Here is a 111,204-nt window from a genome sequence, read left to right as displayed (position 1 = left end):
GGACGCGAACGTCGAACTGCACCTCAAGGCCGACCGCGACAGCCGCTACGAAAGCGTTGCCGAAACCATGAGCGCAGCGCGCCGCGCCGGCCTCGGCAAGATCGGCTTCGTCACCCAACCCGGAATATCCAACCCCTAACCCTCGCTTCCCCACTTAGCCGAAAACATCGGAAATCCACCATGAAGACCCCCAGCCAAGCTTTACTAAAAAGCCCAGCCAGGTTCACTCTCCTAGCTGCCTCCGCATTCCTGATCACTGCCCCGGCGCATGCCGAAGGACCGATGAACGTCGATGACGCCGGCACCCTCGCCAAGGGCGACATGAAGATCGAAGGCGTGCTCGGCAAGGACGACCGCGAACGCAGCGCCGAAGCGCTGTTCGGCTTCAGTTTCATCGAGCATCTGGAAATGGAAATCGGCCTCGCCCGTGCCACCGATCATGCCACCGACCCGGACAGCCGGGCGCGCGGCGTCGGCTTCGGCGCCAAGTGGGTGCCCTACCAGAACGACACCGGCTGGTCGCTCGGTGCGCGCGTCGATGTCGGCCGTACCCGCATCCACGACCGCGAGACGCCGGAGAAATTCACCGAGCGTAGCTGGTCGGTCAGCGGCCTCGCTTCCTACCGTTGGGAAGGTGGCCGGGTCCTGCACCTCAATCTGGGCAGCGCCCGCACCCGCGCCCAGGGCGAATCGGAAACCCTCGGCACCTGGGGGATCGGCTACGAATATCCGCTGCTCGACCGACTGCAGCTGACGATGGAAATCTTCGGCGAGGAACACGCCCGCCCGGACAAGGCGATCGGCCTGCGCTACGAGATCGTTGACGGGCTCAAGGTCTCCGGCGCCGTCGGCCGGGGCAGCGAACGCAACTTCGGCCAGGTCGGCGTGGCCTGGGAATTCTGACACCACCATTCAATTCGAGGAGAAACGCATGCATGCCAAGTCCTTTCCGCTCAGCATGGCCAACCCCGGCCTGCGGGTCCAGGTGGTTTCCCTGAAAGGCGGCGCGGGACTGGACCGCCGCCTGACCGAGATGGGGCTCAACATCGGCGCCGAACTGCTGGTCCGCCAACACGAAGGCGGCGGCGTCGTGGTGACGCGCGGCGAAACGCGTTTCGCGCTGGGCTGCGGCATGGCGCACAAGATCATGGTCGCCCCGCTGGTCGGGGCCTGACAGACAAACAGGGAGCAGGAAAATGACAACACTGGGCGAACTCCAGATCGGCGATCACGCCAGGGTGATCGGTTACGGCGAAGCCGGCGGTGCCTACCGCCGCAAGCTGCTCAGCATGGGGCTGACGCCCGGCGTCGAGATCAGCATCACGCGGGTGGCGCCGATGGGCGACCCGGTCGAACTCAAGGTGCGTGGCTGCCAGCTTTCGCTGCGCAAGGAAGAAGCGGCCGGACTGAATGTGGAGAAACTGGGATGAAACCGGAAATCACCATCGCCCTGGTCGGCAATCCGAACTGCGGCAAGACGACGCTGTTCAACGCCCTGACCGGTGCCAAGCAACGGGTCGGCAACTGGCCGGGGGTCACCGTCGAGAAGAAGAGCGGCGAATACCGTCACGGCGGTCGCCAGGTCGAAGTCATCGACCTGCCCGGAACTTACTCGCTGGACGTCGTCGACCGTGAAGTTTCGCTCGACGAGCGCGTTGCGCGCGATTTCGTCCATACCGGCGAGGCCGATCTGGTGATCAACATCGTCGATGCCTCGAACCTCGAACGTAACCTCTACCTGACCACGCAACTGGCCGAAATGGGCCTGCCATTGCTGCTCGTGCTGAACATGACCGACGTTGCCGCCGACAAGGGCATGCAGGTCGATGCCGACGCCCTCGCCCGCCAGCTCGGTTTCCCGGTGGTGCCGGTGGTCGCCTCGGCCGGCACCGGGATCGACGCGCTGAAGACGGCGATCGTCAAGGCTGCCGACACGCCGTCCTTCAGCCACGGGCTGGTCACCTACGACAGCGCGCTGGAAACGGCGATCGAGCGCCTGGCGCAACGCATCGCCACCGAAATGGCCGATTCCCGCATGACGCCGCGCTGGCTCGCCGCCCGCCTGCTCGAAGGCGATGATCTCGCCCGCCAGCAAGCCGGCCCGGCGCTCGCCGCGACGGCGCGCGAGGCCGCCACCGCGTTTGGCGACGACCTCGACATCCTGCTCGCCGATGCCCGCTACGGCAGCGCCAATCGCATTGCCAACGGCTGCGTGCGCGTCACCGGCAAGGTCAGCCGCGACCTCACCGACCGCATCGACCGCGTCGTCCTCAACCGCGTGCTCGGCATCCCGATCTTCCTGCTGATGATGTACCTGATGTTCATGTTCACCATCAACATCGGCGGCGCCTTCATCGATTTCTTCGATCAATTCACCGGCGCGCTGCTGGTCGACGGTTTTGGCGCATGGCTCAGCGCCGTCGGCACCCCGGCCTGGCTCACCGTGCTGCTCGCCAAAGGCATCGGCGGCGGCATCCAGACGGTCGCCACCTTCATCCCGGTGATCGGCTTCCTCTACCTTTTCCTGTCGCTGCTCGAAGGTTCCGGCTACATGGCGCGCGCCGCCTTCGTCATGGACCGCTTCATGCGCTGGGTCGGGCTGCCCGGCAAATCCTTCGTGCCGCTGATCGTCGGTTTCGGCTGCAACGTGCCGGCGATCATGGCCACCCGCACCCTGGAAAACCGCCGCGACCGCCTGATGACCATCGCCATGGCGCCCTTCATGTCCTGCGGCGCCCGCCTGCCGGTCTATGTCCTGTTCGCCGCCGCCTTCTTCCCGAGCAACGCGCAGAACGTCGTTTTCGCCCTCTATCTGACCGGCATCGCGGTCGCCGTGCTGACCGGACTGATGCTCAAGAAGACCCTGCTCAAGGGCGAAGCGACGCCTTTCATCATGGAACTGCCGCCCTATCACCTGCCGACCGTCAAGGGCATCCTGCTGCACACCTGGGACCGCCTCAAGGGCTTCATCGTCCGCGCCGGCCGCATCATCGTGCCGATGGTGCTGGTGCTGAACTTCCTCAACGCGCTGGGCACCGACGGCAGCTACGGCAACGAGGACAGCGACAAGTCGGTGCTCGCCGAAATCGGCCGCACGATCTCGCCGGCCTTCTCGCCCTTCGGCCTGAACGCCGACAACTGGCCGGCCGCCGTCGGCATCTTCACCGGCGTGCTGGCCAAGGAAGCGGTCGTCGGCACCCTCGACGCCGCCTACACCGCACTCGCCGCAAGCGATGCAGCGGCAGCCGGCGATGCCCCCGCAGAGGAAGCGCCGTTCGCGCTTGGCGAGGCCATCGCTGCTGCCTTCGCCACCATCCCCGTCAATCTCGCCGACGCCCTCGGCACCTGGGCCGATCCGCTCGGCATCGCGGTCGGCGACCTCAGCGACACGACCGCCGTCGCCGAGGAAAACGAAGTTCACACCGGCACCTTCGGCGCCATGGCCAGCCGCTTCGACGGCGCCGGCGGCGCCTTCGCCTACCTGCTCTTCATCCTGCTCTACTTCCCCTGCACCGCCGCCATTGCCGCGGTCCACCACGAAAGCGGCACGCGCTGGACCCTCTTCGTCGGCGCCTGGACCACCGGCCTCGCCTACGGCATGGCGACCATCGCCTACCAGTTGAGCATCTTCAGCCGCGCCCCGGCCGTCTCGGCAGGCTGGATCGCCGCCGTCCTGGCCATGGCCGCCGCTTTCATCTGGTTCCTGCGCCAGCAGGGCCACAAGGCGGACCGCCTGGCCGCCGCCCAGCCGCAGGAGGCCTGAGATGGCGACGATTCTGTCCCGGGTCGAACAGGTGTTGCGCGAGCAACACCGCGCCAGCCTGCGCGACCTGGCCGAATCGCTCGACACCGCACCGGAAGCGTTGCGCGGCATGCTCGAACTGCTGCGCCGCAAGGGCCGCGTCCGTCAGTTGCCGGGCGGCACCGCCTGTGGCGGCGGATGCAGCAAATGCCGGCCGGACACGATCGAAATCTTCGAATGGATCGCCCCGCAGTGAGCTGCACCGCCAGCCCCGACCCGTTGCACGACCTGTACGCCAGCCATCATGGCTGGCTGTCCGGCTGGCTGCGACGCAAACTGGGCTGTCCGGAGCAGGCTGCCGATCTCGCGCAGGACACCTTCCTGCGCATTCTCGGCGCCCGCGACGCCTTGCCGGCGATCTGCGAGCCGCGCGCCTACCTGACCACAACCGCCAACCGGCTGATCATCGACCGGGCGCGGAGAAAAGCGCTTGAGCAGGCCTACCTGGCCGAGCTTTCGGCGGTGGCCGACACCCGGCACAGCTTTCCCTCGCCCGAGGAAACCCTGATCGCGGTTCAGGCCCTGATGCAGATTGCCAACGCCCTCGACCGTGTGCCGGTGCGGGCTGGCGAGGCTTTCCTGCTGCACTACCTCGACGGCATGACGCATGCCGAGGTGGCCTGCCGGCTCGACGTCAGCCCACGCATGGTCCGCAAGTATCTGGTCCAGTGCCTGCTCGCCTGCGACCTTCAGTCCGCCGCATGAAACCCTCACCCTGCACGACGGCAAGCGAACAGGCGGCCGCGTGGATCGTCCGGCTGAGCAGCGACGATGCCGAAGAAAGACGGCAGGCCGAGCAAAGCTTCCTCGCCTGGAAGGCAGCCGATCCCCGCCACGCGGAAGCCGCTGCCCGGCTCGAAAAGCTGGTCGGCCAACTCGCCGCTTTCCGCCAGGATGGAAGCCGCTCGCCCGCCCGCCAGGCCATTCTTGCCGCCCGCCAAAGTACGCCCCGCCCCGCTCGCCGCCTTGCCGCCCGCCTTGCCTTGCTCGCCGCCCTGCTGCTGCCCGGCTGGCTGGCATTGCAGACGACACCGGCAAGCAGCCTGCTGGCTGACCTGCACACCGGCAGCGGCGAATGGCAGAGCACGACGCTCGCCGATGGCAGCCGCCTGGCCCTGGGCGGCAGCGCTGCGGTCGACCTGCAATTCGATGCGAAAACCCGCACCGTCACCCTCCTGCGTGGCCAGATTCTGGTCGACGTGGCCCACGACGGCCGCCCCTTCATCGTTGCCACGCCCCACGGCAGCATCCGTGCCCTCGGCACGCGTTTCCTGGTCAACCACTACGCCGACGAAACCGTGCTCGAAATGCTCGAATCACGCGTCGCGGTCAGCGTCGTCGGCGGCGACCGGCCCATCGTCGTCGAAGCCGGGCAAAGCCTGCGCTTTGCGGCAGATGGCGGGGCAAGGCTGGCCAGCATCGATGGCCCGCTGCTGGAAGATGCCTGGCGCCAGCGGCAGCTGGTGGTCCGCGACCGCCCGCTGGACGAAGTCCTCGAGCAACTCGCCCGCAACCGCTCCGGCCTGATCCGCTACGACCGGGAGGCGGTCGCCGGCCTGCACGTCTCCGCCGTCCTGCCGCTGAACGACACCGACCGGGCGCTGCAATTGCTGGCCAACAACTTCCCCGCCTTGCGCATCCGGCGCTTTTCTCCCTACTTCGTCACGGTCGACCGCGCCGAAGTGCGCTGATTTTCCGCTGCGGCGGTTCCGCTTTTCCGTTTTCGCCCGTCAATGCTCATGAAAGACGAGATTGGGTAGCCAGGCAGTTTTCGCAATACATGCTCCAGCCAGTTCCGGTGCTCGTCCCTGCCCGTCAGGGCTCGCCAATCTGAAAGGAACTCGCCAACCATGGACCTGCCCCGTACCGCCCCGTCCGGCCGCCTGCGCACCCGCCTCAAGCCGCTGATCTTCATCACCCACCTGGCCCTTGCCGGCAGCCTGAGCGTGGTCATGCCATCGCTGGCGCACGCACAGGCCACACGTCATTACGACATCCCGGCCGGACCGCTCGACACCGCGCTCAACCGTTTTGCCCTGCAGGCCGGGGTTGCCCTGGTGATCGATGCCGACAAGCTGAAGGGACTGCGCAGCCAGGGCCTGCACGGCAGCTACGCGATCGATGCCGGCTTCGCCATCCTGCTGCACGACACCGGCTACGGCATTGCCCGCACCGCGTCGGGCTACCTCCTGGTCGAACTGCCCAAGGAGTCCGGCGGCGGCAATCGCAGCGAAACCCGGCTCTCGCCCGTGATCGTCGTGGATCAACGCGACCCCATGGGCACGACCGCCATCAAGCGCCGGACGATCGAGGCCATGCCGGCCGGCAACGGCGACATCACCAGCCTGCTCAAGCTCCACCCCAACGTCCAGTTCAGCAACACGCAAATGAGCAGCAAGACGCCGGGCGAAATCTCGCCGGCCGACATCAGCATCAACGGTGCCAAGTACTACCAGAACGCCTTCATCGTCGATGGCGCCAACATCAACAACGACATCGACCCGGGCGAGCGCACCGAGAGCCGCATCAACTCGCTCTCCGACGTTCCCGGACAAAGCCAGGGGCTGGCCCTGGACACCGACCTGCTCGACAGCATCGTCGTCTACGACAGTAACGTTCCCGCCGCCTACGGCCGTTTCAACGGCGGTGTGATCGAGGCCAGCACGCGCAAGCCGAGCAAGGAAGTACACGGCAAGATTTCCTACCAGACCACCCGTTCCGCGTGGACCAAGTACCACATCGACCCACAACAGGCGGAAAACTTCGAGAACTCCTCGTCCCACTTCGACCAGCCGGAATTCGACAAGACGATCCTGCGCGGCACCCTGGAAGGGCATTTGACGGACAACTTCGGGCTGCTCGCCAACTTCAGCCAGAAACGCTCGACCATCCCGACCAGCTTCTACTCGTCGAACAATGTCGCGGCGATGGGCCTGCAGAAGCGCGACCAGGAACGCTCGATCGACAACTATTTCGTCAAGGCTTTCTGGAAACCGGTCAGCCGGCTGCAAATCGAATCCGGCCTGACCTATGCGCCGGAAAACAACACCTACTGGCGCGGCAACATCGCCAACTCGGCCTTCGAGACCCAGACCGGCGGCTTGCAGTTCAACCTCAAGGGGCGCTGGGACGGCGATCTCGCCCGGGTCGAGCACAACCTGGCCTGGAGCCGGCTCGACCAGTCGCGCGATTCCGATTTCGACGACTACTACGCCTGGCGACGGTCGACCAGCAAGGACTGGGGAACCTCTGCCGCCAGCAGTCTGGAAGGAGGCTACGGTGACGTCGAACAGCAGCAGGAAACCTGGCAATACCGCGTCAATGCAGACTGGAACGCGTTCTCGCTACTGGGTGCCAGCCACCGGCTGCAGACCGGGATGGAGCTCATGCAGCAGTATGTCCGTTACGAGCGGCTGACCGAAAACAGCACCTACACCACGCCGGTCTCGACAACGACCTGCACCAACAGCAGCGGCGTCACGGTCGACGCCTGCGCCATGGGCACGACCGAAAACGGCAACTGGCCGGGGCAGTTGCTCAGCCGGCGCACCCGCTTCACGACCGGCGATTTCGACTTCACGACCACGCAGTGGGGCGCCTGGATACAGGACGAGATCGAAGCCGGTAGATTCACCTTGCGCCCCGGCTTGCGCGTCGATAGCGACAACTACATGAACAAGACCACCTGGTCGCCCCGCCTGGCCGCCCAGTACGATCTCTTCGGCAACCGCAACACGGTACTGCATGCCGGCGCCAACCGTTACTACGGCCGCAACATCACCAGCTGGCGCCTGCGCGAGGGGCGTAACCAGTTGCGCTACAACGGCGAAGTCCGGAACACGGTAAACAGTGACTGGACGGTCGGCACCCAGGCCACCAACCTGGTCAAGTTCAGCGAGCTGGACATCCCCTACGACGACGAACTGATGCTCGGCATCGAGCAGCGCTGGCAGCGCTTCACGTTTAACCTGAAATATGTCAACCGCAAGGGACGCGACCAGGTGCTCGAAGTCAGCGGCACGACCCTCGACCAGCCCTCGACCGACCCGACGCTGTCGGACAGCTATACCACCTACACCAACGGTGGCAAGAGCGATACCGACATCGTCACGCTGACGGTTTCCCCGCTCGACACCCTGAACTGGTTCGGCACCCAGACTACCGGCCAGCTGGTTCTCGACTGGCGCGACAGCAAACGCAACGCACCGGATTACATCAGTTCGGAAACCGACTTCTACATCACCAACCCCTACATCCAGTATGACGGCAAGGTCATCCGCTACGCCTCGCGACCGGCCGACAACTACAATCGTCCGTGGAGCCTGCGCCTCTCCAGCGTCACCCGCATCCCCCAATGGCAGCTGACGTGGACCAACTTCCTGCGCTACCGGGCGGCCTACAGCCGGGTGGCGCAGACGGCTTCGGCCAGCAGCTCCGGGGTCTATCACCAGGGCGAACAGATCGCCGTCTGGGAGAAACGCAAGTTCAACCACGCCCTGACCTGGGATATCCGCCTCGGCTGGGAATTCCCGACCACCCGCCAGCAGGCCTTCTTCGTCAACCTCGACGTGTTCAATGTCTTCGACAAGGCTTCGGTCGCCGAAATCAGCAATGTTTCCGCCAGCGGCTTCAAGACGTACGAAGTCGGCCGCCAGTTCTGGCTCGAAGTCGGTTACCGCTTCTGACGCCTGAGGCCATACCGCCGACGCCGGAGCCTGTCTCCGGCGTCCTTTGCCAAGAGATGCCATGAAACCCCTGCTTCCCCTCCTCTTCGCCGTATTTCCCCTTCTGCTGCAGGCCGCCGATGACTGCTCGCAGATTTCGGACGACAGCACTCCGGCCTGCCTGCGCCAGGCCTACGCCAGACCGCTCGCCCAGTGGCCGGCGCCGACCGTCGAAGGCCAGGTGCGCTGGCGCGAAATGGCCCCGGCGACAACCCCGGACCTGCCATCCACCGTCCCCTACCCGCTGCTCAAGCTGGGCATCCGGCTGTTCTTCGACCCGGCGCTTTCCGCTTCCGGCAAGATCGCCTGCGCCTCCTGCCATCGCCCGGAACATGCCTACGCCGACACCCTGGCGGTGACGCCGGGCCACGCAGGGCGTAAAGGACGGCGCAATGCACCGGCACTGGTCGGGGTCGCCAGCGCAAACCACCTGTTCTGGGACGGCCGCGCGCCGACGCTGGAAGACCAGGCGCTCGGTCCGATCGCCGACCCGGCCGAGATGGCGATGGACCTCAAGGAACTGCCGGCCAGACTGGCGGCGATTCCCGGCTACGCGGAGGAATTCACGGCCGCCTGGGGCGACCGCGAGGTGACGCTGGCACGCATCCAGACCGCCCTCGCCGCCTATCAACGGACGCTCGTTCCGGCGCGCACCGCCTTCGATACCTTCCTCGCAGGCGACAGCACAGCCTTCGACGACCAGCAACTGCTCGGCCTTCACCTGTTCCGCACCAAGGCTCGCTGCATGACCTGCCACAACGGCCCGGCGCTGAACGACAACGAGTTCCACAACCTCGGCCTGAGCTATTTCGGCCGCAAGTACGAGGATCTCGGCCGCTACAACGTGACCGGCCGCATCGAGGATGTCGGCAAGTTCCGCACGCCGACACTGCGCAACATCTCGCGCAGCGGCCCGTGGATGCACAACGGCCTGTTCCGTTCGCTGCGCGGTATCATCAACATGTACAACAACGGCATGTTCCACCCCAAGCCGGCCAACGCGGCTCAAGCCAGCGACCCGCGTTTCCCGGTCACCTCGACACTGATCAAAACCCTGAATCTCGACGAACGCGAATTGCAGGCGCTCGAGGCTTTCCTGAAGACCCTATGATGCGCCGCCTTGTTTTCCTCACCCTCGCCCTGTTGCCGGCGCTCGCCGCCGCCACGCCCTGGCAGCCCGAAGCCAGTGCCGGCGGCTTTTCCTCGTACCGGCTCGCCAACGGTTTCCGCCTGATCCTGGCGCCCTTTCCCGACGCCGCGACGACACGCATCGAACTGCTGGTCAAGACCGGCAGCAAGCACGAGGGCTACGGCGAGACCGGCATGGCGCATCTGCTCGAACACATGCTGTTCAAGGGCGCCGGCCGGCGCCCCGACCTCAAGCGCGAACTGACGGCACTTGGCGCGACCTGGAACGGCACGACCAATACCGATCGCACCAATTTCTTCGCGACCGTGCGCGCCGACCCCGACAAGATCGACGAGGCGATCCGCATCGAAGCCGACCGCTTCCTGCGCCCGACTTTCAGCGCCGCCGACCTGGCCAGCGAAATGACCGTCGTCCGCAACGAACTCGAACGCCACGACAACGATCCCGCCAGCCTGATTTCCCGCGCCCTGCAGCGCCAGAGCTTCTTCTGGCACGGCTATGGACGGCCGACGATCGGCGCCCGCAGCGACATCGAAAACGCCCCCTTCAGCGCATTGCAAGCCTTCCACCGCCGCCACTACCGGCCCGACAACGCCGCCCTGATCGTGACCGGAAAGTTCGACGCCGCCCGCGTTCTCGAACTCAGCGGTCAACTGTTCGCCGAGGCAAAAAACCCGGCCGCTCCGCCGCCGACCACCTGGACGCGCGAAGACCCCGACCGTCTGCAGCAGCGCGCCGAAATCTACCGGGAAAGCGGCAGCACCGTGGCTGCTGCGGCCTGGTTGCTGCCCGGCAGCAGCGACCGCCAGACGCTCGCCGTCGGGCTGGCCCTGCCGGCCCTGTGCGCCGATAGCTGGGGCAGCCTGCGGCGCAGCCTGGTCGATGAGCAGAAGCTGGCGCTCGGTGTCGCCTGCGCCGTGCAGGCGCGCCCCGAGTACGCCCTGCTGGTCGCCAACGCGGCGCATGGCAAGGATGCCGACGCGGCCAGCCTGGCCGCCGCGCTGCGCGAAGCCGTCGGGAAATTCGCCCGCGACGGGATCGACGCCGCCCAACTGCAACGCGTGCGGAGCGCGCACCTGCGCCGTCTGGCGCGTGCCCGCCTGGCGCCGGAAGCCACCGCCAACCGGCTCTCGGCCGCCGAGGTCGCCGGCGACTGGCGCCTGTCCTTCGTCGAGCAAGACATCATCAGTGAGCTGACCCAGGACGAAATCAACGCCGCGCTGCGCCACTGGATCGCCGGCGTCGCCCCGGCCGAAGTCCTGCTCCACCATGGTCAGCCGGCGCGCATGCCGGCGCCGCCGGCGCCGGAAGACCCACAACGACTGATCGGCGAGCGCGACTGGCCGGCACCGACGCTGAAAATCGACCCCTTGCCGCAGTCGACCGCAGCACTCGCCGCCGCCATCCAGAAAATCCCGCTCGACGATCCGTCGGCGACGGCATCGCTGATTTCCCGGCGGACCCAGGACGGCATGGCCTGGCTGACCATTGCCAACGACTTCGGCAATGTCGACGCCTTGCGCGACCGCCTGACCGCCTGCCAGTTCGCCAGCAGTCTATTGGCCGAGGGGGGCGGCGGCATCGACCGCGCCGAACTGCGTCGCCGGCTCGAAATCCTGCAGGCCCGGGTCAGCCATAGCCTGGGCTGGATCAGCCTGCAGGCGCCGCCGGAAAACCTCGCCCCGGCGCTCGAACTGCTGCTGACCGTGCGCCGCGCGCCCAACCTGCCGGCAGCTGCCTTCGAACGCGACAAGGCGGCGGCGATCGCCAGGCTCGAAACGGCCGCGCGGCAGCCCGCCGCGCTGGCGGCCAAGCAGCTTGCCCTGCGCTTCGACAACTACCCCGCCCGACACCCCGCCCGCCCCCGCCCGCTGGACGAGCAAAAGCGTGAATTGCAGGCCGTGACCCTCGACGACGTGCGCCGCTGCAGCAGCGATTTCGGCGGTCGCTCGAACCTGCGCATCGGCGTGGTCGGCGACCTCGGCGAAGACGAGGTACGCGGTTTCTGGCAAGCCCTGCAGTCCTTGCCGAAAGCCACAGTCCCCTACGAGAGGATCGCCAGCCCGACCGCCCCGGAGCGGATCGACACCCGCGACATCGTCGTCGCCTTGCCCCGCTTTCCCAATGCCGACATTACCGGCCGGGCCATGCTGCCGCTGCGCGACGACGCCGACGACTACCTCCCCCTGGCACTGGCCGTGCGTCTGCTCGGCGGCGACGCGGCCAGCCGCTTGCGCGTTCGCCTGCGCGAACAGGAAGGACTCGCCTACAGCGTCAGCGCCTCGCTCTCCGCCAGCGCTTTCGACGCCCGCGCCGGCCTGACGATCGAGGCCAGCGTCGCCAGCGAGCAGGCCGAAAAAGCCCGCGACATTCTCCGCGAGGAACTGGCCCGAGCGCTGGCGGAAGGTTTCTCCACAGCCGAAGTCGACGCGGGCATCCGCAACTGGCTGGAGCAAAGACGCCAATCGCTCCAGTCCGAAGGCAGCTACAGCCTGCGCCTGCTCCACGCGCAACTGACCGGCCGCGACGGCGCCTGGGAAGCCGCGCGCGACGCGGGCATTGCCGCGCTCACCCGGGAACGGGTCAATGCTGCGCTGCGCCGCCACCTGGGTCAGGCGGAACTGGTCTGGGCGATCGGCAAGGGAGAATAGACCGGGAGCGCCCGACTCCGGCCGCCCCAGGACGCGCGTAAAAAGCGGTGACAGCGTAAAATCGCGCGCATGAATTCATCCAGCGCCCACGCCGTCCTCCTGGTCGGCCACCCCAACGTCGGCAAATCCGTCCTTTTCCACCGCCTGACCGGCGCCTACGTCAACGTTTCGAACTACCCCGGCACGACCGTCGAAGTCACCCGTGCCGCCGCCCGCTTCGACAGTCAGGCGCAGTTGCTCGACACCCCGGGCGTGCTGGCGCTGCCGTCGCGCAGCGACGATGAACGGGCAACGGTGCGCGCGCTGCTCGAAGAACCCTGCCGTTGTCTGGTCCAGGTCGGCGACGCCAAGAATTTGCGCCGCACCTTGACGTTGACCGCACTGCTCGCCGAACTCGGCCTGCCGATGGTGCTGGCGCTCAACATGCACGACGAGGCCACCGCACGCGGCGTCACCGTCGATGTCGAAGCGCTCGCCGAGGAACTGGCGATCCCGGTGCTGGCCACCGTCGCCACCGGCGGCGAAGGCATCGGCGAACTGACCGGCAACATCGCCCGCGCCGCACCGGCCGACCCGCTGCTCCATTACGACCCGGCGCTGGAAGCGGAAATCGCCGCAGTTGCCGCCGCGATCGCCGAATGCGCGCCGCATCCACGCATCGCCGCGCGCGGGCTGGCGATCCTCTTTCTCGGCGACGATGACGAGGTCGACCGCTGGCTGCGTGAAAACGCAGGCGCCGAGTACGTTCGCCTCGAAGGGCTGCGCCAGGCGGCGCACGCCAGCGCCGACGGCGATCTGCCCACGCTGCTCAGCCGCGAACGCACGGTGGCGGCCGACGCGCTGGCGGAAATGGTCACCCGACGGGCGGTGAAAAGTTCGCCGCTCCTCTCGCAACGCGTCGGCCAGGCCGTCGTCCATCCGCTGTGGGGCATCCCCATCCTGCTCGGCGTGCTCTTCGCGGTCTATCAGTTCGTCGGCGTCTTCGGCGCGACCACGCTGGTCGGCCTGTTCGAGGAAACGCTGTTCGAGGGCATCCTCAACCCGGCCTTCGCCCGGCTGGTCGAACAGGCCTTCGGCGGCACCTGGGTCAGCGACCTGCTGGTCGGCCAGTACGGCCTGTGGACGATGGGCATGACCTACGCCCTGGCCCTGATCCTGCCCATCGTCACCACCTTCTTCATCGCCTTCGGCGTGCTCGAAGATTCCGGCTACCTGCCGCGCCTGACGGTGATCGCCAACCGCCTGTTCGCCACCATCGGCCTCAACGGCCGTGCGGTGCTGCCGATGGTCCTCGGCCTCGGCTGCGTGACGATGGCAACGCTGACCACGCGCATCCTGCATTCGCCGCGCGAGCGGATGATCACCATCTTCCTGCTCGCGCTGGCGATTCCCTGTTCGGCACAACTCGGCGTCGTCCTCGGCATGCTCGGCGGATTCTCCTTCGTTGCCGTGCTGATCTGGGCGCTCGCCCTGGTCGGCGTCCTGCTGCTCTCCGGCTTCCTCGCCGCCCGCCTGATTCCCGGCCGGCGCATTCCGCTGGTCACCGAACTGCCGCCGATGCGCCTGCCGATCGCCGGCAACGTCCTCAAGAAGACCGGCGGCCGCCTCAAGTGGTACCTGATCGAGGTCATCCCGCTGTTCCTGATCGGCACTTTCCTGATGTTCACGCTCGACCGCTTCGGCATCCTGCCCGCCATCGTCGAAGCCGGCGAACCGCTGGTCACCGGCTGGCTGGGCCTGCCCAAGGAAGCCTCGGCCGCCTTCGTGATGGGCTTCCTGCGCCGCGACTTCGGCGCCACCGGCCTGTTCGTCATGGCCGACCAGTTGTCGCCGATCCAGGCCATCGTCGGCATGATCACCATCACCCTGTTCATCCCCTGCTTCGCCAGCCTGCTGATGATGGTCAAGGAACAGGGCATCCGCGTCGCGGCAGCGATGGTCGCCATCATCGTCCCCTTCGCCTTCTTCGTCGGCGGCCTGTGCAATTTTGCGCTGCGCGCCCTCTGGTGACCCGATCATGAGCCCTCCCCACGACGCCCGCCTCCCGCTCGCCTTCATCCCGCCCGGCAGCGAAGTCCGCCTGGCGGCACTGGGCGACGAAATCGACCCGCAACTGCGCGAGCAACTGACCGCCTACGGCCTTGCCGAATCGCGGCCGTTGCGCGTGCTGCAGCAGAAGCCGATGACCGTCATCCTCGCCGACGAGATCGAACTCGCGCTCGAACACGGCATCGCCCGCCACATCTGGGTCATCAGATAAGCCAGGCGATGCCGGCTCAGTGCGTGACGTGCTGTGCCAGCGCCGCCTCGCCGAACTGCTCGACCTGCGCCGCCCGCCAGTCGGCGATCAGATCGCGCGAGGTCGAGCGGATTGCCGGATCCAGTGTCTCGTCGCTGGCAACGCATTCGAGATGCTGGATCAGGGCGCGCACCCGCCCGGCACAGACGCCCACGGTCGCCGCGCGCGACAACAGGTACATGGTGCGTGCCACCAGCTGCTCCGCCGTCAGTTCCATGCTTTTCCCCTGCTTCATAGCGCTAGCCCGAAATCGGGTGCGATCTGTTGCAACCAGGACTCGACGCGAGCCGTGGTCTGCTCGGACTGGTTGTCGAGATCGAGTGCCAAGCCGACAAAACGCCCGTCGAGCACGGCCTGCGAGGTATTGAACTCGTAGCCTTCGGTCGGCCATGAGCCGACGACACGAGCGCCGCGCTCGGTGACGAAATCGTAGATCTCGATCATTGCGTCGAGAAACTCGTTGGCATAGCTCACCTGGTCGCCGAGCCCGAAAATGGCCACCGTCTTGCCCGTGAAATCGATGCCGGCAAAGCGCGGCAAGGCCTCTTCCCAGCTCTCTTCATCGCAATCGGCGCTGAGCCCCGGCAACTGCCCCTGTCCCATGGTCGGCGTGCCGAGGATGAGGAAATCGTAGGCGGCGAGATCGTCGGCTGACGCGCGGTTAACGTTGACCGGATCGGCCATCGTCGCGTCGTCGAAGCGTTTCTTGATCATCTTTGCCACCTTGCGGGTCTTGCCGCTGGTGCTGCCGAAAAAGATACCAATTCTGGCCATGCTTGAATCTCCTGAAGATTGGACAAGACCTTACCAAGCGCAAGGTTTATTAATGATAACAATTCCCATCCGCAAATCAACCCCGTCACGGATGACTTCTCCTGCGAAATCACCGCCATTCGTCGACGGCGCCTGCTCCGCAAAATCAAACCTGCCCGGGATTGAAGATCGGTGCGCCAAGCGCCACACCAATAAAACAAATGCGAATTGTTCGTAATTCGTTGAAAACGCAGCATTTTTTTTGAACAAAGCAACTCTTCCGCGGTCGCAGCTTTACAATCCGGCACACGGCAAGCCAGCCGCGCCATGCCAGCCAGCCATTTCATAACTTGCGGAGAAATGCCATGAAGGGCGACAAGAAAATCATCGACATCCTGAACGACCTGCTGGCCGGCGAACTGACTGCCGTCGACCAGTACCTGATCCACGGCGAGATGTACGCCGACATGGGTCTCAACGAACTGGCCGAGAAGTCGATCCACGAATCCGACCACGAACGCCAGCACGCCCGCGCGCTGATCCAGCGTATCCTCTTCCTCGAAGGCAAGCCGGACCTGTCGAAGCGCGACGCACTGAAAATCGGCAAAAACGTTCCCGACATGCTGAAGGCCGACCTTGACGTCGAGTACAAGGTCGATGGCGACCTCAAGAAGGCGATCGCCGCCTGCGAGAAGGCCCAGGACTACGTTTCCCGCGACATGCTGGCGGCGCAGCTGGAAGACACCGAAGTCGACCACGCCTACTTCCTCGAAAAGCAGTTGCGCCTGATCGACCTGGTCGGCCTGCCCAACTACCTGCAGAGCCAGATGGGCTCGGGCAGCCCGGCCTGAGGAGCGCGACATGAAAGGCGACAAGAAGGTCATCGAAATCCTCAACAAGGTCCTCAAGAACGAGCTGACCTCGATCAACCAGTATTTCCTGCACGCCCGGATGTTCCGCAACTGGGGTCTGGAAAAGCTCAACGACTACCAGTACAAGCAGTCGATCCGCGTCATGAAGGAAGCCGACGAGTTGATCGAGCGCATCCTCTTCCTCGAAGGCCTGCCCAACCTGCAGAACCTCGGCAAGCTGCTGATCGGCGAGAATGTCGTCGAGTGCCTGGCCGGCGACCTCAAGTACGAGCAAACCATCCAGCGCCCGCTGCTGATCGAGGCGATCGCCCTGTGCGAGGAAGCCCAGGACTACGTCAGCCGCGAATTGCTCGAAGACCTGCTCGAACACTGCGAAAAGGCGATCGACTGGCTGGAAACCCAGCAATCGCTGATCACTGACGTGACCCTGCCGAACTACCTGCAGGCGCACATGGAACCGGGCGAAGGCTGATTCACGCCCCACTCGTCAGCAAGCCGCGGCCGGTCCGCGGCTTTTTTTGTTGACCGCCACTGGCACCGTATTTGCATATAACCTTCCCGCAAGGAGAAGTTTGTCGCGCTTGCCACAAGGCAAAAACGAGTATTGACATTCGTTCTCAACTGCATACAATAGGAATTGTTCGCATTACCTTTCAAGGTGCCTTTGATGTACATCTGTGTCTGCCATGCCGTCACCGATCGCCAGATTCGCCAGGCTGCCGCCGACGGCGCGCGCACCCTGAAAGACCTGCGCCGTGAGCTGGGCGTCACCCGCGACTGCGGCCGCTGCGCCTCATGCGCCCACGAATGCCTGAAGGAAGCCCAGGACAAGGGCGGCAAACCGGGCAAGGTGGCCCTGATGGCCGCCTGAAACGGACACCGGCCCAAAAAAAACGGGAACCCGCGGGTTCCCGTTTTTGTTGCCCGAAGCGCCCTTCTTCAGCGGTAGCCGACGCGGTCGAGCAGTTTCTGGGCGGCCGGCAGTTGCCTGGCGATGTTCTGCAGCGGCGTCGTGTCGACCTTGAAGCTGCCCAGCTCGGCGAGTTCCTCGTTGGCCACCCTGACTGTCGGCACCGCCGGCCATTCGTTGTTGCCGTTGGCGAAATAGCGCTGCGCCTCGTCGCTCGCCAGGTATTCGAGGAAGCGCAGCGCCGCCTCGCGGTGTTTCGTGGTCTTCACCATGCCGCCGCCGGAAACGTTGATGTGGGTGCCGTAGCTGTCCTGGTTCGGCCAGACGATGCCGACGCGCTTCATCAGGTTGCGGTCCTCGACCCGCTCGGAGGCCATCATCCGCACCAGGTAGTAGCTGTTGGAGACGGCGACGCCGCATTCGCCGCTGGCCACCGACTTGATCTGGTCGGTATCGCCGCCGCGCGGATTGCGCGCCAGGTTGGCGACCAGGCCGCGCGCCCAGGCCTCGCTCGCCGCTTCGCCGCGATGGGCGATCTGCGAAGCGACCAGGGTCAGGTTGTAGACGTGGCCGCCCGGCGTGCTGCAATACTGTCCCTGCAGCTTCGGATCGGCCAGCGCTTCGTAGCTCGGCACGTCTTCCGCCTTGAACTTGCGCTTGTTGTAGATGATCAAGCGCGCCCGCGTCGAGAAGGAAAACCAGGTTTCCGAACGCAAGTGGGCGGGAATCCGGCTTTCCAGCACCGCCGACTTGACCGGCGCGAAGATGCCCCAGGCGTCGGCCACCGCCAGGCTGGCCGCGTCGACAGTGATGAAGACGTCGGCCGGACTGTTCACCCCCTCGTTGCGGATGCGCTCGATCAGCTCGTGCGCCTTGCCTTCGATGCGGTTGATACGGATGCCGGTCTGCTTGGTGAAGTTGTCGTAGAGCGCTTCGTCGGCCTGGTAGTGGCGCGCCGAATAGAGGTTGAGAACCTTCTCTTCGGCCTGGGCGAGGCCGGCGCCGAGCAGGGCGGCGAGGATGGGCAGCAGTCGTTTGAGCACGCGTGTCTCCTTGAAATCAGGGCTTGGCCCACTGCCGCAGCAGGTTGTGATAGACGGCGGTCAGCTTGAGCAGGCGGTCGTCATCGGGTGGCACGACGCCGCTCATGCCCTGGATCGCCTGGTCGAGATCGAAGAGCAGCGTGCGCGAACTGTCGTTCTGCACCATGCTCTGGATCCACATGAACGACGCGATGCGCGCGCCGCGCGTCACCGGCGTCACGCGGTGCAGGCTGCTCGACGGATAGAGGACGAGGTCGCCGGCCGCCAGCTTGGCCGCCTGGATGCCGAAGGGCCCCTCGATTTCCAGTTCGCCGCCGTCGTACTCGTCGGGCTCGGCGAGGAACAGGGTGGCCGAGAGATCGCTGCGCACCGAAATCGACGTGCCCGGCACCTGCATCACCGCACTATCGACATGCGCGCCATAGGTGCCACCGTCGGCGTAGCGGTTGAACTTGGGCGGATAGATGCGCGCCGGCAAGGCCGCCGAGATGAACAGCGGGTTGTTGCCGAGTCGCCTGAGGATGCGGTTGCCCAACTCGACCGCCAGCGGCGAGCCGTCGGCCAGTTGCTGGTTGCGCTTGACGGCGCGGGCCAGGGTGCCGGCCGTCTTCAGGCCGTCTTCCCATGGCGCGACAGCGAGCGACTCGCGGAACTGCCTGACTTCGTCCTTGCTCAGGACGCCTTCGATCGGAATCAACATCTCGTTTCCCTTTCCTTGAAAATCATCGCTGCACCGATGTCGGCCAGCGTCGCGCAGCCTGCCTGCGCCATGCACACTTCGAGTTCCTCGCGCAGCAAGCGCAGCAGGTGGGCAACGCCGAGCGCCCCGGCAACCGCCAGCGCGTAGGTCTGCAAGCGGCCGACCAGCACCGCGTCGGCACCCGACGCCAGCGCCTTGAACACATCGCCGCCGCTGCGGATGCCGCTGTCGAGCAGCAGCGGATAAGCGTCGCCGACGGCGGCGCGGATCGCCGGCAGCGCGGCGAGGCTGGCCGGCGCACCGTCGAGCGAGCGACCGCCATGATTGGAGACGATCAGCCCGGCAACGCCACGCGCCTTCAGTTGGCGAGCGTCTTCCGGATGCAGGACGCCCTTGACCACCACCGACAGACGCGTCTCGCCAAGCAGCCAGTCGAGGTCCGCCCAGCCCGGCGCCTGCGCCATCACGCCCTGGAATACCCGGCTCTGTCCGCGCGTGAGGACGGGCGGCGCCACTTCCGGGTAATCCGCCAGATTGGCAGCGACCACCGCCGCCGGCAGCGTGAAGCCGGCGCGCTGGGCGCGCAGGCTGGGCAGCTTGATCGCCGTGTCCAGCGTCACCACCAGCACCCGGTAGCCGGCGGCCTCGGCACGCCGGACGAGGTCGAGCGTATGCCGGCGCTCGGCCTGAAAATACAACTGGAACCAGCGCTCTTCGCCGGCCTGCGCCGCCACCTCTTCCAGTGTCCGCCCGGCCAGCGTGCTCAACACGAAGCCGCTATCGCTCGCCGCGGCGCCGCGCGCGACGTCGATTTCACCTCGCGGATGAGCCAGCGTCTGGTAGGCGAGCGGTGCCAGCAGAATCGGATGCGCCAGGCGGCGACCGAACAGCTCCAGCGCCGTATGCCCCTGGCCGACATCGCGCAGCAGGCGCGGCCAGATCCGGAGGTCAGCGAAAACGGCGCGATTCGCCGCCAGCGTCGTCTCCTGCCCGCAGCCGCCGGCGATGTAGGCGAGGCGGTCGGCGGCCAGGAAATGCCCGGCGATCGCTTCGTAATCCTGTGCGCAACGAATCTCGGCGGGAATGGCGGTCAGTGGCGGTCGGTTTTCTTGCATTGCATGCCAACGGGCGAACCCGGAGGATTCGCCCGTTTCCTTTTGCCCAGGTTTAGAACTCGTAATTGAGCGTCAGCCTGGCGTTGCGGGCATCGCCCTTGTAGAGGAAGGAGCCCGAACGGTAGCCGGCAAGGTAGTAATCCTTGTCGAAGACGTTGCCGACGTTCAGGCGCAGCTTGGCCGCCTTGGTCACCCGGTATTCTGCGAACAGGTCCCACACCGTGTAGGCCGGAATCGGCTGGGTGTAGGCGCCGAGGTTCGACGCCGGCTGGCTGCCGGCGGCGACCTGCGCCGCCGTGACGTAGCCGGCCGCAGTGTCGGGCTGCCCCGCGTACTTCTTGCTCTCGTACTTGACCGCCGTCCCGAAGGCGAATTTCGGCGTCGCCTGGTAACGCAACTGCGCCGACGCCGTCTTGTCGGCGAAGTTGCTCAAGGTCTTGCCCTTGTTCTCCGGATTTGCCGACTTGGTCACTTCCGAGTCCATGAAGGTGACGCCGGCAAAGGCGCTCAGCTTGTCGGTCAGGTTGCCGGCCAGACCGAACTCGATGCCACGCACGCGGTTCTCGCCAGTGTTGAAGGTACCGACCGTCGCGTAGTCGGCGCCTTCCATGACGTCGGACTTGGTGATCTGGAACAGCGACGCGGTGGCCAGCAGCTTGCCGCCGAGCAGGTTCCACTTGGTGCCCAGTTCGATGTTCTCGGTCTTTTCCGGCGAGGCGCCGATATAGCCGTTGCTCGTCCCGTTGGGCAGCACGACGACGCCGCCATAGCCGCTGCCGGTACCGACGTCGGACTCACCGCCGTTGACGTCGCTGGCCGTCGAATAGGTCAGATAGACGTTGGCGTCCGAACGGAACTTGTAGGTCAGCCCGAGATGGCCGTTCCATAGCGAGTCGGAATACTTGAAGTTGCCGAGCACGTTGGGCGTCGCATTGCTGCTGTCGTGGTTCCAGAACGCCTTCATGTCGTACTTGAAGTGGTCGTAGCGGACACCGGCGAAAGCCGTCCATTTCTCGGTCAGATCGACCGTATCCATCAGCGACGCGGAAACCGTCTTGACGTTCCAGTCGATGTCCCAGTCGCCCTTGCGGATGTTGGCACGGGACACGCCACCGTCGACGGCGCTGAACGGAACGTTGTTGACGCGGGTCGCCCCATCCATCAGATAGACGCCGTTGAGCACCGAATGGTCGGTATATTCGAGGCCGAGGTTCCACTCGTGCTTCATGCCACCGATCACGGTATCGACGAAGAGGTTGGTCTGGTTGGCGAAGTAATCGACTTCCTGCCAGCCCTGATGGGTGGACAGGTTGAGGCTGCTGTCGCTGGCATAGCTGGCGCCGGTGGCGACATAGCCGTTTTCCGACTTGCCCCAGCGCGTCGCGTTGGTCAGGCGGACATTGTCGTTGAAGCGGTACTTCAGCCGGGCAGTGAAGGTGTCGACCTCGGATTTCAGGAAGTCCTCGTCCTGCGCATAGACCGGCGCGCCCTTGAACGGCTTGCGGTTGGGCAAGGCGCCGTAGAGGTAGGCGCCGAGGTCGGGGCGGTCCTCGCCGCGGAAGCCGTAGTAGTCGAGCAGGATGTCGAAACGCTCGTTCGGCTTGATCAGCGTGGACAGCGCGACGCCCTTGCGCTCACGATCGGCCGGGCTGCGGTCGGGAACTTCCTCGTAACCGTAAAGCAGGTTGGCGCGGACGGCGACGTTGTCGGTCAACGCGTAGTTGGTATCGACGGTGACGCGACGATGGTCGTCGGTACCCAGGCCGACCGACAGCTTGGTGAAGTCGTAGTCGGTAGTCGCCTGCTTGGTGATCGAGTTGATCGCGCCGCCAGCGGTGCCGCGACCGGCAAAGCTGGAGCTCGGCCCCTTGGAGATTTCCACCTGTTCGACGGCGAAGCTCTCGCGGATGGTCATGCCAGGGTCGCGCAGACCATCGACGAAGACATCGCTGCGCGCTTCCTGGCCACGGATGATGTAGCGATCGCCGAAGGCGTTGCCGTTCTCGCCGGTACCGAGCGTGATCCCCGGTTGCGCATCGAGGATGTCGCGCAGATCGGTGTAGCCCGAATCCTCGATCTGCGTCTTGGTCAGCACGCTGATGTTGGCCGGCGTCTCGGCCAACGGCCGCTTGCGCCGCTCGTCGCCGGAGACGCGCGCCTTGTACGGGGCATCCGGTTCGGCATAGGGGTTGTGGTCGATGACGCGTTCGACGACGGTCACCGGCGCCATTTCGGCTTCGCTCGCCGGTTCGGCGGCAAACGCCACGACCGGCGCCAGCATCGTCGTCGAAATTCCCAGCGCAATGCTGGTCTTCTTCACCGAACGGGTCTGGGGCAAGGTCCGGAAACTGGCCGGCAGCTTGATTTTCTGAGCTTTTCTTTTCACTCTCGTATCCTGGATCGATGCCGCAGCGGGAAGTCCGGACGAGAGCTGCCTGCAGGAGGAAGCGGCCAGGACGTCCCAACGGCAAAAGGTTGGGGAAAAGCTGGCTGGCTTCAGGCTGGCTTGCTTAATCGCGGATGCAAATCTATCGCATTTGCAGTTCAGTTACAAGTGGTAACAGAGTCGTAAAACAGCATGCACAGGAATTCCAGGAATCAGGACAGGCGACAAACCGGGGAAAACCCGGCAAACCCCTGCTGCAGGAGGATGGCCAGCAGATCGGCAAGGCGGGCGTGCGAGAAGCGCACGAGGAGCAACGGCTCGCTGCCGGTGCCGGCAGCGTGCGCCATGATCGCCGCCCTGATCGCGGGGGGCTCGCCATGGCGCGCCAGCAGTTCGGACGGCGGGGCGTACTCGGCCTCATAGACCCCGGTGAAACAGCGCAACAGCGCCGGCAGGCGGGCCGGATCAACAAGGCCGTCAATCACCGGCAGGTCGGCCACGGGCAAGGCCCGGGCAAGCAACAGACAGTCGGTCTCCGATGGCGCCGTCATCGGCGGAATTATTCGGCGTCGAAACCAGCGTCTTCGATCGCGCCAAGCAGTTCGGCCCGGCTGATTTGCTGCGGATCGTAGACGACGCGCGCCTGCGCCGCTTCCAGCGAGACCTCGGCCGAGGCGACGCCGGGCAGGCCGCCGAGGACGCCGGTGATGTTCTTGACGCAGCCCTGGCAGCTCATGCCGCCGATCCGGATTTCGGTGTTTTCCATGTTTCAGTCCCTGTGGAGAAAAGGCTGGCGGCGCAGCAATTCGGTCATCTCGGCGGCGGCCAGCGGTCGGCTGTAGTGAAAGCCCTGCACCATGCCGCAACCCATCTTGCGCAGCAAAGCCAGTTGCTCGGCAGTTTCCACGCCTTCGGCCAGTACCGTCAAGCGCAGGCTGCGTCCCATGCTGACGATGGTCGAAGCGATCGCCTGGTCGTCGGCGTCGCTTTCCAGGTCCATGACGAAGGAACGGTCGATCTTCAGCTTGCCGACCGGGAAACGCTTCAGGTAGGCAAGCGAGGAATAGCCGGTACCGAAATCGTCGAGCGACAGACTGACACCCATGCGCTTCAACGCCGACAGGGTGCCAAGGGTGAATTCGGCATCGTGCATCACGGTGCGCTCGGTCAGTTCGAGTTCCAGACAATCGGCGACCAACCCGGTGGCGCTCAGCGCACCGGCGACCATCTCGACGAAACCAGCCTGGCGGAACTGCACCGGCGCCACATTGACCGCCATCGTCCGCAGTTGCAGACCTTCGTCTATCCAGGCCTGGGCCTGACGACAGGCTTCGAACAGGACCCAGTCGCCGATCGGGTTGATCATCCCGCTATCCTCGGCAACAGCGATGAAGCGGTCGGGCATGATCGTGCCCAGGGTCGGATGCAACCAGCGGATCAGCGCCTCGACGCCGACGATCTCTCCGTTCTGCAGACTGACCAGCGGCTGGTAGTGAAGAACGAACTGCTCCTCGGTCAAGGCCTGGCGCAGGTTGCTTTCCATCATCAGGCGCTCGAGCGTCGCCATGTTCATTTCCGAGGAATAGAACTGGAAGGTGTTGCGTCCCAGTTCCTTGGCCTTGTACATCGCCGTGTCTGCATTCTTGAGCAGGGTGTCGATGTCCTTGCCGTCCTGCGGATAGAGGGCGATGCCGATCGACGAGGTGACGGTCAGCGCGTGGCCGCCGACCGAAAACGGCGAGGCGGCGATCTCCAGCAGCCGACGGGCGACGTCGGCCGCCGCCGCTGCATTCACCTCGGGCAGCAGGATGATGAACTCGTCACCGCCGAGGCGGGCCAGTGTGTCGATCCGCCGCACCACCTTGACGTAGCGCTGCGCCAGCGCACACAGCAGGTCGTCACCGACGCTGTGGCCGAGCGAGTCGTTGACCCGCTTGAAATGGTCGATGTCGAGAAAGAGCAGCGCCGCGCCGTGCTTGTCGCGCTCGGCGGCGGCAAGCATCTGCTCGATCCGGTCGTGCAGCAGGCGGCGGTTGGGCAGGCCGGTCAGGGCGTCGAAATCGGCCAGCTCGCGGATGCGCTGTTCGGCCTGCTTGCGGTCGCTGATGTCGATGACGGTGCCGACGGCGACCACCCTGCCATCGAAGCGCGAAGGCATGCCGAGCACCGACATGGTGAACAGCGAGCCGTCCTGGCGCCGACCGGTGAACTCGGTGGTTTCGACAGCGCCGCCGCCCGGTCGCCTGGCCAGTTGTTCGGCGATCCTTTCGTGCTGCTCGGCAACGACCAGATCATAGGGCCCGAGGCGCTCGATGAAATCCGCCTCGGCGTAGCCGAACAAGCTGCGCATGTAAGGATTGACGTAGAGGAAGCGCCCCCGCGCCATGACGAAGATGCCGACCTGCGCCGCATCCATCGTCGCGCGAAAGAGGTCGGTTTCCCGCTTGACCATCACCGTCAACGCCGCCGACCGGCTTCCGGTCGCCAGCGCCGCAGCAGCAGCGAATTGGAAACCACCGACACCGAACTCATCGCCATCGCCGCCCCCGCCACCACCGGGCTGAGGAAGCCGAAAGCCGCCAGCGGGATGCCTAGAACGTTGTAGATGAAGGCAAAGAACAGGTTCTGCCGGATCTTGCCCAGCGTTGCCGCGGAAAGTGCGATGGCGTCGGCGACGCCAAGCAGGTCGTTGCGGATCAGCGTCAGGTCGGCCGCCTCGATCGCCGCGTCAGAGCCTGCGCCGATCGCGAAACTGACGTCGGCCGCGGCCAGCGCCGGGGCATCGTTGATGCCGTCGCCGACCATCGCCACCAGCCCGCCGTCCGCCTTCAGCGCGTTCACCGCGGCCGCCTTGTCGCCCGGCAGGATGCCGGCGCGGAATTCGTCGATCCCGGCCTGGGCGGCGATCGCCGCCGCCGTCGCCGGATTGTCGCCGGTCAGCATGACCACCCGGATGCCGCGCTGGCGCAGGCGGGCCACCGCCTCGCGCGAGGTCGGGCGCAGCGCATCGGCGATGGCGATCAAGGCCAGGAGATGCGTGACTTTTTCATCGCCGTCGATCTCGGCCAGTGCGATCACCGTCTTGCCGGCGCCCTGCAGCGCCGCGACCGCGCCGTCGCCGGCCAGTCCGAGCCAGTCGGGCGCCCCGAGACGCAGACGGCGGCCGCCGATCTCGCCGCCGACGCCGTGCCCGGCCGTCGCCGCAAAACCGCTCACCGCCGGCAGTTCGAGACCGTCGGCGGCGGCGATCACCGCCCGCGCCAACGGGTGTTCCGAGTGATGTTCGAGCGCCGCCGCCAGTTGCAAGGCTTCCTCGCGGCCGATGCCGAAAGGCAGCAGGTCGGTCACCTGCGGCTGGCCGGCGGTCAGCGTCCCGGTCTTGTCGAGCGCCAGCACGGCGATCTTCTCGGCCCGTTCGAGCGCCTCGGCATTGCGCACCAGAATGCCGGCCCGCGCCCCCTGCCCGGTGCCGACCATGATCGCCGTCGGCGTCGCCAGGCCGAGCGCGCACGGACAGGCGATGACCAGGACGGCGACGGCATTGACCAGCGCCGTCGCGAAATCGCCCCCCTGCCACCACCAGCCGATGAAGGTGACCAGCGCGATGCTGCACACCACCGGCACGAAGATCCCGGAAATTCGGTCGGCCAGGCGCTGTACCGGCGCCTTCGAGCCCTGCGCCTCGCCGACCAGGCGGATGATGCCGGCGAGCAGCGTCTGCTCGCCGACGCCGGTGGCGCGGCAACGCAGACTGCCGCTACCGTTGGCGGTGGCCGCGAAAACCTTGTCGCCGCTGCGCTTGCCGACCGGCATGCTCTCGCCGGTCAGCATCGCTTCATCGACGCTCGACTCGCCGTCGATCACCTCGCCGTCGACCGGTACGCTCTCGCCCGGGCGGACCAGGAAGACATCGCCCGGCATCAGCGCGTCGACCGGCAGTTCGATCCACTGGCCGTCGCGTTCGACACGCGCCGTCTTCGGGCGCAGGCGGATCAGCGACTCGATCGCCTCCGAGGTGCGCGCCTTGGCCCGCGCCTCGAGCAGCTTGCCGAGCAGGACCAGGGTGATCACCGCCGCCCCGCCCTCGAAATAAACATGCTGCTCGCTCAGGCCGAGGAAAGTCACGACGGTCGAGAAACCCCAGGCCATGCTGGTGCCGAGCGCGACCAGCACGTCCATGTTGGCCCCGCCGCCGCGCAGCGCCTTCCAGGCGCCATCGTAGAAACGCCAGCCGATCCAGAACTGCACCGGCGTCGCCAGCGCGAACTGCAGCCAGCGCGGCAGTTCGTTGTGCATGCCGTGCTCGCCGAACATGAACAGCATCTGGCCGACCAGCGGCAGACTGAGCGCGACAGCGATCCAGAAGCGCCGACTCTCACGCTGGTAAGTGCGCAGTTTCTCGGCCTTTTCCCGCTCGCGCGTCCCGGCATCGACCACGGCAGCACTGAAGCCGGCCTTGGCCACCGCGGCGATCACCGCCTCGGCACCGACCCCGCTCAGGCGCACGCGCGCACGCTCGGCGGCGAGATTGACGTTGGCCTGCATCCCGGGTTGCCGGTTGAGCACCTTTTCCAGGCGCGTCGAACAGGCGGCGCAGGTCATGCCGCCAATCGCGAATTCGACGACCTGCTCGGCGGATTGCTTTTCCATCTCAGCTCGCTTCCAGCAGATAGGGCAAACTCAGCAGGCCATAGACGCCGAAACCGAGCACCAGCAGCCCGGAAGTCCAGCGCACCATCGGCCGCCGCACGAATTCATTGAGCCGCGCCAGCAAGATGCCGGCGAGCAGCAGATTGGGCAGGGTGCCGGCACCGAAGGCCAGCATCAGCAGCGCGCCGCGCTGCGCCGAACCGGCCGCCAAGGCACTGGCCAACGCGCTATAGACCAGGCCGCAGGGCAACCAACCCCACAGCATACCGAGCGGAAACGCCTGGCCAACCCGCGTCGCCGGCAGGAAACGCCGGGTCAGCGGCTGCAGCCGCCGCCACAGCGACTGGCCGAGCCGTTCGGTGAAGGCCAGCGCCCGGGTGACGCCGATCAGGTAGAGGCCGAGCGCGACCAGCATCAGGTTGGCGAAGAGGAAGAGGATCAGCCGCGCCGGCACCTGTCCTTCGAGTCCCAGTCCGGCGGCACCGAGCGCCCCGGCAATTGCCCCGGCAATGGCATAGGAGAGGATGCGACCGCCGTTGTAGGCAAGATGCATCGACCAGCGGGCCGGACTACCCATCGCCAGTGCGCCGACGATGCCGCCGCACATGCCGACGCAGTGCGCACCACCGAGCAGACCAACGAGAAACAGCGCCAGGAAGCCGGAATCAGGCATGGGGCAAGGCTTGCGACAGGAAAGCCCGCAGTGTAACCCGCCCCGGGCCTTCCTGACACGCCGCTCAGATCACCTTGGAGTAACGCGTCCGCTGCCGGTCGGCGCGCAGGTAGCGGTCGAAGGCCATGGCGATGACACGGACCAGCATGCGCCCCGGCGGCAGCACGGTGATCCAGTCGCGTTCGATCTTGAGCAGACCGCCGCGTTCCATCTCGCGCAGATCCTCGATCTCGGCCGCGAAATACTTGTGGAAGTCGATCAGGTGCGAACTCTCGATGCTTTCGATCGACAGCTCGAAATGGCACATCAGCGCCTGGATGATCGAACGCCGCAGGATGTCGTCGGCGGTCAGCTCGATGCCGCGCACCACCGGCAGCATCGGCGCGTCGAGCCGGTCGTAGTACTCGTCGAGCGTCTTGACGTTCTGGTAGTAGGTCGGACCGACCTTGCTGATCGACGAGATGCCGAAGGACAGCATGTCGCAGTCGGCGTAGGTCGAATAACCCTGGAAGTTGCGGTGCAGGCGCCCCTGGCGCTGCGCCACCGCCAGCTCGTCGTCGGGCTTGGCGAAATGGTCCATGCCGATGAAGACGTAACCGGCATCGGTCAGCTTCTTGATCGCCAGCGCCAGGATCTGCAGCTTGGTGTCGGCATTCGGCAGGTCGGCGTCGGCAATCCGCCGCTGCGGCTTGAACAGCCCCGGCAGGTGCGCGTAGTTGTAGATCGACAGGCGGTCCGGGTCCATCGCCAGGACGCGTTCCAGCGTCCGGTTGAAACCCATCACGCTCTGGAAGGGCAGACCGTAGATGAGGTCGATCGACACCGATTTGAAACCGTTGGCGCGTGCCGCGCTGATCACATTGGCCGTTTCTTCCTCGGTCTGCACGCGGTTGACCGCAACCTGCACGCGCTCGTCGAAATCCTGGACGCCGACGCTCATCCGGTTGAAACCCAGTTCGCCGAGCAGCGCCACGGTGGCCGTATCGACCTTGCGCGGGTCGACTTCGATCGAATACTCGCCGCCGTCGAGCAGCTTGAAGTGCCGTCGGGTTTCCGCCATCAACTGGCGCATTTCGTCGTGCGACAGGAAAGTCGGCGTGCCGCCGCCCCAGTGCAGCTGGATCACCTCATGCTCGCCTTCGCTGCCTTCCAGCGCGGCGCTCTGCAGCGCCAGCTCCTTGCCCAGGTATTTCAGGTACTTGGCGCTGCGCCCGTGATCCTTGGTGATGATCTTGTTGCAGGCGCAGTAATAACAGATGGTGTTGCAGAAAGGGATGTGGAAGTATAATGAGAGCGGTCGGCTGATCCCGCCGATGTTGCGCTTGCTGAGCCAGAGAGCGGCAGCCTCGGCGTCGAAAGCCTCGACGAAGCGGTCGGCAGTGGGATACGAGGTGTAGCGGGGGCCGTTTACGTCGAAACGGCGAATGATCTGTGGGTCGAAGACGAGGTTTTCAGTTGCGAAATTCATTGAACATGGCGCCAAGTTTTGGCCCGATTATGTGGGGATGGATCGCATTTCCGGTTGACATGGATCAAGCCAACGCAGGTTGCCAATGCCCAGCCCAATCCCGCTGAATCAGGAGATTTCGCTGACCGTCATCAAGACGGCTTGTTCCAACTGCAACCTGCGGGAACTCTGCCTTCCCTTCGGTCTCAGTCTCGATGAACTGGAGCGTCTCGACGACCTGATTTCGACCCGCCGCCGGATCAAGCGCGGCGATCACCTGTACCGCGCCGGCGAGTCCTTCGACTCGATCTACGCGATCCGCAGCGGCTTCTTCAAGACCGACGTCCTGCTCGAGGACGGCCGCGACCAGGTCACCGGCTTCCAGATGGCCGGCGAACTGCTCGGCCTCGACGGCATCAGCACCGAACACCACACCTGCAACGCCATCGCGCTGGAAGACAGCGAGATCTGCGCGATCCCGTTCAACCGCCTGGAAAGCCTGTCGCGCGAGATCCACAACCTTCAGCATCACTTCCACAAGGTGATGAGCCGCGAAATCGTCCGCGACCACGGCGTCATGATGCTGCTCGGCACGATGCGCGCCGAAGAGCGGCTGGCCGCCTTCCTGCTCAACCTGTCGCAGCGCTTCACGGCGCGCGGCTTCTCGCACGCCGAGTTCTACCTGCGCATGACGCGCGAGGAAATCGGCAGCTACCTCGGCCTTAAGCTGGAAACCGTGTCGCGCGCCTTCTCCAAATTCCAGGAAGAAGGCTACATCGCGGTCCAGCAGAAGCACATCCGCATCCTCAACGTCAGCGGCCTGAAGGCGCTGATGAACCACCGCTGCTGAGCCTAACGGCTCAGCCCGAGCCAGCGGCGCGCACTGCCCGGCGATGCCGGGCGATCCCATTCCGGCTCGTCGCCGAAGCGCTGCTGCAGGAAATCGATGAAGGCGCGCACCTTCAGCGGCAGGTGCCGGTTCGGCAGATGCACCGCGTAAATGAAGCGCTCGACTGGCACGTAGCCGGGTAGCACCTCGACCAGACGCCCGGCCTGCAGCTCGCTGCCGACGATGAAGGTCGGCAGCAAGGCCAACCCCAGCCCGCCCAGCACCGCCTGCGATAGCGCCTCGTCGTCGTTGATGCGCAGCTTGCCCGCCACCGGCACCGAGATGTCGCCGGCCGGACCGCGCAGATGCCAGAAGCCCTGCGTCGTCAGGTAGGTGTAGTCGAGACAGTTGTGCCCGGCCAGGTCCTCCGGCTTTTCCGGTACCCCCCAGCGCGCCAGGTAGGCCGGGCTGCCGCAGATCTTGCGACGGATCGGCGCCAGCCGCCGGGCGACCAGATTGTCGCCGGGCACCGGGGCGATGCGCAGCGCCAGGTCGTAGCCCTCGTCCACCAGATTGACCAGGCGGTCGCTGATCGTCATGTCCACCGACAGCTCCGGGTACTGCAGCATGAAATCGGCCAGCGCCGGTGCCACGTGCAGCGTGCTGAAGGCGACCGGCGCGCTGAAGCGCAGCTTGCCGCGCGGCTCGCGGTGCAGGCTGCCGATCGTGTTCTCGGCCTGCGCCATTTCGTCGACGATGCGGTCGCAATGCTCGAAGTAAGCCTCGCCGACCTCGGTCAGGCTGAGCCGGCGCGTACTGCGTTGCAGCAGGCGAACGCCGAGCGCCGCCTCGAGCCGCGCCACCGACTTGCTGACGCGCGACTTGGAAATCCCCAGGCGCGACGCCGCCCCGGAAAAACTGCGCGCCTTGACCACCTGGGCGAACAGCAGCATGTCGTTGATGTCGTGCACACGCGCTCCAATTGTTATTAAAAAGGAAACAGTCTTGTGCAAAGTCGCCGGCTTATCAAGCCCCGGACTTCCTTTTACCATCCGCAATCCCGCGACACAAAAAACCGATCAACAAAAATCACCAGAAAATTCATATAAATGCAGCAGAACAACCTGATCATCAGGGAGAGCGACTTCGTTCGCCTGATGGCAATCCAGCCGCCCGACGATCTGCGCGACGAGCTTGAGCGCGCCATTGTTATCCCCGACGAATCAATACCAGCCGACATCGTCACGATGGGGTCGCGCGTCCGCTATACCGAACAGGAGACCGGCAACAGCCGCCAGGTCGAGATCGTCTATCCCGACGAGGCCGACCCGGCGGCCAGCAAGGTCTCCGTTTTCGCCCCGGTCGGCGCCGCGCTGATCGGCCTCGGCGTCGGCCATGAAATCGACTGGGACTTCCCCGGCGGCAGCAGCCGCCGGCTGACCGTGGTCGAGGTCATCCAGCCGGCCTCGACCGCAGCACACTGATCAACAAGAACAAAGGGAGCCCGCCGCGTGCGCTACAAGTCATTCGCAGAATTCAATCAACATGTTGCCGCACGAAACCCCGGGCAACCCGAGTTTCACCAGGCGGTCGCCGAGGTCATCGAGAGCCTCTGGCCGTTCATCGAGGACCACCCCCGCTACGCCGAACACGGCCTGCTCGACCGCCTGGTCGAGCCGGAGCGGGTACTCACCTTCCGCGTCTCCTGGGTGGACGATCACGGCGAGGTGCGCGTCAATCGCGGCTACCGCATCCAGCATTCGTCGGCGATCGGCCCCTACAAGGGCGGCATCCGCTTCCACCCCTCGGTCAACCTGTCGATCCTCAAGTTCCTCGCCTTCGAGCAGACTTTCAAGAATGCGTTGACGACGCTGCCGATGGGTGGCGGCAAGGGCGGCTCCGATTTCGACCCGAAGGGCCGCAGCCCGAGTGAGGTGATGCGCTTCTGCCAGGCCTTCGTCAGCGAACTGTTCCGCCACATCGGCAGCGACACCGACGTGCCGGCCGGCGACATCGGCGTCGGCGGCCGTGAGGTCGGCTTCATGGCGGGCATGATGAAGAAGCTCTCGAACCGCGCCGACTGCGTGTTCACCGGCAAGGGCCTGAGCTTCGGCGGTTCGCTGATCCGCCCGGAAGCGACCGGTTACGGCACCGTCTATTTCGCCGAGGAAATGCTCAAGCAGCGCGGCCGCAGTTTCGACGGGCTGCGCGTCAGCGTTTCCGGCGCCGGCAACGTCGCCCAGTATGCGGTCGAGAAGGCGATGGCGCTCGGCGCCCGCGTCGTTACCGTCTCCGATTCGAGCGGCACGGTGGTCGACGAGGACGGCTTCAGCGCCGAAAAACTCGCCGAACTGATGGAGGTGAAGAACCATCTGTACGGCCGGGTCAGCGACTACGCTGCGCGCGTCGGCGCCAGTTTCCTGCCTGGCGAGAAGCCGTGGCGGGTGCCGGTCGACGTCGCCCTGCCCTGCGCGACGCAGAACGAACTCGACGCCGACGACGCCCGTACCCTGCTCGCCAACGGCGCGATCTGCGTCGCCGAAGGCGCCAACATGCCGTCGACGGCAGCAGCGGTGAAGCTGTTCGAAGCGAGCGACGTGCTTTACGCCCCGGGCAAGGCGAGCAACGCCGGCGGCGTTGCCACCTCGGGCCTGGAAATGAGCCAGAACGCGATGCGCCTCTCCTGGCCGCGCGAGGAAGTCGACACCCGGCTGCACCAGATCATGGTCGACATCCACGACACCTGCCTGCGCTACGGCCGCAATGCCGAAGGCAAGATCAGCTACGTCGATGGCGCCAACGTCGCCGGCTTCGTCAAGGTCGCCGACGCGATGCTCGCCCAGGGCGTCGTCTGAACCGCGCTCAGAACTGGTGCTTCAGGCTCACCCCGGCCAGCCAGGCGCGGCCGGGGGCCGGTTCGTAGTAGCGGCCGTTGCCGTCGCCGACCACCACCGAACCGATGTACTCGCGGTCGAACAGGTTGTCGATGCGCAGGAAGCTGCCGACCGAGAAGGCGCCGTAGTTGCGCTCGACGGCGAAGCGCAGGTTGGCAATCGCATAGCCGGGCGCCGAGCGCGCCGCGTTCCGGTCGTCGACATAGACCCGGCTGCGCGCCACGCCTTCGATCGCCGCCTGGAAACCGCTCGCCGCGTGTTTCCAGGCCAGTTCGCCGAACAGTTGCGAGGACGGCACGCCGGGCAGCCGGTTGCCGGCATCGACGACGCCGCTGCTACCGGTATAGGCCTTGTCGAACTCGGCGCGCAGGCCGGTATAGGCGAGCCGGCCGGAGAAGCCGCCGGCCCAGCGGGCGTCGAGAGAAGCCTCGACGCCGCGGCGCAGCGTCCGGCTGGCGTTGATGTAGCTGGTACGGCCGCCAGAGGAAGCGGCAACGACCAGTTCGTCCTTGGTGCGCACTTCGAACAGCGCGACGTCGAGCCGCGCGTTGTCGCCGAGCATGGCCTTGATGCCGGCTTCGAGGTGGGTGCTGGTGGCCGGCTTGAGGTCGAAGCTGAAGGTCGCGCCCGGGCCGGAATAGAACAGCTCGTTCAGTGACGGCGTCTCGAAGCCGCGGGCGACGCTGGCGTAGAGATTGACCGCCGGGGTCAGCGCGTACATCGCAGCCAGCGTCGGCGTCGTCTTCCGGTAATCGACCGAACCGCTGTCGTCGCCGTTGACGCCGACGATGTAGTGGTCGCTGACCTTGAAGGCGACGCGGCTGTGGCGCAGGCCGCCGCTGAAGTTCCAGCGCTCGCCCTGCCACTGGCTCTGCACGTAGACGCCGCTCGCCGCGACGCGGTCGGTTTCGTCACGGCGCAAGGCGCCCTTGACGCCAAGCGTCGCGCCGACGAAATTCTCGAAGCCCTGGCGGTCGTCCACCGAGCGCTCGTAGTCGGCGCCGAACGTCGTCGTCAGGCCGCCGCCGGCCACCTTGCGGCGGGCGATCCAGCGCGCCGAAGCGCCGGCGAAGTTGCGTTCGAAATCGATGACGCCGCCGGAATGACGCGGGTTGGCCTGGACGAAAGAGGGAATCGACTGGTACTGGATCACCGAACGCTGCCCGGCGTAGGCCGCCAACTGCAGGCTGTCGTCGCCGAAGCGGTGCTCGTAGTTGAGGCCGCCCTGCTGCTGGCTGATCCGCTTGCGCGTGTCGTAGGCGAGCGCCGCCGGCACGACGCTGCTCGGCTTGCTGCGGGCGCTCGCCCAGTCGAGGCCGAGCGGATCGTCGGCCACCTGGCGGAAACTGCTGGCGACGAAAGTCAGCCGGCCGTCCGGGCTCGGCGAGACGCCCAGCTTGACCAGCGACTGATCGCGCCGGACTTCGCTGTGGTCGCGATAGCCGTCGGAAACGAAGCGCGAGGTATCGACCACGTAGGAGACGCCACCGACCTCGCCCTGACTCGACAGATCGCTCTTCCAGCTATTGTCGCTGCCGGCGCTGAAGCGCCCCTCGACGCTCGGCCGGCCTTTGCCGTCCGGCGTGAACAACTGGATGACGCCACCCGCCGCGTTGCCGTAGATCGCCGACAAGGGACCGCGCATGACCTCGATGCGCTCGGCGCGGTCGAGGTTGAAGGTCGCCGCCTGCCCCTGCCCGTCCGGCATCGACGCCGGGATGCCGTCGGCGACCAGACGGATGCCGCGCACCCCGAAGGCGGTACGGGCGCCGAAGCCGCGCGACGAAATCTGCAGGTCCTGGGCGTAGTTCTGGCGGTTCTGGACGACGATCCCCGGTACCCCGGCCAGCGCTTCCGACGCATTGACCCGGGCTTGCGTCGCCCCGACGCTCGCCACATCGACGACGTCGATCGCCGCCGGCAGATCGAAAGTATTCTGCTCGACGCGGCTGCCGGTGATGACCAGCGGGTCGAGCCGCACGGCGTCTTCGGCGGACGCCGGCACGGCGAAGGCGAGCGCCAGGCAGGCGGCGATGGGGGTTGGGCGGCAGTTCATCAGTCTCTCTCCTGGTTTATGGTTGGGCGGACCGTGGCGGCCCGTCTCCGGTTCATTATTCCCAGCCGCCGCCGGCCTGCCGTCCCGGAGTTCGCCAGCGCGGCCTCATGAAAATCATGATTCGCCCCCGTCTCAGGCTTCGATCAGCCCGTTGCGCACCGCCAGCAGCGTGATCTCCGCCGGGTTGCGCAGGTTCAGCTTCTGCTTGATGTGGTAGAGGTGGGTGCCGACCGTGCTCGGGCTGACGTGGAAGTCGCCGGCCACGTCGTTGACCGTCTGCCCGGCGGCGAGTTTGAGGAAGACCGCCAGTTCCTTCTCGGTCAGCGTTTCCAGCGGCTGCGCGGCGCCGGAGAGCTGGGCCAGCGCCACCTGCTGCGCCAGCTCGGGATCGAGGTAGCGGCGCCCGGCCGCCACCTGGGCGACGGCGCGCAGGAACTCGGCCGGCGCCGCCCGCTTGCACAGGTAGCCGTTGGCGCCCAGGCGTAGCGCGCGCACCGGCACGATCTCGTCGTGATGCGCCGAGAGCATCAGGATGCGCGCCGCCGCGTCGCGGGCGCGCAGGCGTTCGAGGGCGAGCAGGCCGCCGCCGCCCGGCATCGACACATCCATCACCAGCAGGTCGGGCGCCATTTCGGCGTGCAGGCGCAGCGCGCCTTCGCCGTCGGCCGCCTCGCCGACCACCAGCGCCCCGGCCCCTTCGAGCAAGAGCCGGAAACCGAGGCGGACCACCGAGTGATCGTCGGCGAGCACGACGCGGACGTTTTTCAGGGATGGGTTCATGCTTCCTCCAGGGAAAAAAGCGGCAGCGTCGCGACCAGGCCGAAGCCGCCGCCGGCCGGGGTGAAGAAATGCAGGCTGCCGCCGAGGCCGGCCACCCGCTCGCCCATGCCGGTCAGGCCGAGGCCGCAGCCGGCGGCGGCGGAGCGCCCGCCGGCGCCGCGCCCGTTGTCGAGCAGCGCGATACGCAGGACGCCGTCGCCGCCGCTGACGCTCAGCTCGACCTCGCTGGCGGCGGCGTGCCGGGCAACGTTGGTCAGCCCTTCCTGGACGATGCGCAGCGCCGCCGCGGCCAGCGCATCGTCCGGCTCGTGGCCGGCAAGCGCGACGCGCAGTTGCAGCGCCACCGTCTCGTGCTGGCGCCGCCAACTGGCGCAATAGTCGTTCAGCCGCGCCGCCAGCTCGCCGCCGGGCAGCGGCCGCAGACGGTGCAGGATGCGGCGGACGCCGTCCTGCAGTTCGCCGGTCACTGCCAGGATGTGCTGCGCCGGCGCCTGCAGCGCCGGCTGTTCCGCCGTGCGCTGGACGACGGCGCCGGCCAGCGCGCGCACGGCGGTGATGCCCTGCGCCATCTCGTCGTGCAGCTCGCGGGCGATCTGCCGCCGCTCCTCCTCAAGCCGGGCCTGCAGGCGTTGCGCCAGTTCACGCTCGGTTTCCAGGCGGACGTTGTCGTCGACCGCCGCCCGCAGGCGGTCGGCCATGCCGTTGAAGGCATTCGACAGGCTGGCCAGTTCGGGCACCGGGAAGACCGGCAGACGCAGGTCGAAGCGCCCGTAACCGATCCGCTGCAGCGCCCGCATCACCTCGTCCAGCGGCTGCAAGGCGCGGTCCAGCGCGCGGCGGACAACGACGAAGAGCAGCCCGAGCAGGCCGAGCGCCCAGCCGGCGACGGCGCACAGCTCGTCCCAGGCATCGATCACCGCGCGCGACGCGTCGGGCACCAGGACCAGGCGCAACTCGCCGACCGCCAGCACGCGCGGCGCGATCTGCGGCCGCAACAGTTCGGCGAACCAGTCCGGCGCCTGCCGCCCGGCCTTGTAGGTCGGCGGCGGCGAGCGGTAATGCAGGCGCCCGCCGGCATCGAGCAGTTGCAGTTCGTTGGCGCGGATGCGGCCGAGCGGCGCGAGCGCCGCCTGCAGCTCGACGGCGTTCGCCGGCAGGTGCTCGACGAGGGCCGCCAGCCACTGCCCGGAAACCCGGTTGGCGGCCTCGATTTCCTCGTGGATGCCCTGCCGTGCGCCGTGCAGCCAGAGGCCGACGAGGACCGCGCAGAGGCTGCCGGCCAAGCCGGTGAGGACCAGGCTGATGCGGGTGTGCAGGCGTAGCGGGCGCATCGCGCTCACACCCCGGCGAAGCGGTAGCGCACGCCGAGCCAGCCGGCGCGTGGCGCACCCGGCGCGACGAAGGTCTCGCGCCGCCAGTCGGCGCTATCGACCTGGAAGGCGCCGTTGGCGGCAAACGGGTTTTCGGCCAGCGCGGCGGCCGTCGCATAGCGTTTGTCGAAGACGTTGTCGACCCGCGCGAAGACCTCCCAGCCGCCGCCCAGGCGGGCCTCGGCGTTGAGGTTGAGGATGGCGTAGCCGGGCAAGCGGCCGCTGCCGCTGAAGACGCGGGTGTTGCCGAAGACGTCGGTAGCGCTGCCGGCGCGGTGCGCGTTGTTCTCGTTGCCGCGCGCGTACTGCCCGGAGAAGGCCTGCAGATCGCCGCCCAGGCGCAGCCAGTCGGCGGCCTGCCAGCTCAGGCCGAGCTTGAGGCTGTGCGCCGGCAGGCCGGGCAGGCGGTCGCCCTTCTGGACCAGGATTTCGTCGTCCTGGCCGTTCGCCGTGCAGGCGGCAGCAGTGCCGCGCGAGCTGTTGTTCTCGGCGAGCAGGCAGGCTGCCGAGCCGAAGGTGGCGTGCAGCCAGCTGTAGCTGGCGAACCAGTCGAGCTTGCCGTGCCGGCCGTCGATGCCGAGTTCGACGCCCTGGCGCCGGGTGCGGCCGAAGTTGGTGAAGTAACCGGCGCTGGTCGAGGTGCCGACGAACAGGATGTCGTCGTCGGCGACGGTGCGGAAGACGCCGGCATTCCAGCCGATGCCGCCGGCCAGCTTGCCGCGCAGCCCGGCTTCCAGGGTGCGGGCGACGACCTGCTTGAGATAGGGGTCGGCGGCCATCGCGTTGGGCAGCGTGCAGGGATTGGCCGGGTCGGCGCAGCCCAGCTCGATCGGCGTCGGCACCCGGTTGCCCTGGCTGAAGCCGGCGTAGGCGTTGAGCGCCGGCGCCACCTGCCAGGTCAGGCCGAGCGCCGGGTTGAGCTTGCGGTAGCGATGATCGCCGTCGAGGTTGGGGGCGACGCGGTTGAGCTGGTCGAAAGTGGTGACGTGGCTGGCGTTGTAACGCGCCGACGCGGTCAGGTGAAGGACCGGGCTGAGAGCGACGGTGTCGGTGACGAAAAGACTGACGGTCTCGGTGGTACCGCGGATCGCGTTCTCGACTTCCTCGTCTTCGAGGTCACCGACGCCGCGCGTCGGATCGATCACGCCAAGCTGCTGCGTCTGGCGGAAACGGATGCGGGCGCGGTCCCACGACGTGCCGACCGTCATCTGGTGGCGCTCGCCGTTCAGGTTCCACTGCAGCGCCAGCCCCTCGCCGCGCTGCCGGGTGCGGGTCCGGTTGTTGGCACCGGATTCTTCGTCGGAAACGCCATCGAAGGGACTGTCCTCGAACTCGTCGTTGGCGTCGCCGTTCAGCGTCCGCGTCGTGTTGCGCCGGTGGTAGACGTTGCCCGACAGGCTCTGCTCGCCGTTCAGCCAGAGGCGCCCGGCCAGGGCGAGATGGAGAAGATCGTTGCGCGTCTCGTCGGGGTGGGTGAACACCTGCGCCCGGTCGGCTTCGTACATCGACAGCGGCAGCAGGCCGTTGCCGGTCATTTTGGTGCGCGCGCGCAGCAGGCTGAAGTCGAGTTCGCCGGCGGCGCTGCGCCGGGACAGCTTGGCGAAGAAACGGCCGGCATCGGATTTGGAGAAATCGCGCCAGCCGTCCTCGGCGAAGCCGTCGCCGGCGACGTACCAGCCCAGGCTGTCGCGCTGGCCGCCGGAAGCGAAGGCCAGCGTGCGCCGGCCGAAGCTGCCGGCCATCGCCTCCAGCGTCGTTCCCGGATGGTCGAAACCGTTGCGCGTGCGCAGGGCGAGCGCGCCGCCCAGGGTGTTGAGGCCGAACAGCGGGTTGGAGCCGGGCGCCACTTCCATGCCGGCGAGCGCCGCCTGCGGCAGCAGGTCCCAATTCACGGTGTCGCCGAAGGGCTCGTTGACGCGCACGCCGTCGAGATAGACCGACAGCCCCTGGGCGGTGCCGAGCAGCGGCGAGGCGGTGAAGCCGCGGTAATTGACGTCCTGCTGGAAGGGGTTGCCCTGCACCTCGTTGATCGTCACGCCAGCCAGCTGGCGGCCCATCAGCCCCGGCAGGTTGAGCGCCGCCGATTGCGCCAGATCACGCTCGCCGACCACCTGCACGTTGGCCGGCACCTGCAGGCGCGGGATGCCGATGCCGGCGAGCGGCGAATTGCCGACCACCTCGACGGCCGGCAGTTCGACCACGGATTCGGCGGCAGCGGCCGGGGCGAAGGCGGCGGCGAGCGCCAGGGCAAGCGGTGAGAGCGTGAGACGGCGGGACATCGGGGCTTCCTCAGGTGGTTCTATCGAGTTTGTAATTGATCGGCACGACGACCTGGATTTCGCCGCCGTCGCCCGGCGGCGGCGGCAGGTCGCCGATGGAAGCGAGCAGCGCGCGGGCGTGCTGGTCGAGGACATCGAAGCCGCTCGAGCGCTCGACGTCGACGGCGACCAGGTTGCCGCGCCGGGCGACGCGCAGGCGCAGACGGACCTCGCCCTCCCAACCGCGCATCGCCGCCAGCCGCGGGTAGCTGCGCTGCTGCGCGAACAGTGCGCTCAGTTGCTGGCGGTAAGCGGCCAGCGCTGCCGCCGCCGGCGCCGACGCGGCGGCTGGCGGCACGCTGCCGGGCGTTGCCTCGGCCGCGGCGACGGCGGGGGCGGCAAGCGCCGGCCCCGGCGCCGTGTCGCTGCTGACGCCGGACACCGACACGGCGGCCGGGCGCGTTGCCGGCGACGCGTCGTTGGCCGGCCTGGCGCTCGCCGGCAGCCGCGGAACCGGGGGGTTCGCCGCGGCCGCCGGCAAGCGCCGGACCTGCGGGAGCGGCGTCGCCGGCGCGCTGGCCGGCGACGCCACGTTGTTCGACGGCGGCGCCAGGCGCAGCGTGGCGATGATCTGCGGTAGCGGCTGCGGCGAGGCCGGCCGGCTGCCCGCGATGAGCAGGAAAACGCCACCATGCAGCAGCGCCGAGAGCAGCATCAGCACCCCCAGCCGGCGCGTCGGCCGCGGCATTTCAGCGCGGCGCACCGAGCGCCTCCCGTTCGACGGCCGGGAACAGGTGGCCGACCGAGCGCCGGTATTCGCTTGCCGCCACCGGCAGGCCGGCGAACTCGGCGGGCAGCGGCTGGGCCATCGTCTCGTTCATGTCCAGCCCGCCTTCCGCCGAGCGGCGCAGCGCCATCTGCAACCAGTTCAGCCAGGCACGGGTCTGCCGTAGCGGCGCCGCGTCGCGCGCCACCGGGCCGTGCCCGGGGACGACGGCGCGGAAACCGGGCTCGCGGGTGATCGCCTCCAGCGTGTCGAGCGCCGCCAGCCAGCGGCTCACGTCGGCGTGCGGCGTGGTCGGCGCCCGGCCGAAGAAGCCGAGGTCGCCGGTGAACAACACGCCGCTCGCCTCGTCGTAGATCGCCAGGTCGGCGCCGGTGTGACCGTCGAGCGCCAGCAGGCGCAGGCGGCGCCCGGCGATCTCCTGACGGCCGCCGGCCAGCGCCTGTTTGGGCACGAGCACCTCGGTCCCCGCCATCCAGTCGCCGGTCAGGCGGTAGAGGTTCTCGGCAAAAGCATTGCCGTCGCTGGCGATGCCCTCGATGGTGGCGGGCAGCGCCGCCAGCGGCGTGTCTGCAAAAGCCTGGTTGCCAAGGAAATGGTCGGGGTGATGGTGGGTGTTGATGACCAGCGCCAGCGGCCGCCCATCCACCGCGGCAATCGCCCGCCGCATCTGCTCACCGTAGCGGCGCGACGGGCCGCTGTCGATGACGACGATGCCGCCGGGAGCGACGATGAAGCCGGTGTTGACGATATTGCCGCCGTTGGCCGGGGTGAAATCCTCGGTCTTGCCGACGAAGACATGGACGTCGTCGGCGACGCGCTCGGCGCTCAGGCGATAGTCGAAATCGGCGCCGGCGGCAGCCAGCGCGACGCCCAGGAAAGCCAGGGGCAGCCAGCGCTTCATGGTGCTATCCTCGCCTGGAAGGCATTGCCGTTGTTGTCGTGGCCGCGCACCTCGACCGGCCCGTCGGCGGTGCCGCGCTTGAGGGTGAACACCGGGTTCTCGCTGACCGGCTCGTGCAATTGCAGGCGCATCAGCGAACGGCCGGCGGCCAGCAGCTCGACCTGTTCGAGGTGGAAGGCGGGAATCCCGGCGACCAGCCCGGTGTCCATCGGATGCTCGATGCGCAGCCGGACCCGGCCGGCCTGCGCGCCGCTCTCCCACTGCCGGCCGCTGACCTGGTTGAGGCGCGCCTGCCAGTCCGGTGCCGCGGCCTTGGCCGAAGGCGCGGTGCAGCCGCCGCCGACCGTCGTCACCCAGGCGCCGCCGACATGCCAGACGCCGTCGGCGGTACGCGCCGCCGCCCGCACCGGCGACGACTGCTGCAGCTTGATGCGAAAGCCCAGCCAGGCCGGCGCCGCCTGCGGGTAGAAACGCAGCACCTCGACGATCGGGTTGAAGTCGGCGAACACCATCACCTCGCTGACCGGGCCGAGTTCGCTGGCGTCCACGGTGACCGGCACCTGCAGCGGGTTCTCGGCGACTGCCGGCGCCAGCACGCGGACCCGCGGGTCGAAGCGCAGCGTCGCCCGTTCCGGAAACAGGTAGCGCATGTCGCCCCAGCGCGCCGACCCCAGCGGGTCGACGTCTTCCTGCCCGGCCAAGGCGGGCCGGACAGTCAGCAGCGCCGCCAGGAAGATGGCGGCCAGGCCTGTCATTGGATTCATGTCTCACTCCACTCGCCCTGCGGGCTGTTATGGGGAGTGAGATTGCAAGTGGCGTGCCAATCCGCAAAAGCCCAGCCGGCCGGGACTGCCCGGCAATAGCACGGGCGAACTGTTCAAGCCTGGAGCAGTTGCTCCCATATGCAACACCTCACCGGCGGCGAGCGAAAGCACTTCGAAAGGCAGCTTGCGTTTAATCCACCAGGTCCGGCGGCGACTGGCTTGCTGCCGCGACATCCACAGCAAAAAAGGAGGAATACGATGCAACACACGAAGAAACTCGCCACACTGGCTGCCGCCTGTCTTTTCCCTATCCTTGCGCAAGCGCAATCGAACGTCACCATCTTCGGCCTGCTCGATGTCAATCTGGCGCAGGAGCGCGCCAACGGTCTGAAGCGCAACGCGATGGATACCAGCGAACTGAACGGTTCGCGCCTCGGCTTCAAGGGCAGCGAAGACATGGGCAATGGTCTGAAAGCCATTTTCATGCTCGAATCGGCGGTCGCCATCGATACCGGCACATCCACCGGATTTACCCGGCAATCCTATCTCGGCCTGGAAGGATCGTTCGGTCGCGTCACCTTCGGTCGCCAGTACTCGCCGGCCTTCGTCGCCATCGACCCGTACGAAGCCACCGGCAGCTCCGACCGCTCGGCCGGCATGCTGCATCGCAAGAGCGGCTCGGTCGCGCGCGGCTACCAGGTCCGTTTCGACAACATGATCAAGTACCGCTCGCCCGAAATGGCCGGTTTCTCGGTCGACGCCGGCTACTGGACCGGCGCCGAGAACGCCACCAACGACAGCGACCTGCGCCGCGCCGGCCGCGGCTACGGCCTGACCGGCATGTACAAGGGCGGCCCGCTGTCGGCCTCGGCCACGACCCAGCGCTACATTTCCAACAATACCGGCGGCACCGCCACCACGCACGGCCTGGGCGCCGCCTACGATTTCGGCGTGGTCAAACTCTACGCGCTGTACACCCAGGACCGCGAAGGCGGCACCCAGGGCAAGGGCAAGGCGCGCAGTTACAGCGTCGGCGCCGAGATTCCGGTGAGCAAGCCGGGCACCCTGGCGATTTCCTACGGCAAGCGCAAGGAAAGCGGCGAAGCCAACACCGAGGACGCCAGCGGCGCCTCGATCTACTACATGCACAACCTGTCCAAGCGGACCACGCTGTACACCGCCTACACGCGGATCAGCAACGACGGGATCGCCAACTACGGCTTCAACATCACGCCGAATGCCGGCGACAACGTCTCGGTGATCATGGCCGGCCTGCGTCACAAGTTCTGATCGCGCTCCGGGGCAACAACGGCAAGGTCCGCTACGACATGCTGCGGGCCTTGCTCAAGGCCTGGATTCCCGATCCCGGCAAACCCGTCCGCCGCACCACCACCCCAGGAATCCCCGATGAAAGAACCCGTACCCACCCCGCGCGGCGAACCCGCGATCCGCACCATCGCCATGCCCGGCGACGCCAACCCGGCCGGCGACATTTTCGGCGGCTGGCTGATGGCCCAGATGGACCTCGCCGCCGGCAACGTCGCCGCGCGCCGCGCGCGTGGCCGCTGCGCCACCGTCTCGGTCGACCGCATCACCTTCCTGCAGCCGGTCTATATCGGCGACGAAGTCAGCCTGCACGCCGAAATCACCCGCATCGGCCGAACCTCGATGTCGATCCAGGTCGAAGCCTGGCGGCGCTCACGCGACGGTGAGGAACAGGTCAAGGTCACCGACGCCACCTTCGTCTTCGTCGCCCTCGACCAGGGCGGCCGGCCGCGCGTCATCGCGCCGGCGGCGGGGGAAGCACATTGACGCTGTAAAAACCATGGCGCAGTTTTTCTCTGCGCTCTATTTACATTTCATACATCTGAAGCGCTCAATCACTGCCCTCTGCTTTCCGGGAGGACGGCAAACTCGACCGAACGGAGAACCAGGCATGAACAAAACCTGCCTGATAAAACTGAACCGGGGAATCGAAGCCGCCGCGCTTAATGATTGTTTTTACATCGTCGGGTGGAAGAATTGCCACATCTTTTTCCCACGCCGAATGTACTTTATCCATGGCATCAGCAGGAACGTTTGCGGCGTGCAGCATATTTACCCATGCTTTAAGCAGTGCTTTATATTCAATCGAACCCACCGTCGATGACAGATCGGCACTGACCAATATTCCATTGGGCTGCAACCTCTCCGAAATGCCACGAAAGAACTTCGATCGCTCCAGAGGGTCGAGTATGAACTGAGAAACCATGAAACAAGTCGCTGCATCATGAAGCTCAATGTCTGGAAGGGACTCCACGTAGCCTTCATAAAAATCACAGCGCGAAACAAATCCTTCTCTTCTAGCTCTTTGTCGGCATACATCAAGCATTGCACCAGATGGTTCAACAGCGGTAAATCTCCAGTTCGGGAATCTTCTGGCCAAATAGGAAAGCTCTGCGCCAGCGCCTAATCCGACACAAAGTATGCGGGCAGCTTGTGGCAATTCTGAAAATATCCATTCAAGTTGAAAGTAGAGACCTTCGTGAATTGGCGCGAGTTTCTTTTGCTGTTCCTCATAGCCAGAAGCCTGTTTATCAAAAACGGCCTTGAGTTCTTCCTGATTCATCTGGCAGCTCCCATGTCGTATAACCCCAACGCCCCTTATTGTCCCGCACAATAGTGCTATACGGCTCACGGGCCAAAATGCCAATTTTTACAGCGCCGTCAAGGCGCAAAGCGCCGGCGGAACAGCCCGAAGGCGAACTGGGCGCCCAGGGTGAGCACCACCACCCGCAGCACGTGGGCGGCGGTCACCAGCGGTACGCCGAGTTGCAGCACCTTGGCGGTGATGCACATCTCGGCGACGCCGCCGGGTGCTGTAGCGAGCACCAGCGTCGCCAGCGGCACCCCGGAAAAATGCGCCAGCAACAAGGACAGCAGCAGGCCGAGCAGGATCGACAGCAGCGCGCTCAGCGCCGTGGTCCCGATGAAGCGCGGCGCGGCGCGAAAGAACTCGCGCGAGAAGCGGCTGCCGAGCGAACAGCCGATCAGCAACTGCCCGCCGTTGACCGCCCAGCCCGGCAGGGCGGACAAGGGAACGGTCAGGGCACTGAGCACACCGACCCCGAGCAGGGGCCCAAGCACCCAGGCATTGGCGATGCGCAGCAGGCGCAACACGCCGACCCCGGCCAGGCTGGCGGCGATCAGCAGCGGCAGGCGAGCCAGGTCGAAGCGGTGCGACTGGGGAATGTAGATGTCGCTGCCGTGGGCGCCGGAGAGCGTCAGCCCGAGCGGTACCAGCGACACCAGCAACATGATGCGCAAGGCGTGGGCGGCGGCGATACGGTCCACCGCCCCGCCCCAACGTTCGGCCAGGTTGGCCATTTCCGACGCGCCACCGGGCAGCGAGGCGAAGAAGGCGGTCGCCGCATCGACCCGCGCCAGGCGCAGGGTGAGCAGCGCGCAGACGCCGCCCAGGGCGAGCGAAGCCAGCGCCGCGGCGGCCAGCAGCAGCGCATGTTCGGCCAGTTGGCCGAGCACCGCCGGCGAAAAATACAGCCCGAGCGCGGTGCCGATCGCCCATTGCCCGGCCTGGCGCCCGCCGGCCAGCGGCTGCAGGCGCAGGCCGGCCATGCGCGCGCCGGCCACCGCGAACAGCGGGCCGATCATCCACGGCAAGGGCAGGCCGATGGACTGGGCAAGCAAGGCGGCAAGCAGGGCCAGCCCCAGGGTGGGCAGGACGAAACGGACAACAGGGTGGCGCATACGGGAAAACCGGAAGAGGCGAAACGGGGACTGGAAACAGGCGGAATCAGCGGGGCTTGACGGCGGCATCCCACTGGCGCAGGAAATCGCGGCGCTTGGCCTGGTCGAGATAGGTGAGCAGTCCGGAACCGATCAGGATCGGCCGGAAGGCGGCGCCGAGCCGGCTGCGCAGGCTGCTCGCGGTGTCGGCGGAAAGGTCCTCGCGGACGGCGAACAGGCCGGCGTTGCGGGCCAGGATCTGCTGCCCGTGGCGCGACAGCAGGTGGTCGAGCCACAGGCGGGCGGCATTGGGATGGCGGGCGTCGCGGGTGATGAAGGCGACCCGGCTGAGCACCAGCGTGTAATCCTGCGGCCAGATGACACCTATTCTGGAGTCACTCCTGGCCCGGGTCAGCGCGTAGGAGCCGAGCACGTTGTAGCCGATCAGGGTCGCGCCGCTGGCGATGCCGTCGAGCATTTCCCTGGAGGTGGCATGGACGCGCAGGCCCTGGTCGCCGAGCGCCTGGGCCAGGTTCCAGAAGACGATCGGGTTGGATTGCGCGTCCTGGGTATGGAGCATCAGGCCGACGCCGGAAAGCGCCGGATCGTAGGTTGCCAGCCGTCGCCTGAAGCGCTCCGGATTGCGTTTGAGCAGTTCGATCAGCGCTGCATGGGTGAGCGGCAGCTCGTCACGGCGCAACGCCGGCTTGTGATAAACGAACACGGCCGGTTCGTAGGTGGTGCCGAAGGCCTCGTTCTTCCACACCGCCCAGCTCGGCAGCGCCGCCGTTTCCGGCGAGCGGTACGGCTGGGCATAGCCGTCGTTGACCAGCTTGACCTGCAGGTCCATGGCCGAACTCCAGACCACGTCGGCCTTGCTGCCCCGGCGCGCCTCGTCGATCACGCGCTGGTAGAGCAGATTGGAGTGCATGTCGTGGTATTCGACCTTGACCCCGGGGTGGCGCTGCTCGAAATCGTCGATCAGCGGCTGCACGATGTTCTGGTCGGTCGCCGCGTAGATCACGACCCGGTCTTCGGGCAGGTCCACCTCCAGGCCCTCGGGGAGAACCTCCGCCTGCGCCATGGCGACGCATGCGCCAAGAGCGATGGCCAGCAGGCATGTTCTCCGATTCATCCGTCTTCCTCCAGTGACACCCGGGCAGCGCCATGGTGTTTTTTATTGTTCAAGATGATAATCCCCGTCCAAGCTTTCGATTTACTTTCACCCATGCGTCTGCTCCTGGTCGAAGATCACGCCGAACTCTCCCAGTGGGTCAGCAAGGCGCTGCGCCACGCCGGCTACGTGCTCGACGTACTCGACCGCGGCGACCACGCCGATCAAGCGCTGCTCACCGAACATTACGATCTGGTCATCCTCGACCTCTCGCTGCCCGGCCTCGACGGGCTGGAAGTCCTGCGCCGCCTGCGCCAGCGCGAGAAGGGCGTGCCCACCCCGGTGCTGCTGCTGACCGCGCGCGGCGCCACCGAGGAGCGGGTACGCGGACTCAACACCGGCGCCGACGATTACCTGACCAAACCCTTCGACCTGAGCGAACTGGAAGCGCGGATCAAGGCCTTGCTGCGGCGCAGCGGCAACCTCGTGCCCAAGGTGCGCATCGGCCAGCTCGAATTCGACACCACGACGCGCCTGGCCAGCATCGGCGAGCAGGCCCTGGCGCTCACCCCGCGCGAACTGGCGGTGCTCGAAGTGCTGCTCTCGCGCAGCGGCCGTCCGGTGGCGCGCGAAGCGCTGTTCGAGAAGGTCTTCGATTTCGACACCGACGCCCGCGTCGAGGCGATCGAGATCTACGTCTCGCGCCTGCGCAAGAAACTCGAAGGCTCGGGGGTGGTGATCAACACCCTGCGCGGCCTCGGCTACCTGCTTGCCGAGGCCTGAGCTTGTTGTGCCTGCCGCGGTCACTCCCCGATGCCTGGTGAAGCCCGGCCCGGTCCGCGTTACAGCCTGCGCCGCCGGATCGTCTGGTGGCTGCTGCCGCCGCTCTTCGTCATGCTCGCGGTCAATGCCTGGCTGTCCTACCGCGGCGCGCTGGAAGCGGTCAACCGCGCCTACGACCGTTCGCTGACGGCGTCGATCAAGGCGGTCGCCGAGCAGACCCATTCGGCGGCTGGCGAAATCCAGGTCAACATCCCCTACTCGGCTTTCGAGATGTTCGAGGACAAGGCGCAGGAGAGGATCTATTACGCGGTGATCGCGCCCTCCGGCGCCCTGCTCACCGGCTACCCCGAACTGGCGCCGCCGGCCGGGCTGAGCGAAAGCGGCGAAGTGCTGATCGTCAACAGCAGCTATCGCAACGAGGAAATCCGCCTCGGCGCCATGCGCAAACGCCTCTACGACCCCGCCCTGCAAGGCGGCGACGCGGCGACCATCGTCTTCGCCGAAACCACCGGTTCGCGCACCCGGCTGGCACGCGACCTGTTCATCGACAGCCTGCGCCGGCAACTGCTGCTCCTCGGCGTCGGCGCCCTGCTCATCGTCTTCGCGCTGGGCAGCGCCTTCCGGCCGCTGCTCGAGCTGCGCGATACCATCCGCCAGCGCGGCGACGAGGACCTCACGCCGGTGCCCGCCAACAACGTGCCGAGCGAAGTCGGCCCGCTGATCGACGCCATCAATCACCACACCGAACGCCTGTCGGCGATGCTCGCCGCCCGCAAGCGCTTCCTCGCCGACGCCGCCCACCAGATCCGGACGCCGCTCGCGGTGCTCACCACCCAGGCCGAGTACGGCCTGCGCCAGAGCGATCCGGAGGAAATGCTGCGCACCTTCGCCAGCCTGCTGCACAGCATCCGCGCCACCCGCCGGCTGGCCAACCAGATGCTGGCGATGTCGCGCGCCGAAGCGGTCAACGGCATGATGGACGAACGCGCGCCGGTCGATCTCAACGCCCTGGTCCGGGACGTCGCCATGGAACTGGTGCCGCTGGCGCTGAACAAGGGCATCGACCTGGCTTTCGAGGCCTGGCCGCAGCCTGCCGTGCTCGAAAACGGCAACGCGCCGATGCTGCGCGAAATGGTCGCCAACCTGATCGACAACGCGATCCGCTACAGCCCACCCGAATCCCAGGTCACGGCGGCGGTGGCGAGCTGGAAGGGGAAAGCCCTGATCAGCGTCAGCGACCAGGGGCCCGGCATCCCCGAGGCCGAGCGCGAGAACGTCTTCCACCGTTTCTACCGCATCCTCGGCCACGGCGACGTGGACGGCAGCGGCCTCGGCCTCGCCATCGTGCGCGAAATCTGCCTTGCCCACGGCGGCAACATCAGCTTGCGCGACGGCGACGACGGGCGCGGCCTGTGCGTCGAGGTGGAACTGCCGCTCGCCGGCGGCTGAGCGCCAGCGCAAAAAAAAGGGGCACCCGAAGGTGCCCCGCAAAATCGCCACGCGCAGGGACTACGGCGCAGCAAGGAGATGGAAGGTAGTTAGCTGAACGCCACTGCGGCGCGCTTTTCGCGCATCTTCATCAGGCGCGGACCGGCCAGCATGGCAATCGCGGCAACCCACAGGCCGATGGCGATCGGGCTGCCGAACAACACGCCGACTTCACCGTTGCTGATCGACAGGGCGCGGCGCAGGTTCTGCTCCATCATGTCGCCGAGCACGAAGCCGAGGATGAAGGGGGCAATCGGGAAGTTCATCACGCGCAGCAGGTAGCCGATACCGCCGATGACGGTGCCCAGCACCAGGTCAAAGGTGTTGCCATGCACCGCGTACACGCCGACCATCGAGATCGCCGCAACACCCGGCACGAGCAGCCAGTTCGGAATCGACAGGAACTTGACGAAGACGCGGATCAAGGGAATGTTGAGGACCAGCAGCATGACGTTGGCGATGAACAGCGAGGCGATCAGGCCCCAGACGATCACCGGTTGATCCTGGAACAGCGTCGGGCCGGGCGTGATGTTGTAGAGCGTCAGCGCCCCCATCATCACCGCCGTGGTACCGGAACCGGGCACGCCCAGGGTCAGCATCGGCACCAGCGAGCCGTTGGCCGACGCGTTGTTGGCCGCTTCCGGCGCCGCCACGCCGCGCACGTCGCCCTTGCCGAAATCGCTGTCCTTGCCCGCCATGCGGCGTTCGCTGGCGTAGCACATGGCGGAGGCGATGGTGGCGCCGGCGCCGGGCAACACACCGATGAAGAAGCCGGCCAGCGAGCAGCGCAGCAGCGTCCACTTCACCGCCAGGAACTCCTTCAGGTTGAACATCAGGCGGCCGCTGATCGAGATTGGCTCGATGCCGGCGTGCACCTGCTGCAGCATGAGCATGACTTCGCTGACCGCGAACAGACCGATGACGATGACGATGAAGGGAATGCCGTCCTGCAGGTGCAGCGCGTCGAAGGTGTAGCGATAGACGCCGCTGTTCGAGTCGATGCCGACGGTCGACAGCAGCAGGCCGACCAGACAGGCGATGGCCGCCTTCGGCAACGAGTCGCCGACCAGACCGCCGAGGCAGCACAAGGCCAGCACCATCAGCACGAAATACTCGGCCGGCCCGAAGGCGATCGCCCACTCGGCGAGCAGCGGCGCGAACAGGACGATACCGATGGTGGCGAGCAAAGCGCCGCAGAACGAGGCCAGCGCCGAAATCGACAAGGCCGGGCCGGCCAGGCCCTTCTTCGCCATCGGGTAGCCGTCCATGGTGGTCATCACCGCGCCGGCGTCGCCGGGCACGTTGATCAGGATGGCGGAAATCCGCCCGCCGTACTCGCAGCCGGCATAGACCGCGCACAGCAGGATGAGCGCCGATTCCGGCGGCAGTTTCATGGCGAAGGCGATCGGCAGCAGGATGGCGACGCCGTTGATCGGGCCGAGGCCGGGCAGCAGCCCGACGATGGTGCCGAGGAAGCAGCCGACCAGCGCGATCATCAGGTTTTCGGGCGTACCGGCGACGGCGAAGCCCTGCATCAGCAAGGAGAATGTGCTGTCCATGATTTACCCCAGGAAGGAATTGAGCCACAGCCCGGTCGGCAGGGCGACGTCGAGCAGGCGGTCGAAGAGGACGAACAGGCCGGCACCGAGTCCGACGCCGCCGACGATCCCCTGCCGCCAGCTGGCGCCGAAAAAGCGCGCGGCGGGGATCACCATCAGGCTGGTGGCAAGGATGAAACCGAGCTTGTCGAACAGCCAGGCATAGGCGAGAACGACGAGGAACAGCGCGCCGATGCGCAGCAGCACGGCGGGCGGCGCCCAGACCGTGTCGCTCTTCTTTTCGAACATCAGGGCGATGGCGCTGATGCCGAGCAGGATCAGGACGGTGATCGGAAAGGCGCGCGGGCCGACCGGTTCGTAGGAAATGGTCACTTCAAAGCTGCGCGCCAGCCAGATGCCGATGACGCTGACGAACAGCAGGATGCCGCCGAGGATTCTTTCACTCATGGCAATCTCCGGGAAAGGCCCCGCCGCAGCGGGGCCGTTGAGCGAAATTACTGGGCGGCGAGACCGAGTTCCTTGGCCAGCAGCTTGTAGCGGGCGACCTCACGCTTGACGCTGGCGGTCAGTTTTTCCCCGGTCAGGTTGAACGGGAACAGCCCGCGCTCGGCGCGCAGCTTGTCGAACTCCGGGCTGCCCTGCAGCTTCTCGAAGGCGGCGAGCCACCATTTGTAGTCGGCGTCCGACACCTTGGGCCCCATGTAGAAGCCACGGGTGATCGTCCACTCGACGTTGTAGCCCTGCTCGATCGCCGTCGGGATGTTGGCCAGTTCGCCCTTCAGGCGTTCCGGGGCAAGGATGGCGAGAACCTTGATGCGGCCGCCCTTGAGGTGACCGAGCACTTCCGAGGCATCGCCGGAGTAGGCGTGCACGTGGCCGCCCATCAGCGCGGTGATGGCTTCGCCGCCGCCTTCGAAGGCGACGTAGCGCATCGACTTCGGATCGACGCCGGCCTCGCGGGCGATCAGTGCCGACTTCATCCAGTCCTGGCTACCCACCGAACCGCCGGCCCCGAACACCACCTTGCCCGGTTCCTTGCGCGTCGCCTCGATCAGTTCCTTGAGGTTCCTGTACGGCGAATCGGCCTTGACGATCACCGCACCGTAATCGGCGCCGACGGCGGCCAGCCACCTGACGTCGTCCTCGGAGTATTTGCCGAACTTGCCGAGCGCCAGGTTGAGGAAGGAACCGCCCGAATAGGCGACGATCGTGCCGCCTTCGGCCGGCCGGTTGGCGATCACGGTGTTGTAGGCCACCGCGCCGATGCCGCCGGGCATGTAGGTCACGCGCATCGGCGCTTCGAGCAGCTTGCTGTTCTGCAGGGCGCTCTGGGCGAGCTTGCAGGTCAGGTCGAAACCGCCGCCCGGCTTGGCCGGGGCGATGCACTCGGGTTTGGCCGGTTCGGCCTGGGCCAGGCCGGCGCTCAATGCCAGGGCGGTGGCAACGGCGTACAGGGTTTTCTTGAGCATCATGATCGTCTCCTTTGATTGTTGATCGGTGCAGGGCGCTGATGCGCAGGCCCTGCATGGCAACGCAAGATAAGGAGACTGGCTTTCGATTGGCTTTCAGGGATGGCGACTGCGCTCGACGAACAGCAGGCCGCGAACACCCTGCCTGCTGGCGCAGCAAACCCGCTGCGCAAGTTTGGAACAGGTGTGATCAATTTCAGCACCCGGCAGCGCACCGGGCACGAACGGCTCAGCCCCCTGCTTGCCTTGTCGATGGGCGCTTGTGGCGCCCCTGCGCGGTGATGGCACAGGGCTTGCAGTCGGCTAGCTTCGTCGCCGACCGACCCCGGCAAGGGGTCACTGCGGCGACGGAATCAACGCACAACCAAGGAGACGTTCCATGCACAGTCACAAACTTCCCCGGCACCTGCTCGGGCTCGCCCTCGCGGCGACGCTCGCCGTCGCCGGCAGCCCGGCCGGCGCCACGGTCAGCGATGCCGACATCCTCAACGACGCGAAAACCGTCGGCGACGTGGTCAGCTTCGGCCTCGGCACCCAGGGTCAGCGCTTCAGCCCGATGACGCAGATCAACACCAAGTCGGTCAAGGACCTGGTTCCCGCCTGGTCGATGTCCTTCGGCGGCGAGAAGCAGCGCGGCCAGGAATCGCAGCCGGTGATCCACAACGGCCGGATGTTCGTCACCGCCTCTTACAGCCGCCTGTTCGCCTTCGACGCGAAGACCGGCAAGAAGCTGTGGAAGTACGAGCACCGCCTGCCCGACGGCATCATGCCCTGCTGCGACGTGATCAACCGCGGTGCTGCGCTGTACGGCGACCTGGTCATCTTCGCCACGCTCGACGCGCAACTGGTCGCCATGAACCAGGAGACCGGCAAGGTCGCCTGGAAGCAGAAGATCGGCGACTACGCCGCCGGCTACTCGGCCACCGCAGCGCCGATCATCGCCAAGGGCAAGCTGATCACCGGCGTTTCCGGCGGCGAATTCGGCGCCGTCGGCCGCATCGACGCCCGCGACCCGCTGACCGGCAAGCTGCTGTGGACGCGCCCGACCGTCGAAGGCCACATGGGCTACCGCTACGACGCCGAAGGCAAGGAAATCGAGAACGGCATCTCCGGCACCCTCAACGCCACCTGGACCGGCGACCTGTGGAAGACCGGCGGCGCCGCCACCTGGAATGGCGCCACCTACGATCCGGAAACCAACCTGATCTTCGCCGGCACCGGCAACCCGGCCCCGTGGAACAGCCACCTGCGCCCGGGCGACAACCTCTTCTCCTCGTCCACCGTCGCCATCGACGTCGACACCGGCAAGATCGTCTGGCACTATCAGAACACCCCGCACGACGGCTGGGACTTCGACGGTGTCAACGAGTTCGTCTCCTTCGACTACAAGGACCCGAAGACCGGCAAGCTGATCAAGGCCGGTGGCAAGGCCGACCGCAACGGCTTCTTCTTCGTCAATGACCGGACCAACGGCAAGCTGCTGAACGCCTTCCCCTTCGTCAGGAAGATCACCTGGGCGAGCAGCATCAACCTGGAAACCGGCCGTCCCAACTACATCGAGGAAGGGCGTCCGGGCGATCCGGCGGCCGGCGTCGATGGCAAGAAGGGCAAGGTCGTCTTCTCGGCGCCGTCCTTCCTCGGCGGCAAGAACCAGCAGCAGATGGCCTACAGCCCGCAGACCGGCCTCTTCTACGTGCCGGCCAACGAGTGGTCGATGGACATCTGGAACGAACCGGTCTCCTACAAGAAGGGCGCCGCCTACCTTGGTGCCGGCTTCACCATCAAGGCCATCCACGACGACTACATCGGCGTCATGCGCGCGGTCGACCCGGCCACCGGCAAGATCGTCTGGGAGAACAAGAACTACGCCCCGCTGTGGGGTGGCGCGCTGGCCACCGCCGGCGGTCTGGTCTTCTATGGCACGCCTGAGGGCTACCTGAAGGGCGTCGATGCAAAGACGGGCAAGGAAATCTGGTCCTTCCAGGTCGGCACCGGCATCGTCGCACCGCCGGTCACCTGGGAACAGGACGGCGAACAGATGCTCGCCGTCACCACCGGCTGGGGCGGCGCCGTGCCGCTGTGGGGCGGCGATGTCGCCAAGCGCGTGAACTTCCTCGAACAGGGCGGTTCGGTGTGGGTGTTCAAGCTGCACAAGCGCTGAACAACGACGCCCGGCAACAGCGGCGCCCCGGCTACGGCCCGGGCGCCGTTTTTCTTGCGCCGACGACCCGCGCCTCATTCGCGCGCTCCGCGCGCCTGCGCTTCGATAAAGACCTGGATCGCCCAGGCCAGCTCCTGCTTGAGCACGCCTTCCCAGGGCGGCATGTGGGTGACGCCGACGATGATCTTGCCGTGGCGGACGCTGTGCGCGAAATAGTCGTCGTTGTCGCGCAGGCAGGCAGCCTGGAGCTCGGCGTCGGCGATGCGCCGGCAGTAGCGGTCGAGGTTGCGCAGGTCGGGCGCCGGCGCCGCCCGGGTCGCCGCATCGGCGCCGTGGCAGCGGGCGCAGGCCTGGTTGTAGGCGAGACGGCCGAGATCGACGGCGACCGCGTTGCCGCGATAGGGATTGGCCGTCAGCCACTGCGCGCCGAGTGTCGGCAAGGCCGAGGCGTCGACTTCGGGCGCGACGGCGACCTCGCCAGCCAGCGCCGGCGCGGCCAGGAATACGAGGAGGAAGAGGGAAACGAGCAGCGGCATGGGCGTCACCAATCGGTCGGGCAGGCCGTGCAGGCCTCGAAGTCGGCATCCTGGAAGACCGTGAAGCGGCGGAAGGCGCCGCTCAGATCGGCGTGGCGGAAATTCACCGTGAAGAACTTGCTTTCCTGCAGGTTGGCGTTGTTCAGGCGGGCGCCGACGAACCAGGCGAAATTCGCCTTGGCCGCTTCGAGATTGGCGGCGCTCAGGTCGGCACCGGAAAAGTCGGCACGGAACAGGCGGGCGAATTCGAGATCGGCGCCGACCAGCCGGGCGCCGCGGAAAGTCGCCGTCGGCGCGCTGACCTTGCCGAGTTGGGCGGCGGTCAGGTCGGCACCGTCGAGATTGGCGCCGGCCAGGTTGGCGCCGCGCAGATCGGCGCGCACCAGTTGCGCCCCGCGCAGGTCGGCACCGGCCAGGTTGCGCCCGGCCAGCTTGGCGTGGCGCAGGTCGGCGCCGGCACAACGGGCGTGCGGCCAGATGCCGCAGCCGTTGATGACCAGCGGCTCGACCGGTTCGGCGGCGCTGGCGGCCAGGGGGCTGAGCCACAGGGCAATTAACAGGTTACGAAGAGACATCGCGTTTCCGATCGTCAGGAAAAAAGCCATCCCCGCCCACGCGGAGATGGCCGCCAACTCAGTTCTTCAGCGATTTCGGCAGCTTGAACACCCACATCGAGCCGCCCTGCGTCACCTGCTTGGTCAGGTCGGCCATGTCGCCGCCCCACAGCGGCACCGCGCCGCCGTAGCCGGACTGGATGCCGAGGTATTGCTCGCCGTCCATTTCCCAGGTGATCGGTACCGAAACCACGCCGGAACCGGTCTGGAACTTCCACAGCTCCTTGCCGTTGGTGGCGTCGAAGGCCTTGACGTAGCCATCCGAGGTACCGGTGAACAACAGGCCGCCGGCGGTGGTCAGGGTGCCGGCCCAGAGCGGGAACTTCTCCTTGTGCTCCCAGGCGATCTTGCCGGTCTTCGGATCGATGGCGCGCAGGATGCCGACGTGGTCGTCGAACAGGCGCTTGATCCGGAAGCCCTGGCCGAGATAGGCGGAGCCGGCCTTGTAGGTCAGCTTCTCGGTCCAGTAGTCCATCGCCCAGTGGTTGGCCGGGATGTAGAACAGCTCGGTCTTCGGGCTGTAGCTCATCGGCATCCAGTTGGTGCCGCCCAGGAAAGGCGGCGAGACGAAGATCGAATCGCCCTTCTCGGCGCCGTCCTTTACCTTGGGCGGCCGGTTGTCGTTCTCGATCGGCTTGCCGGTCTTGAGGTCGAAGCCCTTGGCCCAGGTGATGCCATCCACGAAGGGCCAGGCGCCGATCAGCGAGGTCGGCTTGTTCGGGTAGCCGGCGCCGTTGGTCAGCTTCTCGCGGTCGGTGACGAAGAAGAAGCCGTTGCGGTCGGCGTGCGCCGAGGCCTTGACCAGCTTGCCGGTCTTCGGGTCCTTGTACTCGAAGAGCACCACCGAGTTGTTGCCGGAGAAGTCCCAGGCGTCGTTCGGGGTGTGCTGGAAGAAGCCTTTCAGCTCGCCGGTGCTGGCGTCGACATAGGCCTGGCCCGAGGTGAACAGGCTGTCCCAGTTACGCGGATCGTCGCCTTCCGCGGTCCGGTGCCAGGTATTCCACGGCGCCGGGTTGCCGGCGCCGATCACCACCATGTTCTTGTCCACGTCGTAGCTGGCCGTCTGCCACGGTGCGCCGCCGCCTTGATGCCAGGCTTCGACCAGCTTGCCGTCCTTGTCGCGCGGCCACGAGGGCGCGTTCTTGTCGCCGGTCGGCGTGCTTTCCTTGCCGTTCAGGCGGCCCATGTGGCCTTCGACCATCGGCCGCGCCCAGACTTCCTCACCGGTATCCGGATCGCGCGCGAACAGCCAGCCGACGACGCCGAACTCGTCGCCCGACGAGCCATGCACCAGCAGCACCTTGCCGCTCTTCTGGTCCTTGACCACGAAGGGGGCGCCGGTCATCGTGTAGCCGACCTTGTGGTCGCCGAACTTCTTGCGCCAGACGACCTTGCCGGTGTCCTTGTTGAGCGCGACGATGGCGGCGTCGAGCGTGCCGAAGTAGATCTTGTCGCCGTAGATGGCGGCACCGCGGTTGATCACGTCGCAGCAGGGACGGATGTCGTCGGGCAGGCGCGCCTCGTATTCCCACAGGCGCTTGCCGCTGCGGGCGTCGATGGCGAAGATGCGCGAGTAGGAGGCGGTGACGTAGATCACGCCATCATGGACCAGCGCCTGCGCCTCCTGGCCGCGCTGCTTTTCGCCGCCGAAGGAGAAACTCCACGCCGGCACCAGGTGCTCGACGTTCTTGGTGTTGACCTTGGTCAGCGGGCTGTAGCGCTGCGCCTTCAGGCCGAGGCCGTAGGACAGCACGTCCTGAGTGGTCTTGTCGTCGTTGAGGATGTCTTCCCAGCTCACCTTGCTGCCGGCCATCGCCGGGGCGCAAAGGGTGGCGGCGACGAGGGCGGCGATGAGGGTCGGACGGGGATTGAACCGGGTTGTTGCCATCTTGTTTGTCTCCTGAAAGGTGTCGTCTGCTTCCCGATGGATCGGGGGCGGCCTGTCCATTGCGACAGGCGAGCCGAGTATAGGAAGCGCTTTTGCCCCCCGTCCCGGGAGAAGCTCCCTGGCAAACCGGGAAAAATTCCCGACCTTCAGCACGCTCGGTACGAAACCTGCTCAGCCTCGCCCATGACAATAAGAAGGGGGCGCAATGGATCTCAGACGACGACTGGTGGGCTATCTCGGCGCCCTGCTCGGCGGCCTGCTGGTGGTGGCCGTCGCCATCCACCTGCATTCGCTGCGCGGCGATCTCGACGCCGAAGTCGCCGCCTCGACCCACCTCGTGGACATCCTGGTCGCCGCCAGCCAGCCGGGCACCAGCGCCGAGCAAGTGCAGGCGCTGTTGCGCGATGCGCCGTTGCGCCACCTCAGCATCGAAGCGACGGCACAAGCGCCGGCCGAACGCAGCTGGCTGGCCGCCCTGCTCGCCCCCGAGGCGGCGCGGCCGACGCCGCGCACCGTGCACATCGGCGGGCAGACGCTGTACATCGCCGCCAACCCGGATTCGGAAATCGACGAACGGCTGGACGACACTGTTCGACTTTGCATCACCCTGTTGCTCTATTCTGGAGCAACCCTGCTCGTCGCCTGGTGGGCGGCGCACCGCGCGCTGAGCCCGGTGCGCGAACTGGAGGCCGGTCTGCAGCGGCTGGCGCGCGGCGAGGAAGCGGCGCGCCTGCCGGCCTTCGCGCTACGCGAATTCAGCCGCGTTGCCGGTGCCATCGACGTTCTTGCCGCCGCCCTGGGTGCCGCCCGCGCCGCTCAGCGCCAGCTCGCCCGCCAGTTGATCGAGGTGCAGGAAGCCGAGCGCAAGACCCTGGCAAGGGAATTGCACGATGAGATGGGGCAGACGCTGACCGCCATCGGCATCACCACCGCTTACCTGGAGCGCCACGCCGGCCAGTTGAGCGGCGAACAACTGGCCGAATGCGCCCGCGAACTGCGCCGCGACGTCCGTACCAGCGGCCTGCAGTTGCGCGCCATGCTCGGCCAGTTGCGGCCGCACGGGCTGGAGGCCGGCGGCCTGGCCGGCGCCCTGCGCGAGCTGGTCGGCAACTGGCAGCAACGGGAGACGGGGATCGAATTCCGGCTCGACCTGGCCGGCACCCTGCCGGCGCTGGCCGAGGCGGCCAGCCTGGCGCTGTACCGGGTGGTGCAGGAAGCGCTGACCAATGTCGTGCGCCACAGCGGCGCCCGCCACTGCCGGGTCGGCATCGAGTGCCGGGCAGCGGCGTTGCTGCTGTGCATCGAGGACGACGGCCAGGGGCTGCCGGCCGACCGCCCGGCGCATCAGGGCGGCCTGCTCGGCATGGTCGAGCGCCTGGACATGGTCGGCGGCCGCCTGCAGGTGGCGGGCGGGCCGGGGCGCGGGGTGCAGTTGCAGGTCAGCCTGCCGCTGCAAGAGGAAGAGACAAAGGAGGAAGAACAAGATGATCCGCATCATTCTGGTTGACGACCACGCCGTGGTCAGGAACGGCTACCGCCGCCTGCTCGACGCCGAGCCCGGGCTGCAGGTGGTCGGCGAGGCGGCGAGCGCCGACGAGGCGAACGCGCTGGCCCTGCGCACCGTCGCCGACGTTGCCCTGGTCGACCTCAGCCTGCGTGGCAGCAGCGGCATCGAGGCGATCCGCGGCATGCTCGCCCGCCAGCCGGCGCTCAAGGTGCTGGTACTGTCCATGCACGAAGGCGCCGGCCACGTCACCCAGGCGCTGCGCAGCGGCGCCCACGGCTACCTGACCAAGTACAGCGAACCGGCCGAGGTGATCGACGGCATCCGCCGCATCGCCGCCGGCAAGCGCGTCTTTTCCCCGGAAATCGCCCAGGTCCTGGCCGCCGAGGCAATCGACGGCGACGGCGTGCTGGCCCACCTGACGCCGCGCGAATTCGAGGTCCTGCGCATGCTGGTGCATGGCGAATCGGCCAGCGGCATCGCCAGCTCGATGCACCTGAGCCCGAAGACGGTTCTCAACTACCTCACGCTGATCCGCCAGAAACTCGACGCCGACAACGATTTCAAACTGCTCCACCTGGCCGCCCGGCACGGCCTGGTGGATATCCATCACGCGCTCGGCGCCTGAATCCATAACCATCCACCACACCCGGAGACCACAATGAAGTCATCGTCACTCGCCCGCTGCCTGGGCGCCCTGCTGCTCGCAGCCGCCTCGACCCTGGCCGCAGCCGCCGACCACGCGACGCCGCGCGAAGCCCGCACCCTGTTCAACGAGGCCGTCGCCTACCTCAAGGCCAACGGTCCGGAAAAAGCCTGGGCCGCCTTCAGCGACCCGAAAGGCCAGTTCGTCAGGAAGGACCTCTATGTTTACGTGATCGACCGCCAGGGCACCTACGTCGCCAACGGCGCCGCGCCGGACAGCCTGATCGGCCTCAAGGTCCTCGACAGCGTCGACGCCGCCGGCCTGCCGCTGTTCCGCGAGATGATCGCGGTCACCGAGAAACAGCCGGAAGCGCGCATCGGCTACGTCTGGCTCAACCGCAAGAGCAACCGCGTCGAACCCAAGTTCGCCTGGCTGCACCGCCAGGGCGACTACATCCTCGGCGTCGGCTACTACGCCGTCCGCGCCGGCGCCGACGATGCGCGCAAGCTGCTCGACGCCGCCAGCGCCGAAATCCGCCAGCGCGGCCTGGCCGCCGCCCTGGCCAGCTTCAACGACCCCAAGGGCCGCTTCGCCCACGACGACCTCTACGTCTTCGCCGTCAATCTGGACAGCGGCAAGTTCGAAGCGCACGGCATGAACCCGAAATGGACCGGCACCGACGCCAGCGACCTGCATGACGTCGAAGGCAAGCCGCTGATCCGCGAAATGCTCGACCTGGCCAAGAGCAAAGGCGAAGGCACGGTCGACTACGTCTGGCGCAACCCGGTCACCAACGCCGTCGAAAAGAAGCGCACCTTCGTCCGCCGCGAAGGCAACAGCCTGATCGGCGTCGGTTTCTACCGCGAGTAAGGCGCCCGCACTCCCGCACAGCCGGCCCGCGTGGCCGGTTTTTTTGCGCCAATATCGGCATCGGGGGCGGCCATTACAAGCAGCCCCTGCCACACCACCCGTCATACGGGTCCACACCAGGCGGTTCGAGAAGTTGAGATCATGAAAGACGAGGCAGCCAGAGTCGATCAAAGTGGGCGATGGTCAGTATCGAGTTGATCATCCGGCAGCCATTTCGCCACCAACTGCGAGCCTTTCCCACCCCCCGGCGCGCCACAGTTTCTGAGGCGCGCAGCGCTTCAACAACTTCCACCATGTCGATCCATCACCGTCGGAATGCCCTGCTCGCGCTCGCCTCCGTCCGCTACGGGCCCCGCCCCGGTTTCCCAGGCGTCTGACGCAAGGCTTCACGCATCGACACGACGTAGCGCATTCCTTCTCGGCTGGCCCTTCAGCTTGATCACGAGAGCTTCGGGGTCCATTGACCACTCGCCCTGCTCGGCAACGCCTTCTATCCGATTCTCGTCCATCGGCTCGCGGATCACGATCCACGCTCGGTCGCCCTCACGCAGTTGCGCTTCACTCCGTTCGCGGCGATCGACTTACAGCGGAACTTGCACCCGATGGAACGCACCCAACCGGGCACACCAATAAAAAAGGCCTCGCAATTGCGAGGCCTTGAAGCGCAATTAAAGCGTCTTACTCGGCAACCACGGCAACCGTGATGTTGGCGACGACGTCGGTGTGCAGCGCAATGTCGATCGGGAATTCGCCAATCGCCTTGAGCGGACCTTCCGGCATGCGGACGGCAGCCTTGTCGACATCGAAGCCGGCAGCCTTGAGGGCATCGGCGATGTCGGCATTGCCGACCGAACCGAACAGACGACCGTCCATGCCGGCCTTGCGGGCGACCGAGACAGCGGTACCGTTCATCTTGTCGGCGACGCCCTGGGCAGCAGCCAGCTTCTCGGCGGCAGCCTTTTCCAGTTCGGCGCGACGCGCTTCGAATTCAGCCATGGCGGCCGGCGTGGCACGCTTGGCCATGCGTTGCGGGATCAGGAAGTTACGGGCATAGCCGTCCTTGACCTTGACCACGTCCCCCAGGTTACCCAGATTGACAACCTTTTCGAGCAGAATGATTTGCATGTTTCGTCTCCCCGATGATTATTGATGGTTGTCGGTGTAGGGCAGCAGGGCCAGGAAGCGGGCACGCTTGATCGCGGTACCCAACTGGCGCTGATAGCCGGCCTTGGTGCCGGTCAGGCGAGCCGGCATGATCTTGGCGTTTTCCTGGATGTATTCCTTGAGGACGTCAACATCCTTGTAGTCGATCTGTTCGACCTTTTCCGCGGTGAAGCGGCAGAACTTGCGACGCTTGAACAGGCTGTTGCCGCGGCGCTTTTTCTTGTCATCAATCTTCTTCTTGAAGAATCGTGCCATTTTCGTTTCCTTCCAAATATTCGATAGTGTTGGCGTGCAGCACGGCGGTTCTGCTGTTCCTGCCCCGGGCAGCCAGGAATCCGTGGATTCCGATGCTGCTGCCGAGCGGTGCGGCTTCCAGCCAGCGTGCTGTATCACCCAGAGCGACAACTGCCATTTCGACTTCCACCTGCCTTTCGCTACCGTTTTCGGTCAGCGTCGATTGGTGGCTTATCCTGGCTTCGCTGACCGGAATTCCGCTCGGTGTGTAGCGCAAACGCTTGCGCTCGACCAGGCGGCCGGACAGGGTGATCTGATTCAGTACGCTATTCCCCGTGCAATCCGCGATCAGGCAGCGGCTTCGACAACCGCTTCAGCTTCGCCGGCGAGCAGCGACTTCGACTTCTCTTCCTTCATCATCGGCGAAGGAGAAGTCACGGCGGCCTTCATCTTCACAGTCAGATGGCGCAGAACGGCATCGTTGAAGCGGAAGGAATGCTCAAGCTCGGCGAGGGTCTCACCGTCGCACTCGATGTTCATCAGCACGTAGTGAGCCTTGTGGATTTTCTGGATCGGATAGGCCAGTTGGCGACGACCCCAGTCTTCCAGACGGTGCACCGTACCACCCTTGGTGGTGACGATGGAACGGTAGCGCTCGACCATGCCGGGCACTTGTTCGCTCTGGTCCGGATGGACGATGAAGCAGATTTCGTAGTGGCGCATGCATACTCCTTTTGGGATAAACCCTCCGTCATGCGTAACGGTAGGGCAAGGTGGAAAGCCGGCTATGATAACAGCTAACACCAAACCACAAAACAGATAACGGACAAAATCACGAAAAATCAGGAAAAAACACATTGCGTCTTCCCTGGGAATCGAGGCATGACGTTTTGCCGAAGGAGCAGAAGTGGAGGTCGACGTTGCTTGATCGACTGTCGCCAAACAGTCCGATCTCCCCCTCGGCCATGTTGATCCTTCCATTCAGGGAAGGACGCGTCTTGAATCGCGTAGCGAACAAGCCAATGGTTCGCTGCTGATCCGCCTCTCGGAATTTCCTGCAGTTTCCACCCGTTGCGGCGCCCGCCACGGGGGCTTGCGGGTTGCTGCATGAGCGAAGCCGACGGCGGGTGCGGGGTCGTGACTGCTTTGACCGGTGTGCCTGACTGGTATATGCCGGCTCGGCGGATGGACTGCCATCACTGCGGCACCCACCTAGTGGAACACACTGGCTGACCGGATCGACGCTGCCGGGCGCCCCATCGGATGCGCGCCTGGGTAGAGGCACTGGTGCAACTTCTGCTGATTGCCCATGCGGCTCAACTCAGGGGGCACGGCCTTTGGATTTCGTCACTCAGCCTGATTCTTCCTGAAGATCAAGGCTGTATTCCCCGGCAAGGCGCGACGAAAAAAAACGGCATCGACTGCCGTTTTTTTTTGGGGAACCCGGGCCAACCTCAGAGGCTACGCCCACCTTCTTTTTCCATTCGGTTTGCCGTTTCCTTGAGTTCAATCAGGAACAGGATGTCCTCGACGACAGGCAGCGAGAAACCCTGTCGCTGCCCTCCCCGGTTGTCGCGCAAAAGCTCGTACAGATATCCCACCACATCCTCGTCATCCCACATCTTGACGACACTACTGATGATCCTCGGCATATCTTCCAATGCCTGCGCCCGCGTCGGCGCAGCAGATGCAGGAAGCCCACCCGCATTCCCTCCGTCGAGCACGAGGTCAACTTCCGCCGCCTCCTTACCGTCGCTCCAGGACTGCACCTCGACGTTGAAATGCTGGTTGAGGTTACGGGCAACCGCCTCGAATTCTTCCCGCATGCCAGCCATGCGATACACATCCATCAACCGTATCCATGGCTGCAAAGCCTCCTGCGGATTGTTGTCGATGTATTCCTGCAAGGCTTGAGCAGCTCCCTTGACCCGCCCGAAGGAAAGCATGATGTCAGCCAGCTCCATGACCGGATTGGCCTCGAAATGCTCGTCCAGCGTCGTCGCATTTATGGAGAGCACCGAATCACCGGGCAGAGCACGTGGCTGCGGCCTCTCCGGAGCCACGGAGGGAACGGCAGCGCCACCGGCCAATTCGACGTCGACTTTCTGGGCAGCCCCCGCAACCGGCACATCCAGCGGCAAATCCACCTTGCGCCGGCTCTCGTCCAACTCCCCCTTACGCGGCGCGTCGATCAACTGCTCAGGAGTCGCATTGGGGAATATTTCCTCCTGTGCCCGACGACCATGGCGATTTCTGAAGAAAAGCCAGCCGCCAAGTACCAGCACAACACCGAGCAGCAAGCCATAGAACCACCAAGCCGAGTCCTCTTCAACCGCTTCCTCGCTGGCCGCTGCACCAGCCGGCTGGGCTGGCGCCGAGGCCTTGTTCTCGGAAGCACTCTCGGTCAACGACAGCGCCCGCCCCTGGAGTTCGGCAAGCGCCCCCTCCATGGCGCGCAATTTTTCCGCCATTTCGAGTTGCCCACCCGCCTGTTCATGCAAGGCCTGCAGCATACGAAACTCGAGGCGCAGCATTTCACGCTGGGTTTCACTGGCCTCCGCCGACTGCTCGCGCAACAGCGGCGAAACGCGTAGCGGAAGATCGCCATCACCATCGGCCGCCGAGACCAAAAGCTGGTCGCCGCCCGGTTGCGCAACTTCTTTGGGGCTAGCGATAGCGGATGACGAAGCCGCGCCACTCGCCACCTGACGCCCGGGCATGCTCGTCGACGGCTTGGCCGCTCGACGCGCCGGCGCCGGCCGCTTTTCCTTGACAACGGCCGCAACAGCAGGAGTGACTACGTTCTCCTGAGCAGCATCGATGCTGGGCGAAGCCAGAATGGTGTATTCCCGATTGACTTCGTGGCCACATGCCAGATGGACGGCAAGCCGCATTACCGGATCGCGCAGCACCTGTTGCGAAGAAATCTTCAGTTGCGCCGGCCTCCCCGGCACAAGACGCAACTCCGCCTGCTTCAACCAAGGCAGGTCATCGCCACCGCTCGGCCGCACCAGACGGAAACAACTGGTATCGAGGCCTTCCTTCTCCTGCCCCAGGATGCTGATTGATAATTCCAGGCGGCTGCCCAGCGCGGGCTGACCATGCAGTTCACCCAGCCCAATCGCCATCGCGCTGCCTTGTACGACAAAGCACAGCAAGCCTAGCGTTATCCGAAATCCCTGCTGATTCAACAATGCCCCCAGATGACGATCAAATAAGCGGATTGTATCAACTATTTGTCGGAAAGATAGCTCGAATCATCAAAAGACGCCACCCATTGCGGCCGATAAACGACGAACAACGTGACCACCATTCCTGACAACCAGGATTCCGAAAATGCCAGGAGGAGATAATACGGAAAATGCTCATCGAAAAGATAGGCCCATGAATAAGCCCCGGCCACCCCAAGCAGCAGGCACGACACGAACCCCACGCTCAAGATGACGATCCCGGCACAGAAAAAAGCATTTACGAAAATATAGACAAAGAAATGCCTGGGCAAGACGCGGGACAAGCGGAGAAACAACTGGTTGCTGACCAGCACGCTGAATCCGGCCAACAGCAAGGCATTGACCGCGTAGGCCAGGATCCCGGCACCACCGTTCAGGGTAACGCCCAAAGTCACCAGGGAGAGCCCGATGAATGCCAGATGCGGCCCGAATGCCAAGGCAAAAACATTTGCGCCGAGCAAATGCAGCGCCAGTCCTGGCTTGACCCCAGCCTTCATACTCCAGACCAGCATCAGCAAGACAATCATTCCAAGCCACAGATTGGACTGCTCGGAAGTCGCCAGACGCTTCCACGGGGCGCGCCAGACACTGAGGGCGAAAAGCGGCACCCAGGCAGCCCATGCCGCCCAGTACCACATTTCGCCCAAGAGGTCGTCGGTGAGATTCACCGACGCATTTTAGCCGAGACTGTTCTCGAGTTGCGGAACCGTTTCGAACAGATCGGCCACCAGACCGTAATCCGCCACCTGGAAGATCGGCGCGTCCGGATCCTTGTTGATCGCGACGATCACCTTGGAATCCTTCATGCCGGCCAGATGCTGGATGGCACCGGATATACCGACAGCAACATAGAGCTGCGGCGCAACCACCTTGCCGGTCTGACCAACCTGATAGTCGTTCGGAACAAACCCCGCATCGACCGCAGCCCGGCTGGCGCCGAGCGCGGCACCGAGCTTGTCGGCAAGCGGCTCAAGCAGGCGGTGATAGTTTTCGCCGCTACCCAGACCGCGACCACCGGAAACGATGATCTTCGCCGCCCCCAGTTCAGGACGCTCGGACTTGGTCAACTCGCGCCCCTGCAGTACCGTCAGGCCCGTGTCCGCCGCAGCCGCCAGACTTTCCACGGAAGCAGCAGCGCCGGTAGCGACCGGGTCGAAAGCCGTCGTACGAACGGTGATCACCTTGACCGGGTCCTGGCTTTGCACCGTCGCCATCGCATTGCCGGCATAGATCGGACGGACGAAGGTATCGGCGGACTCCACCGCGGTGATTTCAGAGATTTGCGCCACATCGAGCAAGGCGGCAACCCGCGGCAGCAGGTTCTTGCCGAAGGTGGTCGCCGGCGCCAGGATGTGGGTATAAGCGGAAGCATTCGCCAGCACCAGTGCCGCCAGATTTTCCGCCGTCTGGGTTTCATACTGCGCAGCATCGGCCACCAGCACCTTGGCCACCCCCTGCAGCGTTGCAGCTTGTGCTGCAGCGCCCGAACAGGCACTACCGGCAACCAGCAGATGAACCTCGCCACCGATCTTGACGGCGGCGGCCACGGTGTTCAGGGTGGCGGACTTGATCGTTTGCTGATCGTGTTCGGCAATAACAAGAATCGTCATCTCAGATCACCTTTGCTTCGTTCTTGAGTTTATTGACCAGTTCGGCGACATCGGCAACCCTGACACCGGCCGAGCGCTTCGCCGGCTCGACGACCTTCAGGGTTTTCAGGCGCGGCGCCACGTCCACGCCAAGGACGTCCGGCTTGACGGTATCAAGCGGCTTCTTCTTCGCCTTCATGATATTCGGCAGGGTCGCGTAGCGCGGCTCGTTCAGACGCAGATCGGTGGTCACCACCGCCGGCAGCGACAACTGCAGGGTTTCCAGGCCGCCATCGATTTCGCGGGTCACCGTCGCCTTGCCGTCGGCAATCACGACCTTGGAAGCGAAGGTTGCCTGCGGCCAACCGCTCAACGCAGCCAGCATCTGCCCGGTCTGGTTGGCATCGTCGTCGATCGCCTGCTTGCCGCAGACGACCAGTTGCGGCTGCTCGCGATCGCAGAGTGCTTTCAGCAACTTGGCGACGGCCAGCGGCTGCAGTTCGACATCGGTCTCGACCAGGATGCCGCGGTCGGCACCGATCGCCATCGCCGTGCGCAAGGTTTCCTGGCAGGCGGCCGGACCGCAGGAAACGGCAACGACTTCGGTCGCAATGCCGGCTTCCTTGAGCCGCACCGCCTCTTCGACGGCGATTTCGTCGAAGGGGTTCATGCTCATCTTGACGTTGGCCAGATCGACGCCGCTGCCGTCGGCCTTGACCCGCACCTTGACGTTGTAATCCACCACCCGTTTGACGGGAACAAGAATTTTCACTGTTTTCTCCTAATTATTTCGGTCAGTATTTTTATTGATCTTCGCCGTTTGACAGACGACTTGGCAAACCGGACAATCCCCATACTGTGTCGTATGGAAAAGCATACGGTAGCGTATGGAAAATCAAGCTGTCAAGCCCCCGATCAAGAGCCAAGGTCTTCGTGCCAGTCGCAAGGCGGTTAGCGGCCGCACCCAACTCGACCCGGAACGCTGGATCGATGTCGCCACCGACGTCCTCGCCAAGGAGGGCATCGCCGGTTTGCGGGTGGAGGTCCTGGCAAAACGCTGCGGTGTCACCAAGGGGAGTTTCTACTGGCACTTCAGGGATCGTCAAGCGCTGCTCGACGCCGTGCTTGAACGCTGGCGCGAAGGACGAATCCGCGACATCGAGAAGACCACGGCCGTGCAAGCCGGGCAGGAACTGGAACAGCTCCATTACGCGATCGAACTGTACGGCGCCAACCGCAATCAAAAGGGGATGTCGATCGAACTCGCCGTGCGCGACTGGGCCCGTCACGACAGCCGCGCCGCAGCCGTCGTCGAGGCTGTCGACCTGTACCGGCTGGAATGTACCCGCCGCCTGTTTGTTGCCTCAGGAATGACGGAAGCCAGCGCCAAAAGCCGCAGCCTGCTGCTCTACGCCTGCGTCTTCGGCCTGTCCTTGATGCATTACGACCACTTCGACGCCGACCCGGCCGACCTCAAGCGACGCATCGCCCAGCACATCGTCGCCGGCTGAGCCGTTTCAGTCGAGCGCACGCACCACACACTCACGGCCGATCTGCTTCCAGATCAGCGACTCTTCCGCCAGCGCCGCCGCGGTCCAGGGATTTTTCGCCAGCCATTTGTCAGGCAGAGACAGCATGAAACCGCGCTCGGTACTTGCCACCCGCCAGGCCGGTAGCTGTCGATCATCGCGGGTACGATGCAGCGCGACCGCCAGCCGCAGGCAGAAGATCAGGCGCCAGACCCCATCCGCAGCCGGCACCTCGGCCAGTTTCTCCAGCTTGCCGCGATGCCCGAGCACCAGCAGCGCCAGTCGCGCCTGGTCTTTCTTGGAAAAACCCGGCATGTCGGCATAAGTCAGGATATAGGCACCGTGCTTGTGATAGGCGTTGTGCGCCACGGAGATGCCGATCTCGTGCAAGCGGCAGGCCCAGGACAGGTACTGGATGTCAGCCTCCCCGGGCGCGCCGCCGGATAGCTGGGTCAATGCCGACAGCGCGACCGCCTCGACCCGCTCCACCTGGTCGCGCTCGACCTGGTAACGTTTGCGGAAGTGGGCGACGGTCGCATCGCGCATGTCGTGCTGATGGAAACGCCCTAGCAGGTCGTAGAGGACGCCAAGACGCAGGGCACCGTCGGCATAGGTCATGCAGTCGATGTCGAGTTCCTCGAAAATCGCCGCCATGATCGCGATTCCACCGGGCAGGACCGGCATCCGGTCGCCCTTGACCCCTTTCAGGTCGAGATTTTCGGCAGAACCCGCCTTGACCAGCAGGGCGCACAAACGCTCCAGACCTTCCCGGGTGATCCCGCCGACGTTACCGGGGTTCAATTCGTTCATTTCCAGGATGTCGGCGATCGCCCGCGCCGATCCGGAAGAACCGACCGCCTCCTTCCAGCCCAGTTTCTGGAAATCGTGAGCAATCAGTTCGATTTCCTTGGCCGCCGCCGCCTGCGCCTCGCGCAAGCGCCGCTTGTCGATGCGTCCGCCGGGGAAATACTTGAGCGTGAAGCTGACGCAGCCCATGTACAGCGATTCCATGAGTTGCGGATCGTGACGCTTGCCGATGATGAATTCGGTCGAACCGCCCCCGATGTCGACGACCAGACGCTTGTAATTGGCGCTGGGCAACGAATGCGAGGCACCGATGTAAATCAGGCGGGCTTCCTCGCGACCGGCAATGACCTCGATCGGAAAACCCAGGGCCTCCTCTGCATGAGGCAGGAATTCGCCGACATTCTTGGCCACCCGCAGGGTGTTGGTGGCCACGGCGCGCACCGCGCCGCGGTCGAGACCGCGCAGGCGTTCGCCGAAACGGCGCAAGGCGCTCAGCGCGCGCTCCTGCGAAGGCGCATCGAGCAGCTTGTCTTCAGTCAACCCGGAGGCCAGACGCACCGGCTCCTTGAGCGAGTCCAGCGGGTAAATCTGGTCGTCGACCACGCGCCCGACCTGCAACCGGAAGCTGTTCGATCCGAGATCGACGGCCGCCACAGTTTCGTAAATCATTCGATGGAATCTGTCCGTTCTGTCAGGCGGCGATTTTAGCACCCGATATCGGCACGGATTCTTACAAAAAAAACCGCCGGCAACTGCCGGCGGTTTTCGGGAAGGCCATTGGCGATCAGCCAGCCAGCAGCTTCTTGATGTTTTCCAGCGTCGACGGGTCCTCGATCGTCGTCAGATCGCCCGGGTCGCGGCCTTCGGCCAGCGCTTGCAGCGAACGGCGCAGCATCTTGCCGGAGCGGGTCTTGGGCAGACCGACGACGAAGTGCACGCGGGCCGGCCGGGCAATGGCGCCGAGAATGCCGTCGACGGTGGCGAAGACTTCCTTCTCCAGCGCCTTGACCAGTTCCGGGGTAGCGATCTTGGACGCGTCCTTGACCACGGCGAAGGCCATCGGCATCTGCCCCTTCAGCTTGTCCTCGACACCGACCACGGCAACTTCGGCGATGGCGGCGTGGTTCTGGATCGCTTCCTCGATTTCGCGGGTGCCCAGGCGGTGACCGGCGACGTTGATGACGTCGTCGGTACGACCGAGGATGGTGAAGTAACCGTCGTCATCCTTGATCGCCCAGTCGTAGGAAGAATAGACCAGCGGATCCTTGAACAGCGTGAAGTAGGTCGACACGAAACGGTCGTCCTGGCCCCAGACGGTGGACAGGCAGCCGGGCGGCAGCGGCGGGATCACCGCAGCGATGCCCTTCTCGTTGGCGCCGCACTCGGAACCGTCCTCGCGGAAGATCTTGAGGTTGTAGCCGTAGACCGGGAAGGACGGCGAACCGAACTTGATCGGCGTCTTCTCGACACCGTGCAGCGCGGCCAGCATCGGCCAACCGGTTTCGGTCTGCCAGTAGTTGTCGATGACCGGCTTCTGCAGTTCGTTCTGGAACCACTCGTGGGTCGGCTGGTCGAGCGGCTCGCCGGCCATGAAGATGTGCTTCAGCGACGACAGGTCGTACTTGTGCATGTACGCCGGGTCCTGCTTCTTCAGGACGCGGGCGGCGGTCGGCGCCGAGAACATCACGTTGACCTTGTACTTCTCGACGATCTGCCACCAGATGCCCGGATCGGGGCGCAGCGGCGTGCCTTCGTACATGATCGTCGCCATGCCGGCGATCAGCGGACCGTAGATGATGTAGGAGTGGCCGACCACCCAGCCGATGTCGGAAGTGGAGAAGTAGGTTTCGCCTTCGCCGCCGCAGTAGATGTGCTTCATCGACGAGGCCAGCGCCACGGCGTAGCCGCCGGTGTCGCGCTGCACGCCCTTCGGCTTGCCGGTGGTACCGGAGGTGTAGAGGATGTACGAGGGCTCGGACGATTCCAGCCATTCGCATTCGACTCGGGCATTCATCAGTTGCTCGCGCAGCGCCGCATAATCGACGTCGCGGCCGGCAACCTTGTTGAAGCCCTTGTCGAGGCCACGGTCGACCATCAGTACCTTGGTCGGCTTGTGCTCGGCGATCTCGATCGCCTCATCGAGCAGGTGCTTGTAGGGAACCGCCTTGCCGCCGCGCATGCCGGCGTCGGAAGAAACGATCAGGGTCGGCTTGGCGTCGTCGATGCGGGTGGCCAGCGAACCGGAAGCAAAACCGCCGAAAACCACCGAGTGGATGGCACCGATGCGGGCCGCCGCGAACATCGCGAACGCCGCCTGCGGGATCATCGGCATGTAGATCAGGACGCGGTCGCCCTTCTTGACGCCGAGGCTCAGGTAGATCGCCGCCATGCGCTCGACCTCGGCCTGCAGCTCGGCGAAGGAATAGATCTTCTCTTCGTCGGTTTCGGTCGAGATGTAGATCAGCGCGTTGTCGTTCGGACGCTTCGCCGCATGACGGTCGATCGCGTTGTGGCAGAGATTGGTCTTGCCACCAACGAACCACTTGGCAAACGGCGGCCGCGAGAAATCGCAGACCTGGGTAAACGGTTCCTTCCAGTCGATGAGCTGGGCCTGTTCGGTCCAGAATGCATCCGGATTCTCAATCGAATACTGGTGAAACTCCTTGTAAGTCGTCATAAAGCTCCCTCTAGCTAGCTAATGGTTCCTGCACAAAATAAAAGAACGGATTATTGGTTTTTACTGTTCCGTTCGCCCAGATAACGCTCGATCTCCCCAATGGGGAGCGTCAAGTCGAGTTCCTTGTCGATCAGCACGAGCATCGGCAGCAACTGCCCGAGCAAGGCATCAAGATGCGGCACCACCGGCGCCGGCCGGTTGGCACGCAGCAATTCCAGCGCGTGCGGCAGGGAAATCGGCCGCGTCGCCGGCAACACGCCACCGGCCTCGACCCGGTTGCCGCCGGCCGCCATCGCCTGCTGCATGCGCTGCGTCGCCAGTTCCAGCAAGGCGCCAGCGGAACTCACGACATCCACCGGCACGCTTGCCAGACCGATGCTGACGGTCAGCGCCAGCGCCTCGCCGTGTACCGAGAGGCGCGCCACCTCCACTGCCTGGCGGACCCGCTCGGCAAAACAGGCGCAGAAATTGGCCGCCGTTCCGGGCGAGACAACCGCAAACTGTCCAGCCGCCACGTGGCCAAGGCTATCCTCCTGACGGACCTTGCCGGCCAGCATCCGGGCAAAGCGATTGCCAACTTCTTCGGCCATTTCCGGGCCCAGTTTTTCGCACAGCCGGTCGTACCCGTCGAAGCCGAGCACCATCATGCTGACGTCCATGCCATGCCGCGCCGAATGCGACAGCGCCTGGGCCACCTGCAACTCCAGGTAGCGGCGGGTGAACAGGCCGGTCGCCGGATTCTGGACCATCTGCTCGCGACCACTGTCCAGACTTTCCTGGGCCTGCTGCAGGGCCAGCAGGTTGCCCAAGCGGGCCAGCACCTCGCTGGCGCCGCTGCTCTTGGTCAGAAAATCGGAAGCCCCCAGGCCGCGCGCCTTGCCTCTTTCTTCCTCGGTTTCCTCACCGGTCACCAGGATGCAGGGCATCTGCTGCAAGCGCCGCAGGCGCGACGAGCGCAAACGCTCCAGCAACTGGTAGCCGTTCATCTTCGGCATCTGGATGTCCGAGACCACCGCCCGGATTGACTGGTCGAGGACCAGCGTCTGCCAGGCGGCCTCGCCGTCGGCCTCCTCCCGCACCTCGTAATGATCGCGCATGTGCTGGGCCAGCGAGGTCCGCACCACTTTCGAATCATCGACGATGAGAATGCGCGGCAGGGTAGCCATCTCAGCCCCCGGCCAGTTCGACGACGACCCGCCCCTTGGCCTTGCCTGCAATGTATTGCTCGAAAGTCTCCGGCAACTGGGAAAAACTGATCGTCCGCGCCATGTCCAGCAGGTGCGGCGGGCGCAGATCGCTGGCCAAACGCTGCCAGACGCCATGCCGATAGGGCTCGCGAATGTAGCCCGAATCAATGCCGAGCAGCGAAACCCCGCGCAGGATGAATGGCGCCACCGAGGTATTCAGCTTCATGCTGGCAGCCAGGCCGATGCTGGCGATGGTGCCGCCCTGCTCCATCGTGCTGGCGATCCAGGCCAGCACGTCGCCGCCCAGATTGTCCACGGCGCCCGCCCAGCGCGCCCGATCGAGCGGCCGGATCTTGCTCAGATCGAGGCTCTGGCGCAGCATCACTTCCGCCGCGCCGAGGCTGCGCAGGTAGTCTGCTTCGCTTTCCTTGCCGGTCAGCGCCACAACGTGATAGCCGCGCTGCGCCAGCATGTCGATGGCCAGACTGCCGACTCCGCCGGTCGCGCCGGTAACGATCACCGGCCCCTTGGCCGGCGTCAGACCGTTTTCTTCCATCCGGACCACGCCCAGCGCCGCAGTGAAACCCGCCGTGCCCAGCACCATCGCCTCGTAAAGCGACATTCCGGCAGGCAGCGGCACCACCCAATCGGCCGGCACCCTGGCCATTTCGGCGTAACCGCCGTGATGTGCAACGCCGATGTCGAAACTGGTCGCAATGACCGGGTCTCCGGGCTTGAATCTGGCATCATCGCTGGCGACGACAGTTCCGGAAAGATCAATGCCACCGACACAGGGAAAGCGCCGGATGATCTTGCCGGCACCGGTAGCGGCCAGCGCATCCTTGAAATTGACGCTTGAATAGGCGACCCGGATCAGGACTTCGCCAGCATCGAGGTCAGCAACCGTCATATCGACGAAGCGATTGGCGACCTTGCCTTCGCTCTCTTCAATCAACAATGCCTTGAACGAATCCACGGTGACCTGCCTCCTCACGCCTAGGGGTTGGGATTGTATTCATAATTACGGATTATGAACATAGTTTCATTTCCACTCGCCAGCAGCTTCGATGGGCTTTACAGAGCGGCAGATTTCAAATAGATTACGCGCCCATGTATCGACAAATCACATCCCTTCTGCTTGGCTCCGCACTTCTCCTGACCGGCGTCTGCCCGGTTGGCGCGGCCGAAGCGACGCGTTCGCCGGAAACTCCGATGTCCTTCGTCGAACGTTACACCAACGTCACTCAGGATGTCATCCTGGAAGGCCTCAAGCTGGTTGGCGTGCGCTACAAGATGGGCGGCAACAGCGTCGAGAATGGCCTGGACTGCAGCAGTTTCGTCCAGATGGTGTTCAAGGAAAGCATCGGTGCCTACCTGCCGCGCACCGCGCGCGAACAAAGCCAGGTTGGCGAACAGATCGACGCCAGCCAGTTGCAGCCCGGTGATCTCGTCTTCTTCAACACCATGCGCCGCACCTTCTCGCACGTCGGCATCTACCTCGGCGACAATCACTTCATGCATGCACCGCGCGCAGGCTCGGAAGTCCGGGTCGAGAACATGAACAACAGCTACTGGCAAAGTCGCTTCAACGGCGCCAGAAGGATCATCGAAGCCCGCTGATCGAAATTACGGCCGTTCGGCCGTTTTTTTTCACCCACAGTTGGTAATGTTTCTCATTAATAATTTTTGCCGTAGAATAGAAAATGCCCCATCCGCAAAACTGGAGAAACCAATGAAGTTGAAAGTCTCGCTCGCCGCCTTGTCCATTGCCGCCGCCCTGCAACCGGCGCTGGCCGAGGAAAAAGTGCTCAATCTGTACTCGGCCCGTCACTACCAGACCGACGAAGCGCTGTACGCCGATTTCACCAAGCAGACTGGCATCAAGATCAACCGGATCGAAGGCAAGGAGGACGAGCTGCTCGAACGCATACGCAACGAAGGCGCCAACAGCCCAGCCGACGTCCTGCTGACCGTCGACGCCTCACGCTTGGCCAAGGCGCGGGAAATGGGACTGTTCGCGCCGCTTAGCTCGCCGATTCTGGAAAAACGCATCCCGGCCCACCTCCGCACCGCCGAATGGGCAGCCTTTTCCACCCGTGCCCGCGTCATCGTCTATAACAAGGCGAAAGTCTCCGCGGCCGATGTGCAGAACTACAGCGACCTCGCCAACCCGAAACTGAAGGGAAAATTCTGCTCGCGTTCTGGCTCGCACCCCTACAACCTGTCTCTGCTCGCCTCGGTGATCGCGCATGACGGCGAGGCCAGGGCCGAAGAACTGGCGCGTGGCATGGTCGCCAACTTCGCCCGCGCTCCGAAAGGCGGTGATACGGACCAGATCAAGGCGGTCGCCGCCGGCGAATGCGGCGTCGCCATTTCCAACAGCTACTACGTCGCCCGCCTGATGCGTTCGAACAAGGCCGCTGACCAGAAAGTCATGGAACAGGTCGGGATCGTCTGGCCCAATCAGGCGACGACCGGCACCCACATCAACGTTTCCGGCGGCGGCATCCTGAAACATGCGCCGAACAAGGCTGCGGCGCTGAAGTTCCTGGAATACCTGGCATCGGATTCGGCGCAACGCTATTTTGCCGACGGCAACAACGAATGGCCCGTCGTCGCATCGGTCAAGCTTGCCAACCCTGCGCTGGACAAGCTCGGCAAATTCAAGGCCGACACGCTGCCAGTCAATAGCCTGGCAATGTACCAGGTCAAGGCGCAGATGATTTTCGACCGGGTCGGCTTCAAGTAAATCAGGCGCTCTTCCCTCTCGCCAAAGCGGCTGGCATCCCCTAGAATCCCCCGCAGCACAGGAGAAAGAGACATGGGATCCAACCGCCTTGGTGCCGCAAATTCATTGATCGAGGCGATCCGAGCCAACAGTCTGCACCGGGTCGCCTCTGCGCTTGATGACAATGCTGACATCGAAACACCGGATATCCACGGCTATCGTGGACTGCCGTTGCGTACCGCCTGTTTCATCGGCAATGTGCCGATCGTTCGCGAACTGATACGCCGCGGCGCCGATCTCGATGCACCCACCGCGGACGGTACCGGTGCTCCCTTGCGTCTGGCGATGCGGGCCGGACATACGGAAATCGCCGCCCTGCTGCTCGCCAACAACGCCCAGATTCCTTTCGACCTGGATATCCCGCCGTCCATCTTCGAACGCGCCAAGGAACTCTCCTCCGGAGACAAACCGGTTCTGGACATGCCCATGCTCGAATTCGACCAAGCGCCAAGCAAACCGGCAACGCCACCGGAAACACGGCACGACAGCATGGTCAGGTTCATTACCTCGCAACCCAAGGACGCTATCGAACAGGTCGATCTGAAGGGGGTCTATGGCGTGGACACCAACGTTCTGGCCTTGGACTTCGAGCGCTCGGGCGGCGCCTGGGAAAAGACCGACCCGACGCCGCCTGCCTCGATCGACGACAAGCCAAAGTAAGTCTCAGCGACGACGGCTTGCCGCAATCTGGCGCGAGAGCAGGATCAGCGGCAGGATGCCGACGGCGACGATGGCCAGCGACGCGGTAGACGCTTCCGCCAGCCGCTCGTCTGAAGCCAGGGTATAGGCCTGCGTCGCCAGCGTATCGAAATTGAACGGGCGCATCACCAGCGTTGCCGGCAATTCCTTCATCACATCGACGAAAACCAGCAAGCCTGCGGTCAGCAGACTGCCGCGCAACAGCGGCGCATGCACCCGGCGCAGGCTTGCTCCCTGACCGAGCCCGAGACTGCGGGCGGCGTCGTCCATGCTGGAAGTGATCTTGCCCAGCCCGGACTCCACGGTATGCAGCGCCACCGCCAGGAAACGCACGAGATAGGCGTAGACCAGGGCGGCGATGCCGCCGGTCAGCAGCAGACCCGGGTTGTTGCCGAACCAGCTTTCCCACTGGCCGGCCAGCCATTGATCGAGCCGCGTCACCGGAATCAGCACGCCAACGGCGATCACCGCCCCCGGCACCGCATAGCCGAGACCGACCAGGCGATTCAACCCGGCCGCCAGCCCGCCCTTCGCCAGCCGCGCCCCATACGCCAGCAGCAACGCCAGCAGGACACCAAGCAATGCGGTCGTCCCGGCCAGCACGAAGCTGTTGCGTGAGAGAAGCAGGAAGCGCTCGCCAAACTGTGCGTCGCCTTCGGTCAGAGCCATCTTCAACAGCAAGCCGGCAGGTAGCAGGAAGCCGACCAGCAACGGCAACAGGCACACGGCGGAGGCCAGCCACGCCCGGATACCGCTCAGACGCCTGCCGGCCAGCGGACGATTACGCCCGGTCGTATCGTGATAGCGGGCACGCCCGCGCGACACCCGCTCGACCATCAGCAGCAGCAGCACGAAACCGAGCAGCATCGCCGCCAGCTGGGCCGCCGCAACGCGGTCGCCGAGCGAGAACCAGGCGCGATAGATGCCGGTCGTGAAGGTATTCACCGCGAAATAGGCCACCGTTCCATAGTCGGCCAATGTTTCCATCAGGGCCAGTGCGATACCGGCGGCAATCGCCGGCCGGGCGAGCGGCAGCGACACCGAAAAGAAGGCGCGCCACGGCCCCATGCCCAAGGTCCGCGCCGCCTCAAGCATGCCGCTCGCCCGCTCGAGGAAGGCGCTGCGCGCCAGCAGATAGACGTAAGGATAGAGAACGCTGACGAACATCAGCACCGCGCCGGGTAAGGTACGAATGTCGGGGAACCAGTAATCGCCGTGTTCCCAGCCGAAAGTCTCGCGCAGAGCGGTCTGCACCGGACCGACGAACTGCAGGAAGTCGGTATAGACATACGCCATCACGTAAGCCGGGACTGCCAGCGGCAAAACCATCGCCCATTCGAAGACGCGCCGCCCGGGAAAATCGTGCATCGCCGTCAGCCAGGCGGTCGTCACGCCGACCACGGCAACCCCGACCGCAACCCCCAGACACAACCACAACGAATTGGCGATGTACTCGCTCAGCACCGTCTGCGCCAGATGGGCCCAGATTGCGCTGGTCCCGCCGACGAACAGGTTGAGACCGACGCTGCTTACCGGCATGGCGGCAAGCGCTGCGACGACGAGACCGACGATGAGGAGCGGCGACAACCGCGGGAAGAGGAAGCTTGAGCGCGAGTTCATGAATGCGAATTATAATCGAGCACCATGGCACAGCTCGAATTAACCCACATTCTTCAGCGCTACGGCACACACCTGGTGGTCGACGGTGTCGGTTTCCGTCTCGAAACCGGCAGCATCGCCTGTCTGCTCGGCCCCTCGGGCTGCGGCAAGACGACCTTGCTGCGCTGCATCGCCGGCTTCGAAGAAATCGTCGGCGGCGAAATCCGCATCCACGATCAGGTCGTCAGCCGTCCGGGACTGCACATCGCCCCGGAAAAACGCCGGATCGGCATGGTTTTTCAGGATTACGCACTGTTCCCCCACCTCAGCATCGGTGAAAACATCGCCTTCGGCCTTGATCGGCGCCGTGACGAAGCGGCCAGCCTGCGCGTGCGCCAGATGCTGGCCACCGTCGGCCTGGCCGGCCTCGGCGACAAATACCCGCACGAACTTTCCGGTGGCCAGCAACAACGCGTCGCCCTGGCCCGGGCGCTGGCGCCGCGTCCGGAACTGATCCTGCTCGACGAACCCTTCTCCAACCTCGACGTTGGCCTGCGCGAGCGTCTCTCGTTCGAAGTCCGGGAAATCCTCAAGCGCGAGGGCTCGACCGCGATTATGGTCACCCACGACCAGAACGAAGCCTTCGCCATCGCCGATGAGATCGGCGTCATGTACCACGGCCGCATCCAGCAATGGGATACGCCGTACAACCTCTACCACCGCCCGGCCAACCGCTTCGTCGCCGACTTCATCGGCCAGGGCGTGCTGCTACCCGGCGTCGTCGGCGACGGCAACAGCGTGCGCATGGAACTGGGCACGCTGCGTTCCGACACTCCGGTCGAATGCCACGAAAGCTGCGCCCACTGCGAGGACGGCTGCCGGGTCGACGTCCTGCTGCGCCCCGACGACGTGGTCCACGACGATGCCAGCCCGGTCCGTGCCGAAGTCCTGCACAAGGCTTTCCGCGGCGCCGAAATCCTGTACACCCTGCGCCTGGCCAGCGGCAGCGAGGTGCTGTCGCTGGTTCCTTCGCACCACAATCACGCGCTCGGCGAACAGATCGGCATCCGCCTCGACGCCGACCACGTCATCGCCTTCAAGAAACACGAAGCCTGCGGCGACGATCCCGCCTGCGAACGCCGCCTCGAACAGCAGGCGGCGGCGCCGGCCTGACCCGGATGGTCCCCTACCTCGGCCCGCAGACGCCTTTTCCGCCGGTCGCCACGGCCAGTGCCGAAATGGGCGGGCTGCTCGCCGTTGGCGGCGGACTCTCGCCGACACGGCTGCTCGACGCCTATCGGCGCGGCATCTTTCCCTGGGGCACGGTCGAGGGTCACCCGCTGTGGTACAGCCCCGACCCGCGCATGGTGATGTTCCCGGAGGAATTCCGCCTGTCGCGCTCGCTGCGCCGGCTGCTGCGCGGCGGGCCGCTGCGGGTCAGTTTCGATGGCGATTTCCGCGGCGTCATCGCCGGCTGCGCCGCCACTCCGCGCCCCGACCAGGACGGCACCTGGATCAGCGCCGAGATGATGGCCGCCTATGTCCACCTGCATGAACTCGGCTGGGCGCATTCGGTCGAAACCTGGGAAGACGGCAAGCTGGTCGGCGGACTCTACGGCCTGGCCATCGGCCGCATGTTCTACGGCGAGTCGATGTTTTCCCGCCGTGACAACGCCTCGAAATTTGCCTTTGCCCACCTGATCCGCCACCTCCGTGCTCATGACTTCGGTATGATCGACTGCCAGATGTACACGCCCCATCTCGCTTCGCTGGGAGCCCGCGAAATCCCGCGCGCCGACTTCCTGTCCCGTCTCGCCGACCTGGTTGGCGGAGAGGTCGGCAGCCGCTGGACGGCGGCCAACCTGGCAAGCGTTGGATGACCGCCATGTCCCAGCCCGACGACGCCGACCTGCCCTTCTCGCTGCTCCAGTTCTACGCCACTTCGCGCTATCCCTGCAGCTACCTGCCGGATCGCGAGGCGCGCTCGCAGGTGGCGACGCCGGCCCACCTGATCGACAGCCAGATCTACGGCGTGCTGATCCGCACCGGTTTCCGGCGCAGCGGCCTGTTCACCTACCGGCCGCACTGCGACTGCTGCCGCGCCTGCGTCCCGGTCCGCCTGCCGGTCGCCGAACTGCGCCCGACGCGCAGCCAGCGCCGCGCCTGGAAGCAGCATGCCGGGCTGCAGGTGCGCGAACTGCCGCTGCGTTTCGTGGCCGAGCATTTCGACCTCTACTGCCGCTACCAGGACAGCCGCCACCCGGGCGGCGGCATGGACGAGGACAGCCGCGAACAGTACGCCCAGTTCCTGCTGCAAAGCCACGTCGACAGCCGCCTGATCGAATTCTCGGACAACGGCAAGGTCCGCATGGTCAGCGTCATCGACGTCCTCGACGACGGCCTGTCGTCGGTCTACACCTTCTTCGACCCCGACGTCCCCGGCGCCAGCTACGGCACCTTCAACATCCTCTGGCAGGCCCGGCAGACCCAGGCACTCGGCCTGCCCTACCTGTATCTCGGCTACTGGATCGCGGAAAGCCGCAAGATGGCCTACAAGACGCGCTTCCAACCGATCGAGGGCTACCGCGACGGCAACTGGGTGCGCCTGCCGGCGTAAGGGCAAGGCTGCCGGCATTCCCGAAAGCCGCGCTCTGGCCTATGATGCCAGGCAGATCAACCCACCTTGTCCATCCCCTTGTTCAAGAAACTCTTCGCTCGTCTGAGCAGCCCGCCGCCGGCCAAAGCCAGCGCCCCCAAGGTCGAGGCAACGCCCCCGGCAGCGGCGGCGCCGCGCCTCCTTTTCGCCTGGCAGGAACTGATCGGCGCCGACCGCCGGATCGCCGGCTACCGGCTGCTGCCGCGCGCCCTCGACGGCGATGCGGCAATCAGCGGCGCTCAGTTGAGCGCCGGCCTGGCACACGAAAACGTCCGCCCGGCCGCCGCACAGCGCCCGCTGCTGATCCCCCTGAGCGCTGCCCAATGGGCCGACGCCGACTTCACGCCGCTGCTCGCCGCGCACAGCCACCTGCTGATCACCGACCTTGCCGCCTGCGCCGACCCGCGCGCCCTGATCGATGCCATCCACGTCGCCGGCGGCCGGGTCGCCGCCTACCTGCCCTGGCAGGTGGACGCCCAGGCCGAACTGCCGGTCGACCTGTTCCTGCTCGAATTCCACGAAGTGCCGCTGGCCGCACTCGAACAGCGGCTGCAGGCGCTCGCCCGGCGGCGCCCCGGGGTCGGGTTGCTCGCCGACGGCATCGAATCCTGGGACGAATTCCGGCTCTGCCAGCGCCTCGGCATCACCTACTGCAGCGGCGGCTTCACCGCCAGCCGGGATCAGGCGGCGAGCGCCGAGCGAATCAGCGAAAGCCGGCTGGTGGTCATCGACATGCTCAACCAGATCCGCGCCGACGCGCCGCTGAAGGCGATCGCCGCCACCGCCATGCGCGACCCGGCGGTGGTCGTCAAGCTGCTGGAAATGGCCAACTCGCCGCTCTACGGCCTGCCGCGCAAGGTGGCCGGGATCGAGGAGGCGATCACCCTGCTCGGCCGCGACGCGCTGTACCGCTGGCTGTCGCTGGCGATGTTCCGGATGGACGGCGACAACGGCCGCGACGGCACCCTGCTCATGCTGGCCATGGGCCGCGCTGCGCTGCTTGCCGGCCTCGCCCGCGACAGCGGCCAGGCCGCCGACGAAGCCTTCCTGGTCGGCCTGCTGTCGCTGATCGACTGCCTGCTCGAACGGCCGCTGAGCGAAATCCTCGCCCGCATCCAGTTGCCGGAAGCGGTCGCCGCCGCGCTGCTGCGCAACGAAGGGCCGCACGCGCCGCCGCTGCAACTGGCGATCATGCTCGAACGCTGCCAGCTCGACCAGGCGGTGATCCTCGCCGGCGCCCTGCAGATCCCAACGGCCCGGCTGGTCGCCTGCTACCGCGAGGCGCTGAGCTGGGCCACCGCCCAGGTCGGCGACGCGTGAACGCCGCCCCAACCTTTCACTGAAGCCCCCAGGAGTTCCCCCATGCGCCTGCGCATCCTTGCCCTGCTCGCCCTCATCACTGCCCTGCTCTCCGGCTGCGGCTACAACCAGATCCAGATCAACGACGAAGGCGTCAATGCCGCCTGGTCGGAAGTGCTCAACCAGTACAAGCGGCGCGCCGACCTGGTGCCCAACCTGGTCGCCACCGTCCAGGGCTACGCCGCCCACGAGAAGGAAGTGCTGACCCGCGTCACCGAGGCCCGCGCCGCCGTCGGCGGGATCAAGGCGACGCCGGAGCTGATCAACGACGAAGCCGCCTTTGCCAAGTTCCAGCAGGTCCAGGCCGAGATGAGCAGCGCCCTGGCCCGCCTGCTGGTGGTCGCCGAAAACTATCCGCAACTCAAGGCCGACGCCAATTTCCGCGACCTACAGGCGCAGCTCGAAGGCACCGAGAACCGCGTCACCGTCGCCCGCAACCGCTACATCGACGCGGTGCGCGTCTACAACGTCTCGGTGCGCACCTTCCCGAACAACCTGACGGCGATGGCCATGGGCTGGAAGCCGAAGGCCAACTTCAGCGTCGACAACGAGAAGGCGATTGCCGACGCGCCGACCGTCAAGTTCGACAACAAGTAAATTGTCGCTGCGCCGCTGGCTCCTCGCCTGCCTGTTCGCGCTGCTGCCGCTCGCCGGCTGGAGCGCCGGGCCGCTCGCGCTACCGGCGCTGAGCGGACGCGTCGTCGACACGACGGCGACCTTGAACGCGGCCGAACGCGGCGCGCTGAACGAACGCCTGGCCCACCTGGAAAGCGACAAGGGCGCCCAGGTCGTCGTCCTGATCGTGCCGACGACGCAGCCGGAAAGCATCGAACAGTACGGCATCCGCCTCGCCGAAGCCTGGAAAATCGGCCGCCGCGGCGTCAACGACGGCGTCATCGTCATCGTCGCCCGCGACGACCGGACGATGCGCATCGAGGTCGGTTACGGGCTGGAAGGGGCAATTCCCGATGCCATCGCCCGCCGCATCATCGACGAACAGATGGCGCCGCGTTTCCGCCAGGGCGATTTCGCCGGCGGCCTCAACGCCGCGGTCGATACGCTGGGCCGCCTGATCGGCGGCGAAGCGCTGCCGCCGCCAGCCGCCAAACCAGGCGACAAGGGCAGCAGTTTCGACAGCGACACCCTGCTCTTCGTCGCCATCTTCCTGGCCAGCATCGCCCGCGCCATCTTCGGTCTGCTCGGTTCGCTGGCGGTTTCGCTGCTCGCCGGCTGGCTGGCCTGGCTGTCTTTCGGCTCGCTCGGCGCCTGCCTGATCGCCATCGTCGTCACCTTTTTCGCCTCCTTCCTGCGTTCCGGTCGCGGTGGCGGCAACTGGCGCGGCGGCGGTGGTTTTTCCGGCGGCGGCGGCTTCTCGGGCGGTGGCGGCAGTTTCGGTGGCGGCGGCGCCTCGGGGAGGTGGTGAAATGCGACTCCGGCATGTCCTGCGTCATCTGAGCGCACCGTCCTGGCTGCTCCGGCGCGCCCTCGGTCCGGCCGAACTCGACGCGCTGACGGCGAGCATCGCCGCTTCCGAACGGCGGCATCGCGGCGAAATCTGCGTCGCCGTCGACAGCACCCTGCCCTGGTCGGCGCTACGCCGCGACCTCGACAGCCGGCAGCGCGCCGAAGCACTGTTCCAGCAGTACGGCGTCGATCAGACGCGCGAGGCGACCGGCATCCTGATCTACGTCCAATTGCTCGACCGCCGCCTGGAAATCCTCGCCGACCGCGGCATCGCCGCCTGCGTCGCGCAGGCCGAATGGGATGCCATCTGCCGCGCCGTGGCAACCGAGTTCGCCGCCGGCCGCTACGCCAACGGCCTGCACCTCGCCGTCGACCGGGCGACGGCGCTGCTCGCGCAGCACTTCCCGGCCGGCGACGACAACCCGGACGAACTCGCCAACCGGCCGCGCGTACGCTGAATTACTGGTAGCGCAAGGCTTCGATCGGATCGAGTCGGGCCGCCTTGCGTGCCGGATACCAGCCGAAGAAGATGCCGACCCCGGCCGCCACCGCGAAGGCGAGCAGGGCGGCGCTGCCGGAAATGACGACGACCATGCCGGTCAAGGCGTTGATCGCCAGCGCGATGCCGACGCCGAGCAGCAGGCCGAGCAGGCAGCCGGCGAAGGAAATCATCACCGATTCGAGCAGGAACTGGCTGAGAATGTCCTTGCGCCGGGCGCCGATCGCCATCCGGATGCCTATCTCGCGCGTCCGCTCGGTCACCGAGACGAGCATGATGTTCATGATGCCGATGCCGCCGACGAGCAACGAGATCGAGGCGATCGCCCCGAGCAGGACCGACATCGTCCGTGTCGTCGCCGCTTCCGACTCGGCCGCCGCCGACAGGTTGCGCATGAAGAAGTCGTCGGGCATGTCGTCGCGCAGGCGGTGGCGCTGGCGCAGCAGCGCGGTCGTCGCGTCCATCACCCGTTCCATGTTGTCGGCCGAGTCGGCCTGCACCATGATCATCCGCACCGAGCCCAGGAAGGGCGTGCCGAAGACCTTGCGCTGGGCGGTGCTGAGCGGAATGATCACGCTGTCGTCCTGATCGCGGCCGTCGAGGTTCTGGCCCTTGGCGCCGAGCACGCCGACGACGACGAAGGGGCTCTGCTGGATGCGCAGCGTCTTGCCGACCGGGTCCTCGTCGCCGAACAGGTTTTCGGCGACGGTCTTGCCGATCAGCGCCACCCGCGTCGCCGAGCGCACGTCGGAATCGCCGAAGGCGCCGCCATTGACGACGCTCCAGGCGCGCGCGTCGAGGTAGGAGGGCGTGGTGCCGATCACCTGGCTGCTCCAGTTCTGCGCGCCATAGACCAGTTGCCGCGTTCCCTGGTGGGTCGGCGCGACGTTGACGACGCCGTCGAGTTCGGCGATCGCCTCGGCGTCGGCGACGCTCAGCGTCGGCCCGCCGCCGCTGCCGCTGCGCACGCCGGAGGTGGTGAAGGAGCCGGAAAGGACGATGAACAGGTTGGCGCCCATCGTGCTGATCGTCTGCTGCACCGCGTACTGCGCGCCCTGGCCGATGGCCAGCATGATCACCACGGCGCCGACGCCGATCACCATGCCGAGCATGGTCAGCGCCGTGCGCAGGCGGTTGGCGCCCATCGCCAGCCAGGCTTCGCCGAGCATCGGATGGATCATGCGCCGGCTCCGGTGAGGTGGTCGCTGACGATGCGGCCGTCGAGGAAGCGCACCTGGCGCTTGGCGTGCGCCGCGATGTCGGGTTCGTGGGTGACCAGGACGATGGTGATGCCGTCGCCGTTGAGTTCGCCGAACAGGCGCATGATTTCCTCGCTGGTGTGGCTGTCGAGGTTGCCGGTCGGCTCGTCGGCGAGGATCAGCCGCGGCGCGTTGACCAGCGCCCGGGCGATCGCCACCCGCTGCTGCTGGCCGCCGGAAATCCGGTTGGGCAGCGACTCGGCGTACTTGCCGAGACCGACCCGTTCGAGCAGGGCGCGCGCCCGCGCCCGCCGCGTTGCCTTGTCGACGCCGGCATAGACCAGCGGCAGCGCGACGTTGTCCTGCAGGCTCATGCGCGGCAGCAGGTTGAAACCCTGGAAGACGAAACCGAGCGTCCGGTTGCGCAGGACGGCAAGCGCGTCCTTGTCCAGCGTCGCGACGTTCTCGCCGGCCAGGTAATACTCGCCGAGGCTCGGCGTATCGAGGCAGCCGAGCAGGTTCATGAAGGTCGATTTGCCGGAACCGGACGGTCCCATGATCGCGATGTACTCGCCCGCTGCAATCGCCAGGTCGACGCCGCGCAGCGCCGGAAACTCGCCGGCGGCGGTCGGGTAGGACTTGCCCAGGCCGAGCACCCGGATGACGTCGCCGGCCATCAGAACATCCGCATGCCGACCGACGACGGCGACTTGCCGCCGCCCCCGTTCTCCCCGACGACCACCTGCGCCCCTTCGGCGAGTTCGCCGCCCAGCACCTCGGTGTTGCGGCTGTCGGTGATGCCGAGCTGGACCGCCACCGGCTGCAGCTTGCCGTCGGCCAGCACGTAGACCGTCGCCTGCTGGCCGTCGCGCTTGCGTCCCTTGGCGTTGCCGGACTTGGCACCGCCGCCGTCGGCCCCGGCGCCCATGCCCGGCGCCATGCCGGCCGGTGGCCGGCCGCCTTCCGCCTTGGCGGGAGCGGCCTCCGCCGGCTTGAAGCGCAGTGCCGCGTTGGGCACCAGCAGGGCATCCTTGCGCTGCTGGACGCCGATCGTCACGTAGGCGGTCATCCCCGGCAACAGGATCTGGTCGGGGTTGGCGACGGAAATGCGCACGTTGTAGGTGACGACGTTCTGCTGCGTCGTCGGGTTGAGGCGGATCTGCTGGACGACGCCCTCGAACTTGCGGTCGGGGAAAGCATCGACCGTGAAGCGCGCCTTCTGCCCCTCGCGGATGGCGCCGATGTCGGCTTCGGCGAAGCTGGTATCGATGCGCATCTCCGACAGGTCCTTGGCGATCTTGATCAGCGTCGGCGTCTGGAAGCTGGCCGCCACCGTCTGGCCGAGGTCGACGACGCGGTCGATGACGACGCCGTCGACCGGCGAGCGGATCGTCGTGAACCCCAGGTTGGCCCGGTCGCGCGCGTTCTGCGCCTGGCTCAGGGCCAGCTGGGCGCGCGCCGCCTTGAGCGCCTGTGCCGCCTGGTCGTATTCCTGCTTCGAGACGTACTCCTCGGCGAGCAGCGCCTTCATCCGCGCCTCGTTGGCCGTCGCCAGTTCCAATGTCGCCTGCGCGCTGCTGACGCTGGCCGCGCTCTGCCGCTCGCTCGCCGAGACCAGCGCGTCGTCGAGTTCGAGCAGCGGCTGGCCGGCGGTGACCTTGTCGTTGAAATCGACGTAGAGCTTCTTCACCGTGCCCGAGACCTGGGTACCGACGCTGATCAGTACCACCGGGTTCAGCGTGCCGTTGGCCGACACCGTCTGGGTGACGTCGCCGCGACCGATCTCTGCCGTCCGGTAGCGCTGTTCCGGCGTCTGGCCGGCGCCGCCGGCGAAATACCAGTAAGCACCGCCTCCGAGCGCGGCGATCAGCAGCGCGCCGAACAACAGCCGGCCTGTCTTCCTGTTCATCGTTTTTCCTCCGCCGCCCGCAGCAGCGTGTCGTCGAGCGCCCCCATGGCCAGGGCCAGGGTGGCGCGGTAAATGTTCCAGTCGAGTTCGGCACGGATGCGCTGGACCCGGGCGTCGGCCAGCGCGCTCTGGGCGTTGAGCAGGTCGAGCAGGTTGCCGACGCCGGCGCGGTAGCGGCCGCGCGCGACGCGGTCGGCCTGTTCGGCGCTGGCCAGCAGGTCGCGGGTCGTCTGCAATGTCTCGGTCGCCGTCGCCAGATTCTGGTAGGCCTGCCAGACGTCGAGCGAGACCTGGTTGCGCAGGCGGTCGCGCTGGGCGGCGCGCGCTTCCTGCTGCGCCTCGGCGGCGCGCACGCGGTAGGTGGTATCGAAGCCGGAAAACAGCGGCACGTTCAGGGTCAGGCCGATGCTGCCGCCGTGCGTCGTCGTCCCCGCCAGCCGCTGCCAGTCCGGCCCGGCCGACAGGCCGAGCGTCGGCCGCCCCTGGGCACGGGCGGCGTCGACCGCGGCGGCGGCGGCGCGCACCTGCGCTTCGGCCGCCTTGAGGTCGGGGCGACGCTCGACGGCACGAGCGATCAGCGCCTCGACCTCGTCGCGGAAGGCGGTGGTTTCGCCGATTTCGGCCGGCGGCGCCAGTTGCAGCGGCGTCTGCGCCGGGAAGCCCAGCGCGTTGGCCAGCCCGCCCAGCGCCTTGCGTGCTTCGCCAGCCGCCCGCTGCCGGGCCAGCCGTGCCTGCGACAGCGCGGTCTGCGCCTGCAGGCGATCGGCCGGTGTGGCGACGCCGACCTTGTAGCGCAGTTCGGCGGCTTCCAGGCTGGCGCGGGCGGCGGTTTCGCTGTCCAGCGTCGCCTGCACCGCCGCCTGCGCCGCCTGGGCGCCGTAATAGCCCTGCAGGGCGGCAAGGAACAGCGCCTGCACGCTGGCATCGCGGGTCGCCAGCGCGACTTCCAGCAACTGGCTGGCGTTTTCCTCGGCGGCGCTGCGCCGGCCGGCGTCGAACAGCAGCCAGGAGAAATCGAGCGCCGCGCTGCTCGACGTGAAGCGGCTGTCTTCGTTGAAGTTGCGCGCGGTCGAAGCGCGAGCATCGAGCGTCGGCAGCCAGGCCGCCCGGGCGACCCCGAGCTGCGCCGCCTGCGCCCGCGCGTTGGCCCACAGTTCGCGGGTCTGCGGGTGACGGCAGAGCGCGAGATCGACGGCGTCCTGCGCTGTCAGCGGCGCCTCCGGCAAGCTGTCGGCGCAGGGCACGGCGCCGACGCGGGCGGCCAGCGCCGACGCCTGACGCAGGGGCAGCAAGGCGTCGGTGGCCAGCGGATCGGCCAGGTCGACCGCTGCCGCCGCCTGGGCGGTCAAAACGAGTAAAACCGGGAAAATTCTGGTCAGGGCACGCATGGCCGACAGTTTAGCCGGGGCGGCGGAATCCACGCTGTTACAAATTGTTTGCCGGCTGTTGTATCTTCGGACCCATGTCTGGAACCGCGACTTCCCCCTTCCTCACCGGCGCCCGCGCCGGCTTCGCCGTTTTCCTGCCGTTCTCGGTCGGCCTCGTGCCGTGGGCGCTGGTCATGGGCATGGCGATGCGCAGCGCCGGCTTCTCGCCGGTCGAGGCGATGGGCATGAACCTGATCGTCTTCGCCGGCACCGCCCAGCTCGGTACGCTGCCGCTGATCGTCGCCGGCGCGCCGCTCTGGCTGATCTTCTTCACCGCGCTGGCCCTCAACCTGCGTTTCGTCATCTTCAGCGCCGCCCTCGCCCCCGCCTTCCGCGGCGTCGGCCCCGGCGCCCGCTGGCTGTCCGGTCACCTGCTCACCGACGGCGTCTTCGCCGCCTGCGCCGACGGCCTGCAGAAGGCCGACGACGCGCGCTGGCGGCTCGGCTACTACCTGGCGCCGTCGCTGTGGTCGTGGCTGCTGTGGCAGGCATTCACCCTGCTCGGCGTCCATGCCGCGGCGGTGGTGCCGAAGAGCTGGTCGCTGGAATTCATGGCGACCATCGCCCTGATCGTGCTGCTGGTGCCGATGTCGCGCGTCCGGCCGATGCTGGTCGCGGCACTCGTCGGCGGCGGCGCGGCGACGCTCTTGCGCGGCATGCCGCTGAAGCTGGGTGCCGTCGTCGGCATCGTCCTCGGCATCGCCGCCGGCTTCCTGGCGGAAAACCTGGAACACCGGAGGCAGCGCCGATGAACGATGCCGACCTGTGGCTGATCTTCATCGTCATCGGCCTGGCGACGACCTTGCCGCGGGCGAGCTTCATCGTCCTCGGCAACCGCGTCAGCCTGCCCGGCACCGTCCAGCGCGCCCTGCGCTACGCGCCGGCGGCGGCGCTGGCGGCGATCGTCGCCCCCGACCTGCTGGTCGTCGGCGGCCAGCTCGCGCCGTTCAACGCCAAGCTCGCCGCCGGTCTGGCCGCGGCGGCGACCGCGCTGCGCTGGCGCAACCCCTGGTTGCCCTTCATCGTCGGCATGGCGGTACTGCATGTGCTGCGCCTGGGGATGGGCTGAGCCATATCACGAAAGATAGAGGCGAACGGCTGCGATTTACGCCAGATGCGTTAAAATGCCGGCCACCATGCTCTATCCGCTCATCCGCAAGTTCTTTTTCGCGCTCGACGCCGAAACGGCGCACGGCATCGGCCTCGCCGGCATGTCCTTCCTGGAGTCGGCGGGCATGCTCGGCCTGCTGGCGAAACCGGCGCCGGCCTGCCCGGTCGAGGTGATGGGCCTGCGCTTCCCGAATCCGGTCGGCCTCGCCGCCGGGCTGGACAAGAACGGCGCCCATATCGACGCGCTGGCCGGGCTCGGTTTCGGCTTCATCGAGATCGGCACGATCACCCCGCGCCCCCAGGACGGCAACCCGAAGCCACGCCTGTTCCGCATTCCGCAAGCGCAGGCCATCGTCAACCGGATGGGTTTCAACAATGCCGGCGTCGACGCGCTGCTCGCCAACGTGCGGGCCGCCCGCTTCCCGAAGAACGGCGGCATCCTCGGCATCAATATCGGCAAGAACGCGACGACGCCGATCGAGAAGGCGGCCGACGATTACCTGATCTGCCTCGACAAGGTCTATGGCGACGCCAGCTATGTTGCCGTCAACATCTCGTCGCCGAACACCCGCAACCTGCGCGAACTGCAGAAGGACGAGGCACTCGACGATCTGCTGTCGCAACTGAAAGCACGCCAGCAGGCGCTCGCTCAGCAACACGGCCGCTATGTGCCGATGGCGCTGAAGATCGCGCCCGACCTCGACGACGCGCAGATCGCGACGATCGCCGACGCGCTGCGCCGGCACCGTTTCGACGGCGTCATCGCGACCAATACCACGCTCTCCCGCGAGGGCGTCGATCATCTGCCGAACGGCAACGAAGGCGGCGGCCTGTCCGGGGCGCCGGTATTCCGCAAATCGACCGACGTACAACACAAGCTCGCGACGGCGCTGGCCGGCGAAGTGCCGATCATCGGCGTCGGTGGCATTCTCAAGGGGGAGGATGCCGCCGCGAAGATCCGTGCCGGAGCTAGCCTGGTCCAGGTGTACAGCGGCTTCATCTATCGTGGACCGGAACTGGTGGCCGAAATGGGCCAAGCCGTCGCCCGCGCACTGGCCGAGAAAAAACCCATCACCGCATAAATTTCCCTGCCCGGCGCGCGGTTGTTCGCGCTGCGGCAAACTCCGATAATAGCCGCCTTCGCTCCCTCCCCCTTTCATGAGCCACTACATTTTCCTTCTCGTCGGCGCGGTGCTGGTCAACAACGTCGTGCTCGTCAAGATCCTTGGCCTGTGCCCCTTCATGGGCGTTTCCAAGAAACTGGAGACGGCTTACGGGATGGGCGCCGCGACCACCTTCGTGCTGACCCTGGCGACCGGTTCCAGCTACATCATCGACCACTTCCTGCTCATGCCTTTCGGGCTGGAATATCTGCGCACCCTGTCCTTCATCGTCACCATCGCCGCCATCGTCCAGCTCACCGAAATGGTCATCGCCAAGACCTCGCCGACGCTGCAGCAGACCTTGGGCATCTACCTGCCGCTGATCACGACCAACTGCGCTGTGCTCGGCGTGCCGCTACTCAACGTCGCCAACGGCTACGACTTCGTCGAATCGCTGCTCTACGGCGCCGGTAGCGCGGTCGGCTTTTCCGGCGTCCTGATCCTCTTCGCCGGCATCCGCGAACGCATCGAAGGCGCCGACGTGCCGACCCACTTCCGCGGCACCGCCATCGCTCTCGTCACCGCCGGCCTGATGGCGCTGGCCTTCATGGGCTTCGCCGGTCTGGACAAGTATCAATAATGGACATCCTGCTCGCCATTGCGATCATGGCCCTGGGCGCGCTCGTGCTCGGCGCCGCGCTCGGTTTCTCGTCGATCAAGTTCAAGGTCGAGGGCGACCCGCTGGTCGAAAAGATCGACGCCATCCTGCCGCAGACGCAATGCGGTCAGTGCGGCTACCCCGGCTGCAAGCCCTACGCCGAAGCGATCGCCAAGGGCGAGGCCGACATCAACCTGTGCCCGCCGGGCGGCATGGAAGGCGTGCAGCGCCTGGCCGACCTGCTCGGCCGCGAGGTCAAGGCGCTGGAAGCCGAAGAAAAACCCAAGCAGATTGCCCGCATCGACGAGAACACCTGCATCGGCTGCACGCTGTGCATCCAGGCCTGCCCGGTCGACGCCATCGTCGGCGCCGCCAAGCAACTGCACACCATCCTCACCCAGCAGTGCACCGGCTGCGAACTCTGCCTGCCGCCCTGCCCGGTCGAATGCATCCACATGGAAGTGGTGCCGGAAACGCTGGATAACTGGAAATGGAAATACCCGATGGTAAGCATCCATCCTGCCAGCCCCGCCGCCTCGCCCGAGAAGGAGGCCGCCTGATGCTGAGCCAGTTGTTCAAGTTCCATGGCGGCGTCAAGCCGGCCAGCCACAAGGACCTCTCCAACCAGGCGCCCATCGTCACCGCGCCGTTGCCGTCGCGGCTGATCGTGCCGCTGCATCAGAGCATCGGCGGCACGCCGCGACCGGTGGTCGCGGTCGGCGATCGCGTGCTCAAGGGCCAGTTGATCGGCGAGGCCGACGGCTGGCTGTCCGCCGCCGTCCATGCGCCGACCTCGGGAACGGTCGTCGAAATCGCCATGCACACGCGCCCGCATCCTTCCGGGCTGGGTTCGCAGTGCGTGGTCATCGAACCGGATGGACGCGACGAATGGATCGCGCACGGCCCGGCCGACTACGCGGCGATGACGCCGGCCGACATCTGCAGCTACCTGCAGCGTTACGGCATCGTCGGCCTCGGCGGCGCCGGTTTCCCGACGCACGGCAAGCTGACCGCCAACCCGAAGGTGGCGATGGCGGAACTGATCATCAACGCCGCCGAATGCGAACCCTACATCACCTGCGACGACCGCCTGATGCGCGAGCGTGCCGAGGAAATCGTCCGTGGCACCGCGATCTTCCGCGACATGCTCAAGCCGCAACAGGTGATCATCGGCGTCGAGGACAACAAGCCGGAAGCGATCGCCGCCCTGCGCGCGGCGGTGACGGCGCTCGCCGAACCCTTCACCGTCGTTCCGGTGCCGGCGCTCTATCCGGCCGGTGGCGCCAAGCAGTTGATCCGCGTGCTGACCGGCAAGGAAGTCCCCGGCGCCATGCGCTCGACCGCCGACATGGGCGTCCAGGTTTTCAACGTCGGTACTGCCTACGCCGCCTGGCGCGCCATCGGCCACGGCGAACCGCTGATCTCGCGCGTCGTCACACTGACCGGCAATGTCCGCCAGGCGCACAACGTCGAAGCGCTGATCGGCACGCCGATGGACGAACTGCTGCGCCTGGCCAGCCCCAACCCGGACACCGACGGCATCATCATGGGCGGCCCGATGATGGGCTTTCTGGTGCCCGACGAAACGGCACCGATCGTCAAGACCAGCAACTGCCTGATCGCCCATTCGGCGCGCCTGTTCCCGCCGAAGGCGCCGGAAATGCCGTGCATCCGCTGCGGCGCCTGCGCCCGCGCCTGCCCGCACGAACTGCAGCCGTTCGAACTGTACTGGCACTCGCGCGCCAAGGATTTCGGCAAGACCCAGCAATACCACATCTTCGACTGCATCGAATGCGGCTGCTGTTCCTTCGTCTGTCCGTCGCGGATTCCGCTGGTCCAGTATTTCCGCTTCGCGAAGAGCGAAATCTGGGCCCGCGAGCGGGAGAAGAAGGCCTCAGAGGAAGCCAAGCAGCGCTTCGAATTCAAGCAGTTCCGCGAGGAGCGCGAAAAGGCCGACAAGGCGGAGAAGCTGGCCAAGGCGGCTGCCGCCCAGGCCGCCAAGAAGGCGGCGGAAGCCGCGGCGGCGGCTGGCGGCACGGTCGCCGCCGAAGCGCCGGCAGCGGCCGGCGACGACCCCGCCGCGGCGGCCAAGAAGGCCGCCATCGCCGCCGCGATGGCGCGCGCCAAAGCCCAGCGGGAAGCCGTGCAGGCGAAGAATACCGACGAACTGACCCCGCAACAGGCGCATGAAATGGCCGCCATCGAAGCCCGCCGCGCCGCTGCCGGCGTCTCCGAAGCGCCTGCCGCCAGCACCGATTCCAGGACCGAATGATGTTCGCCCCCGCCCCTTTCCTGCTCAAGGACGCCAGCGTCAGCCAGGTGATGACCCAGGTCTGCCTTGCCCTGATCCCCGGCATTGCCGTCTATGCCTGGCTGGTCGGCCCGGCGATCCTGGTCCAGCTGGCGATCGCCTCGTTCACCGCCTTGCTCGCCGAAGCCGCCATCCTCCGTCTGCGCGACAAGCCGCTGGCGCTCTTCCTGTCCGACGGTTCGGCGGTCGTCACCGCCTGGCTGATCGCCCTCACCTTCCCGCCGCTGGCGCCGTGGTGGCTGGTCGCCACCGGCACACTGTTCGCCATCGTCGTCGCCAAGCACCTTTACGGCGGTCTCGGGCAAAACCCGTTCAATCCGGCGATGGTCGCCTTCGCCATCTGCATCGTCGCCTTCCCGGCACTGATGTCGCAGTGGCCGAGCATCGGCCTCAAGCTGCCGCTGCTTGACCAGCTCAACATCATCTTCGGCCTCGCGCCGCACGTCGACGCCCTGTCCGGCGCAACCCCGCTCGACGCGATGAAGACGGCACTGAAACTCGGCGAAGGCCAGGTCAACGTCGCCCACCTGCTGGAAAACCAGGACATCTACGGCAACTTCGCCGGCCGCGGCTGGGAATGGGTGACCGGCGCCTACCTGCTCGGCGGCCTCTGGCTGTGGCAACGCAAGCTCATCACCTGGCACGCGCCGCTCGCCTTCCTCGCCGCCATGGTGCTGATCTCGGGCGGCCTCTGGCTGTATCGGCCGGACAGCTTCGCCAGCCCGCTGTTCCACCTGCTGTCTGGCGGTGCGATGCTCGGCGCCTTCTTCATCATCACCGACCCGGTCTCCGGTTGCACGACGCCGCGTGGCAAGCTGATCTTCGGCTTCGGCGCCGGGCTGCTCGCCTACATCGTCCGCGTCTTCGGCGGCTACCCCGACGGCGTCGCCTTCGCGGTACTGCTGATGAACCTCTCGGCACCGCTGATCGACCGCCTGACCCAGCCGCGCATCTTCGGCATGAAGGAGGGACGGCCATGACCAGCACGCCGCGCGAATTCACCGCCTCCGGCATGGCGCTGCGCACCGCCGCCATCCTCTTTCTCTTCGTCATCGTGTTTACCGGCCTGCTCTCCGCCGCCTACCAGTGGACCAAGCCGTCGATCGAAGCCTCGGCGCTGGCCGAGAAGATGAAGCTGCTCAACGAGGTACTGCCGGCCGCCGATTACGACAACAATCTGCTCGATGACAGCCTGCTCTTGCCACCGACCCCGGAACTCGGGCTGAAGGAAGCCAGCACGCTGTACCGGGCGCGCAAGGCGGGTCAGCCCGCCGCGCTGATTTTCGAAGCTGCGGCACCGGACGGCTACGCCGGCCGTATCCGCCTGCTGATCGCGGTTCGCGCCGACGGCAAGGTGGCCGGGGTGCGCGTCACCCAGCACAAGGAAACGCCGGGTCTGGGCGATTACATCGACCCGCGCAAGGACAAGAACAAGACGGCGCCCTGGATCGACCAGTTCGTCGGTCTTTCGCTCGCCAGCGCTGGCGACAAGGCCTGGCGCGTGCGCAAGGACGGCGGCCGTCTCGATTACCATGCCGGCGCCACGGTCAGCCCGCGCGCCGTCGCCAAGGCGGTGCAGCGCGCCGTGCGCTGGGTGGACGGCGAACGCGACCGGCTGTTTTCGGAGGGGAAGCAACCATGACCCGCGACCAGTTCTCGAAAATCGCTTACAACGGCCTGTGGAAACAGAACACCGCACTCGCCCAGCTACTCGGCCTCTGCCCGCTGCTGGCGGTCAGTACCAACATCGTCAATGGGGTGATGCTGGCGTTGGCGACGATCCTGGTGATGGCCATGTCGAATCTGGCAATCGCCGCGCTGCGCAACCTGATTCCGCATGAGATCCGCATCCCGGTCTTCATCCTCATCGTCGCCGCGCTGGTCACCGTCGTCGACCTGCTGTTCAACGCGCAGTTGCACGAACTCTACGTGGTGCTGGGCATCTTCATTCCGCTGATCGTCACCAACTGCATCGTGCTCGCCCGGGTCGAGGCCTTCGCCGCCAAGAACCCGCCGCTCGACTCGACGATCGACGGCATCTTCATGGGTTTCGGCCTGCTCTGGGTGCTCGCCCTGCTCGGCGGCCTGCGCGAGCTGCTCGGTAACGGCATGCTGTTCGGCGGCATCGACATGGTCTTCCCGGCGCTGAGTCCGATCCGCATCCTGCCCGAGAGTTATCCCGGCTTCCTGCTCGCCCTGCTGCCGCCGGGCGCCTTCATCCTGCTCGGCTGCCTGATCGCCTGGAAGAACTGGATGGATGCCCGCGCCGCCGAACGCGCCCGGCGCAAGCCGCCGGTCGCCGGCGAAGCGACCGCCGAAGCCGGCGCCTGACAGCCAGCGCAGTGCACCTGGACGATTTCCGCGCCCGGCTGCGCGCCCTTGGCGCCAAACCGGCCCACGAGGCACGCCTGCTGCGCGCCTGGCTGCAGGGCTCGTCCCTGGACGCCGGCAGCCGCCGCCAGGCGGCGGAAAATTACCTGCCGCTGGCGCTGCGCCAGGCGCTGCCCGAACTTGAGGAAGAACTCGCCGGGCTCGCCCGCGTCGTTTCCGAACATCCGGCCAGCGACGGCAGCCGCCTGCTCGTCGAGCTGGCCGACGGCCAGAGCGTCGAGAGCGTGCTGCTGCCGCGCGACGGCGTCTGCATCTCGACGCAGATCGGCTGCGCCGTCGGCTGCACCTTCTGCATGACCGGTCGCAGCGGCCTGCTGCGCCAGGTGAGCAGCGCCGAGATGCTGGCCCAGGTGGTCCTTGCCCGCCGTCGCCAGAGCTTGCGCCGGGTCGTCTTCATGGGCATGGGCGAGCCGGCGCACAACCTCGACAATGTGCTCGAAACCGTCGACCTGCTCGGCACCGCCGGCGGCTTCGGGCACAAGAACCTGGTCTTTTCGACGGTCGGCGATCCGCGCGTCTTCGAGCGCCTGCCGCAACAGAAGGTGCGCCCGGCGCTGGCGCTGTCGCTGCACAGCACCGACGCCGCCCTGCGCGCCCGCCTGCTGCCGCGCGCGCCGCAGATGACGCCGGAACTGCTGGTGGCGCTGGCCGAGGACTACGCCCGCCTGACCGGTTATCCGATCCAGTACCAATGGACGCTGCTCGCCGGAATCAACGACAGCCTCGCCGAAATGGACGGCGTCGTCCGCCTGCTGCGCGGCAAGTACGCGCTGATCAACCTGATCCCGTACAACACGACGGCCGCTCTCGATTTCCAGCGCCCTTCGAGCGAACGCATCACCGAACTGGCGCATTACCTGCACGCCCGTGGCATCCGCACCACGGTCCGCCAGTCGGCCGGGCAGGAAGTCGATGGCGGTTGCGGCCAGCTGCGCGCCCGCCGCCTGGACGGCTCGCTGGCAAGCGGACGCCGCGCCGGATCAGGCAACGCTGCCAAGCCGGCGGCCGGCCAGTAGCTTGCCGAAATCCTCGACGGCCTGCGGACGGCCGTAGAAATAACCCTGGAAATGGTCGCAGCCGTGCGCCGCCAGGTAATTCGCCTGCACCTCGTTCTCGACACCTTCGGCGATCACCACCAGGTCGAGTTCGTGCGCCATGGCGATGATCGCTGAAGCGAGGCGGACCGGCTCGCCGTTCTCGTCGATCTGGCTGACGAAGCTGCGGTCGATCTTCAGCGCATGCAGCGGGAACTGGCGCAGGTAGCTGAGCGAAGAATAGCCGGTGCCGAAATCGTCGAGCGCCACCTGCACGTGCATCTTGCGCAAGCGGTCGAGGACCAGCGCGGCGCGCGCCGAATTGCGCATGAGCAGGGATTCGGTCAGTTCAAGCTCGATCAGTTGCGGCGGCAGGCCGTAATCGGCGAGGACGTGTGCCAGCATGTTGGGCAGATCCTGCTGCGCGAACTGCAGCGCCGAAATATTGACTGCCACCGGCACCACCAGCAGGCCGGCGTCGAGCCAGGCACGCTGCTGGGCGCAGACGTTGCGGATCGCCCATTCGCCGATCGCGTTGATCAGCCCGTTTTCCTCGGCCAGGCGGATGAACTGTTCCGGCGAAACCAGGCCGCGTTCGTGATGTTGCCAGCGGATCAGTGCTTCGGCGCCGACCACCTCGCCGCTGCCGGCATCGACCTTGGGCTGGTAGTACATCAGCAGTTCCTGGCGGTCGAGGGCGCCGAACAGGTCGTTTTCCAGCAGCAGGTCGCCGAGCGTCGCGGTACTGATTTCCGGCGAGAAGAAGCAGAAGGTATTGCGCCCTTCCTCCTTGGCCCGGTACATCGCCGCGTCCGCCTTGCGCAGCAGTTCGGAAGCGGACTCGCCGTCCTCGGGATAGAGGGCGATGCCGGCGCTGCCGCTTACCGTCAGTTCGTGCCCGGCCAACAGGTAGGGCTGACAGAAGGCGCTGAGCAGCTTGCTGCAGATGTGCGCCGCGTCCTGACCGCCCTCCAGCTCGGGCAGGACGACGACGAATTCGTCGCCGCCCTGCCGGCACAGCGTATCGGTCTCGCGCAATGCGTTCAGTCCACGCTGCGCCGCCTGGATCAGCAGCTCGTCGCCGACCGCGTGGCCGAGGGTATCGTTGATGTTCTTGAAGCGATCAAGGTCGATGAAGATGATCCCCATCTGCCGGTGCATGCGCTTGGACTTGAGCATCCCCTGTTCGATCCGGTCCTCCAGCAGCAGCCGGTTGGGCAGGCCGGTGAGCGCGTCGTGGTGCGCCAGGTGATGGATGCGCGCCTCGCTCTGCTTGCGTTCCGAAATATCGGTGAAGACGCCGATGAAATGGCCGGATTCGCCGGGTTCGTCGGGCACTGCCGCGATCGACAGCCACTCCGGATAGATGCCGCCGTCCTTGCGCCGGTTCCAGATCTCGCCCTGCCATTGGCCGATCTGGATCAGCGACTGCCACATGTTGCGGTAGAAATCCTCGCCCTGGCGCCCGGAATTGAGCAAGGCCGGCGTCTTGCCGATGACTTCCTCGGGCGCGTAACCGGTAATCGCGCAGAAGGCCGGATTGACGGCGACGATGCGGGAGCTGGCGTCGGTGATCACCATGCCTTCGGTGGCGTGGGTAAACACCGTGCCATACAAGCGCAACTCGCCTTCGGCCCGCCGCTGCGCCTCGTAGCGCGTGGCCAGGTCGGCGTGGGCGAGGCGCAAGGCGCGCCGGTCACGCTCGATGCGGAACACCGCGTACAGCGCGTAGCCGAGCAGCATCATGGCGATCGCGTAGAGCAGCGTGCGGTGATAGGAAGCGGAGGCGACCGCCGACCGGTAAGCCTCCAGGTAACTGCGCAACAGCTTGTCATGGAGTTCGGCGGTCGGCGCCCTGGTGATCCGGTCGACCAGGGTTGCCACCACCGGACTCTGTTCAAGCAGAACTTCGGCATGCACCAGAATACCGGCCAGCGCTGGCGGCCCCCCGGCATTGCGCAGCGCCTGCAGTTCCCGGCGCAACTGGCGCAATTCGCTGTCATCCGGGTTGCGCGTCATGCTGATGCCGACCAGGTGGCGGATGAAATCGCCAAAAGCCCCCGCGGTTGGCCACGATTCGCTGACAAGCAGGGCATTTGCCGCCTGCGGCAAATACAGCTTGGAATTACGCAGGACGGCGTTGGCCCGCTGAAAGCGGTCGATATCGAGCGCCCTGGCCTCTTCGGCGGCGATCAATTCTTGTAACGTCCGGGCGATCGATTCGCTTTGCGTCCCGTTCAGCCAGGCGGGGAAGGATCGCAGCGACTGGCCGGTTTCCCGCAGGCGGGCCAGATAGAAGGCCATCCCGTCGTAGTTCTGGACCAGCCCGGCATGGCTGGCGACGACCTTGGAAGCCAGTTGTTCGTCGTAGCGCTGAAACTGGCGCAGCATGCGGGTGTAGTTATCGTGCGCCTGCGACGAGACTTCGTCGGCCTTGAAAAACAGCCAGGTCAGCAAGGTGGTCAGGGTGACGACCAGCATCACCTTCCATCCCCGGTGCGCCCGCAGTTCGGCCAGAGTCAGGCTCATTGGGTCAGCCCCTTGACGGGCTGCTTGCCGGTCAGGCTTTCGAGAAAGGCGACGATCGCCGCCACGTCTTCCTGCGACAACTCGCGCCCCAGTTGGTAGCGCCCCATGATGGCGACCGCGGCGGCCAGGGAATAGGTCGAACCGTCATGGAAATAGGGCGCAGTCAGGGCAACGTTGCGCAGACTCGGTACCTTGAAGACATGCTTGTCCTCCTCGCGACCGGTGACGTTGTAGCGCCCGAGATCGGCCGTGGTCAGCTTGCGATCGGCGAAGTAGTCGCCGAGGACGCCGAATTTCTGATACATGTTGCCGCCCAGCAGCACCCCCTGGTGACAACTGATGCAGCCATAGTCGCGGAAACGCTGATAACCGTCGATGGCGAGTTTGCCGATGGCCTGCCTATCTCCCGCCAGATAGCGATCGAAGGGCGCGTCCGGGGTGATCAGGGTGCGTTCGAAGGTGGCGATCGCGTTGGCGACATTGGCCGCCGTCAGACCGTCCGCATAGGCCAGCGAAAAATCCCGCCGGATCGCCGCATCGGCATTCAGACGTTCGAGAACGACCGGCCACGACGATCCCATTTCAAGGGGATTGTGCACCGGCCCGGCCGCCTGCTCCTCAAGGGTGGCCGCCCGCCCGTCCCAGAACTGGGCGAAGGCATAGCCACTGTTGAAGACGGTCGGCGCATTGATCGGACCACGGGCGCCACCGATGCCGATCGAAACCTGCTGGCCGTCGGCGCCCCCGAGATCGAAGCGATGGCAGGTGGCGCAGGCTATCGTCTTGTCGGCGGAGAGGCGGGTATCGAAGAACAGGCGCTCGCCGAGCGAAACGCGCAGCGGCGGCTGCTGTTTGGGCAAAGGCAGGGGACGCAGGGCCAGCGTCGCGCCATCGTTGGGCAGCGTGAAATCTTCGTCCAGCAGGTTGTCATCGTCGCGCCCGGTCATCGAGTACCAGGCCGCACCGACCACCACGACCAGCAGCAGCAGGGAAGCCAGCAGTTTTTTCATGCCGGCCCCGCGAAATGGTGGGTTTCCCCGTTCACACCCACCGCCCGCACATCAGCAACCCGCAACGCCTCGCGAAATTCATCCGGCATGGCGACAGCGGAATCTCCCGAGTCTGCCTCCTCCTCGACCGTAAGCGCATCTGCGTCGTTTGCTCTATTCTTCATCAGTTAAAATGCATCGCCCGCCAATATCGCGCATTCCCTAACGACTGACAATCCCCGCCCCCGCCTGACCGTGAAAAAATCCGTCGTCGAACAGTTCTATCAGCGCCTGCGCGAAAACAATCCGGCGCCAACTACCGAGTTGGCTTACGCGACCCCTTTCCAGCTCCTGATCGCCGTCATCCTCTCCGCCCAGGCGACCGATGTCGGCGTCAACAAGGCGACCGCCCGCCTCTTCCCGGTCGCCCCCGACGCCGCCTCGATGCTCGCCCTCGGCGAAGATGGCCTGCGCGATTACATCAAGACGATCGGCCTCTACCGGACCAAGGCGAAAAACGTCATTGCCACCTGCCGCATCCTGCTCGAACGACACGCCGGCGAGGTTCCCGCCGACCGCGCCGCGCTCGAAGCACTGCCCGGTGTCGGCCGCAAGACCGCCAACGTCGTTCTCAACACGGCTTTCGGTCAACCGACGATCGCCGTCGACACGCACATCTTCCGTCTCGGCAACCGCACCGGCCTGGCCCCCGGCAAGACCGTCGTCGAAGTGGAAAACAAGCTGCTCCGCGTCACCCCGCGCGAATTTCTCAAGGATGCGCATCACTGGCTGATCCTGCACGGCCGCTACGTCTGCAAGGCACGCCAACCGGCTTGCGCGGCGTGCTGCGTCTACGATCTCTGCGAATTCAGGGACAAGACCGCGTGATCGTCGCCAGCGGCCAGGCGAAAGGGTTTGTCGCAACGCCCGAGCTGGCCGGCGAGGCGGTCGCGCGCGCCCTCGAGCGGGCAAGCCTGCGCCGCGCCGAATTCGTCTTGCTGCTGCTGACGCGCGATTTCACCCGCCTCTTGCCCGAAACCCTGCGCTGCGCCGCCAGCGCCGCGGCCTGCCTGCAGATCAGCGGTTGTACGGCAAGCGGCCTGCTCACCGAGGAGGGCTGGCAAATCGACCAACCGGGCGCGGCGGCGCTGGTTTTTTCCGGTTTGCCGAAGCCGCCGGACAAGGCCGGCTCTCCCTTGCTCTCGCTGAGCAATCAGGGACGGCTGGCGCTCGACTGGCAGCATGGCGAACGGCGTGCCGGCATCATCGACAGCCAGGGCGAGGTCTGGATCAATGCCCGCCCCTGCGCCGACGCCCGGTGCACCGTGGCCCTGCCCGCGCTGTCTGCCACGGCGCTGCTCTCCCCCGGCTTGCGCCGGCTTGGCGAAACGATGACCGTCACCGCCGCCCACGGCCATGAACTGCGCAAACTGAACGGGCAGCCGGCAATCGACAGCTTGCGCCAGAGCCTCCCTGAAGAATGGCGCGACCAAACCCTGCTCCACCACTTGTATCTATTGGCCGCCGACGCTGCGCCGGCCACCGGCATCCTGGCGCTCAACGCGGACGGCTCGCTGACCATGGCCGCGCCGTTCGCCATCGGTGAAACCGTGCGCTGGGCGATGCGCCAGCCGACCGCCGCCAGCCAGGAAATCCACGAGCAGTTGCACGAGGTGCGCGCCGCCGGCAGCAGCCCGGCATTCGCACTGATGTTCTCCTGTCTCGGCCGCGGCCCCCTTTTTTACGGCAACGACGACCTCGACCGCCTGGCCTTTACCGGGATTTTCCCCGACGTTCCCCTGCTCGGCGCCTACGGTACCGGGCAAATCTTTCCGCTGGCCGACGCCAACCGTCTGTTCAGCAATGCCGTCCTGACCCTGCTTTACGAGAAACCCAATGTTCAATCCCAGCCGTGATCAGGTGCGCCAGTTCTTCTGCGCCGCCTGGAAAAAACACCTTGAACGCCTGCCGGTGGTCGGCGCCGAAATCGCCGCCGCCGACATTGCCGCCCGGCACCCCGAGTACCACGCCCTCCTCGCCAGCCCCGAAATGGCACTCAACCAGGACTGGACGCCGGACGGCGGGCAAATGAACCCCTTCCTCCACCTCTCGCTGCACCTGGCGATTCATGAGCAGTTGAGCATCGACCAGCCGCCGGGGATCAGGGCGGCATTCGACAGCCTGCTTGCGCGGATGGACGCGCACGAGGCCGAACACGTGTTGCTGGAATGTCTGGGAGAAACCATCTGGCGCGCCCAGCGCCAGGGAACGGCGATGGACGCGCAGGCCTACATCGAGGCCATCCGGCTGCGGGGCGGCCAGCGCTGAGAAGGAATCAGCGGGGAATCTGGTAGTTGCCCTGGGTCATCAGGTCCACCCCGCACTCCAGGCTTTCGACCCAGCTGATGAAATCCTCGACGGCGCGCCGGCCAACGAAACGCGAGCCGTGCTGCGGCACGATCTGCTCGATCTCGAGCTGGCGAACCATGTTGGCCCAGAAGCGGCAGACCTTGCGCGAAACGATGTAGCGCTTGTGGAAGCCTTCCATGTAGCCGACATGGCTATGGAAATCGGTCACCGCACTGGCCGCCAACGCCTGCGGCACCAGTGAGGCACCGAGGTCGCCGGTAAACAGGATCTTGGCCACCGGGTCGTAGAACTGGAAATTGCCTTCGGCATGCATGAAATGCGCCGGTAGCGCCAGAACATTGCTCTGGCCAAGGCGGATCACTGATCCCTGATCGGGAATGCCGACGATGCGGTGGGAAACGTCCTTGCCGGTCGTGAAGTGCGGTACGAAACGCGTCCACAACGAGGAAATCATCACCTTGCAGTGCGAGGCGACGAACCACTTGTTGACCGAAGCGATGATGTCCGGGTCCGGGTGGGATGCCAGGATGTAATCCAGATCCTTGGACGAGAAATACTTCTGCATGTCCATCAGGAGCCCGGAGTAGGTCATGTTGCCGCCGGGATCGATCAGCGCGCCGTGACCGTTGTCGACGATCAGGAACTGGTTGCACTGAACCGCGCCGCCCGGCGAATCGTCTACCAGATCGTAGAACGCGTGGACGATGTGCTTGCCGTCATTAAACAATTCAACTGCCATATCACCCCCATACCGAATGGCCAATTATCCCCCTGCCATCCGCTTCTGCCTAGTCCGGCCTATGCTGGGGGCTTGCCCGGCGCACCAGAACCGAGAACGGCGAAGGATACGCTCACCATACCAATAGCTTAATGTTGCGCACAAGCTCACCGCCAATCGCGCAAATCGCCAACACGGCAAGTTGACGGCGCGCGCGATGTCTTATCATTGCCGCCATCATGAAGATCCTGATCGTCGACGACGAACCGGCCATCGCCGATACGCTGAGCTACGCGCTGCGCGCCGAGGGCTTTGCCACCGAATGCTGCACGCTGGGCGGCGAAGCGCTGGCGCGGCTGCAACAGGGCGGCGTCGATTTCGTCGTGCTCGACGTCGGCCTGCCCGACATCACCGGCTTTGACGTCTGCCGCGCGCTGCGCCGCGAGTCCGACCTGCCGGTGCTCTTTCTCACCGCCCGTTCCGACGAGGTCGACCGCATCGTCGGCCTCGAACTCGGCGGCGACGACTACGTCACCAAACCGTTCAGCCCGCGCGAGGTCGCCTCGCGGGTGCGCGCCATCCTGCGCCGCCTGCATCCGGAGCCGCGCCAGAACGGCGACTCCGGCGCCCCGGCGCCCAAGCCGGAAAGATTCGCCGTCGACCGCGATGGCCTGCGCATCGCCTACCACGGCCACTGGCTGGCGCTGACCCGTTACGAATACCTGCTGCTGGCGCTCCTGCTCGAACGCCCGGGACGCATTCTGAGCCGCCCGCAGATCATGGCGGCAGTCTGGCAGGACGACGGCGAAAGCCTGGAGCGCACCGTCGACACCCACATCAAGACGCTGCGCGGCAAGCTGCGCGCGGTGCGCGACGACGAGGTCATCCTCACCCATCGCGGCCTCGGCTACAGCCTGGCCGCCTGAACCGTGAACATCTCGGTCCGCCTGTTCTTCGGCTATTTCCTGGTAGTCGGGCTGGCCGCCTGGTTCGTGCTGTACACCTTCGTCAAGGAAAGCGAGCCGAGCATCCGCCAGGCCACCGAGGAAAGCCTGGTCGACAGCGCCAACCTGCTCGCCGAACTGGCGGCCGGCGAACTCGCCGCCGGGCAGATCAACGATGGCGCCTTCGCCACGGCCGTCGCCGCCGCGCTGCAACGCCACCCGGGCGCCGAAATCTACGGCATCAGGAAGGACAGCGTCGACCTGCGTATCTACCTCACCGACGCGCGTGGCGTCGTCGTTTACGACTCGGCCGGCCAGGCACAGGGCGAGGATTTCTCGCAGTGGAAGGACATCGCCCGCGTCCTGCGCGGCGAATACGGCGCCCGCCAGAGCCGCTACAACCCGGACGACCCGACCACCTCGGTCATGCACGTCGCCGCGCCGGTGCGCCGCGACGGCCAGTTGATCGGCGTCATCTCGCTGGCCAAGCCGATGACCTCGATCGCCCCCTTCGTCGACCGCGCCACCGACCGCGTGCGCGCCTCCGGGCTGACGCTGCTGCTGGCGACGGCAGTGATCGGCTTGGTGTTCACCGCCTGGCTCAGTTGGTCGATCCACCGCCTGCGCGACTACGCCCGCGCCGTCAGCGAAGGACAGAAGGCCGAGCCGCCGAGCGGCGGCGGCCGGCAACTCTCCGAACTGGCGCAGGCGCTGGCGACGATGCGCGAAAAACTCGAAGGCAAGCAGTACGTCGAACGCTACGTGCAGAACCTGGCGCACGAGATGAAAAGCCCGCTGACCGCGGTGATCGGCGCCGCCGAAATCCTCGAGGACGAACTGCCGCCGGAAGACCGCCGCCGCTTCGCCGCCAGCATCGGCGAACAGGCCGGGCGCCTGCGCGACATCATCGACCGCATGCTGCAACTCGCCCGCGTCGAACAACTGCAAGCGCCCGGCGCCAAGGCCACGGTCGACCTCGCCGAACTCCTGAAAACCGCCGTCGCCGACCGCCAGTTGGCCCTCGCCTCCCGCCATCTGCATTGCGTGATCGACGCCGAACCGGGCTTCACCCTCAACGGCGACGCCTTCCTGCTCCGCCAGGCCGTCCTCAACCTGCTCGACAACGCCATCGAATTCTCGCCCGACGGCGGTGAAATTTCGCTAATTCTGCGGTCGACCGTCGAAGCCGCCGAAATCCGCATCCGCGACCACGGCGCCGGCGCCCCCGACTACGCCCTGGCGCAACTCTTCAACCGCTTCTACTCCCTGCCCCGCCCGGCCACCGGCAAGAAAAGCACCGGGCTGGGGCTGGCGCTGGTGCGCGAGGTGGCGCGGCTGCATGGTGGTGAGGCCAGCTTTGCCAACCATCCGGATGGCGGCGGGGAGGCGCGGCTGACGCTGGCGCGCGGATAGCCCTGTAAGCGACCATTTTCGTGGCGCCACGAAAATGATCAACCGTGCCCATGCGAGCAGCGTGCAAAATTCCTCACACCAAGGCACAATCAACAATATATTGTTGAAAACAGCCGAGCAACAAATTGATCCACGCCCTGCGCTTCTCCAACTTCTTCTCCTTCGCCGACGAAAGCGAAATCTCTTTCGTCCTGGACGCACGCGCCAGCGGCACCGAGAGCAGCTTTGCCTCGACCGCCACCGACCGCCAACTGAGCAAGCTGCTGGCGGTCGTCGGTGCCAACGGCGCGGGCAAGACCAACGTGATCAAGGCGCTGGATTTCGTCTGCTGGTTCATCACCCAGTCCTTTTTCAAGGAGGGCGGCGGCGCCCTGGCCGTCGAACCCCATCTGCTCGGCGCGGATCGCGCCAGCCACTTTGAACTGGAGTTTGAAGCCGAACACAAGCTGTACCGCTACACGCTCGCAGTCAGCAGCGAACGCGTGCTTTCCGAATCCCTGCAACTCAAGACCAGCCGCCTGTTCAGCACGCTGTTCACACGCGAATGGGACGAAGCCAGCGGCACGGAGAAAATCCAGCAACGCAGTTTTGGCCTGCCGCAGAAACAGGCCGAGAAGGTCAAGCCGCTCGCCTCGCTGATTTCCACGGCGGAGCAGTTCGGCGTGGAAACCGCCCGGAGCATTGTCAACGCCCTGGGCAAGCGCCGGAGCAACGTCGGCCCGGCCGGTCGCAAGGCCTTTCGCGGCATGCACGATGTCATGAACGCTACCCAATTCTTCTTCGATAGCGAACAACATCGCCAGAAGATGACGACGCTGCTCAACCAGTGGGATTTCGGCTTGCAGGACGTCCAGATCGAGACCTTGCGCAGCATGCAGGACGGCAAGGAAGAAGAGGTCCTGGTGCCTTTTGGCATCCACCGCGACGGCGAACGCGAAATGAAATTACCCATGTTTGCCGAATCCAGCGGTACCCAGGCGGCCTTCGTTTTGCTTGCCGGCCTGCTGCCCATTCTGGCGGAAGGCGGTGTGGTGATCTTTGACGAACTGGAATCCGACCTCCACCCGCTGATGCTGGAGCCGATCCTGAACCTGTTCATCAGCCCGAAGAGCAATCCGCACAACGCCCAGATCATCTTCACCTGCCACTCGCTGGAAATCCTCAACCTGCTCAGGAAAGGCCAGATCATGCTGGTCGAGAAGACCGAACACTGCCGCAGCGAAGCCTGGCGCCTGTCGGACATGGAAGGCGTGCGCGCCGATGACAATTTCTACGCCAAGTACATGGCCGGCACTTACGGCGCCGTGCCCATGCTGTGAGACAGGCGCATGGCAAAACGTCCGCTGCGCAAAACCAACCGGACCGTGCTGATCGTGGTCGAGGGCGAAACGGAAGAAGCCTTCACCACTCACCTCAAAAAGCTCTACTACCGCCGGGGGATGCGACTGTCCGTCAGGATCAGGAATGCCCACGGGCATGGCCCGCAGGGCATCATCGACAAGCTGAAGTCGGTCGCCAAGACGGAAGATTTCAGCCAACGCATTGCCGTGCTGGATGCCGACATACCGCTCACGGCAGCGGAAGCGCATTGGCTACGAAAAGAAAAAGTCGACACCATCGTTTCCGTGCCCGCGATTGAAGCAACCCTGTTGGCGATCCTCGGCAAGCCAGCGCCGGACACTACCGAAGCCAGCAAGAAGGAACTGCAAAAGCATGCCCCCGGCGACCCGACCGAGGCCAGCTATCACGAAAAGTACTTTCCGCACGAGAAGCTCGAACAGGCGCGCGGCAAGCTTGCGGTGCTTGATGCACTGATCGCCGCCGTCAGCACCGAATAGGCGCACGCCCGGAAACGCTTCCGGCAAGTTCTACACAGCGCTGATCGAATCCATGTAGAACTTTCTGGCGTCACACAAGAGAACCAGCGCGGAACCTCTCCCTCCCTACGCCGCCAACCGAAACATCCCCACCGCCGGATTCTGCCGCCGCAGCCCTGCGTTCGCCTTGTCGGCGAGCAGGAAATCCGGCCAGTCGGCGGTTGGCTGGAAGCAGAAGCGGCGCGGCAGTTCGGTGTACAGCGAGCGCGGCGGCGCCGTGTGGCCGATGCGCTTGAGCAGGCGGCCGCTGGCTTCGCTGTGGTAGTAGATGTGTGCGACCCCGATTTCCTCGCGCAGGAAGTCAATCGCCGCCCACAGCATGGCTTCGGCCCAGATCGGCCGGTAGCGTTCGCGCAAGTGGCGGCAGTAGGCGAGCGACTGGCCGAGCGGTAACGGCAGCTTGCGGTAGCCGTACTTGACGACGTCCTTGTCGCTGGCACCGGCCCGCTGTTGTCGCAATAACCAATCCTCCAGATCGTCCGCGTAGCGCAGCCAGTCGTTCTGGATTTCCTCGATCAGCGCCGTGCCGCTCGCCCAGTCGATGTCGATGCGCGACCAGGCCAGCGTGTGGCGCTGGCGGGCAACCGGGTGGCCGTAGTAGGTAAACAGGTGCTTGACGTCGCCGAGCGGCGCGAAAAGGCGCTCGTGTTCGCCACTGAAATTGAGTTGCAGCACCAGATTGACGCCCGGCCGCGAGGTTTGCTGCCAGCGCCACTTGCTGCGCGGCTCGTCGCCCCAGAGCGCAAGGTTGAGGATGAAGGGCATCTGCGCCGCATCGTAATCGGCAGCGTTGAGCCAGGCTTCGTCGAGGCTGCCGCCGCAGGTGGCAAGCAGCGGCTTCAGGCGCGGTTTTTCGAGCAGGCCGGCGTAGGCGGAACGGCGCAAGGCGGCGACCGGCGCGCGGCGCCCCGGCTGCTGGCGGCAGTGGTGCCGCAACAGGCCGATGCCGTAGCGGTCACGGTAATAGGAATAGACGGTGCGTTCGCCCTGCAGGCAGGCGACGATCTCGTCGGCGAGTGCTTTTTGCATGGATGACTCCGGGAGGTGCATTCGGGAAAGAGGTGCGTAGCGGGGGCTGGGCAAAGTCAGTCATGGTTTTCTCCTTGGTAAAAAATGCGCCGCGACCGGAAGGGCCGCGGCCTTGTCCTTCAATCGATTTCAAACTCCGCCACATCGCCGGCGAGCAACGCATCGAGCATCTCTCGAGTGCGCTGCCGCGCCTGCTGGCGGGCGGCCTTGCGGGTGTTGCCGTGCGGGCCGGCGCGGCGGGTCAGGCCGGGCACCAGCAGCGGGTTGCGCGGCCGGCTTTGCGGCAGGATCAGCGGTTCAAGTTTCTTCGCCATCGCTCACCCCTTCACGCACAGAACCTGCTTCAGGGTATGGACCACTTCCACCAGATCGCGCTGGTTGTCCATCACCTGATCGATGTCCTTGTATGCCGCCGGGATTTCATCGACGACCCCGCTGTCCTTGCGGCACTCGATGCCCGCCGTCTGGTCTTCCAGATCGAAACGGGAAAAGCGCCGCTTGGCCGCGCTGCGGCTCATCCGCCGCCCCGCCCCGTGCGCGCACGAGCAGAACGACTGCGCATTGCCCAGCCCGCGCACGATGTACGAGCGCGCCCCCATGCTGCCGGGGATGATGCCCAGTTCGCCCGCCTGCGCCGAAATGGCGCCCTTGCGGGTGATGAACAGGTTCTCGCCAAAATGCCGCTCGCGCGCCACGTAGTTGTGGTGGCAGTTGATCGCCTCGCTCTCCAGCCGGAAAGGCGGCAGCTGCTTCTTCAACACCTCGACCACCGCCGCCAGCATCTGCTGCCGGTTGAGCAGCGCGTAATCCTGCGCCCACTCCACCGCCTCGACGTAATCGTCGAACAGGTCCGAGCCCTCGCTGAAATAGGCGAGGTCGCGGTCCGGCAGATGGATGCGGTGACGCTGCATGTCCTTCTGCGCGGCGGCGATGAAATAGCGGCCGATGACGTTGCCGATGCCGCGCGAGCCGGAATGCAGCATCACCCACACCGCGCCGGCCTCGTCCAGGCAGAGCTCGATGAAGTGATTGCCGCCGCCCAGCGTGCCAAGCTGGCACAGCCAGGTTTCGCTGAAACGGCGCTGCATCTTCATCAGCCCCGGATGCTTGCCGACAATCGCGTCCAGCCGCTGGTCGAGCACCCGCCCGACCCGCTGCAAGGCGCTGCCGCGCATCCGGCTCGCCGCGTGCTGCTCGAAGCCGCAAGGCACGCTGCCTTCGATGCCCAGACGCAAGCTGCGCAGGTTGTCCGGCAAATCCTTGGCACGCAGCGTCGTGCGCACCGCGTTCATGCCGCAACCGATGTCCACGCCGACCGCCGCCGGAATGATCGCCTGCCGCGTCGGAATGACGCTGCCGACGGTGGCGCCGATGCCCGCATGCACGTCCGGCATCGCCGCGACATGGCCATGCACGATCGGCAGATTGGCCACGTTCAGCAACTGCTGCATGGCCGAAGCTTCGATATCGCGCGTCCACACCTTGACCGGGACGCGCCCCTTGTTCAGTTCTAATTGAATGCCCATGATGGATTCCAGAATATTGCTTTGCTATGGAATCCGGCCCGCCGGGGAAAACCCTGCGGTCAACCGCCAAAAAGGCATAAAAAAACCCCGGCAGACGGCCAGGGTTGATATCCCGGCCCGGATTCGCTGATCAGCGCGTTCCGGGCGACGACTCGCCTGCGGCTCAGCGCTGGAAAACCTCGTGATCTAGTGCAGGCATGTCGTACTCCTTTCAAAAAATGCGGTTGGCAAAACGTGGGGGAAGTATCGCGGGGGGATGGGGTAGGGGTCAAGGTGATGTTTCGGCATGGATGCAACAGGTGTTGCAACAGCACAACAACCCTGGCTTAGTCATCCTTCCCTGAAAAAAACGCCAACCTGTCTCAGGAAAGTTCTTCAACGAAAGAAATGCCAGCCGTCAGAGAAGCGCTACGCCACCTGCATGAGAGGACAGAAGAATTGGGAATCCGCAGCCAATTTTGCCGATTCGAAACAAGAAAACATCCATTAACTATCAATAAGTTAAAAGAAAGAAAGCCACCCACTTTGCCGATACTCCTGCCGATCCCATAGAGCATTTCCTGAGCTTCGCTGCGGCAGCATCGAGGTCGGATAGTGGCAATGACTTCGCAAGCCTATCCCATTCAATTCGCGTCTTTTCTTTCCGTGCATCTTGGTGATCGACAGATTAACCGTACCGCCTAGACACCCAATCCCCTCAATAGCGACAGGACAGTTCGAAGGCTCTGCCCGCTCAAAGGATCAGGGACACACGAGACCATTTTCGTGGCGTAACGAAAATGGTCTCATCAGCTAGCCGCAGTGAGATAGATTCGCCACATGTGTTTAAGGAAACGCTGAACAATTCACCGAGCCCTGGAGAATGAAGCAGGTGAAGGTGATTTGACCGGGAAGTGGGCTGATTTTTGTGGTCCGGTACGGGGATTCTCGTGGCATTTTGTTCATTTTCCGTTTTCAGGACGCACCTTGGGTGTTGGCCTCGAGTAGCCAACGACGTGCCAGCACCAGATTGGC

The 111,204-nt window shown here is 65.8% G+C and carries 109 protein-coding genes (1 of these 109 only partly in view); 56 read left to right on the top strand and 53 right to left on the bottom strand.

The window, feature by feature from the left end:
• The 13 genes from ACLIIZ_RS09735 to ACLIIZ_RS09675 form a co-directional block, all read left to right on the top strand.
• Positions 1-139, top strand: the 3' portion of a protein-coding gene (locus ACLIIZ_RS09735; protein ID WP_416691904.1) for an ExbD/TolR family protein. Its footprint begins 287 nt before the window's first position; 139 of the gene's 426 nt are visible here — the last part of the coding sequence; the start codon falls outside the window, past its left edge; its stop codon occupies positions 137-139.
• Between the two features lie 143 nt (positions 140-282).
• Positions 283-903: a hypothetical protein gene (locus ACLIIZ_RS09730; protein WP_416691903.1), complete on the top strand. Its 621-nt coding sequence runs from the start codon at positions 283-285 to the stop codon at positions 901-903.
• 28 nt (positions 904-931) lie between these two features.
• Complete coding sequence (locus ACLIIZ_RS09725) at positions 932-1,174, top strand: FeoA family protein (RefSeq protein WP_416691902.1); 243 nt, start codon at positions 932-934, stop codon at positions 1,172-1,174.
• A 22-nt stretch (positions 1,175-1,196) separates the two neighbouring features.
• On the top strand, positions 1,197-1,430 hold the full coding sequence (locus ACLIIZ_RS09720) for a FeoA family protein (RefSeq protein ID WP_416691901.1): 234 nt from the start codon (positions 1,197-1,199) through the stop codon (positions 1,428-1,430).
• A complete protein-coding gene (feoB, locus tag ACLIIZ_RS09715; RefSeq protein WP_416691900.1) occupies positions 1,427-3,763 on the top strand; it encodes a Fe(2+) transporter permease subunit FeoB in 2,337 nt (778 codons plus the stop codon). The genes ACLIIZ_RS09720 and feoB (ACLIIZ_RS09715) overlap by 4 nt, the downstream gene beginning before the upstream one ends.
• Before the next feature lies 1 nt (position 3,764).
• Entirely contained in the window at positions 3,765-3,998 is a 234-nt protein-coding gene (locus ACLIIZ_RS09710; RefSeq protein ID WP_416691899.1) for a FeoC-like transcriptional regulator, read from the top strand.
• Entirely contained in the window at positions 3,980-4,507 is a 528-nt protein-coding gene (locus ACLIIZ_RS09705; RefSeq protein ID WP_416691898.1) for a sigma-70 family RNA polymerase sigma factor, read from the top strand. Before ACLIIZ_RS09710 ends, ACLIIZ_RS09705 begins: the two co-directional genes overlap by 19 nt.
• The gene (locus ACLIIZ_RS09700; RefSeq protein WP_416691897.1) at positions 4,504-5,493 is read left to right on the top strand and encodes a FecR family protein; all 990 of its coding nucleotides are present in this window, start codon (positions 4,504-4,506) and stop codon (positions 5,491-5,493) included. The genes ACLIIZ_RS09705 and ACLIIZ_RS09700 overlap by 4 nt, the downstream gene beginning before the upstream one ends.
• A gap of 159 nt (positions 5,494-5,652) precedes the next feature.
• Positions 5,653-8,487, top strand: a complete 2,835-nt coding sequence (locus ACLIIZ_RS09695; RefSeq protein ID WP_416691896.1) for a TonB-dependent receptor plug domain-containing protein — start codon at positions 5,653-5,655, stop codon at positions 8,485-8,487.
• Between the two features lie 61 nt (positions 8,488-8,548).
• A complete protein-coding gene (locus ACLIIZ_RS09690; protein WP_416691895.1) occupies positions 8,549-9,637 on the top strand; it encodes a cytochrome-c peroxidase in 1,089 nt (362 codons plus the stop codon).
• Positions 9,637-12,327: a M16 family metallopeptidase gene (locus ACLIIZ_RS09685; protein ID WP_416691894.1), complete on the top strand. Its 2,691-nt coding sequence runs from the start codon at positions 9,637-9,639 to the stop codon at positions 12,325-12,327. The genes ACLIIZ_RS09690 and ACLIIZ_RS09685 overlap by 1 nt, the downstream gene beginning before the upstream one ends.
• Positions 12,328-12,396: 69 nt before the next feature.
• Positions 12,397-14,337: a ferrous iron transport protein B gene (gene feoB / locus ACLIIZ_RS09680; RefSeq protein ID WP_416691893.1), complete on the top strand. Its 1,941-nt coding sequence runs from the start codon at positions 12,397-12,399 to the stop codon at positions 14,335-14,337.
• A 7-nt stretch (positions 14,338-14,344) separates the two neighbouring features.
• Positions 14,345-14,587, top strand: coding sequence for a FeoA family protein (locus ACLIIZ_RS09675; protein WP_416691892.1), 243 nt, complete (start codon positions 14,345-14,347; stop codon positions 14,585-14,587).
• A 16-nt stretch (positions 14,588-14,603) separates the two neighbouring features.
• On the opposite strand, the gene ACLIIZ_RS09670 is transcribed toward ACLIIZ_RS09675, so the two are convergent.
• Both ACLIIZ_RS09670 and ACLIIZ_RS09665 read right to left on the bottom strand, forming a co-directional pair.
• Positions 14,604-14,861 (bottom strand): hypothetical protein, encoded by a 258-nt coding sequence (locus ACLIIZ_RS09670; RefSeq protein WP_416691891.1) that lies wholly within the window; start codon positions 14,859-14,861, stop codon positions 14,604-14,606.
• Positions 14,858-15,400, bottom strand: a complete 543-nt coding sequence (locus ACLIIZ_RS09665; protein ID WP_416691890.1) for a flavodoxin — start codon at positions 15,398-15,400, stop codon at positions 14,858-14,860. Before ACLIIZ_RS09665 ends, ACLIIZ_RS09670 begins: the two co-directional genes overlap by 4 nt.
• 344 nt (positions 15,401-15,744) lie before the next feature.
• On the opposite strand from ACLIIZ_RS09665, the gene bfr (ACLIIZ_RS09660) reads away from it, so the two are divergent.
• From bfr (ACLIIZ_RS09660) to ACLIIZ_RS09650, 3 genes are all read left to right on the top strand, one after another.
• Positions 15,745-16,230: a bacterioferritin gene (gene bfr / locus ACLIIZ_RS09660; protein ID WP_416691889.1), complete on the top strand. Its 486-nt coding sequence runs from the start codon at positions 15,745-15,747 to the stop codon at positions 16,228-16,230.
• 10 nt (positions 16,231-16,240) lie between these two features.
• Positions 16,241-16,723, top strand: coding sequence for a bacterioferritin (bfr, locus tag ACLIIZ_RS09655; protein ID WP_416691888.1), 483 nt, complete (start codon positions 16,241-16,243; stop codon positions 16,721-16,723).
• Positions 16,724-16,918: 195 nt separating this feature from the next.
• A complete protein-coding gene (locus ACLIIZ_RS09650) occupies positions 16,919-17,122 on the top strand; it encodes a (2Fe-2S)-binding protein (RefSeq protein WP_416691887.1) in 204 nt (67 codons plus the stop codon).
• A gap of 68 nt (positions 17,123-17,190) precedes the next feature.
• On the opposite strand, the gene ACLIIZ_RS09645 is transcribed toward ACLIIZ_RS09650, so the two are convergent.
• The 10 genes from ACLIIZ_RS09645 to hemN all read right to left on the bottom strand — a co-directional run bounded on the left by ACLIIZ_RS09645 (position 17,191) and on the right by hemN (position 29,196).
• Entirely contained in the window at positions 17,191-18,204 is a 1,014-nt protein-coding gene (locus ACLIIZ_RS09645; RefSeq protein WP_416691886.1) for an extracellular solute-binding protein, read from the bottom strand.
• Positions 18,205-18,220: 16 nt separating this feature from the next.
• The gene (locus ACLIIZ_RS09640; RefSeq protein ID WP_416691885.1) at positions 18,221-18,904 is read right to left on the bottom strand and encodes a Fe2+-dependent dioxygenase; all 684 of its coding nucleotides are present in this window, start codon (positions 18,902-18,904) and stop codon (positions 18,221-18,223) included.
• Complete coding sequence (locus tag ACLIIZ_RS09635; RefSeq protein ID WP_416691884.1) at positions 18,898-20,019, bottom strand: alpha-hydroxy acid oxidase; 1,122 nt, start codon at positions 20,017-20,019, stop codon at positions 18,898-18,900. The genes ACLIIZ_RS09640 and ACLIIZ_RS09635 overlap by 7 nt, the downstream gene beginning before the upstream one ends.
• A 52-nt stretch (positions 20,020-20,071) precedes the next feature.
• Positions 20,072-22,405 carry a TonB-dependent receptor gene (locus ACLIIZ_RS09630; protein WP_416691883.1) on the bottom strand — a complete coding sequence of 778 codons (2,334 nt, stop codon included), beginning with the start codon at positions 22,403-22,405 and terminating at the stop codon, positions 20,072-20,074.
• A 212-nt stretch (positions 22,406-22,617) separates the two neighbouring features.
• Entirely contained in the window at positions 22,618-22,956 is a 339-nt protein-coding gene (locus ACLIIZ_RS09625; protein ID WP_416691882.1) for a hypothetical protein, read from the bottom strand.
• 8 nt (positions 22,957-22,964) lie between these two features.
• On the bottom strand, positions 22,965-23,171 hold the full coding sequence (locus ACLIIZ_RS09620) for a heavy-metal-associated domain-containing protein (protein ID WP_416691881.1): 207 nt from the start codon (positions 23,169-23,171) through the stop codon (positions 22,965-22,967).
• A 3-nt stretch (positions 23,172-23,174) separates the two neighbouring features.
• Positions 23,175-24,857, bottom strand: coding sequence for a putative bifunctional diguanylate cyclase/phosphodiesterase (locus tag ACLIIZ_RS09615; RefSeq protein WP_416691880.1), 1,683 nt, complete (start codon positions 24,855-24,857; stop codon positions 23,175-23,177).
• A gap of 5 nt (positions 24,858-24,862) precedes the next feature.
• Complete coding sequence (locus tag ACLIIZ_RS09610) at positions 24,863-27,055, bottom strand: heavy metal translocating P-type ATPase (protein ID WP_416691879.1); 2,193 nt, start codon at positions 27,053-27,055, stop codon at positions 24,863-24,865.
• Position 27,056: 1 nt separating this feature from the next.
• Positions 27,057-27,728, bottom strand: a complete 672-nt coding sequence (locus ACLIIZ_RS09605; RefSeq protein ID WP_416691878.1) for a sulfite exporter TauE/SafE family protein — start codon at positions 27,726-27,728, stop codon at positions 27,057-27,059.
• A gap of 64 nt (positions 27,729-27,792) precedes the next feature.
• Positions 27,793-29,196, bottom strand: coding sequence for an oxygen-independent coproporphyrinogen III oxidase (gene hemN, locus ACLIIZ_RS09600; protein WP_416691877.1), 1,404 nt, complete (start codon positions 29,194-29,196; stop codon positions 27,793-27,795).
• Between the two features lie 85 nt (positions 29,197-29,281).
• Between hemN and fnr the strand changes: the two genes are divergently transcribed.
• Complete coding sequence (gene fnr / locus ACLIIZ_RS09595) at positions 29,282-30,025, top strand: fumarate/nitrate reduction transcriptional regulator Fnr (protein ID WP_416691876.1); 744 nt, start codon at positions 29,282-29,284, stop codon at positions 30,023-30,025.
• Between the two features lie 2 nt (positions 30,026-30,027).
• Here the strand turns inward: fnr and ACLIIZ_RS09590 are convergent, their stop codons facing one another.
• Positions 30,028-30,975, bottom strand: a complete 948-nt coding sequence (locus tag ACLIIZ_RS09590) for a LysR family transcriptional regulator (RefSeq protein WP_416691875.1) — start codon at positions 30,973-30,975, stop codon at positions 30,028-30,030.
• A 138-nt stretch (positions 30,976-31,113) separates the two neighbouring features.
• On the opposite strand from ACLIIZ_RS09590, the gene rnk reads away from it, so the two are divergent.
• Together rnk and gdhA are read left to right on the top strand one after the other, a co-directional pair.
• Entirely contained in the window at positions 31,114-31,488 is a 375-nt protein-coding gene (gene rnk / locus ACLIIZ_RS09585) for a nucleoside diphosphate kinase regulator (protein WP_416691874.1), read from the top strand.
• 27 nt (positions 31,489-31,515) lie between these two features.
• Entirely contained in the window at positions 31,516-32,859 is a 1,344-nt protein-coding gene (gene gdhA / locus ACLIIZ_RS09580) for an NADP-specific glutamate dehydrogenase (protein ID WP_416691873.1), read from the top strand.
• Between the two features lie 7 nt (positions 32,860-32,866).
• Here gdhA and ACLIIZ_RS09575 read toward each other — a convergent pair whose 3' ends face one another.
• From ACLIIZ_RS09575 to ACLIIZ_RS09545, 7 genes are all read right to left on the bottom strand, one after another.
• Entirely contained in the window at positions 32,867-34,954 is a 2,088-nt protein-coding gene (locus ACLIIZ_RS09575) for a TonB-dependent receptor family protein (RefSeq protein ID WP_416691872.1), read from the bottom strand.
• Between the two features lie 132 nt (positions 34,955-35,086).
• Entirely contained in the window at positions 35,087-35,734 is a 648-nt protein-coding gene (locus ACLIIZ_RS09570; protein ID WP_416691871.1) for a response regulator, read from the bottom strand.
• The gene (locus ACLIIZ_RS09565) at positions 35,731-37,065 is read right to left on the bottom strand and encodes a HAMP domain-containing sensor histidine kinase (protein WP_416691870.1); all 1,335 of its coding nucleotides are present in this window, start codon (positions 37,063-37,065) and stop codon (positions 35,731-35,733) included. The genes ACLIIZ_RS09570 and ACLIIZ_RS09565 overlap by 4 nt, the downstream gene beginning before the upstream one ends.
• A 5-nt stretch (positions 37,066-37,070) precedes the next feature.
• Positions 37,071-39,383, bottom strand: a complete 2,313-nt coding sequence (locus ACLIIZ_RS09560; RefSeq protein ID WP_416691869.1) for a TonB-dependent receptor — start codon at positions 39,381-39,383, stop codon at positions 37,071-37,073.
• A gap of 10 nt (positions 39,384-39,393) precedes the next feature.
• Entirely contained in the window at positions 39,394-40,125 is a 732-nt protein-coding gene (locus ACLIIZ_RS09555; protein WP_416691868.1) for a TonB family protein, read from the bottom strand.
• Positions 40,112-41,050, bottom strand: a complete 939-nt coding sequence (locus ACLIIZ_RS09550; protein WP_416691867.1) for a quinoprotein relay system zinc metallohydrolase 1 — start codon at positions 41,048-41,050, stop codon at positions 40,112-40,114. The genes ACLIIZ_RS09555 and ACLIIZ_RS09550 overlap by 14 nt, the downstream gene beginning before the upstream one ends.
• The gene (locus ACLIIZ_RS09545) at positions 41,047-41,814 is read right to left on the bottom strand and encodes a quinoprotein dehydrogenase-associated SoxYZ-like carrier (protein WP_416691866.1); all 768 of its coding nucleotides are present in this window, start codon (positions 41,812-41,814) and stop codon (positions 41,047-41,049) included. The genes ACLIIZ_RS09550 and ACLIIZ_RS09545 overlap by 4 nt, the downstream gene beginning before the upstream one ends.
• A gap of 258 nt (positions 41,815-42,072) precedes the next feature.
• Between ACLIIZ_RS09545 and ACLIIZ_RS09540 the strand changes: the two genes are divergently transcribed.
• Both ACLIIZ_RS09540 and ACLIIZ_RS09535 read left to right on the top strand, forming a co-directional pair.
• Positions 42,073-43,104: a porin gene (locus tag ACLIIZ_RS09540; protein WP_416691865.1), complete on the top strand. Its 1,032-nt coding sequence runs from the start codon at positions 42,073-42,075 to the stop codon at positions 43,102-43,104.
• A 117-nt stretch (positions 43,105-43,221) separates the two neighbouring features.
• Entirely contained in the window at positions 43,222-43,626 is a 405-nt protein-coding gene (locus tag ACLIIZ_RS09535) for an acyl-CoA thioesterase (RefSeq protein WP_416691864.1), read from the top strand.
• A 64-nt stretch (positions 43,627-43,690) separates the two neighbouring features.
• On the opposite strand, the gene ACLIIZ_RS09530 is transcribed toward ACLIIZ_RS09535, so the two are convergent.
• From ACLIIZ_RS09530 to ACLIIZ_RS09520, 3 genes are all read right to left on the bottom strand, one after another.
• Positions 43,691-44,422, bottom strand: a complete 732-nt coding sequence (locus ACLIIZ_RS09530) for a class I SAM-dependent methyltransferase (RefSeq protein WP_416691863.1) — start codon at positions 44,420-44,422, stop codon at positions 43,691-43,693.
• Positions 44,423-44,520: 98 nt separating this feature from the next.
• Positions 44,521-45,561, bottom strand: a complete 1,041-nt coding sequence (locus ACLIIZ_RS09525) for an AbrB family transcriptional regulator (protein WP_416691862.1) — start codon at positions 45,559-45,561, stop codon at positions 44,521-44,523.
• Positions 45,562-45,607: 46 nt separating this feature from the next.
• Entirely contained in the window at positions 45,608-46,675 is a 1,068-nt protein-coding gene (locus ACLIIZ_RS09520; RefSeq protein WP_416691861.1) for an ABC transporter substrate-binding protein, read from the bottom strand.
• Positions 46,676-46,768: 93 nt separating this feature from the next.
• On the opposite strand from ACLIIZ_RS09520, the gene ACLIIZ_RS09515 reads away from it, so the two are divergent.
• Together ACLIIZ_RS09515 and ACLIIZ_RS09510 are read left to right on the top strand one after the other, a co-directional pair.
• Entirely contained in the window at positions 46,769-47,437 is a 669-nt protein-coding gene (locus tag ACLIIZ_RS09515; protein ID WP_416691860.1) for a response regulator, read from the top strand.
• A 30-nt stretch (positions 47,438-47,467) separates the two neighbouring features.
• Positions 47,468-48,886, top strand: a complete 1,419-nt coding sequence (locus ACLIIZ_RS09510) for a sensor histidine kinase (RefSeq protein ID WP_416691859.1) — start codon at positions 47,468-47,470, stop codon at positions 48,884-48,886.
• An 89-nt stretch (positions 48,887-48,975) separates the two neighbouring features.
• Here the strand turns inward: ACLIIZ_RS09510 and ACLIIZ_RS09505 are convergent, their stop codons facing one another.
• Genes ACLIIZ_RS09505 through ACLIIZ_RS09495 form a run of 3 tightly spaced genes read right to left on the bottom strand, consistent with a single transcriptional unit; the run spans position 48,976 to position 51,956 of the window.
• Positions 48,976-50,484: a tripartite tricarboxylate transporter permease gene (locus ACLIIZ_RS09505; RefSeq protein WP_416691858.1), complete on the bottom strand. Its 1,509-nt coding sequence runs from the start codon at positions 50,482-50,484 to the stop codon at positions 48,976-48,978.
• Between the two features lie 3 nt (positions 50,485-50,487).
• On the bottom strand, positions 50,488-50,931 hold the full coding sequence (locus ACLIIZ_RS09500; protein WP_416691857.1) for a tripartite tricarboxylate transporter TctB family protein: 444 nt from the start codon (positions 50,929-50,931) through the stop codon (positions 50,488-50,490).
• A 47-nt stretch (positions 50,932-50,978) separates the two neighbouring features.
• Positions 50,979-51,956 (bottom strand): Bug family tripartite tricarboxylate transporter substrate binding protein, encoded by a 978-nt coding sequence (locus ACLIIZ_RS09495; RefSeq protein WP_416691856.1) that lies wholly within the window; start codon positions 51,954-51,956, stop codon positions 50,979-50,981.
• Positions 51,957-52,055: 99 nt separating this feature from the next.
• On the opposite strand from ACLIIZ_RS09495, the gene ACLIIZ_RS09490 reads away from it, so the two are divergent.
• Entirely contained in the window at positions 52,056-52,235 is a 180-nt protein-coding gene (locus ACLIIZ_RS09490) for a hypothetical protein (protein WP_416691855.1), read from the top strand.
• 97 nt (positions 52,236-52,332) lie between these two features.
• Entirely contained in the window at positions 52,333-54,114 is a 1,782-nt protein-coding gene (locus ACLIIZ_RS09485) for a PQQ-dependent methanol/ethanol family dehydrogenase (RefSeq protein ID WP_416691854.1), read from the top strand.
• Positions 54,115-54,188: 74 nt separating this feature from the next.
• On the opposite strand, the gene ACLIIZ_RS09480 is transcribed toward ACLIIZ_RS09485, so the two are convergent.
• From ACLIIZ_RS09480 to ACLIIZ_RS09470, 3 genes are read right to left on the bottom strand one after another with little or no spacing between them, the layout of a single operon-like run.
• The gene (locus tag ACLIIZ_RS09480; RefSeq protein WP_416691853.1) at positions 54,189-54,650 is read right to left on the bottom strand and encodes a c-type cytochrome; all 462 of its coding nucleotides are present in this window, start codon (positions 54,648-54,650) and stop codon (positions 54,189-54,191) included.
• A 5-nt stretch (positions 54,651-54,655) separates the two neighbouring features.
• Positions 54,656-55,225 (bottom strand): pentapeptide repeat-containing protein, encoded by a 570-nt coding sequence (locus ACLIIZ_RS09475; RefSeq protein WP_416691852.1) that lies wholly within the window; start codon positions 55,223-55,225, stop codon positions 54,656-54,658.
• 58 nt (positions 55,226-55,283) lie between these two features.
• Positions 55,284-57,152: a methanol/ethanol family PQQ-dependent dehydrogenase gene (locus ACLIIZ_RS09470; RefSeq protein ID WP_416691851.1), complete on the bottom strand. Its 1,869-nt coding sequence runs from the start codon at positions 57,150-57,152 to the stop codon at positions 55,284-55,286.
• 205 nt (positions 57,153-57,357) lie between these two features.
• Here ACLIIZ_RS09470 and ACLIIZ_RS09465 point away from each other — a divergent pair, with 205 nt between their 5' ends.
• From ACLIIZ_RS09465 to ACLIIZ_RS09455, 3 genes are read left to right on the top strand one after another with little or no spacing between them, the layout of a single operon-like run.
• Positions 57,358-58,659 (top strand): sensor histidine kinase, encoded by a 1,302-nt coding sequence (locus ACLIIZ_RS09465; protein WP_416691850.1) that lies wholly within the window; start codon positions 57,358-57,360, stop codon positions 58,657-58,659.
• Positions 58,637-59,284, top strand: coding sequence for a response regulator (locus ACLIIZ_RS09460; RefSeq protein WP_416691849.1), 648 nt, complete (start codon positions 58,637-58,639; stop codon positions 59,282-59,284). The genes ACLIIZ_RS09465 and ACLIIZ_RS09460 overlap by 23 nt, the downstream gene beginning before the upstream one ends.
• A gap of 33 nt (positions 59,285-59,317) precedes the next feature.
• Positions 59,318-60,172, top strand: a complete 855-nt coding sequence (locus ACLIIZ_RS09455) for a cache domain-containing protein (RefSeq protein WP_416691848.1) — start codon at positions 59,318-59,320, stop codon at positions 60,170-60,172.
• A 386-nt stretch (positions 60,173-60,558) separates the two neighbouring features.
• On the opposite strand, the gene ACLIIZ_RS09450 is transcribed toward ACLIIZ_RS09455, so the two are convergent.
• The 9 genes from ACLIIZ_RS09450 to ACLIIZ_RS09410 all read right to left on the bottom strand — a co-directional run bounded on the left by ACLIIZ_RS09450 (position 60,559) and on the right by ACLIIZ_RS09410 (position 67,161).
• Positions 60,559-60,696 carry a hypothetical protein gene (locus ACLIIZ_RS09450; protein ID WP_416691847.1) on the bottom strand — a complete coding sequence of 46 codons (138 nt, stop codon included), beginning with the start codon at positions 60,694-60,696 and terminating at the stop codon, positions 60,559-60,561.
• 154 nt (positions 60,697-60,850) lie between these two features.
• A complete protein-coding gene (gene rplI / locus ACLIIZ_RS09445; protein WP_416691846.1) occupies positions 60,851-61,297 on the bottom strand; it encodes a 50S ribosomal protein L9 in 447 nt (148 codons plus the stop codon).
• Between the two features lie 18 nt (positions 61,298-61,315).
• On the bottom strand, positions 61,316-61,591 hold the full coding sequence (gene rpsR, locus ACLIIZ_RS09440; protein WP_028995326.1) for a 30S ribosomal protein S18: 276 nt from the start codon (positions 61,589-61,591) through the stop codon (positions 61,316-61,318).
• Positions 61,563-61,883, bottom strand: a complete 321-nt coding sequence (priB, locus tag ACLIIZ_RS09435) for a primosomal replication protein N (protein WP_416691945.1) — start codon at positions 61,881-61,883, stop codon at positions 61,563-61,565. The genes rpsR and priB overlap by 29 nt, the downstream gene beginning before the upstream one ends.
• 35 nt (positions 61,884-61,918) lie before the next feature.
• Complete coding sequence (rpsF, locus tag ACLIIZ_RS09430) at positions 61,919-62,293, bottom strand: 30S ribosomal protein S6 (RefSeq protein WP_374328213.1); 375 nt, start codon at positions 62,291-62,293, stop codon at positions 61,919-61,921.
• 731 nt (positions 62,294-63,024) lie between these two features.
• Positions 63,025-64,728 (bottom strand): type IV pilus assembly protein FimV, encoded by a 1,704-nt coding sequence (locus ACLIIZ_RS09425; protein WP_416691845.1) that lies wholly within the window; start codon positions 64,726-64,728, stop codon positions 63,025-63,027.
• Between the two features lie 74 nt (positions 64,729-64,802).
• Positions 64,803-65,468 (bottom strand): energy-coupling factor ABC transporter permease, encoded by a 666-nt coding sequence (locus tag ACLIIZ_RS09420; RefSeq protein WP_416691844.1) that lies wholly within the window; start codon positions 65,466-65,468, stop codon positions 64,803-64,805.
• Between the two features lie 9 nt (positions 65,469-65,477).
• On the bottom strand, positions 65,478-66,410 hold the full coding sequence (locus ACLIIZ_RS09415; RefSeq protein WP_416691843.1) for an electron transfer flavoprotein subunit alpha/FixB family protein: 933 nt from the start codon (positions 66,408-66,410) through the stop codon (positions 65,478-65,480).
• A 1-nt stretch (position 66,411) separates the two neighbouring features.
• Positions 66,412-67,161 (bottom strand): electron transfer flavoprotein subunit beta/FixA family protein, encoded by a 750-nt coding sequence (locus tag ACLIIZ_RS09410; RefSeq protein WP_416691842.1) that lies wholly within the window; start codon positions 67,159-67,161, stop codon positions 66,412-66,414.
• 115 nt (positions 67,162-67,276) lie between these two features.
• On the opposite strand from ACLIIZ_RS09410, the gene ACLIIZ_RS09405 reads away from it, so the two are divergent.
• Positions 67,277-67,900 (top strand): TetR/AcrR family transcriptional regulator, encoded by a 624-nt coding sequence (locus ACLIIZ_RS09405; protein WP_416691841.1) that lies wholly within the window; start codon positions 67,277-67,279, stop codon positions 67,898-67,900.
• A gap of 6 nt (positions 67,901-67,906) precedes the next feature.
• On the opposite strand, the gene ppx is transcribed toward ACLIIZ_RS09405, so the two are convergent.
• From ppx to ACLIIZ_RS09385, 4 genes are all read right to left on the bottom strand, one after another.
• Positions 67,907-69,394, bottom strand: coding sequence for an exopolyphosphatase (gene ppx, locus ACLIIZ_RS09400; RefSeq protein WP_416691840.1), 1,488 nt, complete (start codon positions 69,392-69,394; stop codon positions 67,907-67,909).
• Between the two features lie 115 nt (positions 69,395-69,509).
• The gene (locus tag ACLIIZ_RS09395; RefSeq protein WP_416691839.1) at positions 69,510-71,402 is read right to left on the bottom strand and encodes a propionate--CoA ligase; all 1,893 of its coding nucleotides are present in this window, start codon (positions 71,400-71,402) and stop codon (positions 69,510-69,512) included.
• A 50-nt stretch (positions 71,403-71,452) separates the two neighbouring features.
• Positions 71,453-72,568, bottom strand: coding sequence for a GGDEF domain-containing response regulator (locus ACLIIZ_RS09390; protein WP_416691838.1), 1,116 nt, complete (start codon positions 72,566-72,568; stop codon positions 71,453-71,455).
• 1 nt (position 72,569) lies between these two features.
• Entirely contained in the window at positions 72,570-73,565 is a 996-nt protein-coding gene (locus ACLIIZ_RS09385) for an oxidoreductase (RefSeq protein WP_416691837.1), read from the bottom strand.
• Positions 73,566-73,801: 236 nt separating this feature from the next.
• Here ACLIIZ_RS09385 and ACLIIZ_RS09380 point away from each other — a divergent pair, with 236 nt between their 5' ends.
• The 3 genes from ACLIIZ_RS09380 (at position 73,802) to ACLIIZ_RS09370 (ending at position 76,037) form a co-directional block, all read left to right on the top strand.
• On the top strand, positions 73,802-74,209 hold the full coding sequence (locus ACLIIZ_RS09380) for a C40 family peptidase (RefSeq protein WP_416691836.1): 408 nt from the start codon (positions 73,802-73,804) through the stop codon (positions 74,207-74,209).
• Positions 74,210-74,321: 112 nt separating this feature from the next.
• On the top strand, positions 74,322-75,338 hold the full coding sequence (locus ACLIIZ_RS09375; protein WP_416691835.1) for a Fe(3+) ABC transporter substrate-binding protein: 1,017 nt from the start codon (positions 74,322-74,324) through the stop codon (positions 75,336-75,338).
• Positions 75,339-75,410: 72 nt separating this feature from the next.
• The gene (locus ACLIIZ_RS09370) at positions 75,411-76,037 is read left to right on the top strand and encodes an ankyrin repeat domain-containing protein (protein ID WP_416691834.1); all 627 of its coding nucleotides are present in this window, start codon (positions 75,411-75,413) and stop codon (positions 76,035-76,037) included.
• Between the two features lie 3 nt (positions 76,038-76,040).
• Here ACLIIZ_RS09370 and ACLIIZ_RS09365 read toward each other — a convergent pair whose 3' ends face one another.
• On the bottom strand, positions 76,041-77,615 hold the full coding sequence (locus ACLIIZ_RS09365) for an ABC transporter permease (protein WP_416691944.1): 1,575 nt from the start codon (positions 77,613-77,615) through the stop codon (positions 76,041-76,043).
• Between the two features lie 105 nt (positions 77,616-77,720).
• Here ACLIIZ_RS09365 and ACLIIZ_RS09360 point away from each other — a divergent pair, with 105 nt between their 5' ends.
• From ACLIIZ_RS09360 to ACLIIZ_RS09330, 7 genes are all read left to right on the top strand, one after another.
• Positions 77,721-78,848: an ABC transporter ATP-binding protein gene (locus tag ACLIIZ_RS09360; RefSeq protein WP_416691833.1), complete on the top strand. Its 1,128-nt coding sequence runs from the start codon at positions 77,721-77,723 to the stop codon at positions 78,846-78,848.
• 5 nt (positions 78,849-78,853) lie between these two features.
• Entirely contained in the window at positions 78,854-79,555 is a 702-nt protein-coding gene (gene aat / locus ACLIIZ_RS09355) for a leucyl/phenylalanyl-tRNA--protein transferase (protein WP_416691832.1), read from the top strand.
• 5 nt (positions 79,556-79,560) lie between these two features.
• Positions 79,561-80,292 carry an arginyltransferase gene (locus ACLIIZ_RS09350; protein ID WP_416691831.1) on the top strand — a complete coding sequence of 244 codons (732 nt, stop codon included), beginning with the start codon at positions 79,561-79,563 and terminating at the stop codon, positions 80,290-80,292.
• Positions 80,293-80,358: 66 nt separating this feature from the next.
• On the top strand, positions 80,359-81,651 hold the full coding sequence (locus ACLIIZ_RS09345) for an EAL and HDOD domain-containing protein (RefSeq protein ID WP_416691830.1): 1,293 nt from the start codon (positions 80,359-80,361) through the stop codon (positions 81,649-81,651).
• A 42-nt stretch (positions 81,652-81,693) separates the two neighbouring features.
• Positions 81,694-82,287, top strand: coding sequence for a LemA family protein (locus ACLIIZ_RS09340; RefSeq protein WP_416691829.1), 594 nt, complete (start codon positions 81,694-81,696; stop codon positions 82,285-82,287).
• A 1-nt stretch (position 82,288) separates the two neighbouring features.
• Positions 82,289-83,113, top strand: a complete 825-nt coding sequence (locus tag ACLIIZ_RS09335) for a TPM domain-containing protein (protein ID WP_416691828.1) — start codon at positions 82,289-82,291, stop codon at positions 83,111-83,113.
• A 1-nt stretch (position 83,114) separates the two neighbouring features.
• On the top strand, positions 83,115-83,612 hold the full coding sequence (locus tag ACLIIZ_RS09330) for a TPM domain-containing protein (RefSeq protein WP_416691827.1): 498 nt from the start codon (positions 83,115-83,117) through the stop codon (positions 83,610-83,612).
• Between the two features lies 1 nt (position 83,613).
• Here ACLIIZ_RS09330 and ACLIIZ_RS09325 read toward each other — a convergent pair whose 3' ends face one another.
• Genes ACLIIZ_RS09325 through ACLIIZ_RS09310 form a run of 4 tightly spaced genes read right to left on the bottom strand, consistent with a single transcriptional unit; the run spans position 83,614 to position 88,149 of the window.
• Positions 83,614-84,834 carry an ABC transporter permease gene (locus tag ACLIIZ_RS09325; protein ID WP_416691826.1) on the bottom strand — a complete coding sequence of 407 codons (1,221 nt, stop codon included), beginning with the start codon at positions 84,832-84,834 and terminating at the stop codon, positions 83,614-83,616.
• Complete coding sequence (locus ACLIIZ_RS09320) at positions 84,831-85,529, bottom strand: ABC transporter ATP-binding protein (protein WP_416691825.1); 699 nt, start codon at positions 85,527-85,529, stop codon at positions 84,831-84,833. Before ACLIIZ_RS09320 ends, ACLIIZ_RS09325 begins: the two co-directional genes overlap by 4 nt.
• Entirely contained in the window at positions 85,529-86,761 is a 1,233-nt protein-coding gene (locus ACLIIZ_RS09315; RefSeq protein ID WP_416691824.1) for an efflux RND transporter periplasmic adaptor subunit, read from the bottom strand. Before ACLIIZ_RS09315 ends, ACLIIZ_RS09320 begins: the two co-directional genes overlap by 1 nt.
• Positions 86,758-88,149: a TolC family protein gene (locus tag ACLIIZ_RS09310; protein ID WP_416691823.1), complete on the bottom strand. Its 1,392-nt coding sequence runs from the start codon at positions 88,147-88,149 to the stop codon at positions 86,758-86,760. The genes ACLIIZ_RS09315 and ACLIIZ_RS09310 overlap by 4 nt, the downstream gene beginning before the upstream one ends.
• Before the next feature lie 74 nt (positions 88,150-88,223).
• Between ACLIIZ_RS09310 and ACLIIZ_RS09305 the strand changes: the two genes are divergently transcribed.
• From ACLIIZ_RS09305 to ACLIIZ_RS09260, 10 genes are all read left to right on the top strand, one after another.
• Positions 88,224-88,940 (top strand): AzlC family ABC transporter permease, encoded by a 717-nt coding sequence (locus tag ACLIIZ_RS09305; RefSeq protein ID WP_416691822.1) that lies wholly within the window; start codon positions 88,224-88,226, stop codon positions 88,938-88,940.
• A complete protein-coding gene (locus ACLIIZ_RS09300) occupies positions 88,937-89,257 on the top strand; it encodes an AzlD domain-containing protein (RefSeq protein WP_416691821.1) in 321 nt (106 codons plus the stop codon). The genes ACLIIZ_RS09305 and ACLIIZ_RS09300 overlap by 4 nt, the downstream gene beginning before the upstream one ends.
• Positions 89,258-89,324: 67 nt before the next feature.
• Complete coding sequence (locus tag ACLIIZ_RS09295) at positions 89,325-90,380, top strand: quinone-dependent dihydroorotate dehydrogenase (RefSeq protein WP_416691943.1); 1,056 nt, start codon at positions 89,325-89,327, stop codon at positions 90,378-90,380.
• A 76-nt stretch (positions 90,381-90,456) separates the two neighbouring features.
• On the top strand, positions 90,457-91,041 hold the full coding sequence (gene rsxA, locus ACLIIZ_RS09290; protein WP_416691820.1) for an electron transport complex subunit RsxA: 585 nt from the start codon (positions 90,457-90,459) through the stop codon (positions 91,039-91,041).
• Positions 91,041-91,619 (top strand): electron transport complex subunit RsxB, encoded by a 579-nt coding sequence (rsxB, locus tag ACLIIZ_RS09285; RefSeq protein WP_416691819.1) that lies wholly within the window; start codon positions 91,041-91,043, stop codon positions 91,617-91,619. Before rsxA ends, rsxB begins: the two co-directional genes overlap by 1 nt.
• Complete coding sequence (gene rsxC, locus ACLIIZ_RS09280; RefSeq protein ID WP_416691818.1) at positions 91,619-93,331, top strand: electron transport complex subunit RsxC; 1,713 nt, start codon at positions 91,619-91,621, stop codon at positions 93,329-93,331. The genes rsxB and rsxC overlap by 1 nt, the downstream gene beginning before the upstream one ends.
• Entirely contained in the window at positions 93,328-94,350 is a 1,023-nt protein-coding gene (locus ACLIIZ_RS09275) for an RnfABCDGE type electron transport complex subunit D (protein ID WP_416691817.1), read from the top strand. The genes rsxC and ACLIIZ_RS09275 overlap by 4 nt, the downstream gene beginning before the upstream one ends.
• On the top strand, positions 94,347-95,012 hold the full coding sequence (gene rsxG / locus ACLIIZ_RS09270; RefSeq protein ID WP_416691816.1) for an electron transport complex subunit RsxG: 666 nt from the start codon (positions 94,347-94,349) through the stop codon (positions 95,010-95,012). Before ACLIIZ_RS09275 ends, rsxG begins: the two co-directional genes overlap by 4 nt.
• Positions 95,009-95,701 (top strand): electron transport complex subunit RsxE, encoded by a 693-nt coding sequence (rsxE, locus tag ACLIIZ_RS09265; protein ID WP_416691815.1) that lies wholly within the window; start codon positions 95,009-95,011, stop codon positions 95,699-95,701. The genes rsxG and rsxE overlap by 4 nt, the downstream gene beginning before the upstream one ends.
• An 11-nt stretch (positions 95,702-95,712) precedes the next feature.
• A complete protein-coding gene (locus ACLIIZ_RS09260) occupies positions 95,713-96,777 on the top strand; it encodes an RNA methyltransferase (RefSeq protein WP_416691814.1) in 1,065 nt (354 codons plus the stop codon).
• Here ACLIIZ_RS09260 and ACLIIZ_RS09255 read toward each other — a convergent pair.
• Positions 96,742-99,324: an EAL domain-containing protein gene (locus ACLIIZ_RS09255; RefSeq protein WP_416691813.1), complete on the bottom strand. Its 2,583-nt coding sequence runs from the start codon at positions 99,322-99,324 to the stop codon at positions 96,742-96,744. The two genes, ACLIIZ_RS09260 and ACLIIZ_RS09255, sit on opposite strands and share 36 nt — an antisense overlap.
• A complete protein-coding gene (locus ACLIIZ_RS09250; RefSeq protein ID WP_416691812.1) occupies positions 99,321-100,334 on the bottom strand; it encodes a cytochrome-c peroxidase in 1,014 nt (337 codons plus the stop codon). The genes ACLIIZ_RS09255 and ACLIIZ_RS09250 overlap by 4 nt, the downstream gene beginning before the upstream one ends.
• A 234-nt stretch (positions 100,335-100,568) precedes the next feature.
• Here ACLIIZ_RS09250 and nth point away from each other — a divergent pair, with 234 nt between their 5' ends.
• From nth to ACLIIZ_RS09235, 3 genes are read left to right on the top strand one after another with little or no spacing between them, the layout of a single operon-like run.
• Positions 100,569-101,201, top strand: coding sequence for an endonuclease III (nth, locus tag ACLIIZ_RS09245; RefSeq protein WP_416691811.1), 633 nt, complete (start codon positions 100,569-100,571; stop codon positions 101,199-101,201).
• Positions 101,198-102,229 (top strand): FIST C-terminal domain-containing protein, encoded by a 1,032-nt coding sequence (locus ACLIIZ_RS09240; RefSeq protein WP_416691810.1) that lies wholly within the window; start codon positions 101,198-101,200, stop codon positions 102,227-102,229. The genes nth and ACLIIZ_RS09240 overlap by 4 nt, the downstream gene beginning before the upstream one ends.
• The gene (locus tag ACLIIZ_RS09235) at positions 102,210-102,641 is read left to right on the top strand and encodes a DUF1841 family protein (protein WP_416691809.1); all 432 of its coding nucleotides are present in this window, start codon (positions 102,210-102,212) and stop codon (positions 102,639-102,641) included. The genes ACLIIZ_RS09240 and ACLIIZ_RS09235 overlap by 20 nt, the downstream gene beginning before the upstream one ends.
• A 7-nt stretch (positions 102,642-102,648) precedes the next feature.
• On the opposite strand, the gene ACLIIZ_RS09230 is transcribed toward ACLIIZ_RS09235, so the two are convergent.
• Positions 102,649-103,422 (bottom strand): oxygen-binding di-iron domain-containing protein, encoded by a 774-nt coding sequence (locus ACLIIZ_RS09230; protein WP_416691808.1) that lies wholly within the window; start codon positions 103,420-103,422, stop codon positions 102,649-102,651.
• Positions 103,423-103,640: 218 nt separating this feature from the next.
• Here ACLIIZ_RS09230 and creB point away from each other — a divergent pair, with 218 nt between their 5' ends.
• The 4 genes from creB (at position 103,641) to ACLIIZ_RS09210 (ending at position 107,596) form a co-directional block, all read left to right on the top strand.
• A complete protein-coding gene (gene creB, locus ACLIIZ_RS09225) occupies positions 103,641-104,327 on the top strand; it encodes a two-component system response regulator CreB (protein ID WP_416691807.1) in 687 nt (228 codons plus the stop codon).
• Positions 104,328-104,330: 3 nt separating this feature from the next.
• The gene (creC, locus tag ACLIIZ_RS09220; RefSeq protein WP_416691806.1) at positions 104,331-105,758 is read left to right on the top strand and encodes a two-component system sensor histidine kinase CreC; all 1,428 of its coding nucleotides are present in this window, start codon (positions 104,331-104,333) and stop codon (positions 105,756-105,758) included.
• A 125-nt stretch (positions 105,759-105,883) separates the two neighbouring features.
• Entirely contained in the window at positions 105,884-107,077 is a 1,194-nt protein-coding gene (locus ACLIIZ_RS09215; RefSeq protein ID WP_416691805.1) for an AAA family ATPase, read from the top strand.
• 9 nt (positions 107,078-107,086) lie between these two features.
• Positions 107,087-107,596, top strand: coding sequence for an RloB domain-containing protein (locus tag ACLIIZ_RS09210; protein WP_416691803.1), 510 nt, complete (start codon positions 107,087-107,089; stop codon positions 107,594-107,596).
• Between the two features lie 105 nt (positions 107,597-107,701).
• Here ACLIIZ_RS09210 and ACLIIZ_RS09205 read toward each other — a convergent pair whose 3' ends face one another.
• From ACLIIZ_RS09205 to ACLIIZ_RS09195, 3 genes are all read right to left on the bottom strand, one after another.
• Entirely contained in the window at positions 107,702-108,664 is a 963-nt protein-coding gene (locus ACLIIZ_RS09205) for a hypothetical protein (RefSeq protein ID WP_416691802.1), read from the bottom strand.
• A 119-nt stretch (positions 108,665-108,783) separates the two neighbouring features.
• Positions 108,784-108,978, bottom strand: coding sequence for a hypothetical protein (locus ACLIIZ_RS09200; protein ID WP_374328137.1), 195 nt, complete (start codon positions 108,976-108,978; stop codon positions 108,784-108,786).
• A gap of 3 nt (positions 108,979-108,981) precedes the next feature.
• The gene (locus tag ACLIIZ_RS09195; RefSeq protein ID WP_416691800.1) at positions 108,982-110,190 is read right to left on the bottom strand and encodes an RtcB family protein; all 1,209 of its coding nucleotides are present in this window, start codon (positions 110,188-110,190) and stop codon (positions 108,982-108,984) included.
• Between the last annotated feature and the right edge of the window lie 1,014 nt (positions 110,191-111,204).

Source organism: Azonexus caeni, from assembly GCF_048146105.1.
Lineage (GTDB): Bacteria > Pseudomonadota > Gammaproteobacteria > Burkholderiales > Rhodocyclaceae > Azonexus > Azonexus aromaticus_B.
This window is presented reverse-complemented; position numbering and strand designations above follow the sequence as displayed.

What these genes read in the sequence shown, in the direction of transcription:
- ACLIIZ_RS09350 (WP_416691831.1), top strand. Translation starts at nt 79,561, where the DNA reads ATGTCCCAGCCCGACGACGCCGACCTGCCCTTCTCGCTGCTCCAGTTC.
- rsxB (WP_416691819.1), top strand. Translation starts at nt 91,041, where the DNA reads ATGGACATCCTGCTCGCCATTGCGATCATGGCCCTGGGCGCGCTCGTG.
- ACLIIZ_RS09605 (WP_416691878.1), bottom strand. Translation starts at nt 27,728, where the DNA reads ATGCCTGATTCCGGCTTCCTGGCGCTGTTTCTCGTTGGTCTGCTCGGT.
- ACLIIZ_RS09310 (WP_416691823.1), bottom strand. Translation starts at nt 88,149, where the DNA reads ATGCGTGCCCTGACCAGAATTTTCCCGGTTTTACTCGTTTTGACCGCC.
- ACLIIZ_RS09230 (WP_416691808.1), bottom strand. Translation starts at nt 103,422, where the DNA reads ATGGCAGTTGAATTGTTTAATGACGGCAAGCACATCGTCCACGCGTTC.
- ACLIIZ_RS09550 (WP_416691867.1), bottom strand. Translation starts at nt 41,050, where the DNA reads ATGAAGCGCTGGCTGCCCCTGGCTTTCCTGGGCGTCGCGCTGGCTGCC.
- rnk (WP_416691874.1), top strand. Translation starts at nt 31,114, where the DNA reads ATGCAGCAGAACAACCTGATCATCAGGGAGAGCGACTTCGTTCGCCTG.
- ACLIIZ_RS09315 (WP_416691824.1), bottom strand. Translation starts at nt 86,761, where the DNA reads ATGAACAGGAAGACAGGCCGGCTGTTGTTCGGCGCGCTGCTGATCGCC.
- ACLIIZ_RS09205 (WP_416691802.1), bottom strand. Translation starts at nt 108,664, where the DNA reads ATGCAAAAAGCACTCGCCGACGAGATCGTCGCCTGCCTGCAGGGCGAA.
- creB (WP_416691807.1), top strand. Translation starts at nt 103,641, where the DNA reads ATGAAGATCCTGATCGTCGACGACGAACCGGCCATCGCCGATACGCTG.
- ACLIIZ_RS09500 (WP_416691857.1), bottom strand. Translation starts at nt 50,931, where the DNA reads ATGAGTGAAAGAATCCTCGGCGGCATCCTGCTGTTCGTCAGCGTCATC.
- fnr (WP_416691876.1), top strand. Translation starts at nt 29,282, where the DNA reads ATGCCCAGCCCAATCCCGCTGAATCAGGAGATTTCGCTGACCGTCATC.
- ACLIIZ_RS09675 (WP_416691892.1), top strand. Translation starts at nt 14,345, where the DNA reads ATGAGCCCTCCCCACGACGCCCGCCTCCCGCTCGCCTTCATCCCGCCC.
- ACLIIZ_RS09255 (WP_416691813.1), bottom strand. Translation starts at nt 99,324, where the DNA reads ATGAGCCTGACTCTGGCCGAACTGCGGGCGCACCGGGGATGGAAGGTG.
- ACLIIZ_RS09575 (WP_416691872.1), bottom strand. Translation starts at nt 34,954, where the DNA reads ATGAACTGCCGCCCAACCCCCATCGCCGCCTGCCTGGCGCTCGCCTTC.
- ACLIIZ_RS09570 (WP_416691871.1), bottom strand. Translation starts at nt 35,734, where the DNA reads ATGAACCCATCCCTGAAAAACGTCCGCGTCGTGCTCGCCGACGATCAC.
- ACLIIZ_RS09275 (WP_416691817.1), top strand. Translation starts at nt 93,328, where the DNA reads ATGATGTTCGCCCCCGCCCCTTTCCTGCTCAAGGACGCCAGCGTCAGC.
- ACLIIZ_RS09195 (WP_416691800.1), bottom strand. Translation starts at nt 110,190, where the DNA reads ATGGGCATTCAATTAGAACTGAACAAGGGGCGCGTCCCGGTCAAGGTG.
- ACLIIZ_RS09475 (WP_416691852.1), bottom strand. Translation starts at nt 55,225, where the DNA reads ATGTCTCTTCGTAACCTGTTAATTGCCCTGTGGCTCAGCCCCCTGGCC.
- rpsR (WP_028995326.1), bottom strand. Translation starts at nt 61,591, where the DNA reads ATGGCACGATTCTTCAAGAAGAAGATTGATGACAAGAAAAAGCGCCGC.
- ACLIIZ_RS09365 (WP_416691944.1), bottom strand. Translation starts at nt 77,615, where the DNA reads ATGCCGGTAAGCAGCGTCGGTCTCAACCTGTTCGTCGGCGGGACCAGC.
- rsxC (WP_416691818.1), top strand. Translation starts at nt 91,619, where the DNA reads ATGCTGAGCCAGTTGTTCAAGTTCCATGGCGGCGTCAAGCCGGCCAGC.
- ACLIIZ_RS09395 (WP_416691839.1), bottom strand. Translation starts at nt 71,402, where the DNA reads ATGACGACTTACAAGGAGTTTCACCAGTATTCGATTGAGAATCCGGAT.
- ACLIIZ_RS09710 (WP_416691899.1), top strand. Translation starts at nt 3,765, where the DNA reads ATGGCGACGATTCTGTCCCGGGTCGAACAGGTGTTGCGCGAGCAACAC.
- ACLIIZ_RS09300 (WP_416691821.1), top strand. Translation starts at nt 88,937, where the DNA reads ATGAACGATGCCGACCTGTGGCTGATCTTCATCGTCATCGGCCTGGCG.
- ACLIIZ_RS09535 (WP_416691864.1), top strand. Translation starts at nt 43,222, where the DNA reads ATGAAAGAACCCGTACCCACCCCGCGCGGCGAACCCGCGATCCGCACC.
- ACLIIZ_RS09685 (WP_416691894.1), top strand. Translation starts at nt 9,637, where the DNA reads ATGCGCCGCCTTGTTTTCCTCACCCTCGCCCTGTTGCCGGCGCTCGCC.
- ACLIIZ_RS09490 (WP_416691855.1), top strand. Translation starts at nt 52,056, where the DNA reads ATGGCGACTGCGCTCGACGAACAGCAGGCCGCGAACACCCTGCCTGCT.
- ACLIIZ_RS09725 (WP_416691902.1), top strand. Translation starts at nt 932, where the DNA reads ATGCATGCCAAGTCCTTTCCGCTCAGCATGGCCAACCCCGGCCTGCGG.
- ACLIIZ_RS09510 (WP_416691859.1), top strand. Translation starts at nt 47,468, where the DNA reads ATGCCTGGTGAAGCCCGGCCCGGTCCGCGTTACAGCCTGCGCCGCCGG.
- ACLIIZ_RS09390 (WP_416691838.1), bottom strand. Translation starts at nt 72,568, where the DNA reads ATGGCTACCCTGCCGCGCATTCTCATCGTCGATGATTCGAAAGTGGTG.
- ACLIIZ_RS09700 (WP_416691897.1), top strand. Translation starts at nt 4,504, where the DNA reads ATGAAACCCTCACCCTGCACGACGGCAAGCGAACAGGCGGCCGCGTGG.
- feoB (WP_416691900.1), top strand. Translation starts at nt 1,427, where the DNA reads ATGAAACCGGAAATCACCATCGCCCTGGTCGGCAATCCGAACTGCGGC.
- ACLIIZ_RS09325 (WP_416691826.1), bottom strand. Translation starts at nt 84,834, where the DNA reads ATGATCCATCCGATGCTCGGCGAAGCCTGGCTGGCGATGGGCGCCAAC.
- rsxG (WP_416691816.1), top strand. Translation starts at nt 94,347, where the DNA reads ATGACCAGCACGCCGCGCGAATTCACCGCCTCCGGCATGGCGCTGCGC.
- ACLIIZ_RS09540 (WP_416691865.1), top strand. Translation starts at nt 42,073, where the DNA reads ATGCAACACACGAAGAAACTCGCCACACTGGCTGCCGCCTGTCTTTTC.
- ACLIIZ_RS09460 (WP_416691849.1), top strand. Translation starts at nt 58,637, where the DNA reads ATGATCCGCATCATTCTGGTTGACGACCACGCCGTGGTCAGGAACGGC.
- ACLIIZ_RS09340 (WP_416691829.1), top strand. Translation starts at nt 81,694, where the DNA reads ATGCGCCTGCGCATCCTTGCCCTGCTCGCCCTCATCACTGCCCTGCTC.
- ACLIIZ_RS09380 (WP_416691836.1), top strand. Translation starts at nt 73,802, where the DNA reads ATGTCCTTCGTCGAACGTTACACCAACGTCACTCAGGATGTCATCCTG.
- ACLIIZ_RS09730 (WP_416691903.1), top strand. Translation starts at nt 283, where the DNA reads ATGAACGTCGATGACGCCGGCACCCTCGCCAAGGGCGACATGAAGATC.
- rsxA (WP_416691820.1), top strand. Translation starts at nt 90,457, where the DNA reads ATGAGCCACTACATTTTCCTTCTCGTCGGCGCGGTGCTGGTCAACAAC.
- ACLIIZ_RS09720 (WP_416691901.1), top strand. Translation starts at nt 1,197, where the DNA reads ATGACAACACTGGGCGAACTCCAGATCGGCGATCACGCCAGGGTGATC.
- ACLIIZ_RS09485 (WP_416691854.1), top strand. Translation starts at nt 52,333, where the DNA reads ATGCACAGTCACAAACTTCCCCGGCACCTGCTCGGGCTCGCCCTCGCG.
- ACLIIZ_RS09375 (WP_416691835.1), top strand. Translation starts at nt 74,322, where the DNA reads ATGAAGTTGAAAGTCTCGCTCGCCGCCTTGTCCATTGCCGCCGCCCTG.
- ACLIIZ_RS09480 (WP_416691853.1), bottom strand. Translation starts at nt 54,650, where the DNA reads ATGCCGCTGCTCGTTTCCCTCTTCCTCCTCGTATTCCTGGCCGCGCCG.
- ACLIIZ_RS09610 (WP_416691879.1), bottom strand. Translation starts at nt 27,055, where the DNA reads ATGGAAAAGCAATCCGCCGAGCAGGTCGTCGAATTCGCGATTGGCGGC.
- ACLIIZ_RS09465 (WP_416691850.1), top strand. Translation starts at nt 57,358, where the DNA reads ATGGATCTCAGACGACGACTGGTGGGCTATCTCGGCGCCCTGCTCGGC.
- ACLIIZ_RS09705 (WP_416691898.1), top strand. Translation starts at nt 3,980, where the DNA reads ATGGATCGCCCCGCAGTGAGCTGCACCGCCAGCCCCGACCCGTTGCAC.
- ACLIIZ_RS09665 (WP_416691890.1), bottom strand. Translation starts at nt 15,400, where the DNA reads ATGGCCAGAATTGGTATCTTTTTCGGCAGCACCAGCGGCAAGACCCGC.
- ACLIIZ_RS09670 (WP_416691891.1), bottom strand. Translation starts at nt 14,861, where the DNA reads ATGAAGCAGGGGAAAAGCATGGAACTGACGGCGGAGCAGCTGGTGGCA.
- ACLIIZ_RS09235 (WP_416691809.1), top strand. Translation starts at nt 102,210, where the DNA reads ATGTTCAATCCCAGCCGTGATCAGGTGCGCCAGTTCTTCTGCGCCGCC.
- ACLIIZ_RS09370 (WP_416691834.1), top strand. Translation starts at nt 75,411, where the DNA reads ATGGGATCCAACCGCCTTGGTGCCGCAAATTCATTGATCGAGGCGATC.
- ACLIIZ_RS09565 (WP_416691870.1), bottom strand. Translation starts at nt 37,065, where the DNA reads ATGCGCCCGCTACGCCTGCACACCCGCATCAGCCTGGTCCTCACCGGC.
- ACLIIZ_RS09560 (WP_416691869.1), bottom strand. Translation starts at nt 39,383, where the DNA reads ATGTCCCGCCGTCTCACGCTCTCACCGCTTGCCCTGGCGCTCGCCGCC.
- aat (WP_416691832.1), top strand. Translation starts at nt 78,854, where the DNA reads ATGGTCCCCTACCTCGGCCCGCAGACGCCTTTTCCGCCGGTCGCCACG.
- rsxE (WP_416691815.1), top strand. Translation starts at nt 95,009, where the DNA reads ATGACCCGCGACCAGTTCTCGAAAATCGCTTACAACGGCCTGTGGAAA.
- rplI (WP_416691846.1), bottom strand. Translation starts at nt 61,297, where the DNA reads ATGCAAATCATTCTGCTCGAAAAGGTTGTCAATCTGGGTAACCTGGGG.
- ACLIIZ_RS09330 (WP_416691827.1), top strand. Translation starts at nt 83,115, where the DNA reads ATGCGACTCCGGCATGTCCTGCGTCATCTGAGCGCACCGTCCTGGCTG.
- ACLIIZ_RS09545 (WP_416691866.1), bottom strand. Translation starts at nt 41,814, where the DNA reads ATGAATCCAATGACAGGCCTGGCCGCCATCTTCCTGGCGGCGCTGCTG.
- ACLIIZ_RS09635 (WP_416691884.1), bottom strand. Translation starts at nt 20,019, where the DNA reads ATGCAAGAAAACCGACCGCCACTGACCGCCATTCCCGCCGAGATTCGT.
- ACLIIZ_RS09415 (WP_416691843.1), bottom strand. Translation starts at nt 66,410, where the DNA reads ATGACGATTCTTGTTATTGCCGAACACGATCAGCAAACGATCAAGTCC.
- hemN (WP_416691877.1), bottom strand. Translation starts at nt 29,196, where the DNA reads ATGAATTTCGCAACTGAAAACCTCGTCTTCGACCCACAGATCATTCGC.
- ACLIIZ_RS09620 (WP_416691881.1), bottom strand. Translation starts at nt 23,171, where the DNA reads ATGGAAAACACCGAAATCCGGATCGGCGGCATGAGCTGCCAGGGCTGC.
- ACLIIZ_RS09690 (WP_416691895.1), top strand. Translation starts at nt 8,549, where the DNA reads ATGAAACCCCTGCTTCCCCTCCTCTTCGCCGTATTTCCCCTTCTGCTG.
- ACLIIZ_RS09305 (WP_416691822.1), top strand. Translation starts at nt 88,224, where the DNA reads ATGTCTGGAACCGCGACTTCCCCCTTCCTCACCGGCGCCCGCGCCGGC.
- feoB (WP_416691893.1), top strand. Translation starts at nt 12,397, where the DNA reads ATGAATTCATCCAGCGCCCACGCCGTCCTCCTGGTCGGCCACCCCAAC.
- bfr (WP_416691888.1), top strand. Translation starts at nt 16,241, where the DNA reads ATGAAAGGCGACAAGAAGGTCATCGAAATCCTCAACAAGGTCCTCAAG.
- ACLIIZ_RS09515 (WP_416691860.1), top strand. Translation starts at nt 46,769, where the DNA reads ATGCGTCTGCTCCTGGTCGAAGATCACGCCGAACTCTCCCAGTGGGTC.
- ACLIIZ_RS09695 (WP_416691896.1), top strand. Translation starts at nt 5,653, where the DNA reads ATGGACCTGCCCCGTACCGCCCCGTCCGGCCGCCTGCGCACCCGCCTC.
- ACLIIZ_RS09505 (WP_416691858.1), bottom strand. Translation starts at nt 50,484, where the DNA reads ATGGACAGCACATTCTCCTTGCTGATGCAGGGCTTCGCCGTCGCCGGT.
- ACLIIZ_RS09470 (WP_416691851.1), bottom strand. Translation starts at nt 57,152, where the DNA reads ATGGCAACAACCCGGTTCAATCCCCGTCCGACCCTCATCGCCGCCCTC.
- ACLIIZ_RS09525 (WP_416691862.1), bottom strand. Translation starts at nt 45,561, where the DNA reads ATGCGCCACCCTGTTGTCCGTTTCGTCCTGCCCACCCTGGGGCTGGCC.
- ACLIIZ_RS09250 (WP_416691812.1), bottom strand. Translation starts at nt 100,334, where the DNA reads ATGAAAAAACTGCTGGCTTCCCTGCTGCTGCTGGTCGTGGTGGTCGGT.
- ACLIIZ_RS09520 (WP_416691861.1), bottom strand. Translation starts at nt 46,675, where the DNA reads ATGAATCGGAGAACATGCCTGCTGGCCATCGCTCTTGGCGCATGCGTC.
- ACLIIZ_RS09640 (WP_416691885.1), bottom strand. Translation starts at nt 18,904, where the DNA reads ATGTTGATTCCGATCGAAGGCGTCCTGAGCAAGGACGAAGTCAGGCAG.
- rpsF (WP_374328213.1), bottom strand. Translation starts at nt 62,293, where the DNA reads ATGCGCCACTACGAAATCTGCTTCATCGTCCATCCGGACCAGAGCGAA.
- ACLIIZ_RS09295 (WP_416691943.1), top strand. Translation starts at nt 89,325, where the DNA reads ATGCTCTATCCGCTCATCCGCAAGTTCTTTTTCGCGCTCGACGCCGAA.
- ACLIIZ_RS09455 (WP_416691848.1), top strand. Translation starts at nt 59,318, where the DNA reads ATGAAGTCATCGTCACTCGCCCGCTGCCTGGGCGCCCTGCTGCTCGCA.
- ACLIIZ_RS09615 (WP_416691880.1), bottom strand. Translation starts at nt 24,857, where the DNA reads ATGGTCAAGCGGGAAACCGACCTCTTTCGCGCGACGATGGATGCGGCG.
- ACLIIZ_RS09530 (WP_416691863.1), bottom strand. Translation starts at nt 44,422, where the DNA reads ATGAATCAGGAAGAACTCAAGGCCGTTTTTGATAAACAGGCTTCTGGC.
- ACLIIZ_RS09320 (WP_416691825.1), bottom strand. Translation starts at nt 85,529, where the DNA reads ATGGCCGGCGACGTCATCCGGGTGCTCGGCCTGGGCAAGTCCTACCCG.
- ACLIIZ_RS09625 (WP_416691882.1), bottom strand. Translation starts at nt 22,956, where the DNA reads ATGACGGCGCCATCGGAGACCGACTGTCTGTTGCTTGCCCGGGCCTTG.
- ACLIIZ_RS09650 (WP_416691887.1), top strand. Translation starts at nt 16,919, where the DNA reads ATGTACATCTGTGTCTGCCATGCCGTCACCGATCGCCAGATTCGCCAG.
- ppx (WP_416691840.1), bottom strand. Translation starts at nt 69,394, where the DNA reads ATGATTTACGAAACTGTGGCGGCCGTCGATCTCGGATCGAACAGCTTC.
- ACLIIZ_RS09210 (WP_416691803.1), top strand. Translation starts at nt 107,087, where the DNA reads ATGGCAAAACGTCCGCTGCGCAAAACCAACCGGACCGTGCTGATCGTG.
- ACLIIZ_RS09495 (WP_416691856.1), bottom strand. Translation starts at nt 51,956, where the DNA reads ATGATGCTCAAGAAAACCCTGTACGCCGTTGCCACCGCCCTGGCATTG.
- bfr (WP_416691889.1), top strand. Translation starts at nt 15,745, where the DNA reads ATGAAGGGCGACAAGAAAATCATCGACATCCTGAACGACCTGCTGGCC.
- ACLIIZ_RS09200 (WP_374328137.1), bottom strand. Translation starts at nt 108,978, where the DNA reads ATGGCGAAGAAACTTGAACCGCTGATCCTGCCGCAAAGCCGGCCGCGC.
- ACLIIZ_RS09405 (WP_416691841.1), top strand. Translation starts at nt 67,277, where the DNA reads ATGGAAAATCAAGCTGTCAAGCCCCCGATCAAGAGCCAAGGTCTTCGT.
- ACLIIZ_RS09360 (WP_416691833.1), top strand. Translation starts at nt 77,721, where the DNA reads ATGGCACAGCTCGAATTAACCCACATTCTTCAGCGCTACGGCACACAC.